Source organism: Variovorax sp. KK3 (assembly GCF_001984055.1).
Classification (GTDB): Bacteria; Pseudomonadota; Gammaproteobacteria; order Burkholderiales; family Burkholderiaceae_C; genus Variovorax.
The window spans coordinates 1-107263 of record NZ_LYVO01000012.1 but is presented as its reverse complement, the minus strand read 5'-3'; the positions used below and the strand labels follow the sequence as shown (position 1 = coordinate 107263).

Here is a 107263-nt window from a genome sequence, read left to right as displayed (position 1 = left end):
AAGGCCGCCGTTGTTGGCGCCGGAGTCGGAATACGCAAGGTAGGCCTCCATGTCCTGCCACCACTTGCACATGGCGTCCACGCCGGCGAAGACCGACTCGTAGCTGGAGCAGTCCATCGGCATCGAGTAGTTGCTGAAGCCGCACCGCCTGGATTCGGATTCGGTGACAGGGCCGATCTCGGCGTGGGCTGGCAGGACGGCCAGCCATTGGGAAAGCAGGACGCTGATCAGCAGCGCAGCGTGAGCAATGCGCCTGCAAACCGACGCCGTATCGGCGAGAAGTCTGGTGACGATGAAAGAGGCGCGCACGCGCAATCGCCGGCCGAATGCGGCAACGAATGAGTCCATGATTCCTCCCCGCCGCGATCGATCAGTCGGGGTTGTTGTTCTTGATGGGCGCGGATGATAGCCGCAGTTTCTTCACCAAATCACCGCCACCGCCCGAACGCGACCATCACTCAGATTTGCACATCAACCGATGTCCCCACCCTGCCCCAGCATCGGCGCGATCCGCTCCGCCAGCACCCGCATCGCAGGCGCCACCTGAGTCTTCAGCTTCTCCGTCGTCAACGACGACTTCGCCCCGCCGCAGGTCAACGACATCACACGCCGCCGGTCCGGCGCGATGACGGGCACGCCGATCGCGTTGACGTCCCGGTGCGATTTAGCGAAGTTGCAGACGAAGCCGTGCTTCGCGTACTCCTCGAGCGCCTGCTCGACGTTGCGCGACACCTGCGGCCAGCCGGTGCCGTAGTGCTTGCGCATCTCCTTCAGCACGGGTGCGCGCGCCTCGGGCGACTGCGCTGCCAGCCAGGCCCAGCCGAGCGATGAATCACCGATCTCCAGTGCCGAACCGACGTGCATGTTGAGACGCAGAATGCTCGGCGCCTCGATGCGCTGCAGCACCACCATGCCCATGCCGTAGCGCTCGGCCAGCGACACCGAGATGCCGAACTCGTCGGCGACCTGGCGCATCAGCGGCAATGCGACGTGCGCGATGCCCGTGTGCGTGATGGCGGCGTGGCCCAGCATCAGCACGCCGGCGCCCACGCGCAGGCGGTCGGGCGTGTGGCCCGGCACCAGGTAGCCCAGCTGCGACAACGTCTTGCACAGGCGCCACACGGTCGGTTGCGGCAGACCGGTGAGGCGCGCGATCTCGCTGGTGCCGAGGTCGAGGCGCTCGGCCGTGAAGCAGCGCAGCACGTCGAGCCCGCGGGCGAGCGCGGTGACGAAGGTCGGGTCCTTGGACTCCGTCGAGTCCTTGGCGTCCTTTGCATCCGTTGCATCTTTCGAAGCCCTGGACGCACTGCCGGTGCGGGCGGGGAGGGTCTTGCTCTTCATCTTGCCTCTGTCTTCTCACGGTGCAACGCCCGCGGATCAGGGCTTGACCCACGGCACGGTGCACCGCACAATCAATTCACAGAGCGATTTGTTTATTCGCTAGATGAATAGACTGAATCGTACAGCAAGCTTGCGCGGCCGGGAACTCCCTGCCGCCTTTTGAACGAAAGCGACAACGTGTCATTGCTGAAACTCGCTTCGCGCCCACCGTTCACGTGGGCCATCGCCGGCGTGCTGCTCGCCGCAGGTGCCGGCACCGCCATCGCCGCGGACGACTACCCCAACCGGCCCGTCACCATCGTCAACCCCTGGGCCGCCGGCGGCCCGTCTGACGCGATCATTCGCCCCGTCGCGCAGCAGTTGGGCGCGCGGCTCGGCCAGTCCTTCGTGATCGACAACAAGTCCGGCGCCAACGGCACGATAGGCGCCACCTTCGTCGCGCGCGCCAAGCCCGACGGCTACACGCTCTTCTACTCGCACCTCAACCCGATCGCGATCGCGCCCTCGCTGCCGCCCAAGCCGCCCTACGACCCGGTCAAGGACTTCATGCCGATCTCGCTGATCGCTTCCGGCCCCGCGGTGCTGGTGGTGCGCGGCGACTTTCCGGCGAAGACGCTGGCCGAACTCACCGCTTATGCCAAGGCCAATCCGGGCAAGGTGTCGTACGGCTCGGTGGGCATCGGCAGCAACACGCACCTGGCCGGCTCGATGCTCGCGCAGGCGGCCAACGTCGACATGATCCACGTGCCCTATCGCGGCTCGGCAGCGATTCAGACCGACATCCTGGGCGGGCAGATCACCTCGGCCTTCGTCAATCTGAGCGGCGCGCTGGGCCTCATCCAAGAGGGCAAGCTGCGGCCGCTGGCCGTGAGCACGCGCAAGCGCTCGAGCGTGCTGCCACAGGTGCCGGCCGTGGCCGAGACCCTGCCGGGCTTCGAGGTGAACGGCTGGTACGGCCTGATGGCACCGGCCAACACGCCGCCCGAGATCATCAAGAAGCTCAATCACGAAGTGACCGAGATCCTCAAGCAGCCTGACGTGATCGCGCGCCTGAAGGAAGGCGGCATGGAGCCCGAGCCGACTACGCCCGAGGCCTACGCCGCCATGATCAAGGCCGAGCTTCCGCGCTGGGCCGCGGCCGTAAAGGCCGCCAACATCAAAGAGTGACAAGGAAGACATGAGCCACGACATCCAGGCGATCGATGCGGTCGTCAACATCTGGACGCCCGAGGTCCGCGCGATCCGCCCCGATCGCGATGCCTTCTACGGCGGCAAGATGAAGGTGAGCGACCAGACGCTGCAGGGCCTCACGCACGAAGACATGCTGCGCCGCATGGACGCCGCGGGCATCGAACGCTCTTTCCTGATCGCCGCGAAGAACGGCCCGCGCCAGCACCGGGCGAGTTACCACATCCCCTACGAAATGGTGGCCGAGGCGGTCAACCGGCACCCCGACCGCTTCCACGGCCTGGCCGGGCTCGACCCGACCGAAGGCATGGACGGCGTGCGCCTGCTCGAAAAAGGCGTGAAGGAATACGGCTTCATCGGCGCGCATTTCTACCCGCATTGGTTCGAGCTGGCGCCTGACCATGCGCGCTGGTATCCGTTCTACGCCAAGTGCGTGGAGCTCGACGTGCCGGTGCAACTGCAGGTGGGCCAGTCGATGCTGTACGACCCCAACCACCGCCTGCGCAGCGTGGGCCGGCCGATCGCGCTCGACGCGGTGGCCTGCGACTTCCCCGAGCTCAAGCTGATCGGCATCCACGTCGGCATTCCATGGACCGACGAGATGATCGCCATGGCCTGGAAGCATCCCAACGTGTACATCGGCACCGACGCCCACAGCCCCAAGTACTGGCCTGCGGCCTTCGTGAACTACATCAACACGTTCGGCCAGGACAAGGTGATCTTCGGCACCGACTTCCCGGTGCTCGACTTCGAACGCACGCGCGCCGAGATCGAGGCGCTGGGCCTGCGCCCCGAGCCCAAGCGCAAGCTGCTGCGCGACAACGTGCTGCGCATCTACGGCCTGGCGCCGGACGGCTCGAAGTGAGCGCGCGTGTCGCCAACATCGCCGACCAGATCGCGCTGCACGGCCGTCAGCGGCCGACGCAACCGGCGCTGGTTCACGGCGAGCGCGTGCTGGACTTCCGCACGTTCGACGCAGAGATCACGCTTCGCGCCGGCTGGCTGCAGCGTCAGGGCCTGAAGGCCGGCGCGGTGGTCGGCATCGCGCTGCTCGATTCGATCGAGCACGTGCTGATGCTCTACGCCGTGGCGCGCGCGGGCGGTGTGCTGCTGCCGGTGGACTGCCGTTGGAAGACTTTCGAGAAGCTGCGCGTGGCCGAGCACTTCGGTGCGGCGCTGGTGATGGTGGAGCCCGGCGCGGACTTCGACGGCGTTCGCTGCATCCAGATCGATGGCCGATGGCTCGACGAAGTGCAACGCGCCGAGCCGACGCTGCCCTTTCCCGACGGCGACCGAGGCCTGGTGATGTCGCTGTCCTCCGGCACCACCGGCCGGCCCAAGGGCCCGATGCTGTCGCACCAGCGATTGATCAGCCGCTTCTACACACAGTGGGCCGATTTGGGCTTCGGCAGCCGCGAGCGCTACGTGAACGCGACGCCGCTCTACTTCGGCGGTGGACGAACCTTCACGCTCTCGACCCTCTACGCCGGCGGCACGGTGGTGCTCTGCCCACCGCCCTACACGCCGGAAGAACTGGCCGCCGAGATCGGCCGCACCAACGGCAGCCTGCTTTTCCTGGTGCCGACGCTGCTGCGCCGCCTGCTGGCCTGTGATGCGGCCACGCTGGCGCCGCTGCAAGGGCTCAAGTCGCTGATCTCCTCGGGCTCGGCGCTCACGCGCGAGGAGCGCCAGCAGATCCGCGACACCGTCTGTCCCAACTTCGTCGAGTACTACGCCTCGACCGAAGGCGGCGGCGTCTCGGTGCTGACGCCGGAAGATCAACGGCACCACGGCGATTCGGTCGGGCGTCCGGCCTTCGGCGTCGAAGTGTCGGTGGTGGACGACGCACACCAGCCGGTGCCCGCAGGCACGACGGGCCGCATCCGCTACCGCAGCGCATCGGTCGCCGAAGGCTTCCACGGCGACCCCGAAGCGAGTGCGGAGGCCTTTCACGACGGCTGGTTCTACCCCGGCGACCTGGGTGCGCTCGACGAGGACGGCTACCTGTTCCTCAAGGGCCGCTCGAAGGACATGATCATTCGCGGCGGCATCAACATCTATCCGCAGGAGGTCGAAGCCACGCTCGCGGCTCACCCGGCGGTGCTCGAAGCGGCCGTGGTCGGCTGGCCCTCGCGCGAGTTCAACGAAGAGGTGGCCGCCTTCGTACTGCGCAAGGGCAGCGTCGAGGCCGCCGAACTGGTCGCGGTGTGCCGCGAGGCGCTGGCGCCGTACAAGGTGCCGCGCGAGATCTTCTTCGTCGACGAGCTGCCGCGCACCTCGCTGGGCAAGGTCGTGAAAGCAGAGCTGGCCGCACGGCTCGATCCGCTGTAGCCCCCTTCGCCCTGCAACCCAGATGATCGACTTCGAAATCCCCGAGGAAGACCGCGCGCTGCTCGACGCCATCGACCGCATGATGGCGCGCGAGTTCCCGCCCGAGGCCTACCGCCAGGCCGACCTCGCGCACCAGACACCCTGGCACCTGCTGCCGCGCATGGGCGAGCTGGGCCTGCTGGCACTGCCCTTTCCCGAAGCGGTGGGCGGGCTCGGCAAGGACTGGCGCAGCGCGGCGCTGGTCAACGAACGGCTGGCCTATCACGCCGGCATCGCGGCGACGCTGTTCGGCACCACGGTGTCCTTCGGCGGCATGTCCCTGCTCAACTACGGCTCCGGAGAACAGAAGCGCACGCTCTTGCCGCGGCTCATGGAAGGCCGCGCGCGCTTCGCGTTGGCGCTGACCGAATCGGCCGCCGGCACCGACGCCGGTGCGATCACCACCCATGCACGGCGCACCGAAAGCGGCTGGCGCATCCAGGGCCGCAAGACCTGGATCAGCAATGCCGACGCAGCCGACTACCTGGTCGTCGCCTGCCGCACCGAAGCGGGCAGCCAGGGTTCGAAGGGCGTGACCATGCTGCTGGTGCCGCGCGGCACGCCCGGCATCACGATGACGGGGCTCGACAAGGTCGGGCACCACTGCATGCCCTCCTACGACATCGGCTTCGACGAGGTCGAGGTCGGCGACGACGCCGTGATGGGCGAAGTGGGCCAGGGCTTCCGGCACGCGATGTCCACGCTGCACTACAGCCGCGCCGGCCAGGCCGCCAACGCGGTGGGCCAGGCTCAGCGCGCCGTCGACCTGGCCGTGGCCCATGCGAAGGAGCGCCGGCAGTTCGGCCAGGCCATCAGCTCTTTCCAGGCCGTGCAGCACAAGTTGGCCGACATGCAGGTTCGCGTGAACCAGGCGCGACTGGCGCTGTACCACCTGGCGTGGCTCATCGCCACGGGCCGACCCTGCCGACTCGAAGCGGCGCAGGCCAAGCTGGTGGCGACCGAGGCCTTCCAGTTCGTCACGCGCAGCGGCATGCAGGTGATGGCCAGTGCCGGCTATGCGATGGAAAGCGACATGCAGCGCATGTGGCGCGATGCCGGGCTCTACACCTTCGGCGAGGGCAGCAGCGAGCTGCAGCGCAACCTGATCGCGCGGGAGATGGGGCTGTGAGGAATAAGCCTGTGAAGGATGCAACAGTGAAGGTACGCCGCGGCTTCGTCGAGGTGGACGAAGGCCAGGTGCACTACCGCGAGGCCGGTACGCCCGCGCCAGGCGAAGCGCCGCTGGTGCTGCTGCACGCGTCGCCCGGGTCGTCGAAGACGCTGGAGCCGTTGTTGCGCGTGCTCGGCCGAACGCGGCACGTGCTCGCGCCCGATACGCTGGGCAACGGCGACTCGGCCGCACCGGCCGACGCGCCGCTCGACGTGCCCTACTTCGCCGAGGCCCACCGCCGCGCGCTCGACGCCCTGGGCATCGAACGCTTCGACCTGTACGGCACGCACACCGGCGCCAATATCGCCTGCGAGCTCGCCATTCGCCACCCGGCGCGCGTGCGCTCGCTGATCCTCGACGGCATCGGCCTCTACGACGAAGAGGAGCAGTCCGAGCTGCTGTCGTGCTACCTGCCGCGCGTGAGCATCGATCACGACGGCCGCCAGCTGCACCAGGTCTGGAGCTTCGTGCGAGACGCCTACCTGTTCTGGCCGTGGTACCGCAAGGACGCCGCGCACCGCCGCCCTGGCGGGCTGCCCGATGCGGACACGCTGCACGACAAGGTGGTCGAGGTGTTGAAGGCCGCGCGCACCTTCCACATGCCCTATCGCGCGGCGCTGGCCTATGACAAGAAGGCGCGCCTGCCGCTGGTGCGGGTGCCGACGCTCGTCGCCTGCGCTGCCGACGACATGCTGTTCGAGTACCTCGAAGGCGTGCTTGCGCTGATGCCGAACGCAGAGCGGGCGACGCACCGCGGAATCGGCTCGGTGGAGGCGGCCCACGAGACGGCGGCAGCGTTCGAACGTTTCCTGGCAGGCACGGTGGCCTCAGCCTGATTCGACCACCGCCGCCAGCGCCTCGAACAACTCCTGCGCCAGATTCAAATCACGCCGCGCACCTTCCGGCGTCGCGCTCACCATCACCGAGATCGTCGCGTCACGCGACGCCAGATACATGGTCGCGATCTGGAACCCCACGCCGCTGCCGGTGTGGCCCCACCAGTTGCCGATCTGCCCGATCCCCAAACCGTAGCGGTCGTACTCGGGGCCGTTGGTGACGGTTCGTGCGCGTGCCTTGCGAATATCCTGGAGCGGCGTCGCGAGCAGCGTGCCGCGGCCCAAAGCATCGCCCCATGCGAGCAGATCTGTCAGCGTCGAAGCGATGGCGCCGGAGCCCGCGAGCGAGGTCGGGCTGATCAGGGGCTGGTCGTCGGCGACGCCGGTGGCGACGTCGACGCCGTACGGTGTGGGCGTCGGCGGCGGCAATGTGGCCGACGATGGATAGAGCGTGCCGCCCAACCCGAGCGGCTTGAAGATGCGCGCGGCCAGCGCGTCACCCAGCGGCTGGCCGGTCACGGCCTCGATCACCATGCCGAGCAAGACCGTGTTCGTATTGCTGTACTGGTACTGCTCGCCGGGAAGGAACGGCGGCTTCACGGCGAAGGAGAAGGCCACGAGTTCCTGCGGCGTCCACACGTGCAGCGTGTCGGCGATGAAGATCTCGAAGAAGCCCGGCTGCATCGAGTAGTCCGCGAGCCCGCTCTGGTTGCCCGCCAGGTCGGCCAGGCCGATCAGGTTGCCATTGGGCACGCCGGCGATGTAGCGCCCGACCTTGTCGTCGAGCCCGAGCTGGCCAGACTGCACGAGCTGCAGGAACAGCGTCACGGTGAAGGACTTGGTAACGCTGCGCACGGGGAAGCTGCTGTTCAACGACATGGGCGTGGCGCGCGCGACGTCGGCCAGCCCAAAGGCCCGCATCCACGGCGCCTCGCCGGCCACGCGCACGCCTGCGAGGACGCCCGGTGGGTGATAGGTGGCGAACACGTCGTCGACCGCCTTGGCGTAGCCGGTTTCGCGCGAAGCCTGCGTGGCGGGCACGACGAATGCGCCCGAATGGTCCGAGCCGCCTCCGCCGCACGAGGCGAGCCAGGGTGCGAGCGCCGCGGCGCCGGCCCTGCGGCACAGGTCGCGACGCGACAACGCTTCGCGCCTCATCATGTCACCCCCGGCATGGCGTAGCGGCTGAAGCGCTTGTCGATGAACAGCGAAAACGGAAGCGCGAGCTTGTCCGCGCCGGCCGTCGTCAGGTGGATCTCGTTGATCCAATCTCCGCTGGGGCCCGTGGCATCGGGGTCGGCCGGGTCGAGGTGGATCGCGGCGGAGTCGAAGACGTGGAAGCTCGGCAACCGGTACGGGCTCGGCGCGTCGGTGTCCAGGCCCAGCAGAAAGGCGCGCAGCTTGCCGAACACGATATCGGCCACGCCGCGGTGCAGTTCGCGCGGCACCGCATAGGCCTGCAAGGCCGGGTAGAGCCAGCCTTGCGGCGCCAGCGCCACGCCGGCAGGCCGCGGCACCGGCGCGGAATAGGTGTGGATGAAGATCGGTCGCCCACGGCTATTGCCACCATCGCACCAATCCACCAGCGAGGCGAACCACCACAGCAGATAGCCGGCCAGCGCGTTGAAGCCGTCTACGCTGACGTAGTCGTAGGCGTCGGTGGAATGCGCCACCTCGTCGGCCGTGCGCAGGATGCGTTGCGCGAGCGGTCGCAGTCGGCCCGTGGCCGGATCGACGGGCGTGATGCCGACCACGTCGATCAGGTCGTTGCCCGACGCCGAGATCAGGATGCCCGCCCACCATCGCTCCTGCAGCAGCCCCTTGAAGCGGGGGTTGCGGGTGAACATGCGGCCCGCGATGTCGCCCGGCTCCGCGCAGTTGATGGCCGCGGCATTCGACGGGAACTGCAGGCGAGGCAACAGGCTATGGTTGTCGAGTTGCTCGGAGGTCAGCGAGAACCACGAGTCGCCCTCGGCCAGCAACTGCCAGTTGTAGTCGGAGAGTGGAAACGGATGGTCGGTATCCAGGTAGTGCCCCACGGGCGCCACGATCAGATTGGGCATCGATGACCTCGTGCGCCGTGTCGGCTGCCGCGAAAAATAGCAGGATCGCGCCGCCGGCTGAATAGGCCATTCGGCAGGTGCAGCCGGCATCTTCGCGAACCGGCCGGCTGCCCGATTGCGCATGGAGGGGGCGAGGAGTACAAGCGGCCCACGCCCGTGATGCCTGCGCCCTGCAGGCGCGCGCGCCGCGGAGATCGACATGGAATCGGCATGAACACGACATGGAAGCAAGGGCGGCGCACCGTCGTGGTCGGCGGTGGCCTCGCGGCATGCGGACTCCTGGGACTCTCAAGCTGTGGCGGCGGAGGCAGCACGCGCGGCGCTGGGCTGGCCACATCCGCCGACGAGGCGAAGATCCAGAATGCCTTGGCCCAGCTCGATGGCCTGGTGGCCACGCTCATGAAGGACACGGGCGTGCCCGGCATGGCGGTCGCCGTGGTGCGCGGCGACCGCGCGGTGCATGCCAAAGGCTACGGCACGCGAGTGGCCGGCACGAATGCGCCGGTCGATGCCGACACGGTGTTCCAACTGGCGTCGGTGTCGAAATCGATCGGCGCGACGGTCGTCGCGCGGCAGGTCGGCATGGGCATCGTCGGCTGGGACACGGCTGTGCGTCAACTGCTGCCGTGGTTCGAGCTGTCCGACCCGGCCGTGAATCCGCGGCTCACCATCGGCGACCTGTACGCGCACCGCTCCGGCCTGCCGGACCACGCGGGCGATCGCCTGGAGGACATGGGCTTCGACCAGCGGCAGGTGCTGGAGCGCCTGCGCCATCTGCCGCTCGATGCCTTTCGCGGGTCATACCACTACACCAACTTCGGCCTGACCGCGGCGGGCGTGGCCGTGGCGTCGGCCTCGGGCACCGATTGGGCGACGTTGTCCGAGCAGGCCATCTACGCACCGCTGGGCATGAGCCGCACGAGTTCGCGCTTCACGGACTTCGAAGCCAGGAGCAACCGCGTGGTCGGGCACGTCAAGAGCGGCAGTGCCTACGTGCCGGGGCCTGTGCGCATGCCCGACGCGCAGGCGCCGGCCGCGAGCGTCAGCTCGTCGGTGAACGACGTGGCGCGCTGGCTGTCGATGATGCTGGGCCAGGGCATGTTCCAGGGCCGGCGCATCGTCGACGCGGCCGCCTTGCAGCCTGCGGTGTCGCCCCAGGCGCAGACCTCGCCGGCCAGCGGCGAGCGGCCCGCGGGCCACTACGGCTACGGCTTCAACGTGGGCACCAGCACGGCCGGGCTGCCCTCGTTCAGCCATTCCGGCGCCTTCCTGCTGGGCGCGGGCACCGCCTTCATGGTCGTCCCCGCAACGGGCATCGGCATCGTGGCGCTGACGAACGCAACGCCGGTGGGCGTGCCGGAAATCCTGGGCCAGCAGTTCTTCGACCTGGTGCAATTCGGCGCGGTGCAACGCGACTGGACGCAGATCTTCGGGCCGCCGTTCGCGGCGATGTCCGCACCCGAGGGCTCGCTGGTCGGCGCGGCGCGCCCCGCGCAGCCTGCGCCGCCGCGCGACCTGTCGGCGTACGTCGGCAGCTACCGCAACGCATACCACGGCCCGCTGCAGGTGGTGCGGCAAGCGAGCGACCCATCGAGCGCGCTGGCGTTGCTGCTGGGACCGGCGCCGCTACGCCTGCCCTTGACACACTGGGACGGCGATACATTCACCTTCGCGCTCTCCAACGAAAACGCCGCGCCGGGCACCGTGTCGAAGGCGAGCTTCGCGGGCGACCGCGTGACGCTGGAGTACTACGACCACGAGAAGCAAGGCACCTTCGTGCGCGAGGCGTGAAGGCGCGGCACGAGCCCTTGCTTCAACCGTGCGCGTCGCGCCGCGGCACCTGCAGATGCAATGGCCGGCCGGCCTGCCAGGCGTCGAGGTTGTCGAGGAACATGCGCGCCACGCGCGCCGCGTTGCCGTCTGAAAAGCCCGCGCTGTGCGGCGTCGCGATGACGTTGGGCATGGCCCACAGCGGCGAATCGGCAGCCAGCGGCTCGTGCGCGAACACGTCGAGAAACGCGCCGGCGAGGCACCCTGACTGCAGCGCTGCGATCAATGCGGGCTCGTCGACGCACTCGCCGCGCGCCACGTTGACGAACCGGGCGCCGGGCGGCAGCAGGGCCAGCGCCCGTGCATCGACGAGCTGTCGCGTCCGGTCGCTCAACGGGCAGGCGAGCAGCAGCCAGTCTGCGCGCGGCAGAACCGTGGCCAGCGCTTCGAAGGCGACGGTCTCGATGCCCGGGCCCGCGGGCGCGGCACTGCTGCGCACCACCACGAGCTTCAATCCCAGCGCACCGAGCATCGCGCCGAGCTGCTGTCCAATCGGCCCCCAGCCGACGACGATGGCCGTCTGCCCGGCCAGGTCGCGCGGCTGTTCGCCACCGATCAGCGGCGCCCAGCGGCGCTCGCGCTGCGCGGCCATGAGTTGCGGAAAACCCCGGGCCAGTGCGAGCAGCCCGGCCAGCGCCGTCTGCGCCACGATGGCGGCGTTGGCACCCGAGGACGTGCTGAGCGCCACGCCACGGCGCAGCAGCTCGACGAACACCGGCCGGTCGGCGCCTGCGGAATGCACGTGGACCCAGTGCAGACTGGGCGCGCCCAGCAGCGCGTCGTAGAAGCGCTGCGTGTCGGGCAGCACCGTGTGCTTGGTCGACAGGCCCGTGACGTCGCGCGAGACGAAAGCGACATCGGCATCCACCCCGGGGCCGGCCTCGACGAACACGTGGGCACGGCCACCCAGCACCCCGGCGATGGCCGCCCCAAGCTGCCCGCGCGCACGCGTCGACAGCAGGATGCGCAACGGCGCGCTCACTGCAGCGTCACTCCGGCGTCGCGCCCGAGTCGCGCACGATCACTTTCCACTTCTCGTACTCCTTCTGCGTGAATTGGGCGAACTGCGCGGGCGTGCCGCCGACGGGGTCGGCACCCTCTCGCACCATCTGCTCCTCGAGCGAGGGCAGGATCTCGTTGACGTTCTTGTTGAGCGCCGCGATGACGGATTCCGGCGTGCCCTTGGGTGCGAAGAAGCCGAACCAGGAGCCGGCCGAAAAGCCCGGGGAAGCCCTTCTCGGCCACCGTGGGCACGCCCGGCAACGAGCGCGAGGGGCCGAGGCTCGACACCGCGAGCGCACGCAGCTTGCCGGCGCGGATGTGCTGGATCACGGACGGGATGGTCGCGAACATGAACTGCAGGCGCCCGGCCAGCAGGTCGTTGAGCGCATTGGCGCCCTTGTAGGGCACGTGCAGCGTGTCGGCGCCGATGCGCTGGCTCAGCATGTAGCTCGAGAGGTGCGACGAGGTGCCGACGCCTGTAGAGCCGTAGCTGAGCTTGCCGGGGTTCTTCTTGGCATGGTCGATGAACTCCTCGAAGGTCTTGACCGGCACCGAGGGATTCACGACCAGCACGTTGGGCACGTCGGCGATCTGTACGACGGGCACCAGGTCCTTCAGCGGATCGTAGGAAAGGTTCTTGTACAGCGTCTGGTTCACGGCCATGGGCCCGACCGAGTTGACGATCAGCGTGTAGCCGTCGGGTGCCGCGCGCACCACGCTCTCGGTGCCGATGTTGCCGCCGCCGCCAGGCTTGTTGTCGATGACGAAGGGCTGCCTGAGGCGCTCCGACAGTTGCTGCGTGACTGCGCGCGCCAGGATGTCGGTGGTGCCGCCGGCGGTGAAGGCGACCACCACGCGCACCGGCTTGGATGGATAGGCCTGCGCCTGTGCTTGCGCCAGTGCCGGCATGGCGGCGCCGCAGGCCGCAGCGGCCGCGGCGCACAGCAGGCGGCGCCGGTCCGGCTGCGTGGGCATGGAAAGGTCTTGCTGGAACGTCGTCATCGCGTTGTCTCCTTGTTCTGCTCGGGTTTCGTGTCGGATGCCGGGTGGGTGGCGCAGGCCTCAGTCGCGGTAGCTCGCATCCAGGCGATCGAGCTTTCGCAGCAGTGCCGGCCACTCCATCAGCCCGTAAGGCCTGCGGGTGCCCGGCTGGTAGTTGTTCCAGGTCTCTTCGAGCACCGGCTGCGGCACCGGGCGCAGCGGGCTGTTGCACGACATGGCGCCGATCTGCGCACGGCAGGCCAGTTCGAGCCGGTGCATCCAGTTGAAGGCCTCGCCGACACTGCGGCCGACCACCAGCGCGCCGTGGTTGCGCAGCATCAGCGCCTCGCCCTGGCCCAGGTCGGCGATCAGCGAGGCCTGCTCTTCGGTGTCGAGCACCACGCCCTGGTACTCGTGGTAGCCGATCTTCAGGAAGCGCATCGCGGTCTGCGTCAGCGGCAGCAGGCCGCAGTCGAGCGACGACACCGCCATCGAGGCCCAGCTGTGCGTATGGATCACGCAGTCCACGTCGGGCCGCGCCTCGTGCACGGCACTGTGGATCACGTAACCGGCCTTGTTGACGCCGTAGTTCAAGGCGCCGAAGTCCGGCTTGGAGAGGATGGCGCCCGAATGGTCGACCTTGATCAGGCTCGAGGCGGTGATCTCCTCGTACATCATCCCGTAGGCGTTGATGAGGAAGGCGCCCTGCTCGTCCGGCACGCGCGAGGTGATGTGGTTGGCCATCATGTCGGCCATGCCGTAGTGCTCGATCAGCCGGTAGCAGGCCGCCAGGTCGACGCGCGCCTGCCACTCGGCATCGGAGCAGCGGCCTTTCATCGAGGGAATGTGGAGCTTGCCGTCAGGGGTGCCGGTGGTGGGCGTGGCCATGGGGAGGGTCTTTCTCGTCTTCGGATGGATTCAGTCGGCGCCGAGCTGCAGGCGATTCGGCAGCCGCTTCTCGATGGCGAACTTGAGCAGCGCCGCCGACCGGAAGACGCCGTGCGCGAACTTGCCGTAGGGCAAGGTGATGAACAGCGCCATCACCACGCCCAGGTGCACCGCCAGCAGCAGCGCCATGAAGCCCGTGTCGCGCCAGGCCAGCAGTGCGAGGCCTGTGAGGCTGGTCAGCAGCAGCAGGGCGATGAAGCCGCGGTCCATCGGCCGCTGCGCCGGGTCGCCGTGGGCCGGGTCGCGCCGCAGGCCCAGCCACAGCAGCCCGACCGGCCCGATCACGAGGCCGATGCCGCCGGCCGTGCCCAGCAGCACCGGCAGGCTGGTGAGCGCATAAGGCGCATGCAGCCCCAGCAGGTAGTGGTAGAGCGTCGCGACACTGGTGGACGCGAAGCACAGCATGAAGCCGTAGAACGTGAAGTGGTGGAAGCGCCGACGCCAGAGCGAGAAGCGGTCGTCCTCGTTGTTGCAGCCCTCGCCGTGGCCGCCGTCGAGGTACTTCAGCCGCAGCACGTCGCGCGTGGCCTCGGCCGCGGCACCGGTGGCGGGGCCGCCCTCGCGCACCGGTGCCAGCTCGCGCCAGAACCGGCGCACGCCCATGGCCAGGGCGACGACGACGAACAGGAACACGGCGCCGAACACGCTGGCCAGCAGGTTGTGCGGAAAGATCGCGTAGAAGTTGCCGGCCAGCGGCGCGTGCAGCAGCGATCCCGACAGCGCGACGGCCAGCACCAGGAACAGCGCGAGCCCGGCCGCCAGCGCGAGCGCAACGGTGAGCCCCGCCCGGCGGTACAGCGCGCCCATCGCGCGGGGCCATGCGTAGTCGTGATAGGTCTGCATGCGCACCTGCGCCATGGCCTTGGGCACGTTGACGGCGAACTCGTGCGGCGGCGCGTACTGGCAAGCATGCAGGCAGGCCCCGCAGTTGTGGCACAGGTTGGCGAGGTAGTGCGTCTCGGCCTTGCCGAATTCGAGACGGCGCGTCATCGCTGGGAATACGGCGCAGAAGCCTTCGCAGTAGCGGCAGGCATTGCAGATCTGCAGGATGCGCGCGACCTCTTCCTCACTGGCCGTGAGCGGCAGCGCAGGCCGGATGGGGATGACGCGCGCCTGGGCGGCACCGAGGCCGTCGGCATCGGCCCGCGCGCGCGCCACGATGTCAGTGAGCTGCTGCAAGGGTGGTCTCCGTGATCGGCGGCTGTCGATGAGTCGATGCACTGCGCGCCGCCTGCGTGCCCGCGATGCGGCCGAAGGCGGTGCCGATGCTCATGCCCACGCCTGCGGTGTAGCCCTTGCCCAGCACGTTGCCGGCCATCATTTCGCCAGCCACGAACAGGTTGGGACTCGGCCGGCGGCCGAAGCGAACCGCGGCGCTTTCGTCGACCTGAAGGCCCAGGTAGGTGAAGGTGATGCCAGGGCGCAGCGGATAGGCGTAGAAAGGCGCGGTGTCGAGCGGCTGCGCCCAGTGCGTCTTGGCCGGCGCCAGTCCTTCGGTGCGGCAGTCGTCGAGCGTGGTGTGGTCGAAGCGGCCGACGCGGCAGGCCGCGTTGTAGTCGCCGATGGTCTGCATGAACACCGCCTCGTCGAGCCCGATCCGGCGCGCCAGTTCCTGCAGCGTGTCGGCCTGCGTGCCGGGAAACACCGGCGGCATGAATCGGCCCACGGCCTTGCGGTCGATCACCGACCAGGCGATCTGTCCCGGCTGCATGGCGACCAGCCGGCCCCAGATGGCGTAGCGCTTGGGCCAGAAATCTTCGCCCTCGTCGTAGAAGCGCCGCGCCTCGCGATTGACCACCACGCCGAGCGACACGCAGTCGATGCGCGTGCAGATGCCGCCGTCGTAGAGCGGCGCGCGCGCGTCGATGGCCACGCAGTGCGACTGCGACGGGTCGCCGACCGTGTCGGCCCCGGCATCGATCAGGTGCCTGAGCAGCACCCCGGTGTTGAAGCGGGTGCCGCGGATCAGAAAGTTGTCTGCGGGCCATTCGCCACGCTCGTTCCGGCCCCAGGCTTCCCGCAGCCATTCGCGGTTGGACTCGAAGCCGCCCGCGGCCAGAACGCAGCTCCTGGCTTCGATGCGCTCGCCGGCCCCGGTGCGTGCCGCCACGAAGCGCTCGCCGTCGAGTTCGATCGATACCACCGGCGTCTCGTAGCGAATCGCCACACCCAGCCGGGCGGCGCTGCGGTAGTAGGCATTGACCAGTGCCTTGCCGCCGCCCATGAAGAAGGCGTTGGTGCGGGCCACGTGCAGCGCGCCCGACAGCGGCGGCTGGAAGTGCACGCCGTGGCTGCGCATCCAGTCGCGGCAGTTCGACGAGGCGCGGATCACGAGGCGCGCGAGCTTCTCGTCGGTGAGGCCGCCGGTCACCTTCAGCAGGTCCTGCCAGTATTCCTCTTCCGGATAGGCGTCGACCAGCACGTCCTGCGGCGCGTCGTGCATGCAGCGCAGGTTGCGCACGTGCTGCGAGTTGCCGCCGCGCCAGGCCTTCGGCGAGGCCTCCAGCATCAGCACGGAAGCCCCGGCTTCGCGCGCCATGAGCGCGGCGCACAGCGCGGCATTGCCGCCGCCGATCACCAGGACGTCAGGGGATTCATGCACTGCGTTCTCTTCTCTTGTCTTGTCTCATCGAGGGTGCAGGCACTGTAGGCGGCGCTACGCCGCGTGCCCAGGCACAGTGCCGCATGGCCCCTTCACGAATCGTGAAGGCTTCGGTCGAGTCGTTCGCAGTAGGTGCTCAGGCGGCCAGCACGGCGCCGGGCCAGATGCCCGCCTGCACCAGCGCTTTCGCCGTGTCCGCCAGCACGATGCGCGCGGCAAGCGCGGCCGGCGAGAGCTCGTCGTCCGACAGGCTGCACACGGCGTTGCGCCGCAGGGCCTCCCGGTCAGCCAGTGGCGCCATGTGGAAGCGCTCGGCCGCATCGCTCCAGCGGCCGACCGCCGCACCCGGCTGCACGGTGGCGCCGAAGCCGGCGTCCACCGTGTCCATGAGCATGGCAAGCGAATCGATTTCGGCCACCAGATGCGGCTGGATACCTTCGCGCACGAACGCGGCATCGATGACGCTGCGCAGGCCGTGCGTGCCGGTGGGCAGGATCAGCGGCAGCTTGGCCAGGCGTGCGGTGCTGATGCTGCGGGTGCTCGCCGCCGCGCTGGCCGACATGTGACGGCGCGCGCGAATCACGAGCAGCTTTTCTTCGAGCAGCGGCATCACGCTCCAGCGCCTCGAGCCCGCGGCGCTGAACAGGATGGCCAGGTCGAGCTGGCGCGCATTGAGCATGGTGCCCAGGTGCCCCGACAGGCTTTCGACCATGTGCAGGCGCACGTCGGGGTAGCGCTCGCGCATCGCGCGCATGAAGGGCATGGCCAGCACCGCCGCGGTGGTCGGCGCCAGGCCGACGCTGACGGTGCCTGTGAGCCGGGCCTGCTTGGCCACGCGCGCGGCCTGGTCGGCATGCCGCAAAGTCAGCTGTGCCTCGCGGAAGAAGGCCAGGCCGGCCTCGGTCGGCACCGCGCCCTTGGCGGTGCGCTGCAGCAGGCGCGTGGAAAGCTCGCTCTCCAGCCGGCTGATCTGCTGGCTCAGCGCGGACTGCACCAGCTCCAGTTCGACGGCCGCACGGCCCATGCTGCCGAGTTCGACAGTGCGGACGAAGTAGAGGAGCTGGCGCAGTTCCATGGCAAGCGAGGGCGGGCGGTGACGGAATCTAACAGGGCCTTCCTACGCCCATTCAGGGTTTGTTCTCGGACTCCCGCTCGGCACGCGTTGCAGCATCGGCGCCATGCTGCTGCGCACCCTCTCCGCCTGGATGACCTGCTGGACACTGCTCGCCGTGGCACCCCTGGCTGCCGCAGACACGGGCCGCGCAGCGCAGGCCATGACGACCGCGGCGCGCGCGCTGCTGGACGCGACGCCGGCACCGCAGCAAGCGCAGTTGCTGCAACCGCTCACGCTGGAGGCGCGCGGCGACTGGAACTACACGCCGCGCAGCCGCCCCGGCATCGCGTTCAAGAGCATGGACAAGGCTCAGCGCGATGCGGCGCAGGCGCTGCTGGCAGCGGCGCTGTCGGCGCCGGGGCTGGTCAAGGTGCAGTCCATCATCGCGCTGGAGATCGCGCTGCGCGAGATCGAGTCCTTCGGCTTCTCGCGCGATCCCGAGAACTACGCGTTCGCATTCTTCGGCGCACCGGACGCCAAGGCGCCGTGGGGCTGGCGCATCGAAGGCCACCATCTGTCGCTACACTTCACGCTGGCCGATGGTCAGGTGGTGGCGACGTTGCCGCAGTTCCTGGGAGCGAACCCGGCGCAGGTGCCGCGCGACATCGCCGCCCAGGGTGGGCCGCGCAAAGGCGAGCGCGCGCTGGGCGAAGAGGAAGACCGCGCCTTCGCGCTGCTGAATGCGCTCACGGCGGCACAGCGAAGACAAGCCGTCTTCAGCGACCGGCCGTTCGGCGACATCGTCACGCGCAATGCGGCCCTGCTCGAGCCGCTGGCGCCGGTCGGCATCGCCTTCAGCGGCATGGATGCGGCGCAGCAAGCCTTGTTGCTGCGCATCGTCGAGTCGCTCGCCTCGGTGGCTGAATCGTCTTTGGCCCAGCAGCGATTGGAGCGCGTGCGCGCAGGCGGCCTCGACGGCATTCGCTTCGGATGGGCCGGCGCCACCGAACGCGGCCAGCCGCACTACTGGCGCATCCAAGGCGCGCGCTTCCTGATCGAGTGGGACAACTCGGGCGGCAACCACATCCACAACGTGTGGCGCGACTTCGAGGGCGATTGGGGGCGCGACGCGCTCGGCGATCACTACCGCCGCGCGCGCGGCAGCGCGCATCGGCACTGAAGGCCGGGGCACCGAGAGGGCCGGGCATGGCGCAATCACCGCGCCGGCCGCGTCAGCCGTCGATGGTCGATTCTGGGTTTAGGACTACACCGCTCGTCCGGCGGCGATGACGCGCCTGGCGTTCGCCCGCCATCACCGTATCTGCACCTCTCTCTTCGACCTCGCTTCGACGAAGAGCCCTCAATATCGCCGCCGCGCGCGGCATCGAAGGAGCCGACATGGCAACAGACGACGGACAACTGGGCAACGGCGCGCCGAACCGTGACCCGATCACCAACGAGCCGGGCGCCCACCCCGTGGGCACGGGCCTTGGCGCCGCGGGCGGAGCCATCGCAGGCGCTGCGGCCGGCGCGCTGGCCGGGCCGGCCGGCATGGTGGCCGGGCTGCTGACCGGTGCCGTGGTGGGCGCCATGGGCGGCAAGGCCGCGGCGGAGAACGTCAACCCGACCATGGAAGACGCCTACTGGCGCGAGAACTACAGCAAGGAGGCCTACTACGATGCCGGCCGGCCTTACGACGACTACGGCCCCGCCTACGAACTGGGCTGGTCGGTCCGCGCGCAGCGCGACGCCGACTTCACGGCCGTCGAACCCGCCTTGGCGGCGGAATGGGAGGCCCGCCGCGGAACATCGAGCCTCGCATGGCCGGAAGCGCGCCCTGCGACCGAAGCGGCATGGCGCCGCGCCGACCGGACCTACTACGGCGTGCCCGTCACGGATGACGACGACGGCATCCTCGACCCGGCAAGCAATGGGCGCGATGCGCCTCCCACGAAGGCGCGGTCTTAGGACGCGCCGCTCCACGTCCGTCGCGCCTTCGGCTCGCTACTCGCCTTCCGTGATCGACGCGATGTCGAGCGGAGCGAAGCCCGCCGCAACGGCCCTTTGAGAATCGGCGCCCTTGCGCAACAGCGCTCGGGCAATCTCGACATGCCTGGCGCGAAGGGCCAGGCAGAGCGGCGTGTCTCCACCGTTTGCCTGGTCCACATCGGCATTCGCCGCCAACAGGCGATCGACGACGTCCAAGTGCCCGCAGAGCGTCGCCATGATGAGCGGCGTCGCCCCGTTCGCGGCCGCCAAGCCGACGTCGGCGCCCGCCTTCAACAGCGCTTCGACCACCAGGCCATGCCCGTTCTGCGCCGCAACGATCAACGGGGTCGCGCCTTCGTTCGGCGTCGCCAGGTCGGCATCGGCTTTTGCTTCCAGCAGCGCCTCGACCAACGGCAGATGGCCCTGCTGGGCGGCGAGGATCATCGGCGTGACCCCGGTCGGCAATGCCAAGTCGACCTCGGCCTTGGCCTGGAGCAGCAACTGGGCGATCTCGAGGTGCCCGTAGTCGACGGCGGTCGTCAAAGGGGTCGTCGTTCCATTGCCGCCGAGCAGGTCAACTTCGGCATTCGCATTCAACAGGGCCTTCACGACCTCGACTTGGCCATTTTCGATCGCGAGCAGCAGCGGCGTCGCACCGTTCAACAAGGGCTTGTCGACCACGGCGCCTGCGGCCAGCAATGCCCGGACCACGTCCTGATGCCCGTTGGACGCCGCCCACGTCAGCGCCGTGCCATCCGCAAGCATGCAGCCGACGGACGCCCCATGCGCCAGCAGCGCCGTCACTTCTTCATGCCTGCCCTGCTTTGCGGCCTCGACGAGCGCGACGTCGAGCCGCATCGTCGCGTCGGCGGACGGCCCGCTGTACCGCTCTTCGCCGGCAAGGACCAACACGCGCCGCGTGGAGCCGCTCGACGGGTCGTCGACGTTCTTGAAGCGCACGTACTGCGATGAGCGCTCCATGTCTTTCAGGTGGTTTGCAAACTCGGCGGGCGTCATAGTCAAGGCATCCATTCAGGTTTGATTCGCACGACGTCGGTGTCGAAGCGATCACACTGGGTGGCACCAGCGTGCCAACAGTTCCGGAATGTCCGTCAGATCGATGTCGAAGGACGCGCCGAAGGCTTCACGCCTTGAACCCGAGCACCTTCATGGCCGCGGCCAGCCCCTGTGCCGACTTCGCATAGGCCTTCCAAGGGTCGTTGCCCCGATCGAGCCGCGTGTGGATGTTCTGCACGGTCCACTGCGCGCCGCTCGTGAGCTGCTGCACTTCGGCCCAGTCGACCGGTACCGATACGCCCAGCCCCGGACGCGCGCGCGCCGACCAGGCGCAGACGGTGGTGGCGCCGAAGCCGTTGCGCAGGTAGTCGATGAAGATGCGCCCCACGCGGTTGCGCGGCCCGCTCTTGGCGACGAACATCTTCGGCAGCGTGCGCGACAGGTGCTGCACGATGGCCTCGGAGAAATCCTTCACCGGGTCCCAGCCGTAGTGCTTGCGCAGCGGCACCACCACGTGCAGGCCCTTGCCGCCACTGGTCTTGCAGAAGGATTCGAGTCCCAGCTCCTGCAGGAACACGCGCACGAGTTCGGCGCCCTGCTGCACAGCTGGCCAGCCGACACCTTCGCCGGGGTCGAGGTCGAAGGTCATGCGGTCGGGCTTGGCGGTGGCGGTCTTCACCGCGTTCCAGGTGTGGAACTCGATCACGTTCATCTGCGCGGCCGACACCAGGCCCTCGGGCGTGGCGACTTCGATCATCTGCTCGTGGCCGGGCCAGATGGCGGGGTCGAGTTCGTGGATGCCCTCGATGCTGCCTTTGCCCAGATGCTTCTGAAAGAAGAGCTCGCCGGCGATGCCGTTGGGCGCGCGCACCAGCGACACGGGGCGGCCTTTCAGGTGCTCCATCATCAGTGGCGCGATAAGGCCGTAGAAGCGCGCCAGCTCGACCTTGGTGACGCCGCTCTTGGCATCGATCACACGCTCGGGGTTCGTGATCTTCAGCTTCGCCGGCAGCGCCCGCTGCGCGACCGGCGGCGCCGCATCGGCCTCCGGCAGGTGCACCGCCTGTTCTCGCACGATGGCTTTGGGCGGTTTGTCGTTGCGCAGGGCATGAAACACGCCGTGGCGAATGTGGCCGCCCGTGGTCCATTCGGAATACGCGGTCTCGGCGACCAGCGTGGGCTTGACCCAGTGGGCGTGGCGCTCGTCCTCGGTCTTGTCCTTGAAGGGGCGCTTGTCGATCGCGATCTTCTGCAGGCGCGCGTGCATGTCGAGCAGCATGCGGTCGTCGAAGCCGGTACCGACCTTGCCCGCGTAGACCAGCTCGCCCTGCTCGTCATGCACGCCGAGCAGCAGCGCGCCGATGCCCAGGCGCGAGCCCTTGGGTTCGGTGTAGCCGCCGATCACGAACTCCTGCCGGCGGATGCACTTGAGCTTGATCCAGTCCTTCGAGCGACGCGACGAATAACTGCTGTCCTTGCGCTTGCCGATGATGCCTTCCAGGCCCATGCTGCAGGCCGAAGCCAGCATGTCGCGCGGCGAGGCGTCGAAGGCCTCGCTCAGGTGGATGCCCTCGGGCGCCTTGGCGAGCAGGCCGCGCAGCAGTTCGCGCCGCTCGATCAGCGGCACGGCGCGCAGGTCGTGGCCGTCGTGGTACGGCAGGTCGAACAGGAAGTACTCGATGTCCTGCGTGCGGCTGCTTTCGAAGGCGTTCTGCAGCGACTGGAAGTCGGTGCGGCCGCCCTCGCCCAGCACCACGACTTCGCCGTCGAGCCAGCAGGGCGCGAGCTTCAGGCGCGCCACGGCCTTGACCAGGTGCGGCATGCGCTCGCTCCAGTCGTGCCCGTTGCGGGTGATGAGCTTCACTCCGTCTGCATCGACGCGCGCGAGCATGCGGTAGCCGTCGAACTTGATCTCGTAGACCCAGTCGCCGGGCTGGGCCGGCGGCCCGTCGACCAGCGTGGCGAGCGGCGGCGCGAGCTTGGCGGGCAGCGCTGCAGCAGTCGCGCCCTCGGGCATGCCGCGCTTGCCGGCGCGCGTCGTTTTCTTCGCCGCCGGTGCCGGAGCCTTGGCGGGGCCGGGCGCGGCCTGGCGCTCGGGCATGGGCAGCCCGGCCACGCTGTCGGGAAACTCGTCGACCACGCTGAACTCGGCGGACGGCCGTTCGTAGGCGTCGCGCTCCTTGATCAGCAGCCAGCTGTTGCCCTTGCCGCTCTTGTCCTTGATGCGCACCAGCACCCAGCGGCCGCGCAGCTTGTAGCCGTGCAGGTCGAACTTGAGGTCGCCTTTGGCATAGCCCTGGTGCGGGTCGCCGACCGGCGCCCAGGTGCCCTTGTCCCACACCTGCACCTTGCCGGCGCCGTACTGCTTCGGCGGAATGGTGCCTTCGAAGCTGTTGTACGAGATGGGATGGTCCTCGGTCTGCACGGCCATGCGCTTGACCTGCCGGTCGTAGCTCGGGCCTTTCGGAACGGCCCAGCTCTTCATGGCGCCGTCGAGTTCGAGCCGCAGGTCGTAGTGCAGCCGGCTGGCCCAATGCTTCTGCACCACGAACTGGCGCGCTGCCTCGTCGGGCCGGCCGCCCTCGGCGGGCTCGGGCGTGATCGCGAAGTTGCGCCTGGACTTGTAGGTCGCGAGCGGATCGGGGCGAGCCATGGCGCTCTGTCAGCCCCGTGGCTGCAGCCGCCGGAAGGCGCTGAAATGGCGGATGGCCATCTGCTTCTGCCCGGCTTGGGCATAGAGCAGGGCCGCGTTCTGGTGCGCGTCGGCAAAGTCGGGCTGCAGGCGCAGGCAGGCCTCGTAGGCCGCGAGTGCATCGCTGACGCGGCCCACGTCTTCGAGCGCGACGGCGCGGTTGTAGTGCATGAGCGGATCGTCGGCGCAGTGCGCGATGCCCTCGTCGTACAGCGCCACCGCCTCGCCGCTGCGGCCGGCCTCGCAGAGCATGAAGCCGAGGTTCAGGTAGGCGTGGGCATGGGCCGGGTCTTGCGCGAGGATGCGGCGGTAGGCCTGCAGCGCGGCCTCGGGGTCGGAGGACTCCAAATCTTCGGCCGCCTCGAACAGCGTATCGATGTCGTCGGCCGGCGCGGCGGCATGCTCCACCGGGCGCTGCGCGATGAAGCTCACAGAGCCGGTCGCGGGAGCCACGCTGAAGTCCATCACGAGCTGGCCGGTGTCGGGCTCCCACTGGGCATGCTCCTCGCGCACGATGATGCGGTCGCCCACCGCCGTGATGCGCAGGCCGTTCACCGGTGCCTCGGGCGGCAGCGTGTCGCGCAGGCGGCGAAGGGTGCGCAGGATCTGCCGCGTCGGGATCCGCGCCGCGCGCAGGTCGTGCGCCGAGCGCAGCAGCACCACGTCGCGAAACGAGAAGCGCCAGGCGCGGCCAGGGCCGCGTGACGGGTCGACGAAGCCCAGCTCGATCAGCTTGGAGACGGCATGGCGCGTCAGGCCCAGCATCTGCCGGACGCCGCGCAGGGTGTAGGGGTGCGTGCTTTCGAGTGGCGGAGCGTCGTCGTTCGTCACTTCTTCATGCGCGCGCGTGCCGGTGGGGCGTCTTCCGCCGCCTTGGCAACCCGGGGGGCACGCTTCGCGCCCTTGCTTTCGACGGCAGCGGCCGGCTGCTTGGCGCCGGGCTTGGCAGCCGGCTTGGCGGCACGGCCGAGGCTGGCGCGCAGCATCTCGGTAAGGTCGATGACCTGCGCGCCGGGCGCGTCTTCGGGATGCTCGACGGCCACCACTTCCTCGCCGGCGATCTTGGCGTCGATGGCTGCGAGGATGCGCTTCTTCTCCTCGTCCTCGAACAGGGTCGGGTCGTATTCGTCGGCCGAGATCTGTTCGATGAGCTGGAGCGCGAGCTTGAGTTCGGCAGCCGAGGGCGGCGGCAGCTGTTCGATGTCGAGGTCCTTCTGCGAGCGCACCTCGTCGGAGAAGAGCAGCTGCTGCAGCACCAGGCCGTCGTCGGTGGCGCGCACCTGCACCACGTATTGCTTGGACTTCCAGGCCCAGCGGGCCAGCGCGCAGCGGCCGCTTTCCTGCATGGCGGCCTTGAGCAGGTTGTAGGGCTTGCCGCCCCGCTTGTCGGGCGCGAGGAAGTAGGTCTTGTCGAAGAAGATCGGGTCGACCGCCTTCTCGGGAATGAAGGACACGATGTCGATCAGGTGGCTGCCACCCTCCTCCAGCGCCTTGAGTTCCTCGGGCTGGAAGATGACGTAGCGGTCCTTCTCGAACTCGTAGCCCTTGACCATCTCGGCGCGCGGCACCACCGACTGGTCCTTCTCGGACACGTACTGCTGCTTGAGCCGCGAGCCGTCCTTCGACAGCAGGTTGAAGCGCACGGCCGACGCGCTTTCGGTGGCGGAGTAGAGCTTCACGGGAATCGACACCAGGCCGAAGCCGAGCGACAGCGAGGCGATGGAACGAGCAGCCATGGACGTCCTCTGGCAAGCATCTGCCAAATGCGGGAAAAACAGCATGCCAGCTTTTTGCGAATGTGAGAATAGGACACGATCATCGGCACCCCGCGTTGTGTACGTTCCACACCACGCCACTTCGCGCACACTGCGATGCTTCGCAGCACCGACGCCCAGCCATGTCCATCCCCCGCTCCGACCTTGCCAAGACCACTTTCGGCGTGCTGACCCTGGCCCTGCTGATCGGCTCGTCGCTGTGGATCCTGCGTCCCTTCCTGGGCGCGACCATCTGGGCCGCCATGGTGGTGGTCGCGACCTGGCCGGCCTTCCTGTGGATCCAGGCGCGGCTGTGGAGGCGCCGTTGGCTGGCCGTGCTGGCCATGGTGATCATCCTGCTCCTGCTCTTCGTGCTGCCGCTCACGTTGGCCATCTCGACCATCGCGGCCAACGCGGAAGAGGTGGTGGCCTGGTTCCGGTCGCTGGTCAGCCAGGGCCCGCCGCACTTGCCCGACTGGGTGGCTCGCCTGCCCTTCGCGGGCCCGCGCATCGTCGCCGCCTGGAACGACCTCATGGCCTCGGGCGTGGCGGGCCTCGAAGCCAAGGTCACGCCCTATGCGCGGCAGGTCACGACCTGGCTCTTCGCGCAGGCGGGCGTGCTGGGCGCGCTGACGCTGCAGTTTCTGCTGACGGTGGTCATCGCCGCGATGATGTTCGCGAGCGGCGAGTCGGCCGCCGCCGTGGTGCGCCGCTTCGGCTTCAAGCTGGGCGGCCAGCGGGGCGAAGACGCGGTGATCCTGGCCGGCAAGGCGATCCGCGGCGTGGCGCTGGGCGTGGGCGTGACCGCCTTCGTTCAGGCGGTGATGGGCGGCATCGGCCTCGCGATTGCCGGCGTGCCCTTCGCGGCGCTGCTCACCGCGGTGATGTTCATGCTGTGCATCGTGCAGGTCGGGCCCACGCTGGTGTTGGCGCCTGCCATGATCTGGGTGTTCTGGAGCGGCTCGACCGGCTGGGGCGTCTTTCTGCTCGTGTGGACCGTCATCGTGGGCACGATGGACAACTTCCTGCGCCCCATCCTCATCCGCCGCGGCGCCGACCTGCCGCTGGTGCTGATCTTCGCGGGCGTGATCGGCGGTCTGCTGGGCTTCGGGTTGGTGGGCATCTTCGTGGGCCCGGTGATGCTGGCGGTGTCGTACACGCTGGTGGATGCGTGGCTGAGGGATGCGGAGCCGCTGGCGGCGGAATGAAGCGATCTGCGGCGACTCGAGCGATCACGCGCGGGAACCATCGTTGGAGGACCTGCCACTGAGACGGCTCACCGTGCACGCCGAGCACGCCCCCAGCCAACGATTCATCTCATGTTTTCATCCATTTCCCGGCCCCGGAGCAGTTCCTGCCTCTCGTTACCCACAGCGTGAACCAACCATTCCTCTGCCGCGGGCATCCTGGACTTCTCCGGGTCGCTGACAAGGCGCGACGACATGCCGTTGCTCGGCAATCTCATCGCGAATGGTGTTCCTGCCAGCCAGGCGGAGCGCAGCGCACTGGTCATGGAATGCATGCGCCACGGCGCATCCGTCGACCTCGAACAAATTCTGCGGAAGATCAAGATCACGACCTTGACGCTGTGCGGCCCATTGGACGCTTTCGCGCTCCGCGTGCTTCTGGACGCCTTGCCCTCGAGCCGCCCGATCAAAACGCTCGAGCTTCAGTTCCTGGGAGTGAACGAAGGCGGAGAGGCAGAGACACTTCTCGATGTCATTTGCGAGATGAGGCCGGAACAACTCGTGCTCAATTGGGTAGGCATGGCACCCGGCAGGCTGGCTCGAACGTTCCCGGGCAGACAGCCTCCATTGCAATCGCTTCACGTGAAGGGCAGGTGCGCCCCCGATTTGCTGGCTGCCGTCATCGAGCGCACGCGACCCAATCGACTCACCTTCGAACGCTTGCGCATTGATCTGGAAGCCCACGCGACCATATCCGACGCGCTTCGAACCTACGAGGGTCCGCACGCGCTGGCTTTCAGGAACTGCAGATTCGAATGGAAGCACAGCCCGTTGCAGGCGCCAGGAGTCGCCAGACTGTGCATCACCCAATGCTCGCTTGACAATGAGTCCTGGCTAAACACCCTGCGCACTCTGTCCAATAGATGCGAAGTGGAGTACCTCCACATCGATCTCAAGCATCTTGCTGACAGCAAACTTGTTTCTGCACTGATGTCGTGCGAACTGGTTTACCTGTTCAACAGACCGGAATCGAAGCTCTCTCATGTGGAGGTTCTCGGCTTCGGCTCCCCGTATTGGAACATTCTTGTCGAAGGGGTCAGATCGAACGCGAACCTTCGACGGCTCAGTATTCCGTCAGCGCCGCCAAGCGAAGAGACTGCTGAAGCCATCCGGACAAATCGCCGAAAGCACTACCAACAAGTCATCGTCCGGGCGGCTGCACAAGCAGTTTTTGGTGCCAATGATCCCCGTGTTGTTTCGCCGCAGCTGGTGGATCCGGCGCTCGCCGCCCATCTAGGCGACTTTGCATCAAGCGGGCCTGAAGACGCCACCACTCTGGCGCTCGTCAACACCGCTGCGTTCTCCAACGCCAACCGGGCAATCAGACATCACTTGAGGCAGCATCCCGAGCCGCGCGTCGAGGATTACTTCGACGCCGTTTGAATGCTTGCGGGCCTGATTGCCAGGCCCTCGAACCACCGACAGTCTCGACTCAAGCACGCACGTAGCGCATCCGCGCTTCGTGCGCCAGCCCATGACGAACGATGTCGCGGGCGTCTTCGTCGGCAAACTCCAGCAGCGCATCGGGAATCTCGTCGTCGTCGAGCGCGAAGAGCATTTCAAGCGCTTCCTGCTGGGCCTCGGTGAAGAAGCCGGCCTTTGCCAATTCGTAGAACTTCACGGCCGTTTCCTTCGGCGCCAGTTCACGGCATTCGAGCAGGTCGATCACGCATTGGATCTGCGCGGGCGTGAGAGGCGCGGGCACTTGGGTCGGCATCATGGCATTGATCCTTTTCAGGTTTTTCATTCGCTTGTCAGGAGGCTTCCTGATGAATTCAGTCTCCTGTTGGAAACTTAAGCGTCGCTGAAAAGCAGCGGCTTCGAACATGGGCTGCCGTCAAAACGAATGAAGGCGTGAGGAAAGTCGCGGCGCCATGCCGAGGGCTTGTGGTCAATACGACGCGCGTCGTTTTTGCACCGTGTTGATATGCCAACTATTCGACATGCGCGGCCCATGCAGGCGTTCGCCAGGCTGCGAAGTAGGATGCAGCAAAGCTGCCCACCCCCATGCCTGAACGACTCTTCCTGCGCCTCGACGACGACCCGGTCCACGGGCCGGAAGCCGACGTGCCCGCCGGCACGCTGCAAGGCGTCGCGATCGGCGAAGCGCTTCGCGGCCATGTGGCGAACGTGATGCTGTATCGCGAAGACTTCGGCGGCGCAGAGGTAGTCGAGCGCGTGCTGCCCGACGGCGCGGTGCGGCTGGTCTTCAGCTTCGGCGACGCGCCCGCGCCGGGCCATGCCACGATGGCGATCGGTGCTTCGGTCACGCCTGCGCTGGTGCGACTGCACGGTCGCATGGATGGCGTCTCCGTCACGCTGCGCGCCGGCACAGCAGCGCGCATGCTGGGTCTGCCTGCAGGCGAACTGCGCGGCCTCTCGGTGCCGCTGGATGCCCTCTGGCGTGGCGCGGCCGGCGTGCTGCTGGAGCGCATGGCCAACGCACGCGACGATGCTGCACGCATGGCGCTCTTGAGCGACGCGCTGGTTGCGCGTTTGCGTGCGAGCGAACGCGACGCGGCGATGCAGCGAGCCGCGGCGCGGGCCGTGCAGCTCATCGTCGCATCTGCCGGCCAGCGTCCACTGCGCGAGGTGGCCGAGGCGGTTGGCGTCGGAGAACGGCGCCTTCAACAGCTCTTCAACGCCCAGGTCGGCCTGTCGCCGCGTGCACTGGGCCGGCTGGCGCGGCTGCACGGCTGCCTGCGCGCACTGCGCCGGGAGCGCATGCCCGACTGGGCCGCGGTGGCACTGGACAGCGGCTACTACGACCAGTCGCACCTGGCCAACGAGTTCCGCGCGCTGTGCGGGCTCACGCCGACCGAGTTCCTCGGCCGCGCGGTTTCGGCTTCTTCCAAGACACCGGCCTGAACGCGATCTATCGTTCGCGGCTTTCGACGACCAAGAAGAAGGGCAACGAATGGAACGAGCACTGAAGGACTGCGTGGCGGTGGTGACGGGCGCCAGCCGAGGCGCGGGGCGCGGCATCGCGGTGGAGCTGGGCGCCGCGGGTGCCACGGTCTACGTCACGGGTCGCAGCACACGCGAGCGGCCGGCGCAGGGCTATGGCCAGCTGATGGCGCTGTCGGGCCTCGACAGGCTTCCTGGCAGCATCGACGACACGGCCGATGACGTGACGCGCATGGGCGGCCGCGGCATTGCGGTGCCATGCGACCACACGAAAGAGGAAGACGTGGCGGCCTTGTTCGCCCGCGTCGCAAGCGATACCGGCCGGCTCGACTTGTTGGTCAACAACGCCTGGGGCGGACACGAGACCTTCAATGGCGTGTTCGAGGCGCCCTTCTGGGAGCATCCGCTGTCGAACTGGGACTCGATGTTCGACCGGGGCGTGCGCAACCACCTGCTGGCCAGCCGATTCGCGGCGCCGACGATGGTGCGTCAAGGTCGCGGCCTGATCGCGACCACCACCTTCTGGGACCGCGACCGCTACCTGCGCGGCAACCTGTTCTACGACCTGGCCAAGGCCTCTATGTCGCGGCTGGCCTTCGGCATGGCAAAGGAACTGCGGCCTCATGGCGTGGCGTCGCTGGCAGTGTCGCCGGGTTGGATGCGCACGGAGTTCGTGCTCGTCGGCCACCAGACGGACGAGGCGCATTGGCAGGAGCGCCCTGCCCTGGCGCGCACCGAGTCGCCGCGCTACCTGGGTCGGGCGATTGCGGCGCTGGCGGGGGATGCGCAGGTGTTGAAGAAGAGCGGTGCGGTGCACCGGGTGGGGGATCTGGCGCGGGAGTATGGGTTCACCGATGTGGATGGGAGGGTGGTGCCACCGTTCGAGATGGAGGAAGGCTGATGCGCCCTCACCCCAGCCCTCTCCCGCGAGCGGGAGAGGGGGCAAGTCAGGTCAAGTTGCGCTGCGGCGGTAGAAGGCCAGCGAGCCGGCCAGCGCCAGCAACGCGCCGCCGCACAGGCGGTCGAGCCACAGCACGGCACGCCGGTGCAGCAGCTTGACGGCGCGCGCACCGATCACGGCATAGGCCAGCATGACCGAGAAGTCGAGGCCCGCGAACACGATGGCGATGACGGCGTACTGCGGCCATTGCGAAGCGCTCGGGTCGATGAACTGCGGCATCAGCGCCGAGCAGAACAGGTAGCCCTTGGGGTTGGTCACGGCCACAAGAAAAGACTTGGCGAAGATAGCGCGCGGGCTGCTCTTGCCCTGCAGCGCCTCCTGCTGCGAGAGATCGAGCCCGCCCTTGGAGCGCAGCAGGCGGAAGCCGAGCCAGGCCAGGTAGGCCGCGCCCACCCACTTGAGCACCGAGAACCAGAACTCCGAGGCCGCGAGCAGCGCACCCAGGCCCAGGGCGACAGCACCCACCAGCACGAAGTCGGAAGCGACCGCGCCCAGCATGCCGGGGATGGCACGGCGCACGCCGAAGCGCGAGCCGTTGGCCAGGGCAAGAAGGACGGTGGGGCCGGGGGTGGCGATGGCGATGAGCGCCACCGCGGAGAAGACGAGCAGCGTGGCGAGGGTCATGGCACGGCCGGCTGGAGGATGGGGGCCCCAGAGCTTATACGAGCCGCGCATCGTGTGGACGCGGCGGCGAGGCCATGCCGGGGCGGAGCGAGGCCTGGGAGGCAGCGTCCTATTGCATGGCACCTCGCGGGCGATGGCCCATGCTTAGGGTGGAAGCCGGCTCCCGTCGTTGGGCCGTTGCAGGCAGGAAAGTCGCAACGACCCACTAGCGGCGGGAAACTCGTTCATCGATCGACCGAGCCGCTGGACTCGGGCGTGGGTTCGGCGCGTCATGTCGGGCTCCTTGTTTCGGGCCGGCGACCATCGCAGCCCTTCTGATGCCGAGAACGATCGATGGCAGCTGCCTTTCAAAAAGAAAGACGACTATTTGATGTTGAGGATGTTGCGGTAGGCCGGCTGCAATTCCCAGCTCATGCCGTCGTCGAGGTTGGTGTCGGCCTCGAGCAGGTCCGGGCGGGTGTCGTAGCCCACGAATTCCGGGACCGCGAGCGACGCTTTGCCGGCGTTGTTGCCGTTGAAGAAGCCGCACTTGAAGAGAAAGCGCGCGAGCTGCAGGCCGTCGCGAAAGGGCGCGCCGTCCACCGGCGGGACGGCATCGGGCCGGGTGCGGGCCAGATAGTGATCGTCGATGCGGCGGAGGAGGTCATCGGTCGCGTAGCGCCGCGGCCCGCCGCTGAAGCACTCCACCAGCCGCCGCATGTCGGCGAACTGGTGCTGGTGCTCCTTGTACAAGTCCGACAGGCGCCGCCGACCGAACTCGCCCATCGCCTGCGACACGTGATGCATGGCGATGCGCTCCTTGCCGTCGCGCGCCGCGTTCACGCCGGCCATGCGGCAGAGCTGCGCGATCCAGCGCGGACGGCCGCCGGCCAGCACGCGCAGCACGTGCTCGGCAGGTGCGGTGGCCTGGCCCCATTTCATGCGGGCGGTGAAGGCGAGTTCGATCAAGGCGTCTGCGTGGTCCTGGGTGTTCCAGGTTCGCGCGACTTCGGAGGCTGGGTCGTTGCGCCGCGCGTACGCCAGGATGCGTGCCGCCAGCAGCGCGCGCTGCTGCGAGGCGGACCAACCGATCTCGGTGCGGTACTGCTCCACTTTGTCCGTGTCCTCGGTCACGCTGAGGCTGGTCCAGACGTCGGTACGGACGCTCGCGCGGATGCCGATGCCGGTGGTCTCCCTCACCAAGTGGCGTGCCGCGGTACAGAAAGAGGCGACGAAGGCTTGCTGCCACGGCGAAGCCTGGAACTTGGCATCGATGTCGTCGAGCAGGAACCACACCGGCCGGCGCAGGCCCTCCTCGCTCGACAGGCGCTGCAGCAGCTGCGCGTGGCTGGCGGCGGGACGGGGCGTGGGCGTGATGTCGACCATGCCCGCGACGTTGATCTTGCCGACCAGGCGCGACAGCAGCGCGCCGATGAGGTTGCGGCCGGCGAAGCCCGCCAGCTCGGCGGACTCCACCAGCGCCATCTGGTTGTCGGTCCACGCGAAGCCGATGTCGCGCGCCAATTCCATGTTGATGGCGCTGCAGATCACCTGCTTCCAGTAGTTTTCGAGCAACGAGGGGTTGTCGGTCTGGGGCGGCTCTCGCAGCGCGACCAGCTGCGAAGGGACGGCCGGGATCACGATCGGGCGCGCCCCGATCGCCTGCGTGCGCATGAGGTGGGCGAAGCGCACCAGCAGTGCCGACTTGCCGATCCCCTTGCGCCCGGTCGCGATCCAGAGACGCTCGCGGGGATTGAGGAAGTCCGCGAAGGCGGGCTGGTCCACGAAGTAGGACATCAGCATGTCCTCTTTCTCGTCCTCGCCGGCGTCGTTGCCGAACAGGGTCTTGTCGTCGAGCGCGATCTTCATGAAGTCACCGCCTCTCGGTTCGCGTTTCACCGGATGCCCCCGGGGCGGGCGAGCATCTTAGTGCGCGCCGGCCGCTTTGCGCCATGCCCGGGCGAGGCTTTTCCGCCCTTGCGCCGGGCCGGCCAATCCCGTACGCTGGCCCCGCGAGAGGGCGCACCGCCCGTTCCACCGGGCCGCCCGAAGCGCCTGCCAAGGCGCGAAGGAGATGTCCATGCCAAGCCGAACGAACGGCCTCCTGGCCGAGATGGAAGCGGTGCGCACCCTGGCGCTGGTCGGCCCGGCTGCCACGGGCAAGACCACCCTGGCAGAGGCGCTGCTGCTCAAGTCCGGCGCGATCGGCGCCGCGGGCAGCGTGGAGCGCGGCAGCACGGTCAGCGACCATGACCCGCTCGAGAAGCGGATACAGCACTCGCTCAACTCTTCCGTGATGCACCTGGCCCATGCCGGCACGCGCATCCACTTTCTCGACACGCCGGGCGGTGCCGACTTTCTGGGGCAGAGCCTGCCGGCGCTCGAGGCGGTGGAGACGGCGGCGGTGGTCATCAACGCGACCGCGGGCATCGAGCCGATGGCGGTACGCATGATGGAGCATGCGGCGCAGCGCAAGCTGGCGCGCATGGTGATCGTCAACAAGATCGACGCCCAGGGCGTCGACATGGCGGCGCTGCTCGGGCAGATCCAGGCCGCCTTCGGCCGCGAGTGCCTGCCGGTCAACCTGCCCGACGACGGCGGCACGAAGGTGCTGGACTGCTTCTACAACCGCGAAGGCGGCTGCAGCATGGGCGACGTGGAGGCCGCCCACCGCAAGCTGGTGGAGCAGGTGGTGGAGGTGGACGCGGCCTTCGTCGACCGTTACCTGGAAGAAGGCGACGTGGATGCGAGCGAACTGCACGCGCCGCTGGAGCAGGCGCTGCGCGAGGGCCACCTGATTCCGGTGTGCTTCGTCTCGGCACGCAATGGCGCGGGCATCGGCGAGCTGCTCGACGTGATCGTCAAGCTGCTGCCCGACCCGACAGAGGCCAACCCGCCGGACTTTCTGGTCGGCGAGGGCGAAGAGGCCCAGCCGATGGCGGCGAAGCCGGACCCTTCGCTGCACGTGCTGGCCCACGTCTTCAAGGTCACGGTCGACCCCTACGTCGGCAAGATGGGCATCTTCCGCGTGCACCAGGGCACGATCACGCGCGACAGCCAGCTCTTCGTGGGCGACGGCCGCAAGCCTTTCAAGGTGGGGCATCTCTTCATGCTCCAGGGCAAGGAATACGTGGAGGTGCAGCGCGTGCTGCCCGGCGACATCGCGGCCGTGGCGAAGGTGGAAGAGATCCACTTCGACGCGGTGCTGCACGACGCGGCAGAAGACGACCACGTGCACCTGGCGCCGCTGGACTTTCCGATTCCGGTGCACGGCCTCGCGATCGAACCGCAGCGGCACGGCGACGAGCAGCGGCTGTGGGAAATCCTCGGCAAGCTGGTCGACGAAGATCCGTGCCTGCGGGTCGAGCACGTGGCGGTGACCAACGAGACCATCGTCTACGGCCTGGGCGAACTGCACCTGCGCGTGCTGCTCGACCGGCTGCGCGAGATGTACCGCTTCGAGGTCAACACGCGCCCGCCGCGCATCGCCTACCGCGAAACGGTGACGGCGCCGGCCGAAGGCCACCACCGGCACAAGAAGCAGACCGGCGGTGCGGGGCAGTTCGGCGAGGTGTTCTTGCGCGTGGAGCCGCTGGCGCGCGGCACGGGCTTCGAGTTCCGGGACGAGGTCAAGGGCGGCGCGATTCCCTTCCAGTTCATCCCCGCGGTCGAAAAAGGCGTGCGCGAGGTGCTGGAGCACGGCGCGATCGCGGGCTACCCGGTGGTCGACGTGCGCGTCACGGTCTACGACGGCAAGAGCCACAGCGTGGACAGCAAGGACATCGCGTTCGCGACCGCGGGCCGCAAGGCCTTCGTCGCGGCGATCCAGGAGGCGCGGCCGATCGTGCTGGAGCCGGTGGTGAAGATCGACATCGCGGCACCCGACGGCGCCATCGGCGACATCACCGGCGATCTGTCGTCGCGGCGCGGGCTGGTGACCGGCACCGCCAACGCGTCGGCCGGCACGGTGCTGGTGCGCGGGCAGGTGCCGATGTCGGAGCTGTCGGGCTACCAGTCGCGGCTCAACGCGATGACCAGCGGCCAGGGTCGCTACAGCATCGAGCTGTCGCACTACGAAGCCGTGCCACCGGCCACGCAGCAGCAACTGACGGCGCAGCACAAGGTGCGCGACGCCGACTAGGGGCCTTGCCCTGCCCCTGTGTGCCGGCCGAGGCCCTCGCACCGGTGAGAGTCGACGACCGAGTTTCGGCGCTTGCCTACATCGCCGGTGGCACGCGGCAGCTATGAACGAAGTCCGACAAAGGAGTCCGCATGACCATGACGAACTGGCTGGCCGCGATCAAGGAATACGACGCGCGCCGCACCGACTTTCCGGGCGAGCACCTGATCGTGCTGGGGACCGGGGTCCTGCTCTTGATGGCCACCGGCCGCAGCCGTTCGATCATCGGCCGCGCGCTGATCGCCGCCGCCGCCGGCGCCTTCATCGGCCGCGCGGCCAGCGGCACGGGCGGCGTGGCCCGTCTGGCATCGTTGATCGAAACGATGCGCGGCGCTCCACGTCGCATGCCGAAAGGAGATGCTTCATGACACTTCGCACACACATGCTGCCCGTTGCGGCACCTCGATCTCTGCGACGGCTGCCCGCGACCGTGCTGTTGGCCGGCGTCCTCACGCTGTCGCTTGCAGGTTGCGGCCCCGAGGCCAACAAGGAACAGGCCCGGCAGAACATCGACAACGCCGTCGACAAGACCGAGAAGGCCACGGCCGCAGCGGCCAACAAGGCGGCTGACCTGGCCGAGAAAGCGCGTGACAACACCGTTTCCTTCTTCAAGTCGGCAGAGGTGAAACAGGACGTCGAGGCCGCCAAGCAGGCCGTGAAGAACGCAGGCGCCGAGTTGGGCTCGAAGACGAACGACACGGCGCTCACCGTGTCGGTGTCGGCGGCGATCGCACGCGACCCGGAACTGGGCCCGCGCAACATCGACGTGGCCTCGCACGGCGGAACCGTGCAGTTGAGCGGTTCGGCGCCGAGCGCCGCAGCGAAGACGCGGGCCGAGCAGATCGCGCGCACCGTCAACGGCGTCGATGCGGTCGACAACCGCATCGCAGTGACGGCCACGCAGTAGGGCGGCCGAATCAGCGCGCCGTCAACGCGCCGCCAACGCGCGGCTCAGAGCATCAACGCGACGGCGGCGTCCAGGTGTTCGGACGGCGCGCGGCGGAACCCCGAGCGCGCGAAGCGCTGCAAGCGCCCGACCACGAAGGCGGTGAGCGCCGAAGCACGTACCTGCGCGTCGACGGTGGGCGTCGCCGAGCCATCGGCCGTCGCCGCGCCACGCAGGGCCTGGCGCAGCGTCGCTTCGATCTTGTCGAAGAACTGGTTCATGCGGTTCTGCAGGCGCTCGTTCTCGTAGACCAGCGCATCGCCCACCATCACGCGCGTCATCCCCGGGTTCTTTTCAGCGAACTGCACCAGCATGGCGACGATTCGCGAGGCTTGCTCCTCGCCCGGCGCGGAGCGGTCGGTGATCTGGTTGACGAGGGTGAAGACGCTTTGCTCGATGAAGTCGATCAAGCCTTCGAACATCTGCGCCTTGCTGGCGAAGTGCCGATAGAGCGCTGCCTCGCTGACGGACAGCCGGGCGGCCAGCGCCGCAGTCGTCACGCGCTCTGCACCGGGTTGTTCGAGCATGGCAGCCAGGGCCTGGAGGATCTGCACGCGCCGCTCGCCGGGCTTGGGCCGCTTGCGGGCCGGGGTTGCTCCCGGCTCGAGGTTGTCCGGACTCGCTGAACTCGCGGAGGCACTCGGTGCGCTGGTCTCGTCGTTCTGCATGGGCGCGTGCAAAATGTAAAAAAATGATTCTCGCACAGCATAGTTAGCGTGTGCCAACTGGCGCCGCTATGTGTGTCGCGCAGAATTGACGAGTTTTCAACAGTTCCGCGAAAGAAGGACGATGAGCCCAACGATTCTGGTAACCGGCGGGGCCGGCTTCATCGGCAGCCACACCTGCGTGGCGCTAGCGGCGGCCGGTTACGTGCCGCTGATCCTCGACAACCTGGGCAACAGCGACGTGCGCGTGCTCGACCGGCTGGCGCAGATCACGGGTCAGAAGCCGCGCTTCGTCGAAGGCGACGTGCGCGATCGGGCCCTGCTCGACCGGCTGTTCCGCGAAGAAGCCATCGGCGGCGTCATCCATTTCGCTGGCCTGAAGGCGGTGGGCGACTCGGTGGCCGACCCGATCGGCTACTACCAGAACAACGTGTACGGCAGCTGGGTGCTGGTCGAGGCCATGCAGGCCGCGGGCGTGCGCACGCTGATCTTTTCCTCGTCGGCCACCGTGTACGGCGACCCCGACACCTCGCCCGTGCCCGAAGACGCGGCGCTGCGGCCGACCAACCCGTATGGCCGCTCGAAGCTGATGGTGGAGGAGTCGCTGCGCGACCTGCACCGCGCCCACCCGGCGTGGCGCATCGGGCTGCTGCGCTACTTCAACCCGGTCGGTGCCCACGAGAGCGGCCTGATCGGCGAGCATCCGAACGGCAAGCCCAACAACCTGATGCCCTTCGTGAGCCAGGTGGCGGTGGGCCTGCGCGACAAGCTGATGGTGCACGGCGGCGACTACGCCACGCCGGACGGCACCGGCGTGCGCGACTACGTGCACGTGGCGGACCTGGCCGAAGGCCATGTGGCGGCGCTGCGGCACGCAGAGAAGCAGCCCGGCCTGGTCACCCTGAACCTGGGCACCGGCGAGGGGGCATCGGTCCTGGACGTGGTGAAAGCCTTCGAACGCGCGAGCGGCAAGACCGTGGCCTACGAAATCGGCCCGCGGCGACCGGGCGACGTGCCTGCCAACTGGGCGGACCCGACGCTTGCCAAGTCGCTTCTAGGCTGGCGCGCGCACCGCAGCCTGGACCAGATGTGCGCGGACAGCTGGCGGTGGCAGCAGGGGAATCCGGGTGGTTATGCCTGAGGGCCGAACTGCGGCAGATAGCCGTCGATCAAGGTCGCGACGACGTCGGCCTGCAAGCGGTCCTTCCGCCGCTTGAGCGGATCGCGGTCTTTGCGCGCCGCGAGCCAGCGCTTGACGCGGACGAAGGCACGCGGGTCGACCGTGTTCATGCGCGCCATGGCGCCCGACGTGGCAACCACCATCCTGCTGAAGCGCTCGGCATTCAGCAGATCCTGGCCCGTCGAGACTTGCACCGGCCACCGGTCGTCTTCGTCATCGCTCAGCCGCAGCGTGTGCGGATCGCCTTCGGTCTGCATGCGGCGCACGACATCGACTTCAAAGCCGGAGTCATTGACGACTGTGTATAGCTGGCCGGGCCTGACGTGAAAACTTCGATCAGCCTTGCGCAACACCGAGAGGAACGACGAGTCCAGTCTCTTGAGTTGGCTCCAGAAGCTCAATCGCTTGCGCGTGTCGAACAGGAGATCGACGTCCTGTGTGGCTGTGGCGGCGGATTCAACCATCACACCTGCGGCGGCTTCATAGGCATAGAGCGCGTGCGTGCCTACGACCAGGAAATGCGCCTCCAGCCCGGCAGTTGCGATCGCGTTCAAGGTTTCGACGACGATGGGTGGCGTCCGTCCCACGCGGAGCGCGCGATTCAGGCGCTGCTGCTGGAGCAGTGAGTTCTTCAGATTCTTGACGCGCTGTTCGACGGCCGCCTTGCGCTCGACGAAACGATCATGGATTGCAGCGTTCTCATCACTCCGCGGACCGAGTGAGGTCTGCGCACCGGTGGCCGTACTGCGGATCAGATAAGTCTGGGCGCCCTGCTGCCGCCAGAACATCGAGCCTCGCACCTCGGCCGCCTCCTTGCCAGCCTGTTCCAGCGCGCTGTACACAGCCTCGGCGTCGATGTATTGGCGCAGTTGGGCTGCAGAAAGTTCAGAGAGGTGCGGATCGGTTTTCATCGGTAATCTCGATTTTACGAAATTACCCTGAAAATCCTTTAAATACAACTAGTTAGCGACGGTCACCGCGCTCGGATCATGGTCCCGTAAGCCTGATCCGTGAGGATTTCCAGCAGCATCGCATGCGGCACCCGCCCGTCGATGATGTGCACCGTATTGACGCCGCTCTTGGCCGCGTCGAGTGCGCCCTCGATCTTGGGCAGCATGCCGCCCGAAATGGTGCCGTCGGCGAACAGCTCGTCGATCTCGCGGGCGCTGAGGTTCGTCAGCAGCTTGCCGTCCTTGTCGAGCACGCCGGGCGTGTTGGTCAGCAGCATGAGCTTCTCGGCCTTGAGCACGGTGGCGAGCTTACCGGCCACCACGTCGGCGTTGATGTTGTAGCTCTCGTTCTCCTCGCCGAAGCCGATCGGGCTGACGACGGGGATGAAGGCGTCGTCCTGCAGCGCCTTCACGACGCCCGGGTCGATGGCGACGATGTCGCCGACCTGGCCCACGTCGTGGTGCACGTTCGGGTCGTTGCGGTCGGCCAGCTTGAGCTTCTGGGCGCGGATCAAGCCGCCGTCGCGGCCGGTCAGGCCCACTGCCTTGCCACCGGCCTGGTTGATCAGGCCGACGATGTCCTGCTGCACCTCGCCGGCCAGCACCCATTCGACGACTTCCATGGTCTCGGCGTCGGTCACGCGCATGCCCTGGATGAAGTGCCCCTTCTTGCCCAGCCGGTTGAGCGCGGCCTCGATCTGCGGGCCGCCGCCGTGGACCACCACCGGGTTCATGCCGACCAGCTTGAGCAGCACCACGTCTTCGGCGAAGTCGGCCTGCAGGGCCGGGTCGGTCATGGCGTTGCCGCCGTACTTGATGACGATGGTCTTGCCGTGGAACTTGCGGATGTAGGGCAGCGCCTGGGCCAGGATCTCGGCCTTGTCGCGCGGGGGGATGTTGAGGACGGGATCGGTCATGGTCTGGAGTGGATTTGACGGATGCGGCAGGATTGTGACGGAACGAGGGTTTCGCTACGGCCGCAGCCAGCGCGGCACCTTGAAGCGGACGATCATGAAGTACGCGGCGACGTAGGTCGCGACGAACAGCGCGCTGAAGGCCATCAGCACCGGCGTGTTGTTCCAGAACAGCACCGCCGGCACCACCGTCAGCGCCGCGAAGATCCAGAGATAGGGCGAGGTCCGGTTGTTGCGCGCCAGCAGCTGCCGCGCCTCGTCGTCGGCGAACGCCACGCGCACGATGCGGCGAAAGATCAACTGGTGGAAGTGCAGCGCGTCCGGGTCTCCGGGCGACTGGCCGCGCGCGAAGCGCCGGTAGATCGAGAACACCGTCTCCCACACCGGGTAGATGAGCAGCAGCATCGGAAACCAGGGCGACACCACGCGGTGACGCTGCACGAGCGTGACCACCGCCACCGCGATGACCATGCCCCAGACATACGCGCCACCGTCGCCGGCGAAGATCTTGCCGCGCGGGTAGTTCCAGATCAGGAAGCCGGCCGTGGCGCCGACCAGGCAGATCACCATGGCGGCGAGCTGGCGGTCGCCCACCTGCAGCGCCACGTGCGAGATGGCCAGGCACACGAGGATGGCGACCGTGCCGGCCAGGCCGTTGTAGCCGTCGATGATGTTGAAGGCATGCGGCAGGCCGCCGATGGCGAAGACCGCGAACAGCATCGCCACCCAGGGCCAGGTCTGCAGCCAGCCGTCGACGAAGGGAATGCCGACGCGCGACACGCCCAGCTTCAGCAGCCAGCACAGCAGGAGCGCGGAGGCGATGGTGAGCCCGAGCCGGTAGCGCACCGACACGCGCTGCGTCAGGTCTTCGGCGATGCCGGCGATGACGGCCGGTGCGATGCACAGCAGCGTGAGCCCCGACAGCTTGACCGGCCAACTCACGTTGAAGGGATCGGAAGGCAGCCCGGCCACCAGCCAGGCGACGCCCACGCCCAGCAGCATGCCGGCACCACCGAGCCGCGGCACATGGCCTTTGTGAAAACGCTGCGGCATGTCGGTGCCATAGCGCCGCGCATGGCGGCGGGCCCGGCGCATGAACAGCTGCACGGCGATGGCGGAGAGGAGGAAGCTGATGACGATCAGGGTAAGCATGGGCAGAGGTGCGGGAGCCTCGGGTGGGTCACCCTAGAATCCCCGGGCGAAATTAGACCATGCCCTCCCACCCGTCGCCCTCTGCCGCCGTCACGGTCTCGATCGTGAGCCATGGCCAGCTCGAACTCATCCGCCCCCTGCTCGATCAGCTCGACCGCTTCGGCCGCGACGCGACCGCCAAGGTGCTGCTGACGCTGAACATTCCCGAGGCCGACGCACTGGCCGGCGGCGAGTGGGACATTCCGATGGAGCGCATCGAGAACGCGCGGCCGATGGGCTTTGGCGCCAATCACAACCAGGCCTTCGCGCGCTGCACGACGCCCTGGTTCCTGGTGCTGAACCCCGACATCCGCTTCGACGCCGACGTGCTGTCGCCGCTGCTCGCGCATGCGACGGCCGATGCGGGGCTTCTGGCGCCGCGCATCCTGGAGCCGGGCAAGCCCACGCCCGAGCAACACCGCGCCATCATCACGCCGACCGAGATCCTCACGCGCCGCAAGCCGGGCTATGCCATCCCCGACGAGCCGGCCTGGATTCCCGGCCTGTTCATGCTGTTCCGAAGCGAGGCCTACCGGCAGATCGGCGGCTTCGACGAGCGCTTCTTCATGTACGGCGAAGACTTCGACATCTGCGCACGCCTGCGCCTGGCAGGCTGGAAGATCCGCATCGCCGAGCACCTGCAGACGCGTCACGATGCGCAGCGCGCCAGCCATCGCAGCCGGCGGCACCTGTACTGGCACCTGACGAGCTTGCTGAAGGTGTGGACCTCGTCGGCCTTCTGGCGCTACCGCAGGCTCGACGCGGCCTCGCGCGCCGGCTAGGGCTCAGCCGCGTTCGAGCAGGTCTTGCGCGATGGCCTGCTTGCCGCGGCCGTAGCGGTCGTAGCGACCTTTCGCCGCTTCGCGCAGCACGGGCAACAGACGCGCCAGGCGCGAAGCCGGCAACCCGGCGCGAAAGCGCTGGTGGGCAACCTTCTCGAGCTGGGCCTGGAGCCAGCGCTCGGGCACGGGCCGGGGCAGCGACTGCAGCCGGTCGAGCAGGGCCTGGGCACGGCGAAGGCGCTGATCGTGCTTGCCGCCGCGTGAGTCCATCGCCTTGCGCAGCTTGTCCGCGAGCGTGGGACGTCGCGCGCCGATCTGGTTGCGGCCATGCTGACGGTAATCGATCAACGGCTCGGTCAGCACGTCGAGGCGGCCGGTAGACGCGGCGAGCGCCCCCAGCCATTCGTCGTGCACCCATTCCTCGGAGAAGGGCAGCGCCACGTCGAGCAGGCTGCGACGGAAGACGGTGGTGGCGCCGGTCACGAGGTTGCGGCGCAGCAGCACTTCGAAGGCATCGCCACGGGCAATGGCTTCGAGCTCGCCGGGCTGCACCTCGAGCGCCGCGAACAACGTGCTGCCCAGCGAGCGGAGGTCCGCGTCGACGAGTTGCGCATCGGTGTGGAGCAGCAGCAAGTCGGCGCGTGCCTCGAACATGCCGGCCATGCGCGACAAACGGCCCGGATGCCATACGTCGTCGTGATCGCTCAACGCGATCAGCTCGTGCCGGCAGGCGCGCACGGCCTGCTCGAAGTTGCGGGTGACGCCGAGAGGGGTGCGGTTCTCGAACACGGTGAGCGCCACGCTCGACGTCACACCGCATTCGGCCATGGTCCGGCGCACCAGCGCCACGCTGTCGTCGCTGGAGCCGTCGTCGGACAGGACGATCTCGCGCGGCAGGAGGTCCTGGGTGCAGATGCTGCGCACCTGCGCGGGCAGGAAGGATGCGCCGTTGCGGGTGCAGAGGGCGACGGAGACGTCCAGCGTCATCAGAGCGGGGCCAGGCGGGGGGGCCAGGCGTAGCTGAAGTCTTCGCGCGCGAGCATGAGGTTGGGGCTGTAGGCGGGGTCGTTGTCGATGACGTCGGCCCAACGCTGCCGCAGATGGGCCATCTCGCGCTCCGTGCCCTGTCGACGCTCAGGCGGCATATCTCGCCCGCCCTGCGTGGCAGTCTGGTGCGCCAGCTCGGCATAAGGCGTCCATAGATTCCGGTAGCCGGCCTCGCGCAGCCGCAGGCAGAAATCGACGTCGGCCAAATCAGCCTGCAGGTGGGCCTCGTCGAATCCGCCGACCTGATCGAACGCCGCTTTTCGGACCACCAGGCAGTCGGCCGACACGGCCGAGAACGACTGGATCAATGCGGCACGGCCACCGTAGCCCTCGCGCCCCATGGGCATGCCGTGGTGAGAGCGGACGACGATCCGTTCGCCCCCGCCAAGCAGCAGGCCCGCATGCTGCAATGTCCCGTTGGGATACCACAGGCGCGCCCCGACAGCGCCAACGCCGGGCTGCAGCGCAAGCGCGGCCATCTCGGACAACCAGTCGGGTGCGAGCACCTCCAGGTCGCTGTCGACCACTGCCACCAGATCGCCACGCGCCTGCAGCACGGTGGCATTGATCGCCTTCGCTTGGCCTGCATCCCTGCCTTCAGGAAGTACGCGGACGCCTGGCTTGCCTGCAAGCGTGGCCATCGCGTCACGCAGCGCTGGATCGCCCGTGTCCATCACCAGAAGCTCCACGTGCGGGTAGACGGTCTTCCCAAGAAGGGAGTCGACGCATCGGGTGAGTTGCGCGGACGCGTGTCGCGGCACCACGATCAAGGTCACGAGGGGCGGTGGCTCGGGCAACGCATAGCGCGCCCGATAACCGAAGCCCTGGAACTCCGCGCTGGCCGGCACTCCGGTGCGCGCGAAGTGCTCGTTGAGCGCCCGCTCGCCTGCCAACGCCGCATAGGGCTTGGCCGCCATCGACTTGGCCGTGCTCTCGCCATGCACGCGCCAGTGGTAGAGCACACGGGGGATGTGCTGGACTTGCCCGGGCTCAAGGCGCTCCATGCAGCGCAGCACGAGATCCCAGTCCTGCGAGCCTTCGAGGCCGACGCGGAATCCACCCACCTCGCGCACGAGGCCGGTGGCCAGCACGCCCAGGTGGCTGAACATGTTCTGCGAGCGGAACAGGTCGATGTTCCAGTCGGGCTTGAAGTAAGGGCCGAATCGATGTCCATGCTCGTCGACCTTGTCCTCGTCGGAGTAGATCAGCTGCACGTCAGGGTGTGCCGCGATGCAGTCGGCCACGCAGAAGAGCGCGTGCGCGGGCAGCAGGTCGTCGTGGTCCATCAGCGCGATCCACGGCCCGCCGACGAGCTCGATCGCGCTGTTGGACGACGCCGAGATGTGCCCGTTCTTCGGCCGGAACACGACCTTGATGCGCGGATCGCTGTCTCGATAAGACTCGAGGACCTGGCGCACCTCCTTCGAGGTCGACGCATCGTCGGCGATGCACAGCTCCCATTCCGGATAGATCTGCGCACGCACCGACTCGATGGCCTCGCGCAGCCATGCCGGGTTGGGGTTGTAGGTGGGCATGACCACCGAGATCAGCGGCCGCGACTGCATCGCCGCCACGCGGCCGGCGAGCTTGGCATGCAGCTCGGGCGTGAGCGTGTCGTACTGGCGGACCCACTTGTCGTAATCGTTGTGGCCCCCGATGCGGCGGCCCAGCTCCCACCGCACACCGGCCCAGCCCGACTTGCCGAAGATGCGCCAGGCGCGCTGGATGCGGCCGACGAGGCCCGGGCCGCGCAGCAGTGCGAAGGGGCTGACGAGAAAGCGGTGGACCAGGCTCTTCATGTGCGGTCGTCCTTGGTGCGCGGAAGCATCATCGCGACTCGGTGATCGCAGGGTCGAGAAAAGTGGCCGCGTTGCGCACGAAGCCCGCACGCAGGTGGGCGCCATCCTTGTAGACCGGCTCGCCGCCGGCGCCGCTGCGCATGCATTGCTGGTCGCTCAGGCAGACGGCGGGTGCCGGGTCGAGCACGATGGCCCCCGCCTTCTCGGCCAACAGACGAAGCCGATCCTGCAGGGCCTTCTGGGCCGGCGGGAACGGTGCCGACGACGGCGACGGCGAAGCGGTCATGGTGCCCAGGCGGCTGCCGTGGATCAAGAGACGAGGCTCGAACTCGGCCGAGAGCGGCGGGTTCAGGACCAGGTACACCTTCTTGTTGGCGGCACGCAGCAGCTTGATCAAGGTCTCCAGCGACACGAGCGATCGGGCCACGCCGTCGCCGCCGCGCAGGTAGTGGCGGCCTTGCATGTCGAGGAAATAGTAGCGATCGGGCGGCGGCGGTGCACTGGCGCCGGGCATGACTTCGGCAATGTCGAAATAGCAGGTCCAGCAGGCGCCGAGGATCACGGTGTCGATCTCGGGGCTGAAGGCGAACTTCAGCAGTTGCTCGCGCCGCGGGCCGCAGCCGGGGTCGCGGTCCTCGAAGAGCTGCGGCACCGGCGGACAGGCGCCCCGCGTGCCGAAATAAAGCGTCTTGAGCCGGTCGGGCGCGATGCGGTCGAGTTCGACCGCGCGCGGCCCGAATTGCTCGATGTGGCTGTCGCCCAGCAGAAGCACACGTTCCTTGCCGTTGCCGACGCGATAGATGAGCTCGCCGCGCTCCCGCTCTTCCTTCATGCCGTCCGGGAAGGCCCAGTCGGCATTCGCCGCGACGATCGCCTGGACGGTGGGGTCGTTGTTGCGCGGCGGCAGGATGCGCCCGTAGAGCACCAGGCCCGCGACGGCCAGCGCCACCATTCCCACGGCCAGCCACTTGACGACGCCTGCCTCCTTGCGCCGGCGCAGGCGCAATTCGACGAAGCGGTAGGTGAGCCAGGCCAGCACGACCGCCGCCACCACCGCCGCGATGCGGACGTTGCGCGAGGGCTCCGCGCCCTCGAGGATGCGCGCGTACGCGAGCAGCGGCCAGTGCCACAGGTACAGCGGGTAGCTGATGAGCCCGACCCAGACCATGGGCCGCGACCCCAGCAGGTGCCGGTTGAGCCAGGCGCCCGGCCCCGCCGAGATGCAGAGGCACGCTCCCACCACCGGCAACAGCGCCCAGAATCCCGGAAAGGCCTTGCCTCGACTGATCAGCACCAGGCCCAGCGCGAGCAGTGCCAGACCGAGAACGCTGCGCAGTTCTCGCCGGAACACGTTGCGGTGCGCCTCCCGACGCATGGCGCTCCAGGCCAGCAGGGCACCGGCCGCCAGTTCCCACATGCGCGGAAGCGGCGAATAGAAGGTGGCGGTGGCATAGCGGTGCACGCCCAGCACGTTCAGCAGGAAGGACAGCACCACGACCACCCACATCCAGGTGAGCATGCTGCGGTTGCGACCGCCGCCGAAGCGCCAGGCCAGGCCCAGCAACACGGGCCAGAAGATGTAGAACTGCTCTTCGACCGCGAGCGACCACAGGTGCAGCAGCGGCTTGCTTTCGGCCGCAGTGTCGAAGTAACCCGCCTCGCCCCAGAACACGAGGTTGGCCACGAAGCCCGCACTGGCCAGCAGGTGCTTGCCGAGCTGGCTGAACTCGTCGGCGAGCAGCACGTACCAGCCGAAGACGAAGGTGACGGCCATCACCACCAGCAGCGCCGGAAAGATGCGGCGGATGCGTCGCGCGTAGAACTCGCGGTAGCTGAAGCCTTCGCCTGCCAGGCTGCCGAAGATGATGGTCGAGATCAGGAAGCCCGAGATCACGAAGAAGATGTCGACACCGATGAACCCGCCCGGCATCCATTTGGGGAAGGCATGGAAGGCCACGACGGAGAGGACGGCGATCGCGCGCAGGCCGTCGATGTCGGGGCGGTACTTGGGGTGTGCGAGGTGGGACTGTTCTTCTTGAGGCGGCATGCGGTCGCTGGGGGAGTCTGGGGCGATCTGGCGGCGGGCGCATTGTCGTTGTCATGGCGCCGAGCGTGATTATCTTCCGTTCGAACTGGTGCTCTGCCATGGGCGCGGCGGGGCACCGAGGCACTGGCCGGTAAAATCGCCGGCTTTTCCCCAAGAGAAAGAAACCAATGCGTTTGCTCTCAGTGGTGCTGTCGGGGGGCTCCGGTTCCAGACTCTGGCCGCTTTCCAGACAAGCCTTTCCCAAGCCCTTCATGAAGCTGGGAGGCAGCACGCTCCTGCAACAGGCGATCGAGCGAGGCCAGGCTTGCGGCACGGGCGACCTCATGGTGGTGACCAATAAGGACCACCATTTCCTCACCAAGGACGTGTTGAAGCAGCTGAGCGATCCGCCTTCCACCACTTTCCTGCTGGAGCCCCGGGCCCGCAACACGGCGCCGGCCATCGCGCTGGCAGCCCTGCAATGCGAACGGCAGTTCGGCGCCGACACGGTGATGCTGGTTCTGTCGGCCGACCACCTGGTCCCCGACGTCGAGGCCTTCGTGGCCAGCGCGAGCGAAGCCTTCCGGCTGGCACAGGAGGGCGCTTTGGTGCTGTTCGGCGTGGTGCCGACCAATCCCGAGACCGGCTTCGGCTACGTCGAGGTCGAGCGCGTGTCGCGCGACAGCCAAAAAGCGATCGGCTTCGTCGAGAAGCCCGACCTGGCCACGGCCCAGGAATACCTGGCAACCGGCCGCTACTACTGGAACAGCGGCATGTTCTGCTTCACGGCCGCAGCGATCATCGCGGCCATGGAGCGCCATGCGCCCAAGGTCATGCACGCGGCGCGGCATGCGCTGGACACGGCGCAGGCCAAGGACGGCGCGGTGAATTTCGACCTGCACGCATTCGGCTTGCAGCCGGACATCAGCATCGACTACGCGGTCATGGAACACGCCGACAACGTGCATGTCGTGCCTGCCCGCTTCGCCTGGAGCGACGTGGGCTCCTGGCCGGCCGTCGCCAACGCGCAGACGGCGGACGCGAGCGGAAATACCTTTCCCAACGATCAGGTCGTGGCCGTGGACACCACCGGCACCCACATCCAGGTCGAGAGCCACGGCCCGAAGCTCATCGCGGCCCTCGGACTGCGCGACTTGGTGATCGTCGATACGCCGGACGCCCTGCTGGTGGCACACAAGGACAGCGCCCAGGAAGTCAAGAAGGTGGTCGACATCCTCCGCACCCGCAAGCACGAGGCCGTGCAGTTGCCGGCCGTGGTGCATCGGCCGTGGGGCACCTATGCCTCGCTCAAGGAAGAAGACGGCTACAAGGTCAAGCGGATCACCGTGAAGCCCGGCGAAGCGCTTTCGCTGCAGTACCACCATCAACGCGCGGAACACTGGGTCGTCGTCCAGGGAACCGCCATCGTCCAGATCGGCGACGTGGAACACAAGACCCTGCCCGGCGAATATCGCTACATCCCCCTCAAGGAGAAGCATCGGTTGACCAATATCGGACAGGATGAACTGGTTCTCATCGAAGTCCAATGCGGTAGCTACCTCGGCGAAGACGACATCGTTCGCCTGGTGGATACCTACGGACGCGTATGACCCAGGCACACTCCAATCTTCATCGCAGCGCGTGGGCGGACTGGTGGGAAGGAACCCGCCGCACCGACATCTGGTGGACGCTGGCATGGTTCGACATCGTGTTGCGCTACCGCCGCTCGATGCTCGGTCCGCTGTGGCTGACGCTCAGCATGGGCGCCATGATCGGCGGCATGGGGCCGCTGTACAGCTCGCTGTTCGGCACCGACCTTTCGAGGTTCTTCCCCCACCTGGCCTTGGGCATCATCTTCTGGAGCTTCTTCTCCAGCATGGTGACCGACGCATGCAACGGCTTCATCGGCTCGGCCAACTACCTCAAGCAAGGGTACTTTCCGATCAGCCTCTTCGTGTGGCGCAGCACGGCGCGCAACATGATCCAGTTCGCCCACCACATCGTGATCTACATCCCGGTGGCGCTGTGGGCAGGCGTCTCGCTGAGTTGGGACGCCCTTCTCTTCGTGCCGGCTTTCCTGCTGCTCATCGTCAATGCCCAGGCACTGGGCCTGGCGCTCGGGCTGGTCTGCACGCGCTTTCGCGACGTGACCCAGATCGTCACCAGCATCATGCAGATGCTGATGTTCCTGACGCCCGTCTTCTGGCTGCCGGAAAGCCTTCCTGGCCGCGCCCAATACATCCTCTACAACCCCTTCGCGCAAATGCTCGAGTTGCTGCGCGCCCCGTTGAAGGGCGGCGTCGCCGATGCCCACAACTGGTGGGGCATCGTGGGGTGGACGGCCGTCAGCCTGGTGGTGTCGGGTCTGCTTTTCGCGCGCTATCGGCGCCGCGTCGTCTACTGGCTGTAACGAATAAATGGCTTTCATCTCCCTCAAGAACTGCTCGGTCAACTTCCCGATCTACGGCGCCGGCGCCGCATCGCTGAAAAAGACCCTTGCGGCCTCGGTCACCGGCGGCCGCTTCGGCAAGGAAACCGGCGTCAACGTGGTGCAGGCGCTGAGCGACATCAACCTGGAGCTCAAGAGCGGCGACCGTCTGGGCCTGGTAGGACACAACGGCGCGGGCAAGTCGACCCTGCTGCGCACGCTGGCGGGGGTGTACGAACCCTCGTCCGGCGAATTCGTGCGGCAGGGCACCGTTTCGAGCCTGATCGATCCGGTTCTGGGCATCGAGCACGACGCTTCCGGCGTCGAGAACATCATGTTGCGCGGCCTCATCATGGGCCTCAACAAGAAAGAGATCGACGCGCTCACGCCGGAGATCTGCGAATTCAGCGGGCTCGGCGAATACGTCAACATGCCGGTGCGCACCTATTCGACCGGGATGCTGATGCGCCTGGCTTTCGCCATTTCGACCAGCATCCAGGCCGACATCCTGCTCATGGACGAGTGGCTGTCGGTGGGCGATGCCGAGTTCACCGAAAAGGCCGAAAAGCGCATGCGGGACGTCGTCGCGAAGTCCGGGATCCTGGTCCTGGCCTCGCATTCGCCGGAACTGATCGCCAAGGAGTGCAACCGCGTCATCCACCTCGAACACGGCAGGATCGTGGAAGCCAATGTGGTGGCCAGCTAGCCGTCATCGGCTGGGCGAAGCTGTAACCGTTTGCAGATTCGAATCGACCCTTCGGGAGAGTCCCAAGGAGGTCGATTTGCTCTTTGATCCGACACAGGAAACAGTCGGTGTGCCACTTCTGGGCGGCTCCGCGACCGGGATAGACTGCCCACGAGCCTGTGGAACAGCCCCGGGTCAAGTAGAAGGATAGCGATGAAGACAAGGGAAATGCGTTTCCATATCCACCAGGTGGTGGAAACGCTGGAGGTGGGCGAGGAGTTGTTCTGGGAGCCCGACCGACTCGCCCCACCCGGGAGGAATGCCGGGCATCTTGCGCTGGCCTACTGGCTCGTCAAGGCCATACGGCCCGAAGTGCTGGTGGAGCTCGGTACGACCGATGGCAATGCCTATGCGGCCTACTGCCAGGCGGTGGAACGCTTCGGGCTTTCGACCCGTTGCACGGCCGTGGACGGCCGCGTGGCCCCGGGCCCCAACGAAGCCGAAGCGTTCGCCGAATTGCGCACGTTCAACGACGATCACTACAGCGCCTTTTCCGAAGTCGAAAAGAGCGACTTCGATGCCATTCGCACGCGCTTCGCGTCCGACGTCGATGCAGGTGGCATCGATCTGCTGCACATCGGCGATGCGCAAGGCTGCGACCTTACGCACGTATTCCAGGCGTGGAAATCCGCGTTGTCCGACCGCGCGGTGGTGCTCCTGCAGGGCATTCAAGGCGGCGATGCGGCCTCCGGCGCCGCAGCCCTCTGGACGGCGCTGTCCCGCGAATATCCGTCCTTCACTTTCGAACATGCCGGCGGCCTCGGCGTGATCGGCGTCGGCCGTGCACAGGCTCCGCTCATGCAGCGCCTGTTCGAGCTGTCGCAGTCGCCCGCGGCGTCCGGTATCGTGCGCCGACTCTTCGCCGCGCGCGGCGACAGCTTCCGCGGCCAGATTCGCATGCTGGACCTCGAGCACCGGATCGAGAGCCTCTCGGCAGAAATTCGCCGCATCAACCAGGCACCGCGACACCACGATGCCGACACGCCGCCTGCACGCGATGCGGATGCCGAACGCCTGATCTCGGCCCACGCACGCGCCCAGGCCGCGTGGAGCGACGAACGGCAACGCCTGGCCGCGGAAAGCCAGCGCCTCGGCCGGACCCTGTCGGCACAGCAGCAAGAACTCGCGCGCGAGATCATGCAAGTGCGCGCCAACGAGCAGCGCATGCGCGACGAACTGGCCGACGCGTTCCGGAATTCGGCGTCCTGGCGCATCACGGCGCCGCTGCGCGCAGCCACCGGCGTCTTGCGCAAACTGTCCGGCCCGCGCCGCGCAGAAGTCGACGTTTCCGGCCCCGGCGCCCCTGTCGAGGCGGCATCGACGGCTGCCGCTTCGCCAGGCGACCCGAGGGCGGCTATGCGCGCCGTGTTCGCAACGCGCCTGAAGGTCTTTCTCACGTCCAGCGGAACGCTGAAGCTTCCCGCGCACCCGGCGCCCGACGTCAGCATCCTGATGGTGCTCTACAACCAGGCCGAATTGACTTTCGCCTGCCTCTCGTCGATTGCCGAAGTCACCAACGGCAGCAGCCTGGGCGTGGAAGTCGTCATCGTCGACAACGGCTCCAGCGACGCGACAGCGCAACTCCTCGATCGCGTGGAAGGGGCGCGCATCATCCGCAGCCCGGAGAACCTGCACTTCCTGCGCGGCGCCAATCGCGCTGCGCGAGACGCGCGCGGCAAGCACCTGCTGTTCCTCAACAACGATGCCCTGTTGATGCCCGGCGCCCTCGAAACCGCCGTGCATGCCTGCGACGCCGACACCGGGATCGGCGCGATCGGCGGACGAATCGTCCTGCCGGACGGCACGCTCCAGGAGGCGGGTTCGATCGTCTGGCAAGACGGCAACTGCATTGGCTACGGTCGCGGCGGGCAACCGGATGCGCCGGAATTCATGTACCGGCGCGACGTCGACTATTGCTCCGGCGCCTTCCTGCTGACCCCGCGCAAGCTTTACGAATCGCTGGGCGGCTTCGACGAGCGCTACGCACCCGCCTACTACGAGGAAACGGACTATTGCCTGAGGCTCTGGGAAGCGGGCAAGCGCGTCGTCTTCGACCCCGGCATCGTGATCCTGCACCACGAGTTCGGCAGTTCTTCGACATCCGAGCAGGCCATCGAACTCCAGCGGCGCAACGCCGAGATATTTCGAGAGCGCCATGCCGCCTGGCTGGCCCATCAATCGCCGGCCGACGCCGCGAATCTGGTGGTCGCCCGGGCTGCGCGAAACGATGCCCGGCGACTGCTCTTCATCGAAGACCGGGTGCCGCATGCCAAGCTCGGCGCCGGCTATCCCAGGTCGAACGCACTGCTGCGCGAAGTCGCGGCAGCGGGAATGCAGACCACGCTGTTCCCGATGTTCAGGCATGCAGAAACCTGGGACGGAATCCGCCGATCCGTTCCCGATTCCATCGAGGTCATGCACGGGTACGACGCGGGCGGCCTGAAGGCCTTTCTGCAGGAACGGCGCGGCTACTACGACGCCATCCTGGTCTGCCGCCCGCACAACATGCAGGAGTTCCTCGCCGCGACCCGTGACCGCCCGGACCTGCTGGGCAATGCGCGCGTGTTCTACGACGCCGAAGCCCTGTTCGCGTCGCGCAAGCTGATCGAGCGCGAACTCGCCGGGGAGCCGGTCGCTGCGGCCGAGGCCCAACAGATGATCGCGGACGAGATCTCGCTCACCCGCAGCGCCGACGCCATCATCTCGGTGTCGCCACGCGAGAAATCGCAGTTCGAGGCGCACGGCGTCGGGCCCGTGTTCATCCTGAGCCATTCGGTCGATGCCGTGCCGACCGTCACACCCTTCGACGACCGAACCGACCTGTTGTTCGTCGGCGCCATTCACGACGACACCGCGCCGAACGCCGATTCGCTTCGCTGGTTCGCCGATGAGATCTGGCCCCACCTGAAGCAGGAACTCGGGCAGGACGTTCAGTTGAAAGTGGTCGGGCTCAACCGCGCCGAATCCGTCTCGAAGCTGGATGGCCATGGGCTCGAACTCGTCGGACTCGTCGACGACCTGCGCGCCTGGTTCGAAAAGGCCAGAGTGGTGGTCGCGCCCACGCGCGTCGCGGCCGGCATTCCACTCAAGGTCTACGAGGCCGCCGCGGCAGGCGTGCCCACGGTCGTCACCGATCTCCTGGCCGCACAGACGGGCTGGGAGGCAGGCAAGGACTTCCTGGCGGCGAGTTCGCCCGCCGCGTTTGCCGCCGCCTGCGCGCGCCTCTATCGCGAACCCCAACTCTGGGAAGCGGTACGTCGATCTGCGCTGCAAAGGGTGACGCACGATTGTTCGCGCGAGCGCTTCAAGAACACGGTCGCACAACTGCTGTCCTTGGTACCGCAACGCAGCGCCGTCGCGCCAGCATCTCGCGAGGCCGGCGCGCCCGCCGGACCGAAGAGCAGCAGCAGCCAGCCACATCCGACGGCAAGCATGGTCAGCGCTTCCCTGCCGGACGCCGGGCTTCACTTCAAGCGGCAGTGAGAGCGTGACCAAGAGCCTCCGACCTGAACTTGTCCCCAAGAACGATCTTCAACGGGAGGGCGACTGGTGGAAATCGACCGGCGACGACCCGTACTTCTTTCTCGATTTCGGCCAGGCCGGATTTCCTTCGGGCTGGAACATCATCAAGTTCGAAGCCGAAGGCGAGGGACTCGCGCTTGCCCCCGTCCTGTACATCGATGACGGTGCGGGCTTCTCACAGGACTCGACCCGGCACATCACGACCTGGAACGGCCGCTCCGATGGCTCGCTGATCAGGCTGCCCGCCGGCTTGCGCACGTTGCGGCTCGACCCCTTGAGCGGCCTCGGGCGGTTCCGCGTCAAATCGCTGAGCATTCAGCCGGTCAGCCGTTACCGCGTCGCGTACCGGCGCCTGCGCCCGGTCCTGCAGCGCCTGCGCAAGAACCCGTCCTTCATCGGTCGCTATGCGGTCGAAGCCGTGCGCGTACTCAAGCTGTCGGGCTTGAAGGGCCTCCTGCGCCACGCGTTGAGGGAAAGGCACGGAGACCAGGCCAACGACCCCTACCAGGACTGGATCGCGCAATTCGACACCCTCCGCGAGGCGGACCTGGCGGCGATCGCGCTGCACATACGCGCGTTCAAGTCGTCGCCGCTCATCTCGGTGCTGGTCCCGCTCTACAACACGCCGGCCTGGATGCTGCGCCAGTGCGTGGAATCGGTCCGCAAGCAGGCCTACCCCAATTGGGAGCTCTGCCTGGTCGACGACGGTTCGTCGGACCCGGAGGTTGCCAAGCTCGGCGCCCGGTACGCCGGGCAGGACAAGCGGATCAAGTTCCAGCGCCGGCCCGTGAGCGGACACATCGCCGCCGCGACCAACACGGCGCTCGACATGGCGACGGGCGAGTACGTCGCCCTGCTGGACCACGACGACGAACTGGCCGTTCACGCGCTCTACATGATGGCCGCCGAGATCGATGCGAACCCGGCACTCGACATGCTCTTCAGCGACGAGGACAAGATCGACGAAAACGGACGCCGCTTCGAGCCCTGGTTCAAGCCCGACTGGAACTACGACCTGATGCTGTCGCAGAACGCGGTCGTGCACTTGGCCGCGTACCGTCGCAGCCTGCTTCAAGAGGTCGGAGGCTTCAGGACGGGCTTCGATGGAAGCCAGGACTACGACGTCACCCTGCGCTTCAGCGAGCGCACCACGCCGGATCGAATCCGGCACATCCCGCACATCCTGTACCACTGGCGGGCGATCTCGGGGTCGGTGGCGCTCGCCGCGACCGAGAAGATCTACCCCTACGAAGCGGCAGCGCGCGCCATCCAGGAACACCTGTCCAGGGCGGGGCACGATGCCCGCGTGGAGATGCAGCCCCACCTGGGCTACTACCGGGTGCACTGGCCCCTGCCCGCGCAGTTGCCCCGTGTCGCCATCATCATCCCGACCAAGGACAAGGTGGAACTGCTGCGCGTCGCCGTGCAGACCATCCTGGAAAAAACCTCGTACGCGGCATTCGAGATCGTGGTGGTCAACAACCGCAGCGTTCAGGCCGAGACCTTCGAGTACCTGGCGGAAATCGCGAAGGATCCGCGCGTGCGGGTGCTCGACTACGACCGTCCCTACAGCTTTGCCGCGCTCAACAACTGGGCAGTCACGCAAACCGACGCCGAACTGCTCGCCTTCGTCAACAACGACATCGAGGTGATCACGGCCGAATGGCTGACCGACATGGCCAGCCAGGCCTTGCGCCCCGACGTGGGCGCGGTCGGCGCGAAGCTCTTCTATCCGAACGAAACCATCCAGCATGCCGGCGTCGTCGTCGGCATCGGAGGCCTGGCCGGCCACCCCCACGTCGGCCTCTCGCGCCACGGGCTGGGCTACTTCGGCCGTGCGGCCTGCACGCAGCGCTTCTCCGCCGTCACCGCGGCCTGCATGGTCATGCGGCGCGCGGTTTTCGACGAGGTGCACGGCTTCGACGAGGAGCACTTCGCCATCGCCTTCAACGACGTCGACATCGGCTTGCGGCTGGGACGTGCGGGCTATGCCGTGGTGTGGACGCCGCACGCCCAGCTGTTCCACTACGAGTCCGCCAGCCTGGGCCTGCCCTCGGGCGAAGAGCGCCGCGCGCAGTTCCTGGAGGAATGCGCCAACTTCAAGCGGATCTGGGCCGACGTGATTGCGAACGACCCTTTCTACAATCCCAACCTGACCATCACGGGCGGCGACTTTTCGCCGGCGGTTCCGCCCCGCGCAGCCAAGCCTTGGCTGCGCTTCGCTCCTCCGCTCCGCCCGGCCGGCTCTTCCACCTCCTCCTCTTCGTCATCATGAGCAAGACAGCAGTCATCACCGGTATCACTGGACAGGACGGGGCCTACCTCGCCGAACTGCTGCTTGCCAAAGGCTACAAGGTCTACGGAACCTACCGCCGCACGAGCTCGGTCAATTTCTGGCGAATCGAAGAACTCGGCATCCAGGATCACCCGTCGCTGCATCTGACCGAGTACGACCTGACGGACCTGGGCAGCTCGATGACGCTCATCCAGCAGGCCGCGCCCGACGAGGTGTACAACCTGGCCGCCCAGAGCTTCGTCGGCGTCAGCTTCAACCAGCCCGAGGCGACCGCGCAGATCACGGCGATGGGCGCGCTGCACCTGCTGGAAGCGATCCGGCTCATCAACCCGAGCATCCGCTTCTATCAGGCATCGACGTCGGAGATGTTCGGCAAGGTGCAGGCCATTCCTCAGGTCGAGGACACGCCCTTCTACCCGCGCAGTCCTTACGGCGTGGCCAAGCTGTTCGCGCACTGGATGACGATCAACTACCGCGAGAGCTACGGCATCTTCGGCGCGAGCGGCATCCTGTTCAACCACGAAAGCCCGCTGCGCGGACGTGAGTTCGTCACGCGCAAGATCACCGATGCGGTCGCCAAGATCAAGCTGGGCAAGCTGGAAGTTCTCGAACTCGGCAACCTCGGTGCCAAACGCGACTGGGGTTACGCCAAGGAATACGTCGAAGGCATGTGGCGCATGCTCCAGGCGAACGAACCCGACACCTTCGTCCTGGCCACGAACCGCACGGAGACGGTACGCGACTTCGTCAGCATGGCTTTCAAGGCCGCCGGCTACGAACTGCTGTTCAAAGGCAGCGAGCACGAAGAAATCGGCATCGACGTCGCGACCGGCAAGACCCTGGTGCGCGTGAACAAGAAGTTCTATCGGCCCGCCGAAGTCGACCTGCTGATCGGCAATCCGGAGCGGGCCACGAAGAAGCTGGGCTGGGCGCCGACCACCACGCTCGAGCAGCTTTGCGCGATGATGGTGGAGGCCGACCTGCGCCGGAACGCCCAGGGTTTGTCGTTCTGACGAGCGACGGCTCGCCCTAAGATTTACCCGCCTTCGGCTTCAGGCTCGGGTTGATCAAGACGAAATGGAGCGTGCGCTTGTCGCCGGGCGCGAGAATGCGCGGCCCGTCGAGCGACAGCGCGAGTTCCGCGCGCTCGTGCGGCTCCAGTGTCACGGCCACGGTCAGCTGGCCTTCGCCGCCCTTCATCTCCAGCGCTTGCCGGTAGCCCCTGGGCCCGACCACCGTCAGTTGAGATGGTGCACTGGCCTGCACGGTCGTCGTGAAGACGACGGACTTGGCCACGGCCGCCGTGTTGCGCAGCTTGACCTTCGACTTCGGGCCGGACCATCGGTGCCGGCGTGCGCCGCCCTCCGACACTTCCTCGCCGTAAAAGCCGGCGTCGAACCCGAGAAGCACCGGCTCCGTCAGCGCCTGCCGCTCCTCGCGTTGCACGGCCGGCGCCGCCGTGGCCCATTCACGGGCCTGGCGGCCGAGATCGAAAAACGCGTACCGCTCGTCGTCCGAGACCAGGGGCGCCTTCGCCGTCAACTCGGTCAGCCGACGCTCCAGGGCCTCGGCGACACCATCGCGATAGCCGGCGCGGTCGATCCATAGCCCATCGAATCCGACCTTGACCAGCTGATCGAGCAGCTTCGCCGGGTCGTCCGTCTTCAACTGCGATTCGAATGCCGTCTGCACATCCGTCAGCGCAGGCCAACTCCACTTGAACCTGTTGGACCAAAGGTACGGCCGGCCGTGGTCGTAGGGCCACATGTCCTCCCGCCCCGGATCTCCCGGAAACGGCGCGATCGGCAGCTGAAAGACCTGCTGCGCGTCGGGCACCGATTGCTCGACACGGGCGACGAACGCACGCTCGACGTCGAAGCGGGCGCGGTAGGTGTCGTGGTTCTCGACGAGGCTCTTGCCCGCAGCGCCCTGGTCGACCACGCCGATGGCGAAGATGCCGGCAAGCGTGAGGCCGAACAAGGCGCCCGACGGCCGCGCGGCTTTGCCTCCGAAGCGCGCCCATGCCCATTCGATGCAGTGGAAGAGCGTATAGAAGGCGAAAAACGCGATGAAGACGACGATGCGGTTGTAGGCACGGATGTCCGGGGTGATCAGCACGTTGAAGATCGCGCCGAAGCCGCCGACCGTCGCCAGCAACACGCCTGCCATGGCCAGGACGCCGGCGGCCCAGAGGCGCCTCGGCGTACCGGTGCGCGATGCGAAGAGCGCCGCGCCCAGGGCGAGCACGAATCCGACGCCGCCGACGCCGCCCAGCTTGGCCCATGCGTTCTCGTTCTCGAGCGGATAGGTCACGTCTTCCGGCGCGAGGATGTCCACCAGCACGGGACTGACGAGGTGCCTGATCTTGAGGCCGTAGTACTCCGCTTCAGCCGGCCCTTTGTAGTCGATGGTGGCCGGCGGCCCCTGCTGGTGCCATGTCCACAGCGACGGAGACAGATTGACGAGGGCCGTCACGCCGATCAGGGCAACGAGGGACAGGCTGGCCGCGAGCGCCTTCCCGTTGCGGGTCGACAGGTAGGCAGCGATGCCGGCGAAGCTCAGAAAGAAACAGCTGAAGAAGGCGTTGTAGATGTAGTCGGTGCCGATCGCCAGGGCCGCCAGGACGAGGAACGGGCGCGACAACCTGGGCTCCGCGCCGCGCTCCACGCCATCGGCAGTTGCCTTGCAGCGAGACAGCACGATGAGCGCCTGCGCGCAGATCACGGGCACGAACATGTACGTCAGGCTGATGTGCGCGATGTTCCGGAAGAACACGTGGGGCAGCAATGCATACAGGGTCGAGAAGACGAACACACTGCCGCGGGTCAGCCCGAACGGCCGCAGCGCGGCATGGCAGATCAGCGAGGTCAGCCCGATCGAGAAGAGCCAGAACAGGTTCAGGATCAGCCCGGGCTCGGAGGTGAAGATCGCGATGGCCTTCATCACCAGCGATGAAAACACCAGGTTCTGCGGAAAGGCCGCGATGGCCAGCCCGAACGGCGCGCCCAGGCGCTGGATGGACCAGATCCAGCCACCGTCGGCGATGGACTTGGCCAGCATCAGCTCGAAGATCGAATCGCCCCAGTAGTTGAACGGGACGCGCAGATCCAGTTGCCAGAGCCGCAGCACGGCAGTCACGACCACCATTGCCAGCACGAACTGGGCAACGAGCATCGCCGTCGAACCGAGCAGGCGGGAGGGTGCCCGCCTGTGGCCGACGACCGCGGCAAGAACGGTAGTCATCGAATCAAGAGTTGGCGGAACCGCCTGCCTGATGTTGCAGGTCGATCGCACCGTGGACGGCGGGAGCATGCTGCGTCACGAGAATGTCCCGCAGCAATTGCCGGCGTCGGGTGTCCTGGCGTTCCAGCCAGACGCGGTCCGCGACGTCGAGCGCCTCGGCGCACAGGGCGGCAGCGGCGTCACTCGAATAGTTGTCTTGCACGAAGCGCCATCCCGCCGCGCGCATGGCGGACCACAAGGACTCGTCCGCATAGACGCGCAGCACCTCGTCCGCAAACTCGGCAGGGGCATCGGCAACCCGAAGGTGCGCCGACTCGCTGCTGCCGATGCCTTCGGCCGCGATCGTCGTCGCGACACTGGGCACGCCGTGCGCGAGCGCCATCACCAGCTTGCCCTTGATGCCCGCGCCGTAGCGCAGCGGAGCGACGAACACCCTGGAAGAAGCGAAATAGGGCTCGAGATCTTCGACGTAGCCGGTCACGATGACCCGGTCCGTCGCCATCGCCATCACCTCGGGCGGCGGCTTGTTGCCCACCACCAGCAAACGCGCGTGCGGCGGCAACCTGGACTCCAGCGTCGGCCAGATGGACGACATGAAGAACTTGATCGAATCGACGTTCGGTTCGTGCGGGAAGTTGCCGAGGAACATGATGTCGTCCCGGCCGGCCAGGCCTTCGTCGTTCGTCCTGACGTCCGACAACCACGGCAGGACGACCAGGTTGTTCAACGGCCGCGGCATCTCGCCTTCGATGAGCTTCCTCTCGATGTCGGTGTGGACGAACGAAGCGTCGGCGCGCGCGAACATTTCGAGTTCTTGCGACTTCGTCACCTCGGCCTTGAAGCGGCCGCTGGCGTCGTTGTTGGTCGACGCGGCGCGCGATTCACGCAGGTAGTGCAAGTCGACGTTGGCGAAGAGTACGCGCGTTGAAGGCGAGTGCCGACGCAGCGCCGCGGACACCGGCCCGGCGACGACGTAGCGATAGAGCAGCGCGTAGTCGAAGTCGTGCGACACGCCGAGAATCGCTTCGACGTCGGGGGAGTAAGGCACATAGTGGCAGCACACGCCCCGCCGCTGCAGCCGCCGGGTGGCCTCGCCCTTGAACAAGGGTTCGTGAAAGGGGAAGAAGCTCTCGTCGAAGCCCTTCTCGCGGTACGTCCTCATCACCTCGTCCGTGACGATGGAGCCGGAGTCCTGGTCCGGACGCGGCGTCAGCGCATCGGCGATCAGCATGTGCTTGCGCGATCTCCAGGAGGCGGCGCGCACCGAAGACGTTCCCGGAATCGGATGGTCGTGCAGTTCCTTGGCGAAGCGCTTCGCGAACTTCTTGAGGTTCTCGACCTGGTAGGCCTTGATGCCCTTGTTCGTGTCGCGCCCGTGCGTGACGCCTTCATAGTGAATCACCCGCGAGCCCGGTACGAACCAGACCTCGTAGCCTGCGCGCCGCACACGGAAGGCCAGGTCCGCGTCTTCGCAGTAGGCCGGCCGGTACAGCTCGTCGAAGCCGCCCAGTTCGTTCCAGACCTTGCGGGGCACGGCGATGGAAGCCCCGGAAATGAAATCCGCCTGCCGCGCGTGACAGTACTGGGGTCGATCGGGATCATCCCCGCGGCCATAGTTGTGGGCCGATCCGTCACGCCAGAAGATGCCGCCGGCTTCCTGCAGCGAGCCGTCGTCGTTGAACAGCTTGGAGCCGGTCATGCCGGCTTTGGGAAAGATCGAGAAGCCGTCGATCAGTTCGTCGAGCCATCCGTCGACCACGCGCGTGTCGCTGTTGAGAAGCACCACGAACTCGCCCTTCGACAAATCCACCGTGGAGTTGCAGCAGACGAGGAATCCGCCGTTGCTGGCCCGCCGCTCATAGCGAATCCACGGAATCTGCGCGAGCAGGGTCGTCTGGGTGTCATCCGGCGATGCGTCGTCGGCAACGATGATCTCGACCGAGTGCCGGGATGCATGCCGCGACAGCGAGTCGAGGCAATTCAGAACGAAATGCGTTTGCCCGTAGACGGGAACGATGATCGACACCTTCGGCGCTTGCCGCTCGATGGTCAACGTGGGAACGCATGCGGCCAGGCTCGCGACGGTCCTGGCGAGCGATGCGGGGCCCTGCCGGTCGGCAAAGTCGAAACCCTGCCCTGCGAAGAAGGCGATGCCGGCCATGCGCTCGAATCGCATGACGTCGTCCGGCAGCGCATAAGGCCGCTCCGGCGACATCCACAGGAAGTCCGCGGCACTGCCGCTGGGCAGCACTCGGCCCTCTGCGCGACCGATGTCGAGCCAATGCACGAGTGGATTCGCGCCCGCCTGCCGGACGTCGAAATGGCGAGCCAGGTAAGCACTTGTCGAGAAAGACGCGGAGGGGTCTGCGAAGGTCCGGTGCGCGTGGGTCAGATAGTGCAGCAACGGGTCCATGCCGGCATCGGCCACGGCAGGATTGGCGGCGGCATAAAAATCCGCATCGAAGAGGCCGCTTTCTCCAATGGCGGCGACGACGTGCTCGAGCCTGCCCGGATCGAAAGGCGGCTTGCCGATCGTGCGGCCCTCGGTCTGCCCGAAATAGGCATAGTGAAGCGCAGAGGATCGCGAGCCACCTACGTCGGGGTAGCGCTCCGCATAGAACACCGGATCGAACGCGATCGAGGGGCGACGCGACGACTCCAGCCCGAAACGCACGAAGTGATCGACCGGCTCGAGCCCACTGGCGTCGACGTCCAGGTAGGCTCGCCGATAAAAGGCCGCGTCGAAGATGCCAGCGCGATCGAGCACGTCCGCGATCAGACTTTCCCGGGACGGCGACGGCGACGGTGCCGGAGGCACCGCTCCCGCACTCTGCGGCGCGACGGCCCCACCCAGTCGGCGCTTGATCTTTCGCAGCAATGCAACTGGCTGCTTCAAGCCCATGTTCATGGCTTCTCTCTTTCCGGCACGTGCACGGTTGTCTCGAGTCCTCAACGCCCTCCCCGCGAACGAAGGGTTCGCGGCGTGCGCTCAGAACGAATGGCCTGCCTTGTTTCGGCGCAGATCGGCTTCGACCATCATCGAACAGAGCTGCTCGAGCGTCGTCTTGGGTTCCCAGCCAAGCTTCTCGCGCGCGCGCGCCGGATCTCCGATCAGCAGGTCGACCTCGGCGGGCCGATAGAACTTGGGATTGACCCGGACCAGCGTCTTGCCCGTCTGCGTGTCGATGCCCACTTCGTCTTGCTCACTGCCCTCGAATCGGAGTTCGATGCCGGCGGCCTTGAAGGCGAGGTCGACGAAGTGGCGCACCGTTTCCGTCCGGTTGGTGGCCAGAACGAAGGTGTCGGGCTCGTCGGCCTGCAGCATCCGCCACATGCCTTCGACGTACTCGCGCGCAAACCCCCAATCCCGCTTCGCACCGAGGTTGCCGAGTTCCAGCACCTGGAGCTTTCCGAGCTTGATCTTGGCGACCGCATCCGTGATCTTGCGCGTGACGAACTCGCGTCCGCGAAGCGGGCTCTCGTGATTGAAGAGAATGCCGCTGCAGCCGAAGATGTCGTAGCTCTCGCGGTAGTTGATCGTCATCCAGTGGGCGAACAACTTCGCTACACCGTAGGGGCTCCTGGGATAGAACGGTGTGTTCTCGTCCTGGGGAATGGCCTGCACCTTGCCGAACATTTCCGAGGTCGACGCCTGGTAGAAGCGAATGCCGCGGTTGACCAGTCGAATGGCTTCGAGCAGATGCAGCGCGCCCATGCCGGTGATCTGTGCGGTCGCGTCGGGTTGATTGAAACTGACGCCCACGAAACTTTGTGCAGCGAGGTTGTACACCTCGTCGGGCTTGGCCTCTTTGATCAGGGTGAGGGAACTGCCCAGGTCGGTCAGGTCGTGTTCGACGAGCCTGAGGTCGGGGTTATCTTGAATCCCGAGTTCCTCGATGCGCCAGAAATTGACCGAGCTCGTCCGCCGGAATGTGCCATACACCACATAGTTCTTGCTCAGGAGAAGTTCAGCCAGATAGGCCCCGTCCTGGCCAGTGATGCCGGTGACGACTGCATGCTTCTTCATTGAAAAACAGGATAAATGTTGCGACTCATGGGCCCGGATTGTGCCGCACGTCAATTTTTGCGCTGCCGACCGACAGCGCGGTGGGGCGAAGCCCGATGGGCTCGCCGCCCTTCGCCGGACGGCAGCGCCTACGGCCTGACGGCTTCGAACACCAGCGAGTGCGCGCCGATCACGCCGTGCCAAGGCAAGAGCAAATTCACCGCTGTGGGCGCGAATCCGATGCGGGCCAGCTCGACCAGCATTTCCAGTCCGAAGATGGTCCAGACCAGGATGCCTGCCTCCGGATTGACCGGATCGCCGTGATAGAGCTTTTCGGCAAGGTAGACGACTTCGCCATTCACGAGGTCGGCCCGCCGATCGTCGAGCGGGGCCGCGCTGTCGAAAGGCACCGTGAAGATGTGCCGGCCGCCCCGCCGCAGAACCCGAAAGATCTCGCGATGGGCTCGGTAGGGGTCCGGCATGTGTTCGAGCACGTCGCTGGACAGCACGATATCCAGAGACTGGTCCGCGAACGACATGTTCTGCAGGTCCTCGTGCCGGCAGCCCCGGACGGTTTCGCCCGATCGGTACTCGGCACCGAAGTATTCCGAGCACACGTAGCCCGGATTCGTGGAAAGCACCCTGTGCACGGCTCCCGTCGACTCGGTGTTGTAGACGGCAAGACCGGGCGGAATGGCCAACGGGGCGCCTGCAGGCCCTCCGATGCGCGCGCGCAGCACGTGCGCCATCTGCCTTTGCCGATTGAAGGAGCCGCATCCCGAGCAAAAGCCCGACTCGCGCAGGTTGTCCGTGAAGCGATCGAAGCGGGCCTGCTGCCCGCACACAGGGCATGTTCCATTCAGAACGATCGTTGCCGGATCGGCGGCACCGTCGGGCACAGGATGCGCAAAAAATGGAAACGCAGTGACAGAGGCTCCGGATGGACGAGGAGTCGCCACCCCGGCGGACTTCCTTGCGAACACCCTCGAGATCAGCTGATTCATGGAATGAGCCCTTGTCGGTGCGGCAAGTCTATCGAAAGGTCGAGTCTTGAAAGTTCGGGTTTTGCCGACTCCGCACTTGACTCGGAGGCCCCCCACGGGGGGCCGCCTCGAATCCACTAAAATTCGCCGCTTCCGTCCCCACCCGCTCCCCAGCAAGCGCCCGACCAGCCAGCCCTGCCGGGCGGCGTCCGGCGAGGTCACTGCCTTCATTTCGCCATCGCGCGCCGCCGTCCCTCGAAGGCCGCGGCCAGTCCTTCACTTTTTGACATCGATCCGAACCATGCGCCTCCAAGGAAAAAAAGTACTCGTCACCGGCGCGGATGGATTCATCGGCAGCCATCTCGTCGAAGCCTTGATCGCGCACGGCTGCGACGTTCGTGCTTTCGTCTACTACAACTCGTTCAACAGCTGGGGCTGGCTCGACACGCTGCCGCAATCGGTGGTGCGCGGGCTCGACGTGTTTCCGGGCGACATTCGCGACCCCAACGGCGTGCTCGAGGCGATGAAGGGGTGCGACGTGGTGTTCCACCTCGCAGCGCTCATCGCCATTCCGTTCTCCTATCACTCGCCGGACTCCTACGTCGACACCAACATCAAGGGCACGCTCAATGTCCTGCAGGCCGCCAAGCGCCTGGGGGTCGAACGATGCCTGGTGACCTCCACCTCGGAGGTCTACGGCACAGCCCAGTACGCGCCGATCGACGAGAAGCACCCCTTCCAAGGCCAGTCGCCCTACAGCGCGACGAAGATCGGTGCGGATCGTCTGGCCGAGTCCTTTTTCCGCTCCTTCGAGACACCCGTCGTCATCGTCCGGCCCTTCAATACCTACGGCCCGCGGCAGTCGGCACGTGCCGTGATTCCGACGATCATCACCCAGCTGCTGCTGGGCGAGAAGGAACTGCACCTGGGCAGCCTCACGCCGACGCGCGACTTCAACTTCGTCAAGGACACGGCCCAGGGCTTCATCGCGCTGGCCGAAGCCGACGCCACCATCGGCAAAGAGATCAACATCGCCACCGGCACCGAGCACTCCGTCGGCAAGGTCGCAGAAACCTTGATCGCCGAGCTCAACCCCGAGGCCCGCATCGTCACCGATGACCAACGCCTGCGGCCCGAAGCGTCCGAAGTGTTCCGCCTGATGGGCGACAACACCTTGATCACCTCGCTGACACCCTGGCGCCCGAAGTTCGATCTCGAAAGCGGGCTGCGCGACACGATCCAATGGTTCAAGGAACCCGAGAACCTGTCGCGCTACAAGGCCTGGCTCTACAACGTCTGAAACCGGAAACGTCCACCCATGCGCGCTGTGATTCTCGCGGGCGGCAAGGGCACTCGCCTGCGCCCCTACACCACCCTCATCCCGAAACCGCTGGTCCCGCTCGGCGGCAAGTATTCGATCCTCGAAATCATCATCATGCAGCTGAAGAAGGCTGGCTTCACCCACATCACGCTCGCGGTGAACCATCTCTCACAGCTGATCATGGCCTACTTCGGCGACGGGTCCCGGCTGGGCGTCAAGCTCGACTACTCGCTCGAAGACGGCGAACTCAGCACCATCGGCCCGCTGACCTTGATCGACGACCTGCCGCAGAACTTTCTCGTGATGAACGGCGACATTCTCTGCGATCTCGACTACCGCAAGTTCTTCGAAGCCCATGTCGAGGCCAAGAGCCAGATCTCGGTGTCGTCGTACCGCCGGCAGGTCAAGATCGATTTCGGCGTGCTGGAGCATGACGACAACGGCAGCCTCACGGCGTTCAGGGAAAAGCCCGCCTTCGATTTCGAGGTGAGCATGGGCATCTACTGCATCCAGCGTTCGGTGATCGACAACCTGCAGAAGGGCGCCAAGTACGGCTTCGACAACCTGATGCTCGATGGCCTGAAGAACAATCAACGCATCGACATCCGGCCCTTCGGCGGCTACTGGCTCGACATCGGGCGGCCCGACGACTACGAGTACGCGGACGAGAACTTCGAGGAGCTGTCCGCCAAGCTGGGCATCGGCGAATGACGAGAGTCCTGCTGACGGGCTCGAACGGCGCCTTGGGCCGCGCGCTGCGATTGCGCCTGGAGTCCGAAGGCGGTTTCGAGATCGCGTCGGCGGGCAGGCAGGAGGCAGACCACTCGCTCGAGCTCAACGATCCGTCGGCATTCGACAAGCTGTTGGCGCAGGCACGACCGCGGTGGGTCTTCCATCTCGCCGCCACCTTCTCCAACGATTTCGAAGAGGCTCTCGCGATCAACGTGGAGGCCACGCGCCACCTGCTGGAGGCCGTCAAGCGAGCAGGTTCGCCGATCCGGGTCGTGCTGGTCGGCTCGGCAGCCGAGTACGGCGCAGTCAGGCCGGACGAAAACCCCATTCGCGAAGACCACGCGCTCGCGCCGGTCTCGGTCTACGGCCTCAGCAAGGCCTGGCAAAGTCAACTGGCTAGCCTTTACGCGAGTTCGGGCGTCGACGTGCTGGTGGCGCGTCTGTTCAACCTGCACGCGGCGAACGCATCGGAACGCCTCTTCGTGGGCCGCGTGCAGAAGCAGATCGGCGAGGTCCGGGCTGGCGAGCGCACCGCGCTCGAACTCGGCCCTCTGGCCGCAACCCGCGACTACGTGAGCGCGGAGCAGGCCGCCGAGCAACTGCACGCCATCGCCGCCTTCGGGCAGGCCGGCGAGGTCTACCACGTCGCCAGCGGCAAGCCCGTCACCATGCGCGAACTGCTCCGCTCCATGCTGGCCTCCAGCGGCCTCGAAGACATCCCCGTGCATGAAGCCGCCGCCCTCAGCAATCGCCCCGGCGTGGATGTGCCGGTGGTCTACGCAGACATCACGAAGACGCAGCGCCTGCTGCAGCGAAGAAATTAACGTGCCGACCATCAATCTCACCGTCCTGACACCGGTCTTCAACGAGGAGCAGGTGATCGGGCACTTCCACCAACGAACGAAGGCGGTGCTCGACGGCCTGCAGGACGTCGATGCCACCATCGTCTACGTGGTCGACCGCTGCACGGACAACACGCTGGCCGTGCTGCGCGAGATCGTCGCATCCGACCCGCGCGCCCGCGTCATCGCGCTGTCCGCCCGCTTCGGGCATCAGATGTCCTTGCTGGCCGGCATCGAGTATTCGGTCGACGCGGACGCCATCATCATGATGGACAGCGACCTGCAGCACCCGCCGGAACTCATCCCCGAACTGCTCGCCAAGTTTCGCGCCGGCAACGACGTGGTCTACACCATACGGCGGGACACCGAGGATGCCGGCTACCTGCGCAAGAAGGCCGGCAACGCGTTCTATTACGCGCTGGGCAAGATCTCGCAGGTGCCCATCAATCCGAATGCAGCCGACTTCCGGCTCATCTCGAACCGGGTGGCGCGCGCGCTCGCAGGCGGATTTCGCGAGCGCAACATGTTCCTGCGCGGGCTGTTCTCGTGGATCGGCTTCAACCAGACCGGCGTCGAATACGTCGCCGAGAAACGCTTCGCCGGCCACTCGAAGTATTCGTTGTCGCGCATGATGAAGCTGGCGATGGCCGGCATCCTCTCGTTCAGCACCAAGCCGCTTCAGCTGGGCATCTTTCTCGGGGCCTCGTTCGCCATGCTGGCGTTCGTCTTGATCGCCGGCTCCATCGTCAGGTACTTCTTCGTGCAGACGGTGCCGAACGGGTGGACGACGCTGGTGGTGCTGTCGCTGCTGTTCAGCGGCATCCAGCTCATCGTGCTGGGCATCATGGGCGCCTACGTCGGGGGCATCTACGAAGAGGTCAAGGGCCGGCCGCACTACATCGTTGAAGAGGTGATCAAACATGAGTAACAAGGTCGACTTCGACAACTACACCGACAACTACAACGAGCTGCTGCGCGAAAGCACCGGCTTCTTCTCCGCGGACGAAGCGTACTTCGCCCGCTACAAGGTCGAGCTGGTGAAACGCTTGTCGCGCCGGGCACCGGCGCGCATCCTGGAATACGGCTGCGGCATCGGTCGCAACATTCCCTTTCTGCGCGATGCGTTCCCGGGCGCGCACATCGAAGGCTCCGACATCTCCGGCGCCAGCCTCGACATCGCGCGCACCGAGAACCCCGGCACCCATTTTTTTCTGGAGCGCGACGACACGCCCAACGGCGAACCTGTCGACCTGATCTTCGTGGCCGGCGTGTTCCACCACATTCCGGTGGCGGAGCGGGCCCGCGTCACGGCCACGCTGTTCCAGCGGCTTTCGCCGGGCGGGGAGCTGTTCGTCTTCGAGCACAACCCCTACAACCCGGTGACGCGTCGCATCGTCGACAACTGTCCCTATGACGAAGACGCCGTGCTGCTGAAGCCGGCCGAACTCAAGTCGCTCTACGAAGGTGCGGCACTCGAGGTCGAAGAGTCGGGCTATTGCCTGTTCGTGCCGCCGAAGCTGTCGGCCTTGACCTGGATGGAAAACGTGCTCGGGTGGCTTCCGCTGGGCGGGCAGTACTGGGTGCGCGGCCGCCGGCGGGCATGAGCCAGTTTCTCAGGTTCCTGACCGTCGGTGTCTTCAACACGGTCTTCGGCTACTGCATCATCTTCGCGTGCATGTACCTCGCCGGTCTGTCGGCCGAGGTCAGCAACGTCATCGGCTACGCGGTCGGGCTCACCACCTCCTACCTGCTCAACCGTAACTTCACCTTTCGCAGCAAGCAAAGCCGGCGGGGTGAAGTCGTCCGCTTCGTCATCGTCTTCGCCATCGCGTACATGGCAAACTTCCTGGCGCTGCTGCTGCTCATCCGGCAGATCGGCGTGCATGAAGGCCTGAGCCAGATCCTCGCAGGCGCCGTGTACGTGCTGGCCTCCTATGCGATGAACAAGCTCTATGTCTTCCGGAACGCCGACGCAGGCTGAGAGCGCGCGCCGCTCGCCGGCCGCCACCGCGGCCACGCTGGCGGTGCTGCTGTTGCTGTGGGCCGTCTTCCTGCGCAACGGCATGGACGGCCAGCACTCCTTCGCGCTGGACATGGACAACGAGTTCTTCATCGGCGCGGTGCTGTCGTCGATGTCCAACGCACTGGCGCACGGCATCTGGCCGCTGCGCATGGACACGGTCATGGGCGGCCTGCCGCTCTACAACTCTCCGCAGTTGTCGCCGCTGTATCCCTTCTACTTCGCGTCGCTGCCGATCTTCCGCACACCGGCCGAGGTGGTGCATTCGATGCACTGGATCACCCTGGCGCATGTGCTGCTGCTCCAGGTCAACACCTATGTGTTCATGCGGGCCATCGGTGCATCGCGCATCGGCGCCGTGCTCGGCGCGGCACTCTTCGCCTTCAGCGCGAACAGCAATACCTATGCGGCGTGGCTGAACATCACCGCGCCCTATGCCTGGTTCCCGCTCTATCTCGCCGGGCTGGTCGGCATGTTCCGGCACCCGGGCCGCGTGCGCGACCCGGCCATCGCGCTGGTCGCGATCGTCTTGCTGACCTTCGCCTCGCCGGCCCAACCCCTGATCCACGCCGTGGTGGTGTCCGCGGTTTTCGTGGTGGCGTATTGGACGAGCCATGGCCTGGCGCAGGGATGGCAGCACACGCGGCGACCGCTGGCGACGCTCGTCGCCGTCGGCGTGATCGCCGTGCTCATCGTCTCGCCGGCGTTGATTCCGGCAGCGGCCGAGTTCAAGGACATGATCCGCTGGATCGGCGATTTCCCGCCGGTGGTCGGCAATGCGCCGATCCCCTTCGAAGCCTTCCAGGTCGACCAACTGTCGGTGCCGCGCCTGACCGGCATCTTTTTCCGCCAGGTCGGCGCCGCGGTGGGGAGCCCTTACGTGGGGGTCATCGGCCTGGCGCTGGCCGCTGCAGCCGCCGTCTCGACCCTTCGATCGTGGATCACCCGTGCGCTGGTCTTCATCGCCATCTACGCCATCGTTTCATCGACCGGCATCAACCTGGGTCTTGCCTACGTGAACTACGTGGTGCCCATGCTCAACAAGATCCGGGAGCCCAGCCGCTTCCTGGTGTTGTTCCAGTTCGCCATCGCCGCACTGGCGGCCCTGGGCATCGACCAGTTGCGGCGCATGGTCGCTTCGCCCCGATCCGTCGATGACGATGCGGCGCGGCGCATCGTCATCGCCATGCTGTTCGTGGCAGCCGTCGGCCTGGCCGTGATGCTCGGGAGTGATGCGCAGGTCATCGGAGCGGCGCCGCCCTGGGTCTACGTGCTGGCGCTCGTCGCGCTGATCGGGTTGACCGTCGCCTGGCGCCGCCACCCGTCGCGCTACGCCGATTCGATCGTCGGCGTCGTGTGGGCGGCGGCCGCCCTGACCTTCCTGGCCACCGACGTTCGCTGGCAGCCCGCTCCGATCACCGCCAGCAAGTACGACACGGGCGGCGGCCGCGAACTCGACAAGGTTTTCGATCGCATCGTCGAACTCGATCCACAACGCCAGTACCGCGTCGTCTTCGATGGCAAGGTCGACAAGCAGATGGCTTCGATGCTTGCGTCGTACAAGCGGATTCGTTCGCTCAACGCGTATTTCAATCCGGCACCGCACCGGCAGTTCGAAGCGCTGTACTACCACGGGCAGCGGTCGCCGAACTACTTTCAGGCCCTCGGTGCGCGCTATCTCGTTTGCGAGCCCTGCACGGCCGAGGCCGTTCGCGGTTACACCATGGTCGAGCGCATCGGTCGCCTGTTCCTCTACGAAGCGCCGCAGGCCTTGCCTCACAGCCGGTTGCTGACGCACGTCGACGGCCGATATTCCGACATCGCCGACTTCGGCACCAAGGCCGCGTCCGCCGATCTGTCGAAAGGCCTGCTCTATGTTCAAGCGGCTGATGCGGCGCCTGAACTCCCGCAGAGCCGGGCCGATTGCGCGAGTCGGGAACGGCGTCGATCGGTAGTCCGCATGCGCATGGAAACGCGCTGCGACGATCCCGGCGTCTTGGTCATCAACGACTTCTACGATTCATCCTGGCGGCCATCGGTCGACGGCAAGCCGGTGCCCTTGCTGCGCGTCAACGGCACCCAGATGGCCGTCGCGGTTCCGGCGGGCAGCCATGTGATCGACCTTCGCTACCGGCCGGCCTCGTTCTTTCTTTCGGTGCCTGTCGCGGGCCTGGGTGTCCTGCTGGCCATCGCGGGCGGCTTGTTCCTGTGGCGGCGAGGACGGAAGACTCGACGCTGAGTCTCAGCGCTGCGCACGGGTTGCTTCGTGCAGCGCCTCGACCACCGTGTCCTGTTGAGCCTCGGTCAGCCCGAACCACAGCGGGAGGCGCACCAGCCGTTCGGACTGCGAGACCGTGACGCCCAGTTCGCCGTGCGCCCGTGCGTAGCGCAGGCCCGCCGGCGAGTTGTGAAGCGGCACGTAATGGAACACCGACGAAATGCCGGCGGATTTGAGGCGGTCCAGCACCTTGTCCCGTTCGATCTCGGCGGCCAGCACGACGTAGTACATGTGCGCGTTGTGGCTGCATCCTTCGGGTATCACGGGCCGCCTCAGCACCCCGTCTTTTTCGAGCGCCTCGAGCATCACGTGATAGCGGTTCCATGCGGCCAGCCGTGTCTGCGTGATGCCGTCCGATTCCTCCAACTGCGCCCACAGAAAGGCGGCGATGAGTTCGCCCGGCAGGAATGACGAGCCGACCTCCTGCCAGGTGTACTTGTCGACCTCGCCCCTGAAGAAGCGGCTGCGATCGGTTCCCTTCTCGCGGATGATCTCCGCCCGAAGCTTGAGCGCCGGCTCGTTGACCAGCAGCGCGCCGCCCTCGCCGGAGATCACGTTCTTGGTTTCGTGAAAACTGTAGGCGCCGAGTTGCCCGATGCTGCCGAGGGCACGCCCCTTGTAGCTGGCCATCACGCCCTGCGCCGCATCCTCCACCACCATCAGGCCATGGCGTTCGGCGATGGCCATGATCGTGTCCATCTCACAGGCCACCCCGGCGTAGTGAACCACCGCGATGCCGCGCGTCCGCGGTGTGATCGCCGCCTCGATCAGCGACTCGTCGAGGTTCAGCGTGTCGCTGCGGATGTCGACGAACACCGGCACCCCGCCACGCAGCACGAAGGCGTTGGCCGTCGACACGAAGGTATAGGACGGCATGATGATCTCGTCACCAGGCTGGATGTCCATCAGCAGCGCGATCATCTCGAGTGCCGCGGTGCATGAATGCGTCAGCAGCGCCTTGCTGCAGCCGGTGCGGTCCTCGATCCAGCGGTGACAACGCGCGGTGAAGGGGCCATCGCCCGCGAGGCGGCCGTTGAAATGGGCCTCTGCGATGTAGTACAGCTCCTTGCCCGTCATGTGGGGCCAGTTGAAGGGAATGCGGTCGTTGATCATGTGGTACCTCGGAGGGCCTGCAAATGAATGAAGGCGCCTTCAGCAACCTGCAATTCGTCGCGGTGCCGCGGGAAGCGGCCCGGCATCGTGGATCACCATTTTTCCATGTGCGAAGGCTGCGCTGTTCAACTGCGGATCCCAAGGCGGACGGTGATCCACGGTGGACAGGTACCAGCGAATGTCGTTCGCCCGCATCGCATCGCGGGCCCGTGCCCAATCTGGCTGGGCGGCGACCGTGGCGAGTACCTTCAATCTGCTCTGGACCGTCTGCTGCACGCAACTGGCCATCAGCATCCGGAGGTCCGACCGCGAAAGGTAGGCGGGCAAGCCTGTGAGCGAGATCGTGTCGACGATCTGGTGGCTTTGCCCCGCCGCTTCACTGGCCTCCATGGCCATCACGTCGCCAGGCTGCGCGTGCGACCGCAGGTAGCTTGCCGCTTCGAGCAGGCCGGGCAGGACCCGCCGGTCATGAAAGTCCCCTCCCCAGGGCATCGAAACCACATCGGGTGCAGCAGGATTGGAGCGCCAACTGAACAGCGCCACCCACAAGATCAGTAGGACCGCAGAACCTTCGATCCAGCGCTGCGCCGTGCGGGGATCGGCGCAGCCGGCAATCACTGAGCGGCACGCGAATGCAATGGTGTAGATCGTGAAGACGATGTACAGAAGCGGAAAGTGCCGATGCTTGTATTCGGTGAAGTCACCGTTGCGCGCACTCGGCGCCAACAAGATCAACGCAAGAAAAGTGACCAGGACCAGCAGAGGCAACAGCCGATCGGCGTCGCTTGAGTGTTCTTCACGCCGTGCCGCGAACATGGCCACGGGAAATGCAACGATGTACAACCCGAGCACCGCAGCGACCACGATCACGGACTTGGCAGCAATGCCAGGCAGAAAAGGCAGCGAGCCCAGACCGATGGGATTGCCATAGAAGAGCGTGTACTTGTTGGAGAAGTCGAGATAGGTCGCCGGGTTGCAGCACTGCATGAACAAGTTGCGCGGCGCGTCGGCGATGGCGAGCGCGGCACCGAACAAGAGCAATGCGACGGCTGCGATGAACACCAGCAGCCTGAGGCGCAACCCGGTGTACCGGAGCAAGGCGAGCGTCGCGATCGGCGGCGCCAGCAACAGAAACATGTGGGCTCTGATGAGCACGATCGAGGCGAGCAGCGCCAAGGCAACAAGCAGCGTACGCGTGTCGCCCGTCCGGACGTAGCGGGACGCTGCAACGCACACCAGCAGCGACACCCCGATCGCATAGCCAGCGCCGGGCGAGGTGAACAGCATCCAGTCGAAGTCCAGCCAGCCGGATTGAAGGAACGCCCGCCACGCCGGCACCGCGATCACCAAGGCCATCGTCAACAGGCCGACGCGCCGGCCTGCCAGTTCGGTCGCAAGCGCATAACCGCCGATGACCGCCATCAGCACCCCCATCGGCATCAATACCGCGGTCGACAAGGCGAGCGGCGTGTAGTCGCCGACGGCCTGAAAGGCGGCCGGAATCACGAAGGGCGCGTAGTGATAGAAGCCGCGCGAGGCGCCGGCCAATTCCATGTCACCACCGATGCTGAACGGGCCACCGAAAGAGGCGATGGTCACGGCGTGGAGAAAGTAGTCGCTCCAGATCGGCAACACGCCGGTCCGCGCGAGTGTCAACGCGCTCGCTGTCGGCTCCCAAGCCCACACCAGCACGAGCAGTACGAGAACCGCTGTGATGCCGGCGTCGCGCAAGTCTCCGCCGGCCACCGGTCCGCGGCGGCTGCGGAGGATTGCGATCGGTGGCAGCAGCACCGCAGCAGCGACAGCCAGTCCCCGGAGAGCAGGGAGTTCGAACGCCCAGACCAGGCCGAGCGTGAGCAGCGACACCAGCGCGAACCCGGCGACGAATGCTGCCGGCAATCGCGCACGCAGAGCGTCGAGCTTGCCGACCGTCAGCAGCGCGCTGCCTGCCTGCGTAAAGAGCACAACGACACCCAGCGCCAGCGCCACCGCCCCGAACGAGGGCACGCCGGCGCCACGCCACAGCGCAGCGATCACGAACGCGGCGATGGCGAGTTGGAACAACAAGGCACCGACGCCAGGGCCTCGCAGACGACCGATCATCTTCAACCCCATGGACGCCACTTCCCGTTCAACCGATGAATCCTGTCTCGCAGCCGCATGGCAGGCTTCTCGACCAGGTGCCACGACAACATTGCCAGCGGGAGGGTCGCGAGGAAACACAGAAGTACATAGAAATGCAGCCGCCGGGTCGGGCCTGCCTGCGCAATGGCCTGCTGGATCGGAAACGCATAGATGTAGAGACCGTAGGAATAGTCGACGCGCCGGAGTGCCGGCAACTGCAGCTTGTCGTGATAGGCGATCACCATGACCCAGTAGGCGATGCAGAACTGCACGGCGACGAAGCGGTAATAGTCAGCCTTGACCAAGAGTACCGTGAGGAAGAGCAACGCCAACCCCCAGCGAAACGAAACGACAACCTGTTCTCGGTTCACGAACAACATCACGCCGAGCATGAAGCAGAACATGACGCCGTCGACATTGATGTCACCACCGCCAAGCCACCAGGTCCCGGTCTTCTGCAGATGAAGCGCCAGTGCCAACGCGCATGCCAGGTTGCCCACGGCACGCGTCGTGAATCCGCCCAGAACGCCGACGCCCAGAAGAATCAGATAAAGCGCGAACTCCTTGGGCAGCGTCCACAATGAACCGTTCACGACGTCGGGAAAGGCATTGCCTTCGAAGACACCCGGCAGGGACCAGCGCAGATCCAGCATCAGGTTGCGCACGAAATAGTCGAGCGTGCGCGGATCGGCAAGGAAGTCTTTGGCAGGCAACCGCGTCATCGCCGCGCCGAGCGCCACCGTGAACAGCAACGCCACGGCGAGCGCGGGAAATATTCGCAGCATCCGGGCCGATAGAAACTCGACCCAGTTCGGGTTGCGCACGAAGCTCTGGCATACCAGGAAGCCGCTGATCACGAAAAAAATCTGCACGCCCACTTGACCGGCGCTGATCACGCGGAAGTGCGTCTGAAAGAAATCGGGTGTGGGTCGAGGCCCCAGCAACACATACGAGTGGCCGAAGATGACCAGAGACGCGCCGAGCAACCTGAGCAGATTGAAATTGTTGTTGCGGTCGATGCAACACTCACTGAGACGCTTCATGCGGCTTGGCTCATCTGCAGGCCACAGCGCGCCGATCGCCAATGCGCCCCGAACTCATCAAGAAGAGCCCTTTTGGAGGACCACGAGCCGCGACCCGCCCAGGGGCAACGAAACGCCGGCCTTGATCGTGAGATGCTCGAGCCGCATGCAGGCCGTCAGCGCCGCATCAAGCGCGGCGCCGTGCTGCAACGATTCACTGCCGCCCGACTTGCCGGCCCGGCGGGCAGCCACACGCGAAGCCATCATCAAAGGCAACAGCAGCGTGACGAAAGAGGTGCTCCTGACAATTCGGAATCCTGCCGCCGTCACCTTGTCATGCAACTCCCGCGCCGTGTATCGCCGTTGATGGCAGGCCTCTTCATCGACAGGACTCCACAGCCACGGATGCTGCGGAACCGTGAGCAGGCATCCTCCACCGGGCTTGATGGCCTGGTGGAAGTTGCGAAGCACCAGTTCGTCTTCGACGATGTGCTCGATGACGTCGAAGGCCGCGACGATGTCGAACTCTTCCCGGTACGGCAGCTTGCGCGCATCCATCTGCTGCAGTTCGACGGCGGGCAGGCGCTGTGCGGCGAAGGCGAGCCCTGCCGTGTAGATCTCGCTGCCTGCAATGCGGGCGGTGGGAAACGCTTGCGAAATGCCGGTGAGCACGAAGCCTGTTCCGCAACCGACCTCGAGCAACGATTGAAACCGTGGAAAGTACTTGCGCAACGCCCACAGGATGACGGCGTTGCGCGAACGAAACCAGAAGTTTCCCGCTTCGACGCGAGCCAGCCCTTCGAAGCTTCCTTCGGGAAAGCCTTCGTTGCTGCGGGCCAGCTCCGGCGCCCAGGCCAGAAAGCCATCGAGCCTTTCGGGAGCGAAGCCGCAGACAGCGCAGCCCTGGGCAGGCAGAAGATGGGGTGCGCCACAGGCAGGACAAAGGATCATGAGCAGCTCAGGACACCGCCGGCCGGTTGGGAAAGACGAAGTAGCGGAAGAGGAGGTAGAGGATACCCGCCACCACGACGATGGCCGCGGCCTGCACCGCCTGGTGCGGGTAGCCGAGCCGGTCCGACAGCACGTACAGCATGCCGACATTGACGCCGTAGCCGATGACATGCGCGATGGCATAGCGAAGCAGCCCGTGCGAGGTGCGCCCGCTGTACGCGAACGAATACCGTGCATGGCCGAAGTACGCCGTCACCGCGCCGATGGGATACATCAGCGTCACCGCGACCTTGGGATCGAGCCAAAGCCAGGTGACCAACAGGTAGATCAGGTACCCGAGCAGGTTGTTGAGCACGCCGACCACACCATAGCGGACGACTTGTCGCACCGTCGCGATCAAGTCCGATTTCGTCATGGCGTCATGGGTTCTGAAGCTCGCGCAGTCGGTGCCGGTCGACCTTGCCATTGGCATTGGTGGGCAACTTCGGCATGACGATGAGCCGGGCCGGCACCATGTAGTCGGGCACGACCTGGGCCAGTGCCTGAAGCAGCGCCTTGCCGTCGACCTCGCTGGTGCAGGCCACGAATGCGATCAGTTTTCCGTAGGCGGACTGAGCGCGTTGATAGACCACCGCGGCCTGGTCCACTTCGGGCAGGCCGATCAACGCATTCTCGATTTCCTCGAGTTCGATGCGGTAGCCCATGTGCTTGATCTGGTTGTCCTTTCGCCCGACGAAGTGGAGCATGCCGTCCACCTCACGCACCAGGTCGCCGGTGCGGTACATGCGCTTCATGAACCGATCAGGCTCGGTCAGCGTGTGAAAGGCCGCAGCCGTGCGCTCCAGGTCGTTGAAATAGCCGGCCGCCACGTTCGGGCCGATCAGGCACAGCTCACCTTCGAGTGCATCGCGATCGTTCTCGTCGAGGATCCGATGGTCGAAGTTCGGGTTCAGACGTCCCAGGGTGGGCAGGCCGTCGAGCACCTCGAAATCCGAAGGACCGAGCGTGTGGCCGCTGCAGATGCACGTGCATTCGGTCGGGCCATACACGTTGACCAGCGAGGCCTGGCCCAGGAAGCGGTCGTACAGCTTCTTGAGTTCCACCTTCGGATAGCCTTCACCCCCGAACACGATGGTTCGCAGGTCCGACAGGGCTCCCGGTGCGATCGCCTTCACGGCCATGAGGTACATGAGCGCCGAGGGCACGGAGAACCAGATGCTGCAAGCCCGGGCACTGACGTACGGCACCAGTTCGTAGGGCTTGGCGAGCAGGCTCCGGTGAATCGGGCTGAGCGAGGCGCCGCAGAACAGGCCGACGTAGAAATCGAACACCGAGTTGTCGAAATACATCGGGCTCAGGTTGGCGAAGTTGTCCTGCTCCGTGATGCCGAAGCGCTCTGCCCCCCAGGCGATCAGGTGCAGCACGTTCTGATGCGTCACGGCCACGCCCTTGGGCACGCCGGTCGAGCCCGAGGTGAACATGATGTAGGCGATGGTCGACCCGTCCACCACGCGCGACCGCTCGCGCTGTGCCTCACGGGCCGCCGCACTCGGTGTCGGCAGCAGGCCATGGTCCAACTGCAAGAGTTCGCAGCCCTGCATCCGGGCGAGTTCCGCCATGCCTGCCGCGTATTCCACGCTGTCGAAGAACAGCAACTTGGGGGCGCTGACTTCGAGGATTCTTCCGGTGCGCGCTACGGGCGATGCGACGTCGATCGTGACGTAGGCAACGCCCAGCCGAATCGCGGCCAGCATGAGCGCATAAGACAGGGGATGCTTGTCGTGCCCGATGGCGATCACGTCGCCGCGTTGCAGCCCCTTGGACATCAGCAGGGAGGCCAGCGAATCGATCCAGCCGCCCAACTCGCGATAGGCGTGCGCTTCGGCGGCGTAGCGCAGCGCAGGGCGATCCGCGCGCGTGCTCAGCACGTCATCGAACATCAAGGCCAGGTTGTGATGATGCAGGGTCGCGGACATGCCGGCTCGCAGAAGCTATCGATTGATGGTGAAGAAGGGATACGGCTCGCCCAGCGCAACAAAGCCTGTGGACCGGCAGAGCGCCATCGATGCATCGTTGTTGGTGAAGCAATCCCAAAGCGGCACCAAAGCACTCGCGAAGCAGCGTCGATTGAATGCACGCACCACCGAACGGCCCAACCCGAGGTGGCGGTAGTCCGGCAGGGTGACGACGTCGATCTCCGCTTTGCCATCGGCCACCGCCGCGGCATAGCAAAGCGCGGCTGGTTGGCCATCGACCAATGCGAGCACGGCATGGGCATGCATCGCAAAATCGTCCGGCGTGCGCCAGAACCGGCCGACCACGTGGAATGCTTGTTCGATCGAATCGACGTGACCAGCGTCAGCCGACACGAGCTCCACGCCTTTGGTCGCTGCCCCCGCGGCCTCGGCAAGGTCATCCGCCGCCGATGGCGCGCCCCACTGAAAGTGTTGGCGCCACGAGCGCAGACCATCATGCTCGCCTGACTGCAGGAATGCAGGGCAATGCGGCGTGTAGAGCCGCACCTTGGCGCAGGCGAAAGCTTTCTCGACCAGCCAGTACCGGTGCAATGACTCCTCGAAGGCCGGGACGCTCGTGCCGAATACCTGCGCAAAGCCGAACGCATGCTCGACGTAGAACTGGGTGGGGTTCTCTGCGCGGTCGGCGTAGACCACGCCTGCCTGCGTGCCATCGAGCACCGCCCCGATCAACGGGAAGTAGGACCCGTGGCGGCGATAGAGCGCGTGCGCGCCCGACTGAGGCAGCGGCGGAAGCTGGAACATGTCAGATCGTCAAGCCGCCGTTGACGTCCAGCACGGTGCCGTTGATGAAGTCGTTCTCGACCAGGGCGATCACTGCCTGTGCCACCTCGTCGGCCTCCCCGAGGCGGCGCAGCGGCGTGTTCGACTGGATGTGCTTGAGCACGGCCTCGTTCAAAGCCTGCCGCGTGGAGTCGGTGCCGATGAAGCCCGGCGCCACGGCGTTCGAGCGGATTCCCCACCGGCCGAGTTCCTTGGCCCAGGTCACCGTCATCGCGTTGACGCCTGCCTTGGCCGCGGAATAAGCCGTCTGTCCTTCATTGCCTTGTGCGCTGATGGAACTGATGTTGACGATCGCGCCCTTGGTGCGGCGCTTGACCATGTGTTCGACCACCGCGGCAGTGACGATGAAGACCGAATCGAGATTGACGGTGAGCGAGGCGCGGAAGCGGCCATAGTCATGCATCATCCCGGCCGGGTTCATGAGGTTGACGAAGGGCTCGCTGAAGATGACGCCGGCGTTGTTGACCAGGATGTCGAGGCGGCTGTGGCGTTCGACCACGCCAGCCACCGCGGCCTTGACCTGCACGGGATCGGTGACGTCCATGCTCACGCCTTCCAGCCCTTCAGGCAACAAAGCCAGCGCATCGGCATTGCGGTCGGCCACCACGACGATGGCCCCTTCGTCCGCCAGGCGGCGTGCGATAGCCAGGCCCAGGCCCTGCGCTCCGCCGGTCACGAGCGCCACGGCGCCATCAATTTTCAAGGTCGACTCCCTTGTCTTTCAGCACCGACACGATGCCTGCGACCGAGGTCATGCGCAGGATGTCGGGGATGTCCAACGCCAAGTCGAACTCTCGTTCCAAAGACATCACCAGGTCCATCTGCTTGAGCGAGTCCCAGGTGCCCACGTCGTCCTTCTGCAGGCCAGGATGGATCTCGGCCGCGCGAAGTCCGAAAACCTCCGCCAGGACTTCTGCGAGCTTCTTGTTCATGTCAAATCCCGAAATGCTTGACGTAGTCTTCCGACGAATACCGGAAGGGTTCGGCGGAGCGGGCCAGGTGGACCGTATGCGGCTTGGTGTCGCGCGAGATCATCGCGCCGGCGCCGACGATGTTGAATTCGCCGACCGTGACCGCGTTGACCACCGTGCTGCTCACACCCAGAAAACTGTGGTGCTCGACTCGCGCCTGCCCCGAGATCACACTGCCTGCCGCGACCCAGCAATGGTCTCCCACGCTGCTGTGATGGGCCACCGTCACATTGCTCCACACCATGGTGTTGCAGCCGACGCGCGCATGCGGCTCGACCACGGCGCCGGGCAGCACGATGCTGCCCTCGCCCACCGGGTGGTCTGTGTACACCCGCGCATCGGGATGGATGTACGTCTCGACGCCATAGCCCATGGCCTTCAAGCGTTCGAACATCCCTTCGCGCGTACGGTTCAGGTCGTCGTAGCCCATGGCCATGATGACGCGGTGCGTCGCGGGCGAGAACGCCTCGGCCAAAGCCGACACGCCGACCGTGCGAAAGCCGTCGACGCCGCCTTTCGAAACGAACGCGTCGTCGACGGTGAGGCCGACCACCTCGTAGCGGGCGTCCCGCCGCAGGTAAGTGCTCAGGATCTCGGCGGTGATCGCATTGCCCGCCAGCACGATTTTTGTCATGGGGTGTCCTCCATCACGGCCAGGCCGAAACCGGTCTTGCCGTAGCCATTGCCGTTGTAGAGCATGTACATGCGGCCCTGGTGCTCGAACACGCAGGGGTAGCAGATCATCTCGCTGTCCCAGCCCGAAGCGGAGACATCGATGCCCGACAGCGCGTCGTCGCGCTGCCACTGACGTCCGTCGGTCGACCAAGCGAAGCCGATCCGGTATGTGTCGGTCGTCTTCGTGGCGCGGTGGGCGTACCACATGAAGTAGGTTCCTTCACGGTAGATCACGCTGGGCCGGCCGAACGCATATTCGTACTCGTCCTTGAAGGGCAAGCACATGCCCGGCTCGCAGGTCCAGTCGACGCCATTCCTCGAATGCGCGTAGTGGATGCCGTAGTGGTGTTTCCAGCCCTCGGCCGTCCTGGTCCAACTGATGCCCGAGTTGTACCAGGTCTGCCAGAGATCGCCTGATACGTGAAAGGCGGTCGCTGCCGCGAAAAGCGGGTTGTTCTTGTCGCGCCCCAGCACCGGCCCGGCGAACTCGCGGGTCAACGTCATTGCGCGCGCATCGAGAATCGCGCGCCCGGTGTCGCAGATCCACAGGCCCTCGGGAAGAACCTGCCAGCCCACGTAGTACAGATAGATGGCACCCCCGTGCTTCACCAGGCACACGCTGATCGCGCCATCGCAGTCGAAGTGGCACGGCTCGCCGGGGTAGAGCGCGAGTTTCGGCGTTCCCTGCAGTTCGACCCGGCCACCCGACACGATGGCATTGCACAGGAAGACATGCGAACGCTGGCGTGCGTCCCGGCGCGTGAAGGCAACCACGTAGCGGTCACCCTCGATGTGGACCGCACAAGGATGCGATCCGTGCGAGAACCCATCGCTCGGCGGTGTGAACAGCAAGCCCTTCTTGCGCCACGGAAACGGCTGCTGATCCGCCACGACGGATTTGAGCGGTCTCATGACAGGTTCAATCCTTGGCCAGCGACGCGCGAAGCGCCGATTCGAGGAAGGCGACCCGGCTCATGCCGCGCTTCTGCGCTTCCTGGTAAACGCGGTCACGCAAGACGGGGTCGACGCCTTCCATCCGCCCGAAATAGCGGCTGCGGATCGTGCCCCCCCTCGTGCCCACATGGGGCACGTCGATGTCGACGGACAGTTCCTCGGTGCTGGCCTGAAACTCGATGACGTAGAAGCAGTTGCTCAACTCCCAACTGAGCTTGGCCGCGCGGGCCGTGGCCGGCAGCGCCGAGAGCGGCGCACTGCGGGCATAGAGCGCGTTGTTGGTGACCAGCATGCGCCCCAGTTCGGTGTCGACCAGCCATGGTGCCAATCCCTCGTCGCCGATGACGACGTTGCCGCCCTGCTTGACCACGCGGTTCATTTCCGCGATCCCCTGGGGAATGTCCGGGAACAGATTGATGCCACCGAAGTGATATGCCGCGTCGAAGAAACCATCGGCGAACGGCAGATGAGACGCGTCGCTCGCCGAGAAATGGAGGCTCACGCCGGAGCCTGCCAGCTCGGTCCGGTAGCGAGCGACACCAGCCAGCAGCATCTCCTTGGCGATGTCTTGCGCATAGATATCGCCCGCGCCATCGAGGGCGCGTACCAGGTAAGGCAAGTCGTTTCCCGCACCTGCACCGGTCACCAATATGCGCTGGCCCTTCTTCAAGCCGATTCGCGCGACCAGTCGCTCACGCAGACCTTGCTCGTCGGCATGGAACGTCGCAAACACCCAGCGCAGCGCGTTGTCATGGACCTCGGCGGCGTTTGCCTGGGCATATTCGTTCGCCCCTTCAGGCTCGCTGGCGAACACCGGAACGTCGGTGCCGGGCTCGAACGGAAACTGGTGGCCATTCGGGCAATTCAGTCCAGCGGCGTCCTGCTCCAGCGGGGCGTGGTCGCAGCCGGACTCAGGGCAGCAGTAAGTGGATCGAAGATTCATGATGCTTCTCTTTTCTGGCACACGACCCAGAACACGCGTTCGGAGACACCGTAGTAATCGTTGTCCGCAAAGCCGAATGAAAAATGCTCGAACCAGGGCGAGAGGTACGTCTCGATCTGGTCTTTGGTGGAAAACGCGTGCAGGCGGTAGCCGTCGCGGTTGCCATAGGGATCGGACTGGATACGCAGTGACCCGTCTTCCAGGGCGAGCGCGTCCTTGAAGATGTACGAGGCCCGGCTGGCCACCGAAGCGACGAGCCAGGCTCCGGGCTTCATCACCCGGGCGTACTCCGCCATGTTGTCGGCAAAGCTTTCGCCTTCATCGCAGTAGTAGCAGCAGTGACAGGCCAGCAGGTAATCGAAGTGGCCATCGTCGAAAGGAATCTTGCTGTTGCGGCCCACGCGCAAGTCGGCCTGGTGTCCCAGCTTGCCCAGCCGCTCATGGGTCTGCCGGACGATGCCGTCGGTGATCTCGATGCCGCTCACGTCGAAACCCTGGTCGCAAAGAAAGACGGTGTTGCGACCATCGCCGAATGCAATGTCGAGCACGCGATCACCGGGCTTCGGCTTGCGGAAGTTCAGACCTGGATAGCTGGCCAGAAAGGTGCGGACCACGAACTCCGTGGGGTAGACCCGCAATCCGGCACGCTTCGCGTAGAACTGCTCGTAGCTGCCGTCAATGGAGGGAGGAGGATTGGCCATGGATGTCTCTGACGATGGTGGAGGGCCGCTGCTTGGTCTCGGTGAAGATCTTGGACAAATAGATGCCGATCACGCCCACGAACGAAATGATCATGCCGCCGAGCAGCCAGATGGACACCATCACCGAGGTCCACCCGTCCATCGGGGTCGACAGCACGAGCTTGAAGAAGACAAGGTAGGCGGCGTACAGCAGCGCGCCCGCAAAGATGATCAACCCCGTGTAAAAGATCATTCGCAGCGGCGCCTCGCTGAACGAAGTGATGGCATTGGTGGCATGCGCGATCTTCTTGGGAAGGCTGTACGTGGTGTCGCTGCCATGCAGCTTCTTCACTGTGCGCGCGCACTGCTTGAAGCCAGCGATGACCCAGAGGCACGAGATCACCATCTCCCGCTCGCGGAACTGCAACAGTGCGTCGACGTAGCGGCGCGACATCAGCCTCGCGGTGACGATGTTGCGTGGATGGTCGATATGGGCGAGGTAGTTGAACACCGTGTAGTACAGCTCGCCGCTCCAGCGCTCGAACCAATTGCCTTTGCGGGCTTCCTGCACGCCGTACACAACGTCCGCGGACTCGGCCACCATTGTTGCAGCGAAGTCCTGGAGCCATTCGGGCGACTCTTCCAGGTCGCTGTCGATCAGGAAGATGCGTTCGCCGCGCGCCTGGGTGAGTCCGGCCACCATCGCCTTGTGATGCCCGAAGTTGCGCGACAAGTCGACCACGATCACATGCGGGTCGACACGTGTCAGTTCGATCGCCATGTCGAGGCTGCCGTCGGGCGAGCCGTCGTTCACAAGCACGATCTCGTAGTCGTCGCCCGCGAACTGCTGCGCTGCCTGGCTGGCGCGCGCGTGAAACTCCCGCAGGTGCACCGCGGATCGGTAAAGCGTTGCGACAACGGACAGCTTCATGGCCGGACGTGCTTCATGTAACGATGGGACTCGGGGCCGCAGTTGAACAGCAGGTCGAGAATGGTCACGCCGTGCGTGAATTCCCCCCAAAGCTGCGGGTACTCGGGATAGCCTGCGTAGTCGAACCAGCCCACTCGCACGCCCATGTCCGCGAAGACCTTTTCATCGAGGTAGTCCCTGGCGGACGGGCCCGAGATGTACTCCTGGGCCTGAGCCTGGCGGCACAAATGAGCCAAGCGCTCTGTCTTGCCCTCCGCCATGGCATATGAAGCGCTGTCGCTGATGACGGTGTCCACCCCCAGGTAGGCGCAGATGGCAACGAGCGTCGCACGGTTCAGTTCCGACAGATGGGTGAAGCGCCCTTCGGCATAGAGCGGTTCGAGCCAGCTTGCGATCGCATCGAAATGCGGCGCCCGACGGTAGTTCTGGACCAGGGCCTTCCAATGCCTGGACGCCCAATCCGTTCCGTCGATCTCTGTGTCCCGGATGCTCTGGTGGTACTTCCCCTTGACCATGACCGGCACGCTCAGCCATTGCGGGCCTTGCGGCGTCTTGATCTGATTGCGGTTGCGCCAATCTCGCCGCGTGTATTGCATGTCGTCGTAGAGCACGAATTCGTCGACGCGTGCGATCAGATCGAAGTACCCTTTCCAAGGGATGTAGTTGGACTGGACGATGGCGATGGATTTCATTGCCTACGCCAGCCGCCTGGCGAGCCAGCGCACCGGCGCCAACAGCCTCCACGAGCGAGAGTTCGTCATCGTGGCCAGTGCTTGTCGGGCTTCGGCCATGCCGGCGTTCGCCTCAGCCATGCCGGCGCGCGCTTGAGCCGCAACGGCTTCCGCCTGCTGCAATTTTTGTTGCGTGGACTGGAGCGTCCTCTTGGCCTCGCCCAGTTCGCTGTGGAGGCGTTGCCGCTCTTCCAACGATTCTGCTTCGAGTTGCTGCCGTCGAGCATCCAGTTCCAGGGCCCATGCCGTCCGCTGATCGAATTCGGCTTGCAGCGCCAGATGCTGTTGCTGAAGCTGCCGGTGCTCCGCATCCAGACCCGACGCCCAGCGCATGACGCCCTGCTGCTCCGTATACAGATCAGTGCCAGGCTCGACGAAGAGATTCGGGGAAATAACTGGAAGCAAATGCGCGCTCGCCGCGCAGACCGCGACGAAGTACATGTTTTCATGCGACAGCAAGGTTTCCGCGCTGGCGCCAGCATCCCCGAGCAAGAGCGCTTCGTAGCGCGTGCTTGCCCGCTCGAGCGGCAACAAAGCGGATGCCGTCAGAAAACGCTGACCGAAGTAGCGAGTCGCACCGAAATGCCTGCCCAGAAGCGCGTCGAGCTCATCGAAGTACAGCTCCTTGACGTGAAATTCGTTGACGTAGTTGCGATCGTCCGAATAGACCTTCTTGTTCGGTGAGGAGATCACGAGCAAGCCGTCCGGCTTCAACACACGCCGAATCTCCGCCAGCATCTCCTCCTGCTCATCGAGGTGCTCCAGTGTCTCGAAAGAAACGACGACGTCGATGCTCGAATCCTCGACCGGAATGGCTGTTGCACTCCCCTGTGCAAATCGGAGATGCGTCAGACGCTCATAGTTGCGGGCTGCGTGATCGACCGCCTCTTGCGAAATGTCGACGCCAACGACCGAACGGGCAACCTGTGCGAGCAGCGCCGAGCCATAGCCTTCGCCACAGGCGATATCCAACACGTCGCGGCCAGCGCAGAGAGATTGCGCCCAGCAGTAACGATGCATGTGCTCGTAGCGAATCTCTCCGCTTTCCGTGGGGATGAAGCGTTCTCCGGTGAAATCAAGCATGCCATCGGCCACGTTATTCAGTCGAACAGGTCTGCCGCCTTGAGGCTCACCGCAGCCGCATCCTTCGCCGACAGTTGCGGCGCACCGCCCACATCCGGCCACTGGATGGCCAGGTCTGGATCGTTCCAGGCGATCGCCCGCTCGTGCGCGGGCGCGTAGTAGCTCGTGGTCTTGTACAGAAAGTCGGCCGACTCGCTCAGGACCAGGAAGGCATGCGCCAGGCCTGGGGGCACCCACAGTTGCTTCTGGTTCTCTTCGTTGAGTTCGACGCCGACCCAGCGGCCGAAGGTCTTCGAGGACTTGCGGATGTCGACGGCCACGTCGAAGACCGCGCCGCGCGCCGCCCGCACCAGCTTGCCCTGCGGCTGCCGGATCTGGTAGTGCAGGCCACGCAGTACGCCCTTCACCGAGCGCGAATGATTGTCCTGAACGAACTCGACGTGATTGCCCACCGCGTCGTCGAAAGCCTTCTGGTTGAAGCTTTCCATGAAAAAGCCCCGTGCATCGCCGAACACCTTCGGCTCGATGATCAGGACATCGGGGATCGAGGTAGGCGTGATTTTCATCAGCGAATCTCTTCCGCAAGAAGATGGTTGAGGTACTTGCCGTAGCCGCTCTTTTCCAACGGTGCGGCAAGCTTGGCCAGCTGCTCCCGGTCGATGAAGCCATTGCGCCACGCCACTTCTTCGGGGCACGCGATCTTGAGCCCCTGGCGATGCTCAAGCGTCGCGATGAACTGCGCCGCTTCCATCAGGCTGTCGTGCGTGCCCGTGTCCAACCACGCATAGCCGCGCTGCATGATCTGCACGTTGAGCTGATCGCGCTCCAGGTAGGCCTGATTGACAGCCGTGATCTCCAGTTCGCCGCGCGCGCTGGGCTTGACCGCCTTGGCGATGTCGACCACCTGGTTGTCGTAGAAGTAAAGCCCGGTCACCGCATAGCTGCTCTTGGGCTTGGTGGGCTTTTCCTCGATGCTGCTGGCCTTGCCCGTGCCGTCGAAGGCCACCACCCCGTAGCGTTCCGGATCGTGCACGTGGTAGGCGAAGACGGTGGCACCGCTCTGCTGGGCATCGGCATCCGAAAGCAGGTGATCGAAGTCATGGCCATAGAAGATGTTGTCCCCCAACACCAGCGCACTCGGCGCACCACCGATGAACTTGTCCCCGATGACGAAGGCCTGCGCCAGCCCATCCGGACTCGGCTGCACCGCGTACTGCAGGTTGATGCCCCACTGGCTCCCGTCGCCCAGCAGCTGCTGAAAGCGCGGCGTGTCCTGCGGCGTGCTGATGATCAGGATGTCGCGCATGCCGCCCAGCATCAGCGTGCTGAGCGGGTAATAGATCATCGGCTTGTCATAGACGGGCAGCAGCTGCTTGCTCATCGCCAGCGTGGCCGGATGCAGCCGCGTGCCGGAGCCGCCGGCCAGGATGATGCCTTTGCGTGTTGTTGTCATGTCGCGTCTCTCTTGTGCGGGTCGGGGTCAGAGCGTCTCTTTGAGCATGCGGGCGACGCCCAGCCGCCAGTCGGGCAGTTCGAGTCCGAAGGCGGCCCGCAGCTTGGCGGTGTCGAGGCGCGAGTTATGGGGCCGGCGGGCGGGCGTGGGGAACGCGCTGGTCGGCACGGGCTCGACCGCGGACGGCTGCGCCTTGAGCTCGACTCTGGCGGCCAGCGCCTGCTCCAGCACGAAACGCGCATAGCCATGCCATGTGGTTTCACCGCCGGCCACGAGATGGTAGAGCCCGACCTTGCCCGGATCGCGCAGCGTCTCGCGTATCGCATGCGCCGTGACGTCGGCCAGCAGTTCGGCCCCGGTCGGCGCGCCGAACTGGTCGTCGATGACCGTCAGCCGGTCGCGCTCCTTGGCCAGCCGCAGCATCGTCTTCGCGAAGTTGCCGCCGCGCGCCGCGTAGACCCAGCTCGTCCGAAAGATCAGGTGCCGCTTGCAATGGCCGGCCACCAGTTGCTCGCCCTCGAGCTTGGTGCTGCCATAGACGCTCAGCGGTCCTGTCGCATCGTCTTCGCGCCAGGGCTTGCTGCCGCTGCCGTCGAAGACGTAGTCGGTCGAGTAATGCACCATCAGCGCACCGATCTGCTGGGCCGCCTGCGCCACGATGCCGGGCGCCGTCGCATTGAGCTTGCGCGCCAGCTCGGGCTCGCTCTCGGCCTTGTCGACTGCCGTGTGCGCCGCCGAATTGACGATCACGTCGGGCTTGACCTGCAGCACGGTGTCGGCAAGTCGCTCGGGCTGGCTGAAATCGGCATGAAAGTCGGTGCTGTCGAAATCGAGCGCGACCACGTCGCCCAGCGGCGCAAGGCTGCGCTGCAGTTCCCAGCCGACCTGCCCGCCCTTGCCCAGCAGCAACAGCTTCATGCCGCCGCCTCGTACTGCTTCTTCACCCAGTCGCGGTACGCGCCGCTTTGCACGTTGCGCACCCACTCGGCATGGTCGAGGTACCACTCGACGGTCTTGCGGATGCCGGTGTCGAAGGTCTCGGCCGGCTTCCAGCCCAGCTCGCGTTCGAGCTTGTGCGCGTCGATGGCATACCGGCGGTCGTGGCCGGGCCGGTCGGTGACGTAGGTGATCTGCTCGCGGTAGCTGCGGCCGTCGGCCCGCGGACGCAGCTCGTCGAGCAGTGCGCAGACGGTGTTGACGATCTCGATGTTGGGCTTTTCGTTCCAGCCGCCGACGTTGTAGGTCTCGCCGAGCTTGCCGCCCTCGAGCACGCGTCGGATGGCGCTGCAATGGTCCTTGACGTAGAGCCAATCGCGCACCTGCATGCCGTCGCCGTACACGGGCAGCGGCTTGCCGGCGAGCGCGTTGACGATCATCAGCGGGATCAGCTTCTCGGGAAAGTGGAAAGGCCCGTAGTTGTTCGAGCAGTTGGTGGTCAGCACCGGCAGGCCGTAGGTGTGATGCCAGGCGCGCACCAGGTGGTCGCTGGCGGCCTTGCTCGCCGAATAGGGGCTGTTGGGCTCGTACTTGTTTTCTTCGGTGAAAGCCGGGTCGGTGGCCGAGAGCGAGCCGTAGACCTCGTCGGTCGACACGTGCAGGAAGCGGAAGGCCTGCTTGCTCTCGGGTGCCAGCCCGCTCCAGTAGCCCCGCACCGATTCCAGAAGCCGGAAGGTGCCGAGCACGTTGGTATGCACGAAATCCTCGGGTCCGTGAATCGAGCGGTCGACGTGCGACTCGGCCGCGAAGTTGAGCACCGCGCGCGGCTGGTGCTCGGCAAGGAGGCGGTCGATCAGTTCGCTGTCGCCGATGTCGCCCTGCACGAAGACGTGCTTCGGGTCGTCCTTGAGAGAAGCCAGGGTTTCGAGATTGCCCGCATAGGTGAGCTTGTCGAGATTGACGACGGCTTCGCCGCTTTGCGCGAGCCAGTCGAGAACGAAGTTGGCGCCGATGAAGCCGGCGCCGCCGGTGACCAGGATCATGGGGTCGTCCCTTGCAATGGAAAAAGACCGCCTCGGGGCGGTCGCGGCGTGATTATCCCATCCCCCGATGTATCAAGAGGCAGCTAGATGCGGCCGCCTAACGAAGCGGCGTCACCCCGGCTAGAGTGCCTCGATCAACCTCAAAGGAATGCCCATGGCCGACGACGACAAGACCGACCGCATCAAGGACTCCGCCCAGCAGATCTGGCTCGCCGGCCTCGGCGCCTTCGCCAAGATGCAGCAGGAAGGCAGCAAGGCCTTCGAGGCGCTCGTGAAGGACGGCATGGGCGTGCAGAAGAAGACCCAGCAGGCCGCCGAGGAAACGTTGAGCCAGGCGCAGGCCCGCATGGCCGGCTTCGCCAGCGACTTCGGCAACCGGGCTGCCGGCGGCTGGGGCAAGCTCGAGAACATCTTCGAAGACCGGGTGGCCCGCGCGCTCGAAAAGCTCGGCGTGCCATCGGCGCAGCAGGTCGCGGCGCTGCAGGCGCGCGTGGAGGCGCTCGAAGCACAGCTCAAGCACAAGGAGGCCGCCGTGCGCCCTGCGCGCACCCCGCGCAAGACGGCCGCGCGCCATCCGGCCGAGGCCGCGGCCAAGCCGTCGCGGCGCCGCAAGCCGCCGGCCGACGACGCCTGAGCACAGCCTGACAGACCCGCTGCGGCACTTCGCCGCAGCGCAGCAATCCCCCATGGCGCGGGACTTGCGATAGAGTGGCTTCAGGAGACAACCCCAGAACCCGGAGGCCACGACCTCATGGTCAAGAAAGCGCCACGCCGCACTGCGCAACGCATCCTCGAAGCCGCCCTGGACCTGTTCAACCGGTTCGGGGAGCCGAACGTCTCCACCACGCTGGTGGCGGGCGAGCTCAACATCAGCCCCGGCAATCTGTACTACCACTACCCGGCCAAGGACGAGCTGATCAACAAGCTCTACGAAAGCTACGAGACCGAACTCAACGAGCTGCTGCACGCGAGCGAAGGCGTGCACGACGTGGAAGACGCCTGGTTCTTCATGCACAGCCTGTTCGAGCTGATCTGGCGGTACCGCTTCCTCTACCGCGACCTCAACGACCTGCTCTCAAAGAACCGCCACCTCGAGCGGCAGTTGCAATTGGTGCTGCAGAACAAGGCCCGCGCAATCCGCACACTGCTGATCGGCATGCGCCGCGCCGGCCACCTGGCCATCGACGAGCGCGAACTCGACCCGCTGGCCCACAGCATGGTGGTGGTGCTGACCTACTGGCTGAGCTACGAATACGTGCGCAACCCGCGCGAGGCGCTGGAGCCGGAGCATGCGCAGGGCGCACTGCTGCGCGGTGCCCACCACACGCTGCACCTGCTCGCGCCCTACCTCGCGGCCGAGCAGCGCAGGCATCTGCTGTCGCTCAGCAATGCTTACGCGGGCAGCGAAGAACAGGCGGCAACGGCCTGAACGGCCAAGGCGTTCCATGGCCCACCCCGACCTTCGCCCCCTCTCGCTGCTGTCCGGCGGCACCGCTTCCAGTTCGGAGCCCTGGACGCCCATGCCGTACCGGGACGCGCCTCATTACGACAGCGCACAGGTGCTCAAGCACTGGGACCGGCTGCACGTGGGCCAAGGCCTGCCGCCGCCGGCGAAGGGGCCGCTGGCCGAGGGTTGGGCGCTGTACCACAGCGGCGAATTCGAGCGTGCCGCCCATCTGGGGCTGCGCCTGGGCCACGACGGCCTGATCCTCTGCAACCAGGCGACCGCCATCTACGCCACCTACCTCGAGCCGCGCGAAGCCGCACGGCAGGCGCTGTTCAGGCAGGTGGCGGAGCGTGCCGCCACGCAGGCCGCCGCGGAGCCGGACAACTGCCAGGCGCTGTTCTGGCAGGCCTACGCGCTGGGCCGCTACAGCCAGGGCATCAGCGTCGCGCGGGCCCTGGCGCAGGGCCTGGGCAGCAAGCTCAAGGGCGCGCTGGAGCACGTGATCGAACTCGAACCCCAGCATGCCGCGGCCCACATCGCGCTCGCGGCCTTCCATGCGGAAGTGATCGACAAGGTCGGTGCGCTGGTCGGCCGCATGACCTACGGCGTGCGGGCCGAGACGTCGATCGAGCTCTTCGAGAAGGGCCTGTCGCTGCACCCGCGTTCGGCCGGCGCGTTGATGGAATATGCGCGCGGGCTCCTGATGCTGGAAGGCGAAGGTCGCACGGCGGACGCCACCCGCCTCTACGAACGGGCCGCCGCGCTCGAACCCGTGGATGCCCGCGAACGACTGGACATCGAACTGGCACGCGCAGGCCTCACCGATTGAGCCGCGCGCGTTTTTCAACGGAACCGCCACTTAAGATGCGGCCTTCCGCCACAAGACTTCCGCCATGTCCGACCTGAACGCCCAGTTCGAAACCGCCCAAGCCAACTCGCGCCTGCTCCCCGAGCGCCCCGACAACCCGACCCTGCTGAAGATCTACGGCCTGTTCAAGCAGGCGACCGTCGGCGACAACACCGAGAAGAAGCCCAGCTTCAGCGACATCGTCGCGCGCGCCAAGTGGGACGCCTGGACCGCCCAGAAGGGCGCGAGCGCCGACGAGGCCAAGCAGAAGTACGTCGACCTGATCGAATCGCTGCGCGGCGGTTGAGCCGCGCGGCCGACGAGACGCCTCAGCGCCAGTCCTTGTCGTTGTAGGCGTCGTCGTCCTCGCCTTCATCGCCTCCACTGCCTGCTCTGCCCTTTTGCGGGCCCTCGCCCAGCAGCTCGTCGAGCTTCGTCCGCAGGCGGTGCTCGATCTGTTCGCTGAAGCCGGCGAACAGGCCGGCCAGCGTGGCGTGGAGCTTGAACGCGGTCCCGCTGACCTCGACGCGGCCGTCGACGCCGGCCCGGCTGAAGCGGCCCAGGTCCTGCGTGTCGCCCTCTTCGTAGCTGCAGCTCAGCCCGTAGTCCTGCTCGACCTGCCGGACCCATCGGCGCGCGATCGTCCGCGCGGCGTCGATGCCCAGGTTGTGGCTTCGTTCGATCTGGATGTCAGGCACCGGGCCCTCCCTGTCGTTGCGGTTGTCGATGAATTTGCTCGGCCGGCATGCCGGCGGCCGGTGTCGCGTCGCCGCCGCGCAGCGCCTGCAATCTCTGGTCTTGCGGCAGTGCGGCGAGGCGCCTGGCTTCGGCGTAGAAGCGCGGCCAGTCGCGGCCCTCGCGCTCGAACAGGGCTTCGAAGCCGGGAACCAGGTCGTCGTAGGCGGCCTGCGCGCCGAAGAGCGCGTTGTTGGCGCGGGCCACCCAGCCGTCGTAGGCGCCCTGCCGCGGGCCGCTCCAGCCCGCGCGCAGTTCGGCATAGCGCCGGCGAAACTCCTCCATCGCCGCATTCTTCTGCACGTCGACCGTGGCCCAGTCCTGCTGCTGCGCCGCCAGCGAGGCATAGACGTCCGCCAAGGCACGCCGCGTGTTCGCCGTCAGCACACGAAACTGCTGGCGACGCGCGTCGAACTGGGCGTACTCCAGGCGCGCGGCCTCGCCGGCCTGGGTCTGCAGCCAGCGCGCGCCGCCGATGCGCTCCACCGCGGTGGCGAAGGATTCGTTGAACATGGTGTCGCCCGCGACGTAGAGCACCTGGTGCGCGAGTTCGTGGAACACGATGCGGGCGAGTTCGCCTTCCGGGTAGCCGATGAAGGTGGACAGCAGCGGGTCGCCGCCGGCCCAGTTCATCCAGCCCAGCGTGGAATAGGCCGGCACCGGGTACGCGACCGACTCCAGGCCCTGCCCGCTCTGCACGGCGGCTTCGGCCCGCGCCGCGGCCTCTTCGTAGTAGCCGCGGTAGCCGACGCAGCCGGCAACCGGGAAGCACCAGGTCTTGAGGGTCAGCGAATGCGGCGGCGCCGCCACCACGTTCCAGACCGCGGCGGCGCGATGCAGGTCGGCATACGACTTGTAGCTGGCGTTGTCGGGCAAGCCCAGTTCGGCCACGGCGAAGCGGCGGATGCGTTGCGCCAGTTCCAGCTTGGCCTTGAGCGGCTCGGAGACCTTCGGGTCCTGCAGCCATTCCGGCACCGGGCGCGCCGCGCGCATCAGGTCGATGTGGCCGCTGGCCGATTGCCAGTAGTAGCCCAGGTCCGCGCAACCGCCCAGCAGCGCCAGGGCCAGCGCCCCCAGGCCCAGACGCGAAGCGGCGCGGCGACGCCTCATGCCGGCGCCACCTCGACCAGGCAGTCGTAGAAGGTGGGGCCGCGGCCGATGTCGGTCAGCCGCTGGCTGGTGAGCTGGTTGACGTTGGTGCCGTCCACGCCGAGCTTGCGCCACCAGATGCCCAGCCCGTGCACCACGCCCGGTCGGGCGCGGCGCGACACCTCGGCGCGGCAGCGGTGTTCGCCGCGCCGGTTGAACACGCGCACCATCGCGCCGTCGACGATGCCGCGCGCGGCGGCATCGCTTTCGTGGATTTCCAGCAGCGGCTCGCCCTCGATGGCACGCAGGCTCTTCACGTTGACGAAGCTCGAGTTGAGGAAGTTGCGCGCGGGCGGCGAGATCATCGCGAGCGGAAACGCGGTGGAGCTGCCGGCCGGCTCGTGGTTGGGCACGTGGTCCGGCAGGCCGTCCTGCCCCATCGCGGCGAGGCGCGCGCTGAAGAACTCGCAGCGACCCGAGGGCGTGGGAAATGCGCCACCGGCATAGGGCGCATCGGGCAGCGGCAGCGTCGCGAAGCCCCGGACCGCGAGCGCCTCGAAGTCGATCACGCCCGGCGCGAAGGCGCTGCGGCACAGCGCTTCGTCGTCATCGGCGAAGCAAGGGTCGTCGAAGCCCATGCGGCGTGCCAGCGCGCGGAACACCCAGGCGTTGCTGCGCGCCTCGCCGCGCGGCGCCACGGCGGGCCGGTTCAGCAGCACGTCGGTGTGGCCATAGCTGGTGTGGATGTCCCAGTGCTCGAGCTGGGTGGTGGCGGGGAGCAGGTAGTCGGCGTAATCGGCGGTGTCGGTCTGGAACTGCTCCAGCACCACCGTAAAGAGGTCTTCGCGCGCGAAGCCCGCGACCACCTTGCCCGAGTCCGGCGCCACCGCCACCGGGTTGCTGTTGTAGACGACGATCGCGTCGACCGGATTCGCGCGGTCGAGCAGCGCGTCGCCGATGGTGCTCATGTTGATGGTGCGCGGCCGGCGGCCGGCCAGCAGGTCGGGCCGCTGCAGCGCGGCGCGGTCCACCGGAAACAACCCGGAGCTGCTGAGCAGCAAGCCACCGGCGCGCTCACGCCAGGCACCAACCAGCGCGGGCAGGCAGGCGATGGCGCGCGCTGCGTTGCCGCCCCCGTGCACCCGCTGCATGCCGTAGTTGAGGCGGATCGCGGCCGGGCGGGTGGTGCCGTAGGCGCGGGCCAGGTCGACGATCTGCGCCTCGGGCACGCCGCAGACGGCGGCCGCGCGCGCAGGCGGCCATTGCAGCGCGCGCGCTCGCAGCGGCTCCCAGCCCAGGGTGTGCTGCGCGATGTAGTCGTGGTCGAGCCAGTCATGCACGATCAGCTCGTGCATCAGCGCCAGGGCCAGCGCGGCATCGGTGCCCGGCAGCAGCGCGACGTGCTCGTCGCATTTGTCGGCGGTTTCGGTGCGGCGCGGGTCGATGCACACCAGCCTGGCGCCGGCCCGCTTGGCCGCCTGGGCGTGCCGCCAGAAGTGCAGGTTGCTCGCGATCGAGTTGCTGCCCCAGATCAGGATCAGCTTCGCCTCGGCGAAGAACTGCATCCGCATGCCCACCTTGCCGCCCAGCGTGTACGTCATGGCTTCACCGCCGGCCGTCGAGCAGATGGTGCGGTCGAGCAGCGAGGCGCCGAGCTTGTGGAAGAAGCGCCGGTCCATCGATTCGCCCTGCACCAGGCCCATGGTGCCGGCGTAGCTGTAGGGCAGGATCGCCTCCGGCCTGTCGTTTGCAAGGGCGTTCAGGCGCGCGGCGATGTCATCGAGGGCGGCATCCCAGCTCACGGCCTCGAAGCGGCCGCTGCCCTTGGGGCCCACCCGTTTCATCGGGCTGAGCAGCCGCTCGGGATGATCGTTGCGCTCGATGTAGCGCGAGACCTTGGTACACAAGGCACCCGCCGTGTGCGCGTGCTCGGGGTTGCCTTGCAGCTTGACGGCGCGGCCTTCCTGCACGGTGGTCACGAAGGAACAGGTGTCGGGGCAATCGTGGGGGCAGGCGCCGAGCACCTGGGTCGGGGAATTCATGGTGGGCGGGAGCAGTTTCCCGTCGAGTCTAAGTTCTGAACGGGCTATCCGGCCAACCCGTCTGCGGCCTGGAACATCGCCTGCCGCGCCTGGCTGATCACCTGCCCGCGCCAGGCATCGGTGTCGCTGTAGAAGGCGGCGAACATGCGCGCGCGGATCGACTCTGCCAGTTCGGCCGGCGCGCCCGGGTGCCGGTGCAGCCAGTGGTCGCCGCGCAGCGCGGTCATGACTTCGAGCATCGGCTCGGTGCCGTATTCGAGCGCGATCGCGGTGAACTCGGCCCGCGGGCATTCTTCTTCCAGCGAAAAGGCCATGAGCCCCGTCAGAAAGGCCGAGGTGGACGAGCCGTCGTACATCGAGGTGACCGGCAAGGCCGGCGTGCCCCACCAGGCATTGGCACGCGCGTAGGCCGCGGGGTCGTCGCGGCAGGCGAAGATGCGCTCGCCGATGCCGTTGGGGCCGAGCCCGGTGTGCATGTCGATCCAGCCCACGCGCCGCGCGGCGGCGGCATGCGTGCGCAGCACCTCGCGCACGGTGCGGTTGCTCCAGGTCGGCGCGGCGCCGCCGAAGAACAGGCCGTCGGCGAACTGGTACTGGCCGCGGCTCACGGCGGCCTGGTAGAAGGCCAGGCCTTCGCGCGCGATCAGCGTGTCGATCGCGGCCTGGTTGTCGGGCGTGGGCGGCCAGGCTTCGGGCAGCAGCAGCGCATGCAGGCTGGCATAGGCCTCGTTGACCGGCAGCGGCTTCGAAAAATCCACGAAGTTGCGGTTCAGGTCCACGTTCTCGTGGGTCACGCGCCGGCCGAGCGAAAAGCCGTGCGGGTTGAGCGCATGCAGGTACAGCACCGCCACGCCGCGGTCGCGCGCCTTCTCGCGCCACTCGGCGTCGTGCAGCGCGAACACCTGCACGCCGCTGCCGCAGTGGCCCTCCACGCCATGGCAGCCGCTGCTGACGATCAACAGCGCCTCGGCGTCCGGCGCGCCGTCGAGCGCCACGTCGAGCGCCAGCTCCTCGCCGTCGCGGCCCGCGAGCGGATGCACGTGGGAGCGCACGGCAAGCCCGGCGCCGGCGCAGCCTTCGAGAAACTTGCGCCGCGCCAGCGCGTACCGGGGTGCGAAGGCCTCGCCGACGCCGATCATGCGCCGCGCCCCTCGGCCGCGCCGGGGCTGCCCAGGAACTCTTCGGCCAGCCGCACCCAGCAGGTCGCGCCGAGCGGTATCAACTCGTCGTTGAAGTCGTAGCTCGCGTTGTGCAGCATGCAGGGGCCGCCGCCATGGTGCAGGTCGCGGTGGCTGCCGTCGCCGTTGCCGATGAAGGCGTAGGCGCCGGGCTTGGCCTGAAGCATGAACGCAAAGTCTTCGGCGGTCATGGCGCCCTCCTGCTCGAGCACGTTGTCCTCGCCCACGATGCCGGCCATCACCCGGCGCGCGAAATTCGCCTCGGCCGCGGAGTTGATGGTGGGCGGGTAGTTGCGGTGGAAATGGAAGTCGCACCGCGCCTCGTGCGCCGCGCTCACGTGCTCGGCGATCGTTCTCATGCGCGCTTCGATCAGGTCCAGCGCCTCCAGGGTGAAGGTGCGCACGGTTCCCCTGAGTTCGCAGGTGTCGGGGATGACGTTGCTGGCCTCGCCGGCATGAATCATGGTCACCGAGATGACGCCCGGGTCGGTCGACTTCTTGTTGCGGGTGACGATGGTCTGGAAGGCCTGCACCATTTCGCAGGCAATCGGCACCGGGTCGATGCCGGTGTGCGGCAGCGCCGCGTGCCCGCCCTTGCCGTGGATGGTGATGGTGAACTCGCTGCTCGATGCCATGGCCGGCCCGGGGCTGACGGCGAACTGGCCCGCCTTCATGCCTGGCCAGTTGTGCATGCCGAACACCGCCTCCATCGGAAACTGCTCGAAGAGCCCTTCCTTCACCATCTCGCGGGCGCCGCCGCCGCCTTCTTCGGCCGGCTGGAAGATCAGGTAGACCGTGCCGTCGAAGTTGCGGTTCTTCGCCAGATGCTGCGCTGCCGCAAGCAGCATCGCCGTGTGCCCGTCGTGGCCGCAGGCGTGCATCTTGCCGGGGTGCTTGCTGGCGTGGTCGAAGGTGTTGAGCTCGGTGACGGGCAATGCGTCCATGTCGGCGCGCAGGCCGACCGCGCGGGCGCTGGTGCCGTTCTTGACGATGCCGATCACGCCGGTGGTGGCCAGGCCGCGGTGAATGGGAATACCCCATTCGGTGAGCTTGGCGGCCACCACGTCGGCGGTGCGAACCTCCTTGAAGCAGAGTTCAGGGTGGGCATGCAGGTCGCGCCGGACGACGGCCATGCCGGCCGCCTGCGTGACCAAAGAATCGATTAGTTTCATAAGCAGCAGTCTAGGCTCAGCCGTAAGTACTCGCCACCCCGCGACTTCTCCACTCGACAACGGCTTCTTTATCAATGCAAGGTATGACGAATCACCCGATTCGGCTGCAAGTTTTGTGACAATGCCCGGATGCCACCGCCCCTTTCCACCCGCAGCCTAGACTTCGCCCAGACGCTGGTGCGCATGAACACCGTCAGCGCCAACAGCAACCTCGAGCTGATCGACTTCGCCCGCGACCACCTGGCCGGCCTGGGCGTGCGCAGCCGCCTGACCTACAACGCCGACAAGACCAAGGCCAACCTCTTCGCCACCCTGGGTGCCGGCAAGCCGGCCGGCGTCATCGTCTCGGGCCACACCGACACCGTGCCCTGGGACGGCCAGGCCTGGAGCGTCGACCCGCTGTCGGCCATCGTGCAGGACTGGCCGCAGGACGAGCACAACGGCGAATCGATGTCGGTGGAGCCCCGCCTCTACGGCCGCGGCTCGGCCGACATGAAGAGCTTCATCGCGATCGCCCTGGCCAATGCCCAGCATTTCATCGAAAGCGATTCGCCCTTCGCCGTGCATTTCGCCTTCAGCTACGACGAGGAAGTCGGCTGCTTCGGCGTGCGCGAGCTGATCGCCGACCTCAAAGAGCAGAACATCCGGCCGCTGGCCTGCATCGTCGGCGAGCCGACCATGATGGTCCCCGCCATCGCCCACAAGGGCGTGTACCGCTACCGCTGCTGCGTGCGCGGCAAGGAGGCGCATTCGTCGCTGACGCCGCGCTCGGTCAATGCCATCGAGATGGCGGCGCGCCTGATCGGCAGGCTGCGCGACATGGCCGAGGGCTTCGAACGCGAGGAGCCGCGCTGCGCCGGCTTCGACGTGCCCTTCAGCACCGCCAGCGTGGGCCAGTTCCATGGCGGCATCGCCGACAACGTGGTGCCGCGCGACGCCGAGTTCCGCTACGAGTTTCGCGACCTGCCCACGGCCGACGCGCAGCGCATGCAGAAAGAGATCCGTCTGCATGCCAACCGCCTGGAAGCCGGCATGAAGAAGATCGCGCCCGAGGCCGGCTTCAACTTCGAGACCATCTGCGAGATCCCCAGCTTCCTGACCAGCGCCGACGACCCGGTCACGCGGCTGGCGCAGCGCCTGTCGGGCGAGACGCGCACCGCGCTGGTCGCCTTCGGCACCGAGGCCGGCCTCTTCAAGCAGGCCGGCATTCCGACGGTGGTGTGCGGCCCCGGCAGCATCACCCAGGCGCACCAGCCCGACGAATACGTCACCCTGGCGCAGCTGGCGCGCTGCGAGCAGTTCCTGCGGGGGCTGGCGGCCACCCGGGAGATCCGCTGAAGCGCGTCGCCCTCGGCCTGCTCGGCGCTGCCGCCCTGCTCTACGCGGTGGCGACGGCGCTCGCGGCGCGGCACCCGGCCTGGGGCTACGTGGCCGCCTTCGCCGAGGCGGCGATGGTCGGCGCCATCGCCGACTGGTTCGCGGTGGTCGCGCTGTTCCGGCATCCGCTGGGCCTGCCGATTCCGCACACGGCGATCATCCCGTCCAACAAGGACCGCATCGGCGCGAGGCTGGCCGGCTTCATCTGCAACAACTTCCTGAGCACGCCGCAGGTGCTGGCCAAGCTCGAACAGTTCGACCCGGCGACGCGGCTCGCCCTGTGGCTGTCGCAGCCGGCGCACGCCGCCGTGCTGGGCGAGCACCTGGTGGCGGCGGCGCGTTACGGGCTTTCGGTCTTCGACGACGCGCGGGTGCGCGACTTCATCGGGCGCATGACGGCTGCCGGCCTGGCGCAGCTCGACGTCGCGCGCCTGGCAGGCCAGGCGCTCGATGCGCTGACCGCGCATGGCCGCCACCAGGCGCTGCTCGACGACGTGCTGGCGCAGGTCGCCGCCGCGGTCGAGGGCGAGGAGGTCCAGTCGCAGATCACCGAAGCTATCGCGCGCGAGATCCGGGCGCTGCGCTACGTCGGCCTCGACCAGGTCACGGCCCGGCTGGCCAGCCGCAAGGTGGTGGCCGCGGCGGCGCGCACCGTGGCCGACATGGCTGGCGACCCGGCGCACCCGATGCGCCAGCGATTCGACACCTTCACGCGCGAGTTCGTCGACCGGCTCAAGACCGACCCCGAGTTCCAGCGCCGCGGCGAGGCCATCCGTGCGGAGCTGCAGGCGCATCCGGCCATCGGCGAATACCTGCACGGGCTGTGGAGCGAACTGCTGGCCTGGCTGCACGCGGACCTGGCCAGAGACGACTCCAGCATTCGCCAGCGCATCGTCGCGCTGTCGGGCTCGCTCGGAGACCGGCTCGCTGCCGACGAGGCCATGCGGCGCTGGATCAACGAGCAGGTCATCGACGCCGCACCGCGCGCCATCGAGCGCTACCGCGAAGACATCCGCCGCTACATCGTCGAGCGCGTCGGCCAATGGAACGCCGAAGAGATGAGCACCGAGCTCGAAAAGCACATCGGGCGCGACCTGCAGTTCATTCGCATCAACGGCACGCTGGTCGGCGGGCTTGTCGGGCTCCTCATTCATTCGCTGACCCAGGCCTTCGGTTGAATCGTCGCTTCGGCGGCCGCGAGACGGCGACCTTTGGTGACGGCCCCGTTACTTTTTGGAACTTTTGAAGCGAGCCCCGTGACTCATGGGCGCCAATCGGGCAGTCACCAGGGAGCTTGACTTTGCAACACCATCCGAACCAGAAAATCGAAGCGCTCGCACGCGCAGCCTCGGCGAATCTGCCGCAACTGCAGTGCGCGTTGGAACAAGGTTACGTGCCGCCGCCCGAGGGCACGCTGTCCGCCCCGCAACAGGCCGCGCTTTTCCGGCTGGTTCAACAGCTGTGCGACGAAGGCCACTTCCTGCAGGCTGCGCCGCTGGCGCTGCAACTCGCCGTTCATCACCCCAAGGACAGCCGATATTCCTTCATCGCCGGGCGTGCTTTCCAGCGCCTGGCCATCTTCAACATCGCGGCCGTGCTCTACGGCCTGAGCCTGCAACAGAACCGAACGCCGACCTCGATGTACCGGCTGGGCGAATGCATGGCAGGTCTCGGGCAGCCCGAAACGGCGATCCGCTTCTTCGACGGTGCCTTCGACATCGCACGCGGCGACGACAGCTTCCGCCACGTGCAGGACCTTGCGATGCAGGCGATCGAGCGGCTCCGGTCGACGACTTGATTCATTTCAATTGGGAAACCCATGAACACGATCAACACGAGCAACATCACCAGATCGAACGTGCCGCCGCCACGCGAAGAGTCGGGCTCCACTCAAGCGAACAGCATCGCGGAGGGCGGTCACGCTCCCGACAGCCTCGACGTACCCTCCGGGGTGACCGCGTCGGACGCAGATGTCCGCATCGCTGTCGAAGCCATTGAAACCATTGAAACCATGCATGCCCCGACGCAGGCTTCGACAGGCAACTCGTTGGTGGTCCGCATGACATCCGGTGCGGCAACGGGCGGTGCGGTCGCGAGCGCGTTAGCGTATGGGTTCACGGGCTACCCGGACGCCGCCTTGGCAGGCCTCCTTCCCGGCATGATTTGCGGCGCGATGGTGGCCTTGGCGTCGGAGTACGCAGTACATCGCAGCTAGCATCGCGATCAAACGATGGCGTCGTGCGCTCAGGCCCCGAACCGCCGCCGCGTCAACGCCAGCGCCACCCAGTACGCCACCACGGTGTAGCCCAGCAGCACGAGCGCGTGCCGCCACCAGTCGGCCGGCCACTGGTCCATGAACAGCGGCCGCACCAGCGCCACGGCGTTGGCCAGCGGCAGCCAGTTCGCGATGGTGTGGACCACGCCGGGCAACTGCTCCAGCGGAAAGAACACGCCCGACAGGAACATCATCGGCGTCATGAAGAGCGTGAAGTAATAGGTGAAGAAGTCGTAGCCCTTCGCCAGGGCGTTGAAGATCAGCGCGATGCACGAAAAGGTGATGCCCACGCCCGCCAGCACCAGCCATGCGACCAGCAGCTTCGGGCTGTGGCTGATGCCCAGCCCCAGCATCACGAACAGGATGGCCGTGGTCGTGAAGATCGCCTTGAAGGCGGCCCACAGCATCTCGGCCATCACCACGTCGTCGAGGCCCACGGGCGCGTTCATGATGCCGTCCCAGGTCTTCTGCACGTGCATGCGCGAGAAGGCCGAGTACAGCGCCTCGAACGAAGCCGCGTTCATCGAACTCATGCAGATCGACCCGCTGGCCAGGAAAAGGATGTAGGGCACGGAAGTGCCCCCCACGTCCACCTTGCCGACCAGCGCACCCATGCCGTAGCCGAACGCAATGAGCCAGATCAAGGGCTCCGCGATGTTGCCGATCAGGCTCGGTATGGCGAGCTTGCGCCACACCAGCAGGTTGCGCAGGAACACCGGCCACCAGCGCATCGACAACTCGGGCGGGCGCCACACCGAAGGCGCCGCCGGGGATGCTTCGTTGATCAAGGCACTCATCAGCCGTCTTCCCGAATTTGCCGGCCGGTCAATTTGAGGAACAGGTCTTCCAGATTGGCCGGCCGATGGAATGTGCGCAGGCCCTTGTGGCCGTCCAGCGCGTTGAGCAGGCCGCGTGCGTCCTGCGTATAGAAGAACACCGTCTCGCCGCTCACTTCCACGCGCGCAGCGAAGTCCTTCAGCGGCGATTGCGCGAGTGCCAGTGCGCCATTGCCGTAGACCTCGACCACGTCGGGCTCCAAGTGCTCGGCGATCAGGTCGCGCGGCCGGCCCTCGGCGATCTTGCGGCCGTGGTCGATCACGATCAGCCGCGAGCAAAGGCGCTCGGCCTCGTCCATGAAGTGCGTGGTCAGCAGGATCGACTTGCCCTGCTGCAGCAGCAGTTGCAGCCGTTCCCACATCAGGTGGCGCGCCTGCGGGTCGAGCCCCGTGGTGGGCTCGTCGAGCATCAGCAGCTTCGGGTCGTTGACCAGCGCGCGCGCCAGCGACAGCCGGCGGCGCATGCCGCCCGACAGCTCGCCCGGCTTGGCATCGGCCTTGTGCGACAGGGACGCAAACTCCAGCAGCTTCGGAATGCGCGGCGTGATCTCGCGCCGGCTCATGCCGAAGTAGCGCGCGTAGACCATCAGGTTCTCGGCACAGCTGAAGTCCGGGTCGAGCGTGTCGAACTGGCTCACCACGCCGAGCTGCGCCTTGATGGCGCGTCCATCCCGCGGCATCGACAGCCCGCCCAGCGCTTCGATGGAGCCGCCGTCGGGCGCGGTGAGGCCCAGGCACATCCGGATGGTCGTGGTCTTGCCGGCGCCGTTGGGCCCGATCACGCCCAGGCATTCGCCGGGCGCGATCGAGAACGAGAAGTCGTCGACCACCGTGACGTCGCCGTAGCGCTTGAAAAGATGGTTGGCCTGGAAGAGCGGGGAGGATGGGGCGGTGGAAGACACCGGGGCATTGTGGCGCAAGGGCGAATCCGCCCCGGTTCACAATTTGAGCCCCTGGAATTCGGCCTTCATCCAGTCGATGAAGGCGCGCGTGCGCGCCGGCAGCAGGCGCGCGTTCGGATAGATCACGCTGACCGGCCGCGGCACCGACTCGAAGGCTTCGAGCACGATCCGCAGCCGCCCCTCGCGCACCAGCGGCAGCACCTGGTACGAGAAGAAGATGCCGAAGCCCACGCTCGCCGCGCAGGCCTCCACCGCCGGCGCGATGTGGTTGAACTCCAGGTTGCCGCGCGCCGCCACGGTGAAGCTGCGGCCGTTCTCGCGAAAGGACACGGGCGCGCCCGGCATCACACGCACGCAGTTGGCATCCAGCAGTTCGCGCGGATGGCTCGGCACGCCATGCTTGCGCAGGTACTCGGGGCTCGCCACCACCACGCGGCGGATGCTGCCCAGCTGCTGCGCGACCAACGACGAATCTTCGAGCGGGCTGATGCGGATGCCGACATCGATGCCCTCCTCCAGCAGGTTCACCGTGCGGTCGTGCAGCAGCACGCTGCAGCGCATCTTGTCGTAGCGCTCGAGAAAGCGAACGATCGCCGGCGCCACGTACATGTGCCCGAACAGCACGGGTGCGGTGATGGTGAGCTGCCCTGCGGGTTCGGCCGCTTCCACCGACAGCGCGCGGTCGGCCGCATCGGCCGCCGACAGCACCTCGCGCGCGCTGGCCAGGTACTGCCGGCCCTCCTCGGTCAGCGTGATGCGGCGCGTGGTGCGATGGAACAGGCGCACCCCCAGGTGCGCTTCGAGCGCGGCGAGGGAGCGCACCACGGCAGGCAGGGAGCTGTCGAGCGCATCGGCCGCGCGGGTCAGGCTGCCGTGGTCGGCGATCTGCACGAAGGTGTGCATGGCTTTGAGGCGGTCCATCGCACGATTAAACCGGAAATCGCAGCAGTGAAGTGCAGTCCGGCCCATTACTCCGATCGAGGCAACAACGAACAATCGGCCCATTCGATTCAACCCATCCCGCAGGAGCACGCCCATGACCGCCGCACGCCTCACAAGTCCCGCCAGCCCCATCACCGTCCACAACGCGACCATCTCCGGCCACTGCCACCGCGTCCGCCTCTTTCTCTCGCTGCTCGACCTGCCCTTCGAAACCGTCGAGGTCGACTTGCGCGCCGGCGAGCAGCGCAGCCCCGCATTCCTGCGGCTCAACCCCTTCGGCCAGGTGCCGGTGATCCAGGACGGCGACGTGACGCTGGCCGATTCGAACGCGATCCTGCTCTACCTGAACGAACGCTACGCGCCCGACCCGGCACGCTGGCTGCCGCGCGATGCGCTCGGCGCAGCGCGCGTGCAGCGGTGGCTGTCGGTGGCCGCGGGTCCGCTGGCGCAGGGGCCTTCGATGGCGCGCGTCATCGTGCTCTTCGGGCTGGCGACCGACCCGTCCGACGTGATCGCGCGTTCACACAACCTGCTGACGGTGATGGAGCAGGAACTGGCACACCAGCCCTTTCTGGCCGGCGACGACCTGACGCTCGCGGACGTCGCCAACTACAGCTACGTCGCCCACGTGCCCGAAGGCAACGTCTCGCTCGAGCCCTATCCGAAGGTGCGCGAATGGCTGGCGCGCGTCGAATCGCTGCCAGGCTTCGTGCCGATGGTGCGGTCACCGATCGGGCTGGCATCATGAGCCCCGGGCCGGCCGCTCCGAACGGGGCTCGCACCGCAGGCGAAAGCGAAGGCCTTCCGGTGCACGCCGCCGCGTGGCACGAAGGCGAACGCCTGCTGCAGGCGCGCGCCGGCGTCGCGGAACGCATGGCCGAGATCGGCCCGCGCGTGCTGCGCGACTACATGCCCGACCAGCATCGCAGCTTCTTCGCGCAACTGCCCTTTCTGGTCACCGGCAGCCTCGATGGCGAAGGCCGGCCCTGGGCCAGCCTGCTCGCTGCGCCGCCCGGCTTCGCGCACTCGCCCGATCCACGCCACCTGCGCATCGACGCGTTGCCGATGGCAAGCGATCCGCTGGCCGCGGCCCTCGTGCCCGGCGCGCCGATCGCACTGCTGGGCATCGAGCCGCACACGCGCCGGCGCAACCGCATGAACGGCACGCTCGATGCGCTCGACGGCCGCGGCTTTTCGATCGAGGTGGGGCAAAGCTTCGGCAACTGCCCGAAGTACATCCAGGCACGCGAGCCGGTCTTCACGGGCGGCGCACAAGGCGCGCAGTTCGGGCCGCGCATGGAAAGGCTGGACGCCCACGCGCAGGCGATGATCCGAGAGGCCGACACCTTCTTCATCGCGACCGCACATCCCGCGGCGGCGCATGCGGACGGCCCGGCCCAGGGCGTCGACGTGTCGCACCGAGGCGGCCGTCCCGGCTTCGTGCGGCTGGACGACGACGGCACGATGACGGTGCCCGAATTCATCGGCAACTTCTTCTTCAACACGCTGGGCAACATCGCGGTGAATCCGGTGGCCGGTCTGCTGTTCGTCGACTTCGAGCGCGGCGACCTGCTGCAGGTCGCGGCGACGGCGGAAGTCGTGTGGGACGGCCCGGAGCTCGACTCCTTCGAAGGCGCCGAGCGGCTGTTGCGCATGCGCGTGGTGAGTGCCCGGCGCGCCGCCGGCGCCCTGCCCCTGCGCTTCGGCCCGGCCAGCCTGTCGCCCTTTCTCGAAGCCACCGGCCGCTGGCGCGCCGCGGCCTGAGCGGCTCAGCGAAAGACCGGAATGCGCGCGTTGGCCGAAGGCCGATAGGTCCAGCCGCGGATCGCCAGCGAGGCCGGGTCCAGCCCGCCCGCTAACAGCGTTTGAACGCCGACAGCGGCCAAGGTGCAAGCCAGGGCCTGCCCCGGGCAGGCATGCGCGCCATGGCCGAAGCCCAGCAAGTGGCGCTCGGCGCGATGCAGATCGAAGCGGTCCGGCGACGGGTTGAGCGCCGGATCGCGATGCGCCGCCCCGAGCACCAGCAGCACCGCGTCGCCGGCAGCGAGCGTGACGCTCGCCAGGCTCAGCGGCTCGGCCGCGAAGCGCCGCGTGTTCTGCACCGAGGGGTCGTGGCGCGCGGTTTCCTCGACCAGCGCCTGCACCAGATCTGGCTGCGCCCGCACCTGCTCGGGCAGCCCCGGCTCGCGCGCCAGGGCCACCAGGCTGTTGCCCATCAGGCCGGCGGTCGCCTCGCAGGTCTGCGATAGCAGCCCGACCAGATTCGCCAGCAACGCGGGCGAGCCGTCGTCCGGCGCCTCGGCACGCACGGCCGCGAGCAGGCTGCCTTCGCGGGCCGGGCGCTTGGTGGCCAACGTTTCGAAGCGCGCCATCAGCGCAACCGCGGCCTCGCTCGCGGCCTGCAATTGCGCCTCGCTGGACAGCGGCGACAGACAGGCGACGAAATCGCGCGTCCAGGCCGCCAGCGCCGGCAAGTCGTCGTCGGCAAAGCCCAGCAGGTGGCCCACGCCCGCGACCGGCCAGGCGAAGCAGGCATCGTCCACCGTGGCAGCCGACAGTTCCGCAACGATGCGCCGCATGCCCGCCTGCGCCAGCCCCAGGTCCATCCTCGCCAGCGCGCGTTGCAGTACGGGCTTGTGCGCCGCATGCGGCGCACCGTCGTTCATCCGCACGAGGCGGCCGAACAACTCGCCAGCCGGGGTGCCCGCGATGGCGCGCGGCACCGGCTCCGTGGCGGGCCGCACCCGCAGCGCCGGATGGGTGAAGAGTTCGCGAACAACTTCGGCCCGGCTCGCGACCCACAGGTGCAGACGCTCGTCGCGCGCCAGTGCGGGGCCTTCGCGCAGTTCCGCGTACCAGCCGTACGGGTCGGGATGGGTGACGGCCGCGACGGCGTCGGCGGGTGGGGCGTGGGTGTCGTTCATGCGAGCAGTGTGGCGCTTCTTCGGAGCCGCGTAGCGCCCAAATATCGCAAATAGTCGCGAACTCCTGACACGGATTCGACCCGCCGATAGATTGCGCGTCCATGTCTTGCACCGCGGGTTCGCTCACTTCATGAACTGCATCTATCGCGTCGTCTTCAACGCCGCACTTGGCATTCACCAGGTGGCTTCAGAACTGGCGCGATGCACCGGCTCGACCCGCACGCGCGGACACGTCGCCCGCCAAAGACGTGAACCACAAAGCCGGCCGTGGCGGTTGAACGGCATCGCGATCACGCTGGCGCTCTGGCTGGCGTCCGGTGCGCAAGCCCAGGTGGTCCAGATCGGCATCGGCGGTAGGGGCGTCGACGGCATCCTGGTGAACGGCGAAATCAGCTACGGCGGCGGCTGGGGCGGCA

The 107263-nt window shown here is 66.7% G+C and carries 97 protein-coding genes and 1 pseudogene; 41 read left to right on the top strand and 57 right to left on the bottom strand.

The annotated features are described in order from the left end of the window. Both B0W80_RS08510 and B0W80_RS08505 read right to left on the bottom strand, forming a co-directional pair. On the bottom strand, nt 1-309 hold a 309-nt coding region (locus tag B0W80_RS08510; protein ID WP_143684531.1), incomplete at its 3' end, for a hypothetical protein. 162 nt (nt 310-471) lie between these two features. After that, nucleotides 472-1341 carry an IclR family transcriptional regulator gene (locus B0W80_RS08505; protein ID WP_076998689.1) on the bottom strand — a complete coding sequence of 290 codons (870 nt, stop codon included), beginning with the start codon at nt 1339-1341 and terminating at the stop codon, nt 472-474. Nucleotides 1342-1518: 177 nt separating this feature from the next. Between B0W80_RS08505 and B0W80_RS08500 the strand changes: the two genes are divergently transcribed. The 5 genes from B0W80_RS08500 to B0W80_RS08480 are packed head-to-tail and all read left to right on the top strand — an operon-like array spanning nt 1519 to nt 6906. Continuing rightward, on the top strand, nt 1519-2508 hold the full coding sequence (locus tag B0W80_RS08500) for a tripartite tricarboxylate transporter substrate binding protein (RefSeq protein ID WP_179106860.1): 990 nt from the start codon (nt 1519-1521) through the stop codon (nt 2506-2508). Nucleotides 2509-2518: 10 nt separating this feature from the next. Then, a complete protein-coding gene (locus B0W80_RS08495) occupies nt 2519-3394 on the top strand; it encodes an amidohydrolase family protein (protein WP_076998688.1) in 876 nt (291 codons plus the stop codon). Next, nucleotides 3391-4860, top strand: a complete 1470-nt coding sequence (locus B0W80_RS08490; RefSeq protein ID WP_076998687.1) for a class I adenylate-forming enzyme family protein — start codon at nt 3391-3393, stop codon at nt 4858-4860. Before B0W80_RS08495 ends, B0W80_RS08490 begins: the two co-directional genes overlap by 4 nt. 22 nt (nt 4861-4882) lie before the next feature. After that, the gene (locus B0W80_RS08485; RefSeq protein ID WP_083745259.1) at nt 4883-6028 is read left to right on the top strand and encodes an acyl-CoA dehydrogenase family protein; all 1146 of its coding nucleotides are present in this window, start codon (nt 4883-4885) and stop codon (nt 6026-6028) included. A 26-nt stretch (nt 6029-6054) separates the two neighbouring features. After that, complete coding sequence (locus tag B0W80_RS08480; protein WP_076998686.1) at nt 6055-6906, top strand: alpha/beta fold hydrolase; 852 nt, start codon at nt 6055-6057, stop codon at nt 6904-6906. Here B0W80_RS08480 and B0W80_RS08475 read toward each other — a convergent pair. Then, complete coding sequence (locus B0W80_RS08475; RefSeq protein ID WP_076998685.1) at nt 6898-8067, bottom strand: serine hydrolase; 1170 nt, start codon at nt 8065-8067, stop codon at nt 6898-6900. The genes B0W80_RS08480 and B0W80_RS08475 overlap by 9 nt on opposite strands. After that, a complete protein-coding gene (locus B0W80_RS08470) occupies nt 8064-8969 on the bottom strand; it encodes a hypothetical protein (protein WP_076998684.1) in 906 nt (301 codons plus the stop codon). Before B0W80_RS08470 ends, B0W80_RS08475 begins: the two co-directional genes overlap by 4 nt. A gap of 210 nt (nt 8970-9179) precedes the next feature. Here B0W80_RS08470 and B0W80_RS08465 point away from each other — a divergent pair, with 210 nt between their 5' ends. After that, nucleotides 9180-10760: a serine hydrolase gene (locus B0W80_RS08465; RefSeq protein ID WP_076998683.1), complete on the top strand. Its 1581-nt coding sequence runs from the start codon at nt 9180-9182 to the stop codon at nt 10758-10760. A gap of 22 nt (nt 10761-10782) precedes the next feature. On the opposite strand, the gene B0W80_RS08460 is transcribed toward B0W80_RS08465, so the two are convergent. The 6 genes and pseudogenes from B0W80_RS08460 to B0W80_RS08435 form a co-directional block, all read right to left on the bottom strand. Beyond that, nucleotides 10783-11781, bottom strand: a complete 999-nt coding sequence (locus B0W80_RS08460; RefSeq protein ID WP_076998682.1) for a D-2-hydroxyacid dehydrogenase — start codon at nt 11779-11781, stop codon at nt 10783-10785. A gap of 7 nt (nt 11782-11788) precedes the next feature. Beyond that, nucleotides 11789-12776, bottom strand: a pseudogene (locus B0W80_RS08455) (Bug family tripartite tricarboxylate transporter substrate binding protein). A gap of 87 nt (nt 12777-12863) precedes the next feature. Beyond that, nucleotides 12864-13670, bottom strand: a complete 807-nt coding sequence (locus B0W80_RS08450; RefSeq protein WP_076998681.1) for a class II aldolase/adducin family protein — start codon at nt 13668-13670, stop codon at nt 12864-12866. Nucleotides 13671-13700: 30 nt separating this feature from the next. Next, the gene (tcuB, locus tag B0W80_RS08445) at nt 13701-14909 is read right to left on the bottom strand and encodes a tricarballylate utilization 4Fe-4S protein TcuB (protein WP_076998680.1); all 1209 of its coding nucleotides are present in this window, start codon (nt 14907-14909) and stop codon (nt 13701-13703) included. Then, on the bottom strand, nt 14893-16332 hold the full coding sequence (gene tcuA / locus B0W80_RS08440; protein WP_076998679.1) for an FAD-dependent tricarballylate dehydrogenase TcuA: 1440 nt from the start codon (nt 16330-16332) through the stop codon (nt 14893-14895). Before tcuA ends, tcuB begins: the two co-directional genes overlap by 17 nt. Nucleotides 16333-16468: 136 nt before the next feature. Then, nucleotides 16469-17407 carry a LysR family transcriptional regulator gene (locus tag B0W80_RS08435; protein WP_076998678.1) on the bottom strand — a complete coding sequence of 313 codons (939 nt, stop codon included), beginning with the start codon at nt 17405-17407 and terminating at the stop codon, nt 16469-16471. A 103-nt stretch (nt 17408-17510) separates the two neighbouring features. On the opposite strand from B0W80_RS08435, the gene B0W80_RS08430 reads away from it, so the two are divergent. Both B0W80_RS08430 and B0W80_RS08425 read left to right on the top strand, forming a co-directional pair. After that, on the top strand, nt 17511-18566 hold the full coding sequence (locus B0W80_RS08430) for a DUF3500 domain-containing protein (RefSeq protein WP_083745257.1): 1056 nt from the start codon (nt 17511-17513) through the stop codon (nt 18564-18566). A gap of 218 nt (nt 18567-18784) precedes the next feature. Further along, nucleotides 18785-19354, top strand: a complete 570-nt coding sequence (locus tag B0W80_RS08425) for a hypothetical protein (protein ID WP_076998677.1) — start codon at nt 18785-18787, stop codon at nt 19352-19354. A 36-nt stretch (nt 19355-19390) separates the two neighbouring features. Here the strand turns inward: B0W80_RS08425 and B0W80_RS08420 are convergent, their stop codons facing one another. From B0W80_RS08420 to B0W80_RS08405, 4 genes are all read right to left on the bottom strand, one after another. Further along, nucleotides 19391-20392 carry an ankyrin repeat domain-containing protein gene (locus tag B0W80_RS08420; protein ID WP_076998676.1) on the bottom strand — a complete coding sequence of 334 codons (1002 nt, stop codon included), beginning with the start codon at nt 20390-20392 and terminating at the stop codon, nt 19391-19393. Between the two features lie 127 nt (nt 20393-20519). After that, nucleotides 20520-23045, bottom strand: coding sequence for a DNA ligase D (ligD, locus tag B0W80_RS08415; RefSeq protein ID WP_076998675.1), 2526 nt, complete (start codon nt 23043-23045; stop codon nt 20520-20522). Between the two features lie 9 nt (nt 23046-23054). Beyond that, nucleotides 23055-23915: a tetratricopeptide repeat protein gene (locus tag B0W80_RS08410; protein ID WP_083745255.1), complete on the bottom strand. Its 861-nt coding sequence runs from the start codon at nt 23913-23915 to the stop codon at nt 23055-23057. Further along, nucleotides 23912-24820: a Ku protein gene (locus B0W80_RS08405; RefSeq protein WP_076998674.1), complete on the bottom strand. Its 909-nt coding sequence runs from the start codon at nt 24818-24820 to the stop codon at nt 23912-23914. Before B0W80_RS08405 ends, B0W80_RS08410 begins: the two co-directional genes overlap by 4 nt. Before the next feature lie 161 nt (nt 24821-24981). Here B0W80_RS08405 and ydiK point away from each other — a divergent pair, with 161 nt between their 5' ends. Continuing rightward, nucleotides 24982-26046, top strand: coding sequence for an AI-2E family transporter YdiK (gene ydiK / locus B0W80_RS08400; protein WP_076998673.1), 1065 nt, complete (start codon nt 24982-24984; stop codon nt 26044-26046). A gap of 234 nt (nt 26047-26280) precedes the next feature. Continuing rightward, complete coding sequence (locus B0W80_RS08395; protein WP_076998672.1) at nt 26281-27468, top strand: hypothetical protein; 1188 nt, start codon at nt 26281-26283, stop codon at nt 27466-27468. Nucleotides 27469-27517: 49 nt separating this feature from the next. Here B0W80_RS08395 and B0W80_RS08390 read toward each other — a convergent pair whose 3' ends face one another. Next, on the bottom strand, nt 27518-27913 hold the full coding sequence (locus B0W80_RS08390; RefSeq protein ID WP_143684530.1) for a hypothetical protein: 396 nt from the start codon (nt 27911-27913) through the stop codon (nt 27518-27520). 179 nt (nt 27914-28092) lie between these two features. On the opposite strand from B0W80_RS08390, the gene B0W80_RS08385 reads away from it, so the two are divergent. Together B0W80_RS08385 and B0W80_RS08380 are read left to right on the top strand one after the other, a co-directional pair. Then, nucleotides 28093-28953, top strand: a complete 861-nt coding sequence (locus B0W80_RS08385) for an AraC family transcriptional regulator (protein ID WP_076998670.1) — start codon at nt 28093-28095, stop codon at nt 28951-28953. A 49-nt stretch (nt 28954-29002) separates the two neighbouring features. Then, nucleotides 29003-29893 carry an SDR family oxidoreductase gene (locus tag B0W80_RS08380; protein ID WP_076998669.1) on the top strand — a complete coding sequence of 297 codons (891 nt, stop codon included), beginning with the start codon at nt 29003-29005 and terminating at the stop codon, nt 29891-29893. Nucleotides 29894-29944: 51 nt separating this feature from the next. Here the strand turns inward: B0W80_RS08380 and B0W80_RS08375 are convergent, their stop codons facing one another. Together B0W80_RS08375 and B0W80_RS08370 are read right to left on the bottom strand one after the other, a co-directional pair. Next, on the bottom strand, nt 29945-30577 hold the full coding sequence (locus B0W80_RS08375) for a LysE family translocator (protein ID WP_076998668.1): 633 nt from the start codon (nt 30575-30577) through the stop codon (nt 29945-29947). Between the two features lie 363 nt (nt 30578-30940). Then, nucleotides 30941-32425 carry a P-loop ATPase, Sll1717 family gene (locus B0W80_RS08370; RefSeq protein ID WP_076998667.1) on the bottom strand — a complete coding sequence of 495 codons (1485 nt, stop codon included), beginning with the start codon at nt 32423-32425 and terminating at the stop codon, nt 30941-30943. A 211-nt stretch (nt 32426-32636) separates the two neighbouring features. Here B0W80_RS08370 and fusA point away from each other — a divergent pair, with 211 nt between their 5' ends. From fusA to B0W80_RS08355, 3 genes are all read left to right on the top strand, one after another. Beyond that, complete coding sequence (gene fusA / locus B0W80_RS08365) at nt 32637-34697, top strand: elongation factor G (RefSeq protein ID WP_076998666.1); 2061 nt, start codon at nt 32637-32639, stop codon at nt 34695-34697. A 131-nt stretch (nt 34698-34828) separates the two neighbouring features. Continuing rightward, the gene (locus tag B0W80_RS08360) at nt 34829-35104 is read left to right on the top strand and encodes a hypothetical protein (RefSeq protein ID WP_076998665.1); all 276 of its coding nucleotides are present in this window, start codon (nt 34829-34831) and stop codon (nt 35102-35104) included. Beyond that, nucleotides 35101-35643, top strand: a complete 543-nt coding sequence (locus B0W80_RS08355) for a BON domain-containing protein (protein WP_083745254.1) — start codon at nt 35101-35103, stop codon at nt 35641-35643. The genes B0W80_RS08360 and B0W80_RS08355 overlap by 4 nt, the downstream gene beginning before the upstream one ends. A gap of 44 nt (nt 35644-35687) precedes the next feature. Here B0W80_RS08355 and slmA read toward each other — a convergent pair whose 3' ends face one another. Further along, nucleotides 35688-36350, bottom strand: a complete 663-nt coding sequence (gene slmA / locus B0W80_RS08350; protein ID WP_076998663.1) for a nucleoid occlusion factor SlmA — start codon at nt 36348-36350, stop codon at nt 35688-35690. Nucleotides 36351-36471: 121 nt separating this feature from the next. Between slmA and galE the strand changes: the two genes are divergently transcribed. Continuing rightward, nucleotides 36472-37488, top strand: a complete 1017-nt coding sequence (gene galE, locus B0W80_RS08345; RefSeq protein ID WP_076998662.1) for a UDP-glucose 4-epimerase GalE — start codon at nt 36472-36474, stop codon at nt 37486-37488. Here galE and B0W80_RS08340 read toward each other — a convergent pair. The 3 genes from B0W80_RS08340 to B0W80_RS08330 form a co-directional block, all read right to left on the bottom strand. Beyond that, the gene (locus tag B0W80_RS08340; RefSeq protein ID WP_076998661.1) at nt 37479-38438 is read right to left on the bottom strand and encodes a GSU2403 family nucleotidyltransferase fold protein; all 960 of its coding nucleotides are present in this window, start codon (nt 38436-38438) and stop codon (nt 37479-37481) included. The genes galE and B0W80_RS08340 overlap by 10 nt on opposite strands. 62 nt (nt 38439-38500) lie before the next feature. Next, on the bottom strand, nt 38501-39394 hold the full coding sequence (argB, locus tag B0W80_RS08335; RefSeq protein WP_076998660.1) for an acetylglutamate kinase: 894 nt from the start codon (nt 39392-39394) through the stop codon (nt 38501-38503). A 54-nt stretch (nt 39395-39448) separates the two neighbouring features. Then, a complete protein-coding gene (locus tag B0W80_RS08330; protein ID WP_076998659.1) occupies nt 39449-40543 on the bottom strand; it encodes a glycosyltransferase family 4 protein in 1095 nt (364 codons plus the stop codon). Between the two features lie 59 nt (nt 40544-40602). On the opposite strand from B0W80_RS08330, the gene B0W80_RS08325 reads away from it, so the two are divergent. Then, nucleotides 40603-41364, top strand: a complete 762-nt coding sequence (locus B0W80_RS08325) for a glycosyltransferase family 2 protein (protein WP_076998658.1) — start codon at nt 40603-40605, stop codon at nt 41362-41364. A gap of 3 nt (nt 41365-41367) precedes the next feature. On the opposite strand, the gene B0W80_RS08320 is transcribed toward B0W80_RS08325, so the two are convergent. Genes B0W80_RS08320 through B0W80_RS08310 form a run of 3 tightly spaced genes read right to left on the bottom strand, consistent with a single transcriptional unit; the run spans nt 41368 to nt 46257 of the window. Next, nucleotides 41368-42351: a glycosyltransferase gene (locus tag B0W80_RS08320; RefSeq protein ID WP_076998657.1), complete on the bottom strand. Its 984-nt coding sequence runs from the start codon at nt 42349-42351 to the stop codon at nt 41368-41370. Continuing rightward, nucleotides 42351-44210 (bottom strand): glycosyltransferase, encoded by a 1860-nt coding sequence (locus B0W80_RS08315; RefSeq protein ID WP_076998656.1) that lies wholly within the window; start codon nt 44208-44210, stop codon nt 42351-42353. Before B0W80_RS08315 ends, B0W80_RS08320 begins: the two co-directional genes overlap by 1 nt. Nucleotides 44211-44238: 28 nt before the next feature. Next, entirely contained in the window at nt 44239-46257 is a 2019-nt protein-coding gene (locus B0W80_RS08310) for an acyltransferase family protein (protein ID WP_076998655.1), read from the bottom strand. A 167-nt stretch (nt 46258-46424) separates the two neighbouring features. Between B0W80_RS08310 and B0W80_RS08305 the strand changes: the two genes are divergently transcribed. The 6 genes from B0W80_RS08305 to gmd (B0W80_RS08280) all read left to right on the top strand — a co-directional run bounded on the left by B0W80_RS08305 (nt 46425) and on the right by gmd (B0W80_RS08280) (nt 56240). Beyond that, nucleotides 46425-47846, top strand: coding sequence for a mannose-1-phosphate guanylyltransferase/mannose-6-phosphate isomerase (locus B0W80_RS08305; RefSeq protein WP_076998654.1), 1422 nt, complete (start codon nt 46425-46427; stop codon nt 47844-47846). Next, nucleotides 47843-48646: an ABC transporter permease gene (locus B0W80_RS08300; protein WP_076998653.1), complete on the top strand. Its 804-nt coding sequence runs from the start codon at nt 47843-47845 to the stop codon at nt 48644-48646. The genes B0W80_RS08305 and B0W80_RS08300 overlap by 4 nt, the downstream gene beginning before the upstream one ends. A 7-nt stretch (nt 48647-48653) precedes the next feature. Beyond that, a complete protein-coding gene (locus tag B0W80_RS08295) occupies nt 48654-49370 on the top strand; it encodes an ABC transporter ATP-binding protein (protein WP_076998652.1) in 717 nt (238 codons plus the stop codon). Between the two features lie 192 nt (nt 49371-49562). Further along, nucleotides 49563-52892, top strand: a complete 3330-nt coding sequence (locus B0W80_RS08290; RefSeq protein WP_083745253.1) for a glycosyltransferase — start codon at nt 49563-49565, stop codon at nt 52890-52892. Nucleotides 52893-52896: 4 nt separating this feature from the next. Then, on the top strand, nt 52897-55206 hold the full coding sequence (locus tag B0W80_RS08285) for a glycosyltransferase family 2 protein (protein ID WP_076998650.1): 2310 nt from the start codon (nt 52897-52899) through the stop codon (nt 55204-55206). Beyond that, the gene (gmd, locus tag B0W80_RS08280; RefSeq protein ID WP_076998649.1) at nt 55203-56240 is read left to right on the top strand and encodes a GDP-mannose 4,6-dehydratase; all 1038 of its coding nucleotides are present in this window, start codon (nt 55203-55205) and stop codon (nt 56238-56240) included. Before B0W80_RS08285 ends, gmd (B0W80_RS08280) begins: the two co-directional genes overlap by 4 nt. A 16-nt stretch (nt 56241-56256) precedes the next feature. On the opposite strand, the gene B0W80_RS08275 is transcribed toward gmd (B0W80_RS08280), so the two are convergent. The 4 genes from B0W80_RS08275 to B0W80_RS08260 form a co-directional block, all read right to left on the bottom strand. Then, the gene (locus tag B0W80_RS08275; protein WP_143684529.1) at nt 56257-58470 is read right to left on the bottom strand and encodes a hypothetical protein; all 2214 of its coding nucleotides are present in this window, start codon (nt 58468-58470) and stop codon (nt 56257-56259) included. Between the two features lie 4 nt (nt 58471-58474). Then, nucleotides 58475-61378 carry a glycosyltransferase gene (locus B0W80_RS08270; RefSeq protein WP_076998647.1) on the bottom strand — a complete coding sequence of 968 codons (2904 nt, stop codon included), beginning with the start codon at nt 61376-61378 and terminating at the stop codon, nt 58475-58477. An 81-nt stretch (nt 61379-61459) separates the two neighbouring features. After that, nucleotides 61460-62497 carry a GDP-mannose 4,6-dehydratase gene (gene gmd / locus B0W80_RS08265; RefSeq protein WP_076998646.1) on the bottom strand — a complete coding sequence of 346 codons (1038 nt, stop codon included), beginning with the start codon at nt 62495-62497 and terminating at the stop codon, nt 61460-61462. Nucleotides 62498-62625: 128 nt separating this feature from the next. After that, entirely contained in the window at nt 62626-63480 is an 855-nt protein-coding gene (locus tag B0W80_RS08260) for a methyltransferase domain-containing protein (protein WP_143684528.1), read from the bottom strand. Nucleotides 63481-63760: 280 nt separating this feature from the next. Between B0W80_RS08260 and B0W80_RS08255 the strand changes: the two genes are divergently transcribed. From B0W80_RS08255 to B0W80_RS08225, 7 genes are read left to right on the top strand one after another with little or no spacing between them, the layout of a single operon-like run. After that, nucleotides 63761-64759: an NAD-dependent 4,6-dehydratase LegB gene (locus tag B0W80_RS08255; RefSeq protein ID WP_076998644.1), complete on the top strand. Its 999-nt coding sequence runs from the start codon at nt 63761-63763 to the stop codon at nt 64757-64759. Nucleotides 64760-64777: 18 nt separating this feature from the next. Beyond that, complete coding sequence (locus tag B0W80_RS08250) at nt 64778-65491, top strand: sugar phosphate nucleotidyltransferase (RefSeq protein WP_076998643.1); 714 nt, start codon at nt 64778-64780, stop codon at nt 65489-65491. Next, the gene (locus tag B0W80_RS08245; protein WP_076998642.1) at nt 65488-66336 is read left to right on the top strand and encodes an NAD(P)-dependent oxidoreductase; all 849 of its coding nucleotides are present in this window, start codon (nt 65488-65490) and stop codon (nt 66334-66336) included. Before B0W80_RS08250 ends, B0W80_RS08245 begins: the two co-directional genes overlap by 4 nt. A gap of 1 nt (nt 66337) precedes the next feature. Continuing rightward, nucleotides 66338-67282 carry a glycosyltransferase family 2 protein gene (locus B0W80_RS08240; RefSeq protein WP_076998641.1) on the top strand — a complete coding sequence of 315 codons (945 nt, stop codon included), beginning with the start codon at nt 66338-66340 and terminating at the stop codon, nt 67280-67282. Then, the gene (locus B0W80_RS08235) at nt 67275-67958 is read left to right on the top strand and encodes a trans-aconitate 2-methyltransferase (RefSeq protein WP_076998640.1); all 684 of its coding nucleotides are present in this window, start codon (nt 67275-67277) and stop codon (nt 67956-67958) included. The genes B0W80_RS08240 and B0W80_RS08235 overlap by 8 nt, the downstream gene beginning before the upstream one ends. Further along, entirely contained in the window at nt 67955-68335 is a 381-nt protein-coding gene (locus tag B0W80_RS08230; protein WP_076998639.1) for a GtrA family protein, read from the top strand. Before B0W80_RS08235 ends, B0W80_RS08230 begins: the two co-directional genes overlap by 4 nt. Continuing rightward, nucleotides 68307-70613, top strand: coding sequence for a YfhO family protein (locus B0W80_RS08225; RefSeq protein ID WP_076998638.1), 2307 nt, complete (start codon nt 68307-68309; stop codon nt 70611-70613). The genes B0W80_RS08230 and B0W80_RS08225 overlap by 29 nt, the downstream gene beginning before the upstream one ends. A gap of 3 nt (nt 70614-70616) precedes the next feature. On the opposite strand, the gene rffA is transcribed toward B0W80_RS08225, so the two are convergent. The 20 genes from rffA to rfbB are packed head-to-tail and all read right to left on the bottom strand — an operon-like array spanning nt 70617 to nt 89081. Continuing rightward, the gene (gene rffA, locus B0W80_RS08220) at nt 70617-71765 is read right to left on the bottom strand and encodes a dTDP-4-amino-4,6-dideoxygalactose transaminase (RefSeq protein ID WP_076998637.1); all 1149 of its coding nucleotides are present in this window, start codon (nt 71763-71765) and stop codon (nt 70617-70619) included. A gap of 39 nt (nt 71766-71804) precedes the next feature. After that, nucleotides 71805-73880, bottom strand: a complete 2076-nt coding sequence (locus B0W80_RS08215; RefSeq protein ID WP_143684527.1) for a hypothetical protein — start codon at nt 73878-73880, stop codon at nt 71805-71807. Continuing rightward, nucleotides 73871-74932: an acyltransferase gene (locus B0W80_RS08210; RefSeq protein WP_076998635.1), complete on the bottom strand. Its 1062-nt coding sequence runs from the start codon at nt 74930-74932 to the stop codon at nt 73871-73873. The genes B0W80_RS08215 and B0W80_RS08210 overlap by 10 nt, the downstream gene beginning before the upstream one ends. Nucleotides 74933-74989: 57 nt before the next feature. Continuing rightward, nucleotides 74990-75862: a bifunctional 2-polyprenyl-6-hydroxyphenol methylase/3-demethylubiquinol 3-O-methyltransferase UbiG gene (locus B0W80_RS08205; RefSeq protein WP_083745251.1), complete on the bottom strand. Its 873-nt coding sequence runs from the start codon at nt 75860-75862 to the stop codon at nt 74990-74992. A gap of 7 nt (nt 75863-75869) precedes the next feature. Then, nucleotides 75870-76277 (bottom strand): GtrA family protein, encoded by a 408-nt coding sequence (locus B0W80_RS08200; protein WP_076998634.1) that lies wholly within the window; start codon nt 76275-76277, stop codon nt 75870-75872. 4 nt (nt 76278-76281) lie between these two features. Beyond that, nucleotides 76282-77838 carry an AMP-binding protein gene (locus B0W80_RS08195; RefSeq protein WP_076998633.1) on the bottom strand — a complete coding sequence of 519 codons (1557 nt, stop codon included), beginning with the start codon at nt 77836-77838 and terminating at the stop codon, nt 76282-76284. Nucleotides 77839-77853: 15 nt separating this feature from the next. Then, nucleotides 77854-78642, bottom strand: a complete 789-nt coding sequence (locus B0W80_RS08190; protein ID WP_076998632.1) for a GNAT family N-acetyltransferase — start codon at nt 78640-78642, stop codon at nt 77854-77856. Between the two features lies 1 nt (nt 78643). After that, a complete protein-coding gene (locus B0W80_RS08185) occupies nt 78644-79384 on the bottom strand; it encodes an SDR family NAD(P)-dependent oxidoreductase (RefSeq protein WP_076998631.1) in 741 nt (246 codons plus the stop codon). After that, the gene (locus B0W80_RS08180) at nt 79374-79613 is read right to left on the bottom strand and encodes an acyl carrier protein (RefSeq protein ID WP_076998630.1); all 240 of its coding nucleotides are present in this window, start codon (nt 79611-79613) and stop codon (nt 79374-79376) included. The genes B0W80_RS08185 and B0W80_RS08180 overlap by 11 nt, the downstream gene beginning before the upstream one ends. 1 nt (nt 79614) lies before the next feature. Next, entirely contained in the window at nt 79615-80286 is a 672-nt protein-coding gene (locus B0W80_RS08175; protein WP_076998629.1) for an acetyltransferase, read from the bottom strand. After that, nucleotides 80283-81239: a hypothetical protein gene (locus B0W80_RS08170; protein ID WP_083745250.1), complete on the bottom strand. Its 957-nt coding sequence runs from the start codon at nt 81237-81239 to the stop codon at nt 80283-80285. The genes B0W80_RS08175 and B0W80_RS08170 overlap by 4 nt, the downstream gene beginning before the upstream one ends. A 7-nt stretch (nt 81240-81246) precedes the next feature. Further along, the gene (locus B0W80_RS08165; protein ID WP_083745249.1) at nt 81247-82224 is read right to left on the bottom strand and encodes a class I SAM-dependent methyltransferase; all 978 of its coding nucleotides are present in this window, start codon (nt 82222-82224) and stop codon (nt 81247-81249) included. Next, complete coding sequence (locus B0W80_RS08160; protein WP_083745248.1) at nt 82221-82925, bottom strand: class I SAM-dependent methyltransferase; 705 nt, start codon at nt 82923-82925, stop codon at nt 82221-82223. Before B0W80_RS08160 ends, B0W80_RS08165 begins: the two co-directional genes overlap by 4 nt. Next, nucleotides 82900-83835, bottom strand: a complete 936-nt coding sequence (locus B0W80_RS08155; RefSeq protein WP_076998626.1) for a glycosyltransferase family 2 protein — start codon at nt 83833-83835, stop codon at nt 82900-82902. Before B0W80_RS08155 ends, B0W80_RS08160 begins: the two co-directional genes overlap by 26 nt. Next, complete coding sequence (locus B0W80_RS08150) at nt 83832-84527, bottom strand: WbqC family protein (RefSeq protein ID WP_076998625.1); 696 nt, start codon at nt 84525-84527, stop codon at nt 83832-83834. The genes B0W80_RS08155 and B0W80_RS08150 overlap by 4 nt, the downstream gene beginning before the upstream one ends. A 3-nt stretch (nt 84528-84530) precedes the next feature. After that, nucleotides 84531-85649, bottom strand: a complete 1119-nt coding sequence (locus B0W80_RS08145; protein WP_076998624.1) for a class I SAM-dependent methyltransferase — start codon at nt 85647-85649, stop codon at nt 84531-84533. 17 nt (nt 85650-85666) lie between these two features. Next, nucleotides 85667-86215: a dTDP-4-dehydrorhamnose 3,5-epimerase gene (rfbC, locus tag B0W80_RS08140; RefSeq protein WP_076998623.1), complete on the bottom strand. Its 549-nt coding sequence runs from the start codon at nt 86213-86215 to the stop codon at nt 85667-85669. After that, complete coding sequence (gene rfbA / locus B0W80_RS08135; protein ID WP_076998622.1) at nt 86215-87102, bottom strand: glucose-1-phosphate thymidylyltransferase RfbA; 888 nt, start codon at nt 87100-87102, stop codon at nt 86215-86217. Before rfbA ends, rfbC begins: the two co-directional genes overlap by 1 nt. 27 nt (nt 87103-87129) lie before the next feature. Beyond that, nucleotides 87130-88020 (bottom strand): dTDP-4-dehydrorhamnose reductase, encoded by an 891-nt coding sequence (rfbD, locus tag B0W80_RS08130; protein ID WP_076998621.1) that lies wholly within the window; start codon nt 88018-88020, stop codon nt 87130-87132. Beyond that, nucleotides 88017-89081 carry a dTDP-glucose 4,6-dehydratase gene (gene rfbB / locus B0W80_RS08125; protein ID WP_076998620.1) on the bottom strand — a complete coding sequence of 355 codons (1065 nt, stop codon included), beginning with the start codon at nt 89079-89081 and terminating at the stop codon, nt 88017-88019. Before rfbB ends, rfbD begins: the two co-directional genes overlap by 4 nt. A gap of 154 nt (nt 89082-89235) precedes the next feature. On the opposite strand from rfbB, the gene B0W80_RS08120 reads away from it, so the two are divergent. From B0W80_RS08120 to B0W80_RS08105, 4 genes are all read left to right on the top strand, one after another. Beyond that, nucleotides 89236-89715 (top strand): phasin family protein, encoded by a 480-nt coding sequence (locus tag B0W80_RS08120; RefSeq protein WP_256856516.1) that lies wholly within the window; start codon nt 89236-89238, stop codon nt 89713-89715. A 117-nt stretch (nt 89716-89832) separates the two neighbouring features. Continuing rightward, nucleotides 89833-90510: a TetR/AcrR family transcriptional regulator gene (locus tag B0W80_RS08115; RefSeq protein ID WP_076998618.1), complete on the top strand. Its 678-nt coding sequence runs from the start codon at nt 89833-89835 to the stop codon at nt 90508-90510. Between the two features lie 16 nt (nt 90511-90526). Next, complete coding sequence (locus B0W80_RS08110; RefSeq protein WP_179106856.1) at nt 90527-91357, top strand: hypothetical protein; 831 nt, start codon at nt 90527-90529, stop codon at nt 91355-91357. A 64-nt stretch (nt 91358-91421) separates the two neighbouring features. Beyond that, the gene (locus tag B0W80_RS08105; RefSeq protein WP_076998617.1) at nt 91422-91682 is read left to right on the top strand and encodes an acyl-CoA-binding protein; all 261 of its coding nucleotides are present in this window, start codon (nt 91422-91424) and stop codon (nt 91680-91682) included. 22 nt (nt 91683-91704) lie between these two features. On the opposite strand, the gene B0W80_RS08100 is transcribed toward B0W80_RS08105, so the two are convergent. The 5 genes from B0W80_RS08100 to B0W80_RS08080 are packed head-to-tail and all read right to left on the bottom strand — an operon-like array spanning nt 91705 to nt 97591. Next, nucleotides 91705-92073, bottom strand: coding sequence for a polyhydroxyalkanoic acid system family protein (locus B0W80_RS08100; protein WP_076998616.1), 369 nt, complete (start codon nt 92071-92073; stop codon nt 91705-91707). Then, a complete protein-coding gene (locus B0W80_RS08095; protein ID WP_083745247.1) occupies nt 92066-93220 on the bottom strand; it encodes an aminopeptidase in 1155 nt (384 codons plus the stop codon). The genes B0W80_RS08100 and B0W80_RS08095 overlap by 8 nt, the downstream gene beginning before the upstream one ends. Next, entirely contained in the window at nt 93217-95241 is a 2025-nt protein-coding gene (locus tag B0W80_RS08090) for a molybdopterin-dependent oxidoreductase (RefSeq protein ID WP_076998615.1), read from the bottom strand. The genes B0W80_RS08095 and B0W80_RS08090 overlap by 4 nt, the downstream gene beginning before the upstream one ends. 44 nt (nt 95242-95285) lie before the next feature. Continuing rightward, nucleotides 95286-96380: a M14 family metallopeptidase gene (locus tag B0W80_RS08085; protein WP_076998614.1), complete on the bottom strand. Its 1095-nt coding sequence runs from the start codon at nt 96378-96380 to the stop codon at nt 95286-95288. Continuing rightward, nucleotides 96377-97591 carry a M20 aminoacylase family protein gene (locus B0W80_RS08080; RefSeq protein ID WP_076998613.1) on the bottom strand — a complete coding sequence of 405 codons (1215 nt, stop codon included), beginning with the start codon at nt 97589-97591 and terminating at the stop codon, nt 96377-96379. The genes B0W80_RS08085 and B0W80_RS08080 overlap by 4 nt, the downstream gene beginning before the upstream one ends. A 129-nt stretch (nt 97592-97720) precedes the next feature. Between B0W80_RS08080 and argE the strand changes: the two genes are divergently transcribed. The 4 genes from argE to B0W80_RS08060 all read left to right on the top strand — a co-directional run bounded on the left by argE (nt 97721) and on the right by B0W80_RS08060 (nt 101183). Continuing rightward, nucleotides 97721-98929 (top strand): acetylornithine deacetylase, encoded by a 1209-nt coding sequence (gene argE / locus B0W80_RS08075; protein WP_076998612.1) that lies wholly within the window; start codon nt 97721-97723, stop codon nt 98927-98929. 47 nt (nt 98930-98976) lie between these two features. Beyond that, entirely contained in the window at nt 98977-100146 is a 1170-nt protein-coding gene (locus B0W80_RS08070; protein WP_256856515.1) for a DUF445 domain-containing protein, read from the top strand. A gap of 122 nt (nt 100147-100268) precedes the next feature. Then, nucleotides 100269-100766, top strand: a complete 498-nt coding sequence (locus tag B0W80_RS08065; protein ID WP_076998611.1) for a hypothetical protein — start codon at nt 100269-100271, stop codon at nt 100764-100766. A 21-nt stretch (nt 100767-100787) separates the two neighbouring features. Then, complete coding sequence (locus B0W80_RS08060; protein WP_076998610.1) at nt 100788-101183, top strand: hypothetical protein; 396 nt, start codon at nt 100788-100790, stop codon at nt 101181-101183. A 29-nt stretch (nt 101184-101212) separates the two neighbouring features. Here the strand turns inward: B0W80_RS08060 and B0W80_RS08055 are convergent, their stop codons facing one another. The 3 genes from B0W80_RS08055 to B0W80_RS08045 are packed head-to-tail and all read right to left on the bottom strand — an operon-like array spanning nt 101213 to nt 103902. Then, nucleotides 101213-102040 (bottom strand): ABC transporter permease, encoded by an 828-nt coding sequence (locus B0W80_RS08055; RefSeq protein ID WP_076998609.1) that lies wholly within the window; start codon nt 102038-102040, stop codon nt 101213-101215. Continuing rightward, complete coding sequence (locus B0W80_RS08050) at nt 102040-102981, bottom strand: ATP-binding cassette domain-containing protein (protein ID WP_256856514.1); 942 nt, start codon at nt 102979-102981, stop codon at nt 102040-102042. The genes B0W80_RS08055 and B0W80_RS08050 overlap by 1 nt, the downstream gene beginning before the upstream one ends. 36 nt (nt 102982-103017) lie before the next feature. Then, nucleotides 103018-103902, bottom strand: a complete 885-nt coding sequence (locus tag B0W80_RS08045; RefSeq protein ID WP_076998607.1) for a LysR family transcriptional regulator — start codon at nt 103900-103902, stop codon at nt 103018-103020. 115 nt (nt 103903-104017) lie between these two features. On the opposite strand from B0W80_RS08045, the gene B0W80_RS08040 reads away from it, so the two are divergent. Further along, nucleotides 104018-104671, top strand: coding sequence for a glutathione S-transferase family protein (locus B0W80_RS08040; protein WP_076998606.1), 654 nt, complete (start codon nt 104018-104020; stop codon nt 104669-104671). 59 nt (nt 104672-104730) lie between these two features. Further along, on the top strand, nt 104731-105687 hold the full coding sequence (locus tag B0W80_RS08035) for a pyridoxamine 5'-phosphate oxidase family protein (RefSeq protein ID WP_076998690.1): 957 nt from the start codon (nt 104731-104733) through the stop codon (nt 105685-105687). A gap of 5 nt (nt 105688-105692) precedes the next feature. Here the strand turns inward: B0W80_RS08035 and B0W80_RS08030 are convergent, their stop codons facing one another. After that, nucleotides 105693-106847, bottom strand: coding sequence for a cytochrome P450 (locus tag B0W80_RS08030; RefSeq protein WP_076998605.1), 1155 nt, complete (start codon nt 106845-106847; stop codon nt 105693-105695). Between the two features lie 130 nt (nt 106848-106977). Here B0W80_RS08030 and B0W80_RS34790 point away from each other — a divergent pair. Next, nucleotides 106978-107263, top strand: a 286-nt coding sequence (locus tag B0W80_RS34790; RefSeq protein ID WP_143684526.1) for an ESPR domain-containing protein, incomplete at its 3' end; no start/stop codon positions are given.

What these genes read in the sequence shown, in the direction of transcription:
- B0W80_RS08485 (WP_083745259.1), top strand. Translation starts at nt 4,883, where the DNA reads ATGATCGACTTCGAAATCCCCGAGGAAGACCGCGCGCTGCTCGACGCC.
- B0W80_RS08155 (WP_076998626.1), bottom strand. Translation starts at nt 83,835, where the DNA reads ATGAAGCTGTCCGTTGTCGCAACGCTTTACCGATCCGCGGTGCACCTG.
- B0W80_RS08375 (WP_076998668.1), bottom strand. Translation starts at nt 30,577, where the DNA reads ATGACCCTCGCCACGCTGCTCGTCTTCTCCGCGGTGGCGCTCATCGCC.
- B0W80_RS08385 (WP_076998670.1), top strand. Translation starts at nt 28,093, where the DNA reads ATGCCTGAACGACTCTTCCTGCGCCTCGACGACGACCCGGTCCACGGG.
- galE (WP_076998662.1), top strand. Translation starts at nt 36,472, where the DNA reads ATGAGCCCAACGATTCTGGTAACCGGCGGGGCCGGCTTCATCGGCAGC.
- B0W80_RS08290 (WP_083745253.1), top strand. Translation starts at nt 49,563, where the DNA reads ATGAAGACAAGGGAAATGCGTTTCCATATCCACCAGGTGGTGGAAACG.
- B0W80_RS08395 (WP_076998672.1), top strand. Translation starts at nt 26,281, where the DNA reads ATGCCGTTGCTCGGCAATCTCATCGCGAATGGTGTTCCTGCCAGCCAG.
- B0W80_RS08370 (WP_076998667.1), bottom strand. Translation starts at nt 32,425, where the DNA reads ATGAAGATCGCGCTCGACGACAAGACCCTGTTCGGCAACGACGCCGGC.
- B0W80_RS08360 (WP_076998665.1), top strand. Translation starts at nt 34,829, where the DNA reads ATGACCATGACGAACTGGCTGGCCGCGATCAAGGAATACGACGCGCGC.
- B0W80_RS08450 (WP_076998681.1), bottom strand. Translation starts at nt 13,670, where the DNA reads ATGGCCACGCCCACCACCGGCACCCCTGACGGCAAGCTCCACATTCCC.
- B0W80_RS08110 (WP_179106856.1), top strand. Translation starts at nt 90,527, where the DNA reads ATGGCCCACCCCGACCTTCGCCCCCTCTCGCTGCTGTCCGGCGGCACC.
- B0W80_RS08320 (WP_076998657.1), bottom strand. Translation starts at nt 42,351, where the DNA reads ATGACGCTGGACGTCTCCGTCGCCCTCTGCACCCGCAACGGCGCATCC.
- argE (WP_076998612.1), top strand. Translation starts at nt 97,721, where the DNA reads ATGCCACCGCCCCTTTCCACCCGCAGCCTAGACTTCGCCCAGACGCTG.
- B0W80_RS08085 (WP_076998614.1), bottom strand. Translation starts at nt 96,380, where the DNA reads ATGATCGGCGTCGGCGAGGCCTTCGCACCCCGGTACGCGCTGGCGCGG.
- B0W80_RS08465 (WP_076998683.1), top strand. Translation starts at nt 9,180, where the DNA reads ATGAACACGACATGGAAGCAAGGGCGGCGCACCGTCGTGGTCGGCGGT.
- B0W80_RS08425 (WP_076998677.1), top strand. Translation starts at nt 18,785, where the DNA reads ATGGCAACAGACGACGGACAACTGGGCAACGGCGCGCCGAACCGTGAC.
- B0W80_RS08165 (WP_083745249.1), bottom strand. Translation starts at nt 82,224, where the DNA reads ATGAATCTTCGATCCACTTACTGCTGCCCTGAGTCCGGCTGCGACCAC.
- B0W80_RS08250 (WP_076998643.1), top strand. Translation starts at nt 64,778, where the DNA reads ATGCGCGCTGTGATTCTCGCGGGCGGCAAGGGCACTCGCCTGCGCCCC.
- rffA (WP_076998637.1), bottom strand. Translation starts at nt 71,765, where the DNA reads ATGATCAACGACCGCATTCCCTTCAACTGGCCCCACATGACGGGCAAG.
- B0W80_RS08205 (WP_083745251.1), bottom strand. Translation starts at nt 75,862, where the DNA reads ATGATCCTTTGTCCTGCCTGTGGCGCACCCCATCTTCTGCCTGCCCAG.
- B0W80_RS08390 (WP_143684530.1), bottom strand. Translation starts at nt 27,913, where the DNA reads ATGTTCGAAGCCGCTGCTTTTCAGCGACGCTTAAGTTTCCAACAGGAG.
- rfbC (WP_076998623.1), bottom strand. Translation starts at nt 86,215, where the DNA reads ATGAAAATCACGCCTACCTCGATCCCCGATGTCCTGATCATCGAGCCG.
- B0W80_RS08080 (WP_076998613.1), bottom strand. Translation starts at nt 97,591, where the DNA reads ATGAAACTAATCGATTCTTTGGTCACGCAGGCGGCCGGCATGGCCGTC.
- gmd (WP_076998646.1), bottom strand. Translation starts at nt 62,497, where the DNA reads ATGAAGAAGCATGCAGTCGTCACCGGCATCACTGGCCAGGACGGGGCC.
- B0W80_RS08175 (WP_076998629.1), bottom strand. Translation starts at nt 80,286, where the DNA reads ATGACAAAAATCGTGCTGGCGGGCAATGCGATCACCGCCGAGATCCTG.
- rfbB (WP_076998620.1), bottom strand. Translation starts at nt 89,081, where the DNA reads ATGATCCTGGTCACCGGCGGCGCCGGCTTCATCGGCGCCAACTTCGTT.
- B0W80_RS08115 (WP_076998618.1), top strand. Translation starts at nt 89,833, where the DNA reads ATGGTCAAGAAAGCGCCACGCCGCACTGCGCAACGCATCCTCGAAGCC.
- B0W80_RS08235 (WP_076998640.1), top strand. Translation starts at nt 67,275, where the DNA reads ATGAGTAACAAGGTCGACTTCGACAACTACACCGACAACTACAACGAG.
- B0W80_RS08325 (WP_076998658.1), top strand. Translation starts at nt 40,603, where the DNA reads ATGCCCTCCCACCCGTCGCCCTCTGCCGCCGTCACGGTCTCGATCGTG.
- slmA (WP_076998663.1), bottom strand. Translation starts at nt 36,350, where the DNA reads ATGCAGAACGACGAGACCAGCGCACCGAGTGCCTCCGCGAGTTCAGCG.
- gmd (WP_076998649.1), top strand. Translation starts at nt 55,203, where the DNA reads ATGAGCAAGACAGCAGTCATCACCGGTATCACTGGACAGGACGGGGCC.
- B0W80_RS08505 (WP_076998689.1), bottom strand. Translation starts at nt 1,341, where the DNA reads ATGAAGAGCAAGACCCTCCCCGCCCGCACCGGCAGTGCGTCCAGGGCT.
- B0W80_RS08245 (WP_076998642.1), top strand. Translation starts at nt 65,488, where the DNA reads ATGACGAGAGTCCTGCTGACGGGCTCGAACGGCGCCTTGGGCCGCGCG.
- B0W80_RS08340 (WP_076998661.1), bottom strand. Translation starts at nt 38,438, where the DNA reads ATGAAAACCGATCCGCACCTCTCTGAACTTTCTGCAGCCCAACTGCGC.
- B0W80_RS08040 (WP_076998606.1), top strand. Translation starts at nt 104,018, where the DNA reads ATGACCGCCGCACGCCTCACAAGTCCCGCCAGCCCCATCACCGTCCAC.
- B0W80_RS08180 (WP_076998630.1), bottom strand. Translation starts at nt 79,613, where the DNA reads ATGAACAAGAAGCTCGCAGAAGTCCTGGCGGAGGTTTTCGGACTTCGC.
- B0W80_RS08210 (WP_076998635.1), bottom strand. Translation starts at nt 74,932, where the DNA reads ATGAAGCGTCTCAGTGAGTGTTGCATCGACCGCAACAACAATTTCAAT.
- B0W80_RS08380 (WP_076998669.1), top strand. Translation starts at nt 29,003, where the DNA reads ATGGAACGAGCACTGAAGGACTGCGTGGCGGTGGTGACGGGCGCCAGC.
- B0W80_RS08105 (WP_076998617.1), top strand. Translation starts at nt 91,422, where the DNA reads ATGTCCGACCTGAACGCCCAGTTCGAAACCGCCCAAGCCAACTCGCGC.
- B0W80_RS08060 (WP_076998610.1), top strand. Translation starts at nt 100,788, where the DNA reads ATGAACACGATCAACACGAGCAACATCACCAGATCGAACGTGCCGCCG.
- B0W80_RS08295 (WP_076998652.1), top strand. Translation starts at nt 48,654, where the DNA reads ATGGCTTTCATCTCCCTCAAGAACTGCTCGGTCAACTTCCCGATCTAC.
- B0W80_RS08200 (WP_076998634.1), bottom strand. Translation starts at nt 76,277, where the DNA reads ATGACGAAATCGGACTTGATCGCGACGGTGCGACAAGTCGTCCGCTAT.
- B0W80_RS08315 (WP_076998656.1), bottom strand. Translation starts at nt 44,210, where the DNA reads ATGAAGAGCCTGGTCCACCGCTTTCTCGTCAGCCCCTTCGCACTGCTG.
- B0W80_RS08090 (WP_076998615.1), bottom strand. Translation starts at nt 95,241, where the DNA reads ATGAATTCCCCGACCCAGGTGCTCGGCGCCTGCCCCCACGATTGCCCC.
- fusA (WP_076998666.1), top strand. Translation starts at nt 32,637, where the DNA reads ATGCCAAGCCGAACGAACGGCCTCCTGGCCGAGATGGAAGCGGTGCGC.
- B0W80_RS08045 (WP_076998607.1), bottom strand. Translation starts at nt 103,902, where the DNA reads ATGGACCGCCTCAAAGCCATGCACACCTTCGTGCAGATCGCCGACCAC.
- B0W80_RS08225 (WP_076998638.1), top strand. Translation starts at nt 68,307, where the DNA reads ATGTCTTCCGGAACGCCGACGCAGGCTGAGAGCGCGCGCCGCTCGCCG.
- B0W80_RS08160 (WP_083745248.1), bottom strand. Translation starts at nt 82,925, where the DNA reads ATGGCCAATCCTCCTCCCTCCATTGACGGCAGCTACGAGCAGTTCTAC.
- B0W80_RS08145 (WP_076998624.1), bottom strand. Translation starts at nt 85,649, where the DNA reads ATGCTTGATTTCACCGGAGAACGCTTCATCCCCACGGAAAGCGGAGAG.
- ligD (WP_076998675.1), bottom strand. Translation starts at nt 23,045, where the DNA reads ATGGCTCGCCCCGATCCGCTCGCGACCTACAAGTCCAGGCGCAACTTC.
- B0W80_RS08120 (WP_256856516.1), top strand. Translation starts at nt 89,236, where the DNA reads ATGGCCGACGACGACAAGACCGACCGCATCAAGGACTCCGCCCAGCAG.
- B0W80_RS08095 (WP_083745247.1), bottom strand. Translation starts at nt 93,220, where the DNA reads ATGAGGCGTCGCCGCGCCGCTTCGCGTCTGGGCCTGGGGGCGCTGGCC.
- B0W80_RS08055 (WP_076998609.1), bottom strand. Translation starts at nt 102,040, where the DNA reads ATGAGTGCCTTGATCAACGAAGCATCCCCGGCGGCGCCTTCGGTGTGG.
- B0W80_RS08215 (WP_143684527.1), bottom strand. Translation starts at nt 73,880, where the DNA reads ATGGGGTTGAAGATGATCGGTCGTCTGCGAGGCCCTGGCGTCGGTGCC.
- rfbA (WP_076998622.1), bottom strand. Translation starts at nt 87,102, where the DNA reads ATGACAACAACACGCAAAGGCATCATCCTGGCCGGCGGCTCCGGCACG.
- B0W80_RS08305 (WP_076998654.1), top strand. Translation starts at nt 46,425, where the DNA reads ATGCGTTTGCTCTCAGTGGTGCTGTCGGGGGGCTCCGGTTCCAGACTC.
- B0W80_RS08195 (WP_076998633.1), bottom strand. Translation starts at nt 77,838, where the DNA reads ATGTCCGCGACCCTGCATCATCACAACCTGGCCTTGATGTTCGATGAC.
- argB (WP_076998660.1), bottom strand. Translation starts at nt 39,394, where the DNA reads ATGACCGATCCCGTCCTCAACATCCCCCCGCGCGACAAGGCCGAGATC.
- B0W80_RS08230 (WP_076998639.1), top strand. Translation starts at nt 67,955, where the DNA reads ATGAGCCAGTTTCTCAGGTTCCTGACCGTCGGTGTCTTCAACACGGTC.
- B0W80_RS08430 (WP_083745257.1), top strand. Translation starts at nt 17,511, where the DNA reads ATGCTGCTGCGCACCCTCTCCGCCTGGATGACCTGCTGGACACTGCTC.
- B0W80_RS08170 (WP_083745250.1), bottom strand. Translation starts at nt 81,239, where the DNA reads ATGAGACCGCTCAAATCCGTCGTGGCGGATCAGCAGCCGTTTCCGTGG.
- B0W80_RS08470 (WP_076998684.1), bottom strand. Translation starts at nt 8,969, where the DNA reads ATGCCCAATCTGATCGTGGCGCCCGTGGGGCACTACCTGGATACCGAC.
- B0W80_RS08405 (WP_076998674.1), bottom strand. Translation starts at nt 24,820, where the DNA reads ATGGCTGCTCGTTCCATCGCCTCGCTGTCGCTCGGCTTCGGCCTGGTG.
- B0W80_RS08355 (WP_083745254.1), top strand. Translation starts at nt 35,101, where the DNA reads ATGACACTTCGCACACACATGCTGCCCGTTGCGGCACCTCGATCTCTG.
- B0W80_RS08495 (WP_076998688.1), top strand. Translation starts at nt 2,519, where the DNA reads ATGAGCCACGACATCCAGGCGATCGATGCGGTCGTCAACATCTGGACG.
- B0W80_RS08475 (WP_076998685.1), bottom strand. Translation starts at nt 8,067, where the DNA reads ATGATGAGGCGCGAAGCGTTGTCGCGTCGCGACCTGTGCCGCAGGGCC.
- B0W80_RS08420 (WP_076998676.1), bottom strand. Translation starts at nt 20,392, where the DNA reads ATGACGCCCGCCGAGTTTGCAAACCACCTGAAAGACATGGAGCGCTCA.
- B0W80_RS08150 (WP_076998625.1), bottom strand. Translation starts at nt 84,527, where the DNA reads ATGAAATCCATCGCCATCGTCCAGTCCAACTACATCCCTTGGAAAGGG.
- B0W80_RS08435 (WP_076998678.1), bottom strand. Translation starts at nt 17,407, where the DNA reads ATGGAACTGCGCCAGCTCCTCTACTTCGTCCGCACTGTCGAACTCGGC.
- B0W80_RS08260 (WP_143684528.1), bottom strand. Translation starts at nt 63,480, where the DNA reads ATGAATCAGCTGATCTCGAGGGTGTTCGCAAGGAAGTCCGCCGGGGTG.
- B0W80_RS08275 (WP_143684529.1), bottom strand. Translation starts at nt 58,470, where the DNA reads ATGACTACCGTTCTTGCCGCGGTCGTCGGCCACAGGCGGGCACCCTCC.
- B0W80_RS08030 (WP_076998605.1), bottom strand. Translation starts at nt 106,847, where the DNA reads ATGAACGACACCCACGCCCCACCCGCCGACGCCGTCGCGGCCGTCACC.
- rfbD (WP_076998621.1), bottom strand. Translation starts at nt 88,020, where the DNA reads ATGAAGCTGTTGCTGCTGGGCAAGGGCGGGCAGGTCGGCTGGGAACTG.
- ydiK (WP_076998673.1), top strand. Translation starts at nt 24,982, where the DNA reads ATGTCCATCCCCCGCTCCGACCTTGCCAAGACCACTTTCGGCGTGCTG.
- B0W80_RS08255 (WP_076998644.1), top strand. Translation starts at nt 63,761, where the DNA reads ATGCGCCTCCAAGGAAAAAAAGTACTCGTCACCGGCGCGGATGGATTC.
- B0W80_RS08310 (WP_076998655.1), bottom strand. Translation starts at nt 46,257, where the DNA reads ATGCCGCCTCAAGAAGAACAGTCCCACCTCGCACACCCCAAGTACCGC.
- B0W80_RS08300 (WP_076998653.1), top strand. Translation starts at nt 47,843, where the DNA reads ATGACCCAGGCACACTCCAATCTTCATCGCAGCGCGTGGGCGGACTGG.
- B0W80_RS08190 (WP_076998632.1), bottom strand. Translation starts at nt 78,642, where the DNA reads ATGTTCCAGCTTCCGCCGCTGCCTCAGTCGGGCGCGCACGCGCTCTAT.
- B0W80_RS08270 (WP_076998647.1), bottom strand. Translation starts at nt 61,378, where the DNA reads ATGAACATGGGCTTGAAGCAGCCAGTTGCATTGCTGCGAAAGATCAAG.
- B0W80_RS08330 (WP_076998659.1), bottom strand. Translation starts at nt 40,543, where the DNA reads ATGCTTACCCTGATCGTCATCAGCTTCCTCCTCTCCGCCATCGCCGTG.